Genomic DNA, 115,343 nt, shown 5'->3' on the forward strand with positions numbered 1-115,343 from the left:
CACAGCCTTTCGCCTGAATAATTTCGAGCTGGGTTAGATAAGGCTGAATATCGCCGATGTTTGTCTTAACCCATTCCATATTGAAGTAAGTATCCAAGTAGCGGTCACCAGAGTCACACAGCAGGGTCACGATAGATCCCGTTTCACCACGCAGTTTCATTTCACAAGCAAGCTGAAGCACCGCATACAGGTTGGTTCCCGTAGAAGCACCTACCTTGCGACCGATCAAGTGAGAAACCCAGTGTGCGGTAGCTACGCTTGCCGTATCTGGTATTTTGCGCATTTCATCGACCACGCCAGCGATAAAGCTAGGCTCTACCCGAGGGCGACCAATGCCTTCAATTTTGCTTCCGCTCTCGCACTTCAAATTCGAATTTCCGGACTGGAAAGCGTCATAGAACACCGAATTTTCAGGGTCAGCAACGCACAATTTCGTCTCATATTTTTGGTAACGGATAAATCGACCTATGGTTGCCGATGTGCCACCTGTCCCCGGACTCATAACCACCCAACTTGGAATGGGATGGTCTTCTAACTTCATTTGGCTAAAGATCGAGTTTGCAATGTTGTTGTTCCCACGCCAGTCAGTTGCACGTTCCGCATAGGTGAACTGATCCATGTAGTGTCCGTTTAACTCTTTTGCGAGACGTCGGGACTCGTCATAGATTTGATCTGAGCGTTCGACTAAATGGGCTTTACCACCATAAAACTCGATTTGTTCTATTTTTTTTCGGGCCGTACTTTTTGGCATAACGGCAATAAATGGCAGGCCAAGCAGACGCGCAAAGTAGGCTTCAGACACTGCAGTGCTTCCTGACGAGGCTTCAATGACGGTAGTTTCAGGGCCAATCCAGCCATTGCAAATCGCATACAGGAAAAGAGAACGCGCTAAACGGTGTTTTAATGAGCCAGTAGGGTGTGTGCTCTCATCTTTCAAGTAGATATCGATACCATCAAGAGAAGGAAGGTCGAATTTAAACAGATGAGTGTCTGCAGAGCGTTGAAAATCCGCTTCAATTTTACGTACTGCATTATTGATCCACTGGTGGTCAGTACACATAGCGTCTCTCCTTGGAAGTGATAAATTAGGTTTTGTTTGAAAATAATTTACCTATAATCTGGGAGAAAAACTTTGCTATATTTGTTTGATGATGATTATTTTGTAGAAATAAATTCTCTTTAAATTAGGCTTTATGGAAAATAATTTAGATAAAATTGACAAGCAGTTACTTGCTTTACTCCAGACCGACGGAACACTGTCTTTAAACGAATTGGCTGAACGGGTTAACCTCACCACAACGCCATGTTGGAAGCGCCTTAAGAAACTGGAGGAAGATGGGTTCATTGAAAAGCGAGTTGCGCTGTTAAGTGCGGAAAAACTGGATCTGTCGTTCATTGCGTTTGTGCAACTTAAGACCATCGATCACTCTGAAGAGTGGTATCACCATTTTGTTACTACGGTGAGTGATTTCCCCGAAGTCATGGAATTCTATCGAATGGCGGGTGAGTACGATTACATGATGAAAGTGCTGGTCAAAGACATGAAGTGCTTTGATAAGTTTTATAAGCGTTTGGTGAATAGTGTGAAAGGGCTTTCAAATGTGACCTCTACGTTTGCCATGGAGTCGATCAAGTACACCACAGAGCTCCCGATTGGCCGTATTTAATCAACGGCAACCCGTTACTAAAAAGGAGCGCGAGCCGCTCCTTTGTCGTATTTAAAAGCCAATCTATTTCGTGTAACGCATCACGCCTTCTTGAACCGCTGTTGCGACCAGGTGACCTTGTTGGTTGTAGATTTCTCCGCGAACCAGTCCACGAGTGTGGCTCGCGGTCGGGCTTTCTATAGCGTAAAGCAACCATTCATCCATCTTAAACGGACGATGGAACCAGATAGAATGGTCGATGGTTGCCACCTGGAAGTTTGGTGTCATTAAAGAAACACCATGTGGGTGTAACGCAGTAACTAGGAAGCCCCAATCCGATGCGTAAGCCAACAAGTACTGGTGGATCAGCTGGTTGTCTGGCATTTCACCATTAGCGCGAATCCAAAGGTATTGTTTAGGCTCGGCTTTGGTGGGCTTTAGCGGATTAATCACCGTAACTGGTCGCGTCTCAATCGGCTTTTCACCACAAAACGTTTTGCGCAGCCGTTCAGGCAGATATTCCGCAATATGGCTTGCCAGCTCGCTTTCGGAAGGAAAGTTTTCTGGTCCCGGAATATCAGGCATGGTTTTCTGATGGTCGAATCCAGGTTGATCGCCGTGGTAGGAAGCCGTTAGGTAGAAAATAGGGCGGCCATTTTGAATCGCTTTAACTCGGCGGGTACTAAAACTACGCCCATCGCGCAGGTTTTCCACGTCGTAAATAATCGGTTTTTCAGAATCGCCCGGATAGAGAAAGTAGCTATGAAATGAGTGTACAGTGCGTGTCTCTTCTACGGTGTAACGAGCGGCAGAAAGTGCCTGTCCAATCACCTGACCACCATACACTTGAGGTAAACCTAAGTTCTCGCTTTGTCCGCGGAACAAGCCTTCTTCTAATTGTTCGAGTTGTAGCAGGCTGAGCAACTCTCTTAGTGGTTTACTCATTGTGTCTCCTCACCGTGTGTGTTGAACATCAAGTTAACCCATTTCCCACAGGTCTGTGAAGTGGATCTTAAACTACTAAGAGTATACCTTGTAACAAATATGAAACAAAATCAAATGGTTGGTATCTCTTGAGTTCGTCAAACTATTGTTAAATCAAGTAACTAATCAAAGACAGCCTCGTGATTCGGCCGTATACTTACCTTGGTTTAATATTCATCCTGAGGAATATATGAAAAAAACACTATTGCTTGTTACATCTTTATTTTTTGGTGCTGCTCTTGTGGGTTGCCAAACTTCTCAAACAACAGAAGTGGATTCTGCTGAGGTGTCAATGAAGACCATTACAGGTACAGTGGCTTACCGTGAACGTATTGCTTTACCGCCAAATGCTTTGGTTAGCGTATCTCTAGAAGATGTGTCTCTGGCGGATGCACCATCAAAAGTCATCGCTAAGCAAACCTTTAACACTGAAGGTAAACAAGTTCCTATTGCTTTTGAACTTAGCTACGACAGCAATGAAATTCAAGCGAAGCATAGATACAGCGTTCGTGCTCGTATTGAAGTTGACGGTAAGTTGCGTTTCATCAGCGATACCCATCACGCGGTTATTACTGATGAAGCACAAACTCATCAGGTAGACATCCGATTGGTTGGTGTTCGTTAATTTACGTTCGATAAAAGAACCAAGCGAACAAAAGATGGCAGCTTTAGTTAAGGCTGCCATTTGTATTTTCTGAGCGATACTTTTCCAATTTCAGACACTTCTATCCCTTCTGCCTCAAGCTTGGCTTTTTGCCTATCCAGATCCCGACCTTTTAATGAAATCTTGCCTTGGCTGTTGATGACTCTAAACCAAGGCAGCTTGCTGCCTTCCGGTAAGTTACCTAATGCTTTACCAACATGCCGAGCGTAGCCGGGATAACCTGCCATTTTTGCGATCTCCCCGTAAGTCGAGACTTTCCCAGATGGAATTTGGTGAATCACAGCAAAGATTTGCGCTAAGAATTGGTCCATACTCAAAGTGTCCGTTGTGTATTACCAAGGAATGGTAATACAGACGGCCAGTATTTCGCCATTAGTTATTGACGCGTGTAGCACCCCAGTTTTTCGCGTTTGAACGCCGTTACATTTTTGCAGCGCAGTAACGATATTGGTGAACTCTGTGAGATTCAAAATGATGTCTAGACCCACTTAACGACGAACGAGTTCGTGCTTTATTTGTCGTTGAGTTCCAAAGTTGGTGGGGAAGCCAGGAGGCGCTATGATTTTTTCTACAATCCAGTTTTTTATCACGATTCTACTCGCGGTAGTGTGTGCCAGAGCAATGAGTTTAAGTGGCGGTGAACTCCCTGTTCTCGCTCTCATGATCCCTGCATTATGGCTACTCCCTCAAGGCGGACTAGCGGGTTTAGTACTGCTTGGTGCCATGATGGCATACGGAGCCACACTCTCGATGCAGCCCATCGCGTTATCTATTGGGGTGTTAATTCTATTCCCACTGTTAATGGTGGTGTTCTCTCATCGTAGTTCTCTTGGTGTATTACTCACCACCGGGTTAATTGTATTGACCTTGCAAGTCGGCATTATGGTCACCCAGCAGGGTGGGAAATTGGCAGGTTCAGCATCAGTAACCGTTGTGCAGACGCTTGCTGTCATCGTCATGTGGTGGGCAATTACTCATTGGAAGGCTTCGAATAAGCACAGCTGGTGGCCATTGCTGCTGTTATTACCTCTGTGGGTGGCAGATTTAACCTATGCCGCATTGGTTGCACTCTGTCTGACCGGTATGCTTGCCTCAATGGAGACACTGACAAAGATAAAGCAATCCATTCACTGGAGTAAGCTGCTTTGTTGGACGCTTCCGACAGTTGGTTTTGCCGCGTTGGTTGTCAGCCCTGCGACCGATGTGCCTAAGCCCGTTTTTGTTGTTTGGATCTGTTTATTGGGTACGGCGTGGATGACGGATTACATCCTGCGCAGCGGTGATGAGCAAGCAGAGCTGTAGGTTCTCAGTAGATCCTAGATTGACCGAGTTTTGTTCAAACGATCGCTAATTGGTGAAATTAAAGGTTTTTGCCCTTGCATTATGAGGTCCGATACTGAATAATCGCCCCATCGTTTGAGGCAAGCCCTCAACAAAAGAATTATGGGGCTCTGGTCCTCTCGCAACAATAGCTCGTGAACTCGGTCAGGTCCGGAAGGAAGCAGCCGCAGCGTGTGACTTGTGTGCCGGGATGTGGCTGGGGTCCCACCCATTGAAAAGCCTGCAGTGTTTAAATACATTGCAGGCTTTTTTCGTTTTTGCTTCTTGCAACGTTGAATCGTTTAATGATCTTCAACTAACTGACTCCGTAACCACGATGTGAATGCCTTGAAACGTGGGCGTTCTTCCATTCCTTTCGGGCAAATAAGTAAGTACTTCATGTCGGCTGGAATAACACCAAATGGTGCGATTAATTCACCGCTATCAAGATAAGGCTGAATGAGCGCGACACGTCCCATGCCTACGCCCATATGCTTTTTAACCGCAGATACCGCCATCTCACCATGGTTGAAGACATAGTAATTGGCGTTTGGGGCAATTGGTTCTGTTTGCTGTTTGAGCCAATGTTGCCATTCAAAATCGTAATTGGCTGAATCAATAGACTCTGTGCAATGGATTAAATTGGCGTTAGCTAAGCTACTCACTTGGTCCGTAATCTTATGCTTTTCTGCGTATAACGGCGTGCAAACAGGAGTAAGGTACTCTTCAAACAGCATTTCGTTATGCATATCAGATTGGGGTTCGCGGCTGTAGTAGATAGCTAAATCCACTGGCTCGTGATGAAAGTCGAGGTGACTGGCTTTTACCCTGATTTTTAAGTTCAGGTTAGGATAGCGATCCTGAAAATTTGCCAGCTTAGGTAAAAGCCATGACTGGGCAAACGTTGGTGCGACCCCGATATATAGCTCTCCGGTGAGCTCATTAAAGCGAATATCATCAATGTCAGAAAAGATGGTAGAAAAAGAGCCGCTTACTGTTTCGTATAGTCGTTTTCCTTCCTCCGTCAGCTCCAGCTTTCTGGTCAGCCGGACAAATAGCTTGAAGCCTAACTGCTGCTCCAGTTGTTTAATTCTCTGACTTACCGCTCCCTGAGTTAAGTGCAACTCTTCGGCCGCGTTGGTAAAGCTTAAACACTTTGCGGCAACGTTGAAGGTATACAGGTTTGAGACGACGTGCTGTTTGTTTTCCATTTTGCTCTTATCTATTAGTTCAGCTAATTCATACTGTACTCGAATTGAGTTGTTACGATCAAAATATTCCTTTTTAATTAGCTTGTCTTATGTGATTTTAATTGTCAGTTTCAAGGAGCAAGCTATGTCTTTTCGTTTTCCCGATGAATTTCTGTGGGGTGGGGCAACGGCCGCAAACCAAATTGAAGGTGCGTATAATGCGGATGGTAAGGGACTGTCGACATCCGATATACAACCCTTTGGATCGTTCGGGGAACTAAAGCACCGACAGGATGGTGACTTTAATATCAAAGACATTGCTATTGATTTTTATCACCGTTACCCACAAGACATTGCGCTGTTCTCTGAACTTGGGTTTACGTGTTTTCGCCTTTCGATTGCCTGGAGCCGAATCTTTCCCAAGGGTGATGAATTAGAGCCTAATGAGTTGGGGCTGGCTTATTACGACAAAATTTTTGATGAGCTCGAAAAGCACGGCATTACACCAGTCGTTACGCTATCTCACTATGAAATGCCTCTGCATTTGGCTGAGAAATATCACGGCTGGACAAGCAGAGAACTCATCGGCTTCTTTGAGCGTTACGCTACCGCGGTATTCTCCCGATTTGGACACCGTGTTAAGTACTGGCTGACATTCAATGAAATCAATGCCACATTACATGAGTCGTTCACGGGGGCCGGAATTCCACGCGGCAGTGATGCTCAGGCTCTTTACCAAGGAATACATCACCAGTTGGTGGCCAGTGCAAAAGCAGTCAAAGTCTGTCATGAGCTGCTGCCAGATGCCAAGATCGGTAATATGATGTTAGGCGCAATTCAGTATGCATTAACCAGCCATCCGGATGATGTGTTTGAAGCAATGCAACAGAACCGCGAATGGCTATTTTTCGGAGACGTACAAAGCCGTGGTTACTACCCGGGCTATATGATGCGTAAATTCAAAGAAATGGGCGTTGTTCTTAATATCACGGATGAAGATAAAAAGGCGTTAAAAGAGACCGTCGATTTTATCTCATTCAGTTACTACATGACGGGTTGTGTCAGTGTTCAGAACGAAAACCTAGAGATGACGGATCAGGAAGCTTTCAAAATGGGAAGCAATCCGTATCTGGAGTCAACGGATTGGGGATGGCAAATCGACCCTAAAGGATTGCGTATTGTTTTGAACTTACTTTATGACCGATACCAAAAGCCATTGTTCATCGTAGAAAACGGTCTTGGTGCGGCAGATACCGTCAATGAAAATGGAGAGATTGAGGATGATTACCGAATTCAGTATCTCAATGACCATTTGTATCAGGTTGGTGAAGCGCTTCAGGATGGGGTCGAAATAATGGGTTACACCTGCTGGGGCCCGATTGATTTAGTCAGTGCTTCAACCGCACAGATGTCAAAACGCTACGGCCTGATTTATGTAGACCGTGATAACGACGGTCAAGGCACGTTAAATCGTTTAAAGAAAAAGAGTTTTTACTGGTATCAAAATGTGATTCAAACCAATGGTGAAGCGCTGACTCCACCAAAGGCATAGTATGAGTTATAGGGGGCTTCGGTCGTGATTGCGCAGCTGAAGCCCTTTGACGTCATATTTAAAGCAAGTCGCGAACCCGGTAGTAAGACATAGCCAGAACAAGTGCAGGGGTCCGGAGTAAACGTCCGCCGGGGAATGACATATGAGGCACTTTATCAAAAATGGCAAAGCGCTCAGAGGTGGCTGCAACACACTCGGCCATTAAAGTGCCTGCCAGGCCTGTTACCGCAATGCCATGGCCAGAGAACCCCTGTGCAAAATAAACATTGGGTTTTAGTCGGCCAAAGTGAGGGGCGCGATTCATGGTGATCGCCACGTTACCGCCCCACGCATAATCGATTTTAGCGTTAGTCAATTGAGGAAATATGCTTACCATCCGGTTGCGCATCGCCTTTTCTAAATTAAATGGTGCAACCCCAGAGTAGCTGACCCGTCCGCCAAATAGCATCCGGTTGTCACCGGAACAGCGGAAGTAGTCGAGTACAAAGTTGATGTCACTCGCCGCGATACGGTTTTTCATCAGTTTATTGGTTAGGTCTTCTTCAAGTGGTTCTGTGGCACAGATGTAGGTACCCACGGGCATGACTTTGTTTTCCAGCGAGCTTTCCAACCCTTCCATATAAGCATTACACGCAAGAATAACGTGATTCGCTTTCACCTCACCATGCTTGGTAAATAGAGTAGCAGGGTCGCCGTGCTCTATTTTAATCACCGCACTTTCTTCAAAGAACTGAGCTCCGGCGGCTTGGGCGGCATTAGTTAAGCCAAGCGTGTAGTTTAATGGGTGTAAGTGACCACTATTGCGATCAAGCATGCCGGATGTGTATTTGTCGCTATCAATATTCTCTCTGACTTGTTCTTTGTCCCACAGTTCAAGAGAGTCATATTGATAGCGTTCTGTCAGGTTGGCATACCATTCTTTTAGCTCTTTGTCATGACGCGATTTCATGCCCAAATGAACCATGCCATCCCGCCAATCACAGTCAATATTGTACTTTTTAATATTGTTTTTGGTCAGAGCGAGCGCTTCGATGGACAGTTCCCAAAGTTTCTTGGCGTCAGACTCACCGACCAGCTTTTCAAGTGTATGTTGCTCTGAAGCCCAGCCAAAAATTGCCTGTCCGCCACTGCGCCCTGATGCCCCCCAACCGACACGATTGGCTTCCAATACGATGACGCTATAGCCTTTGTTGGCGAGTTCCAATGCCGCTGTTGCTCCGGTTATACCAGATCCCACAATACACACATCGGCAACGTGGCTTCCTTTCAACGTAGGAAAGCGCAAATCTTGGTTTTTTGATGCAGCATAGTAAGAGAGGGTATGCTTCGTACTCATCTTGACATCCTTTTCTTCTAATCTTGATTCAATACTTATCGGTACCATTGGTATTCAAGTGGTGAAACTTGAGCCGAAAACCTTTCCTGCTCGTGTTTTTTGTTGGCGAGGTAAACTTTGCAAAGCTCTTCTCCAAAGCTGTTTTGCATAAATTCACTTGCTGAGAAGGCATGTAAAGCGCTGTCCCAAGAGCTTGGCAGAGTCGGCAGATCGAGCTGAGTTGCGTCTCCGTCTATTGGCGCTGGCGGTACCAGATTGTTTTCAATGCCGTCTAGGATGGATGCCAATAAAACAGACACAGTAAGATAAGGGTTAACATCGGCACCTGATAAACGGTGCTCGATTCGCTTGTCTTCTTCGCCGCTGGCTGGCACACGTACGGCAACCGTTCGGTTATCCCACCCCCATGAAGCATGCATTGGTACGAACATATTCGGTTGTAAGCGTCGATAGGAGTTGGCATTGGGAGCAAAAATCGCCATGCATTCATCCATGTGTTCTAAGACACCAGCAATGGCATTGAGCAGTAAATCGTCATTATACCCAAGCACGTTAATCCCATCGGCGTCCTGCAAGCTGATGTGAACGTGGCAACCGCTGCCTGCATATTCGGTATAAGGTTTAGCCATGAAGTTGGCATGAAATCCATGTTTCTTCGCTATCGCACGAACGACACGTTTTAGTAGCATGGCATGGTCACAAGCAAGCAATACATCGGTGGAATGTTTTAGGTTTACTTCAAATTGCCCCGGTGCATATTCGGCTGTGATGTTTTCTGCCGGAATGCCTTGTTCTTGACATGCGCTTACGATTTCATCCAAAAAAGTTTTAAATTCATCGAGTTCATCCAGTGAATAGACTTGCGTTTGTGTCATTCGCTCGCCGCTAACTGGCATCAGAGGGGGTTGTGGGCAGCCAGTATCATCGGTTTCAGGATCCTGCAAATAAAACTCTAACTCAACCGCGACACACGGATGAAAGCCTTTGCTTTTCAGTTTTTTTACTTGAAGATCGAGGACGTGTCTGGGGTCAGCAAAGAAAGGTTGGTTCGTCTCGGGCTCGTACATCGTAACGATGGCTTGGGCGCTATTCTCTTGCCACGGTACGACCTGCAATGAGTTTGGCACAATACGGCAAATACGGTCACCATCGCCTTTTTCAAATCCCAATCCGGTCTCTTCGACGGTTTCGCCGCAGATATCCAGTGCAAAAACGGACGCAGGCAAACAGATACCTTGCTCCAGGACTTTGCTGAGTTGGGCGGTGTTGATCCGTTTTCCCCTGACGACGCCGTTCATATCGAACAGAATCAAATCAATCGTCGTGATGTTTGGATTTTGTTCGATAAAATGAGCAATTTCTTGCTGCTCTTGCTTGGTTTTTAGTCGGTCAATGTTAATCGGTTGATTGGCAAGACTAGTCATATCCGCTGTGCCTCCTTGGCGTTAAACGTAATAATCCCTTGTTCTATATGGGCTCAGGAATGCCCCGCAGACAGCTTTACTTGCCTATTAAACATACACACATTGTTTAGAAAATTGCAACACATTTGTAACTTTAACCTCACCGATGCTGTATCTTGATATAAAATATTTAACAGATTGGTTGACTTTTGGGCGAGTTAGGCACAATGCTAAATAGGGCTTATTGATACATCCATGATTTTTGACGTGGGTTAGCAACGGGCGATTTTGTACTCAACCCGATTGGTTCGGTAGTTGGGATTAGAAAAACATACGAGTGTTATTTTGTTGTTCGCCGTTTTTGAGCGGACGCAAAGCTGTAAACATAAAGCTGTATTTCATGGACCGAAATTATTGCAAAGAAGGATTTATGGAAACATTCAAGAAATGGATTGAAGAAAACCGTATTACTGAAGTCGAGTGTCTTATCCCTGACATTACTGGTAACGCAAGAGGCAAAATTATGCCCGCCAAAAAATTTCTTCGAGAAGGAGGGATGCATCTTCCCGAAGTGATTTTTTTCCAGACGGTAAACGGTGACTGGCCAGACGATGAAAGCATGATTGATCTTACCGAGAAAGACATGAATCTCGAGCCAGATCCAAATACGGTTAGGTTAGTTCCATGGACAAAAGATCCAACAGGTCAGGTAATTCATGACTGTTTCACAGTGGATGGTGAGCCAGTAGAAGTTTCCCCAAGAGCGGTATTACATCGTGTTTTATCGTTCTACGAAAGAGAGGGTTGGAACCCAATAGTGGCCCCTGAGCTAGAGTTTTTCTTGGTTAAGAAAAATCTGGACTGGGACTATCCGCTTGAGCCGCCGATTGGTCGAAATGGGAGACCAGAAACGGCCAGACAATCCTTCAGTATCGATGCTGTGAATGAATTCGATCCTATTTTTGAAGATATGTATGACTTCTGTGAGGCGCAAGGCCTGGACGTTGATACATTAGTTCATGAATCGGGTGCCGCTCAGATGGAGTTGAACTTCGATCACGGTGAACCGTTAGATTTGGCAGATCAGGTGTTTCTCTTTAAACGCACGGTACGAGAAGCCGCATTGCGCCACGATGTTTATGCCACGTTTATGGCGAAACCAATGGAGCATGAACCTGGTAGTGCAATGCACATTCACCAAAGTTTGGTGGACGTGAACGGCAAGAACCTGTTCGCCAATGAAGACGGCTCTAACAGCGAACTCTTCCTCAATTATATTGCTGGCATGCAAAAATATACCCCGGCAGCGATTGCCTTTTTTGCGCCAAACGTCAATTCCTACCGTCGACTGGTCTTCGGCGAGTCAGCGCCTACCAACGTGGCTTGGGGAGAAGACAACCGCACGGTTGGGCTTCGAGTTCCGGTCTCTGATAAAAATGCCCGCCGGATTGAAAACCGTTACGCCGGTGCGGATGCAAACCCTTACTTAGCGATGGCATTGTCATTGGCCTGTGGCTACTTGGGTATGAAAGAAAAACTTACCCCGACACCGCAGAGTACAGGTGACATGACGACAGAACCTTACTCACTGCCTCATACATTGGAAGATGCGTTATTGCTGCTGGAAAACAGTAACGAGCTGAGAGAAATTCTCGGTGATCGATTTGTTTCTGCTTATGTGGCAATTAAGCGAAAAGAGTACAAAACGTTCTTTCAAGTTATCAGCTCTTGGGAGCGTGAGTTCTTACTCTTAAACGTATAAGTCAAACTTAATTACCAAGTGAAAGCTACTTTCTCCTAGCGAACGTTACCGTCGAACCATTTATCTTTGCGGATAAAGGGAAAGTAGTGCTCACGTTATTAATAAACCATGGAATGAAACTATGTCTAAATGGATTGAGCAAGATAGTGCACATTGCTTGCACCCTTTTACTAACTTCAAGGCGTTAAATGACAAAGGTTCTCGCATTATTAAGCGCGCGGAAGGGGTTTACATCTATGACGAGGATGACAACAAAATCCTCGACGGTATGGCGGGCTTATGGTGTGTGAATATGGGCTACAGCTGTCAGCCTCTTATTGATGCCGCGACAAAGCAAATGCAAGAATTGCCGTACTACAATTTGTTTTTCCAAACCGCACATCCACCAGCGGTAGAGCTTTCTACTTTATTGGCCGAGGTCACGCCAGAAGGCATGAACCATGTGTTCTATACGGGCTCAGGTTCTGAGTGTAATGACACGGTAGTGAGAATGGTTCGTCACTACTGGAGTAGCCTTGGTAAACCGCAAAAGCAAACCATCATCAGCCGTAAAAATGCTTACCACGGCAGCACTATGGCGGGGGCAAGTCTCGGCGGCATGTCTGCGATGCATGCGCAAGGTGGTCTTCCTTTACCTAACATCGTGCACATCGATCAACCTTACTATTTTGGTGAAGGAAATGGCGTCGATGAAACCGAATTTGGTTTAGAGCGTGCAAGGCAGCTAGAAGAGAAGATTCTAGAACTCGGTGAAGAAAATGTCGCTGCTTTTATTGCAGAGCCTATTCAAGGTGCTGGTGGCGTGATTATTCCACCGTCAAGCTACTGGCCTGAAATCCAACGTATTTGTGACAAATATGAAATTCTATTGATTGTTGATGAAGTGATTTGTGGCTTTGGCCGCACTGGCGAATGGTTCGCAAGTCAGACCTTCAACATAAAGCCAGATCTTATGTGTATGGCGAAAGGGATCACATCAGGTTACCTGCCGCTAGGTGGTGTGATGGTTCGTGATCATGTTGCCAAAGTACTCACCGATGCAGATACGGAATTCGCACACGGTTTTACTTACTCAGGTCATCCTGCTTCTTGTGCGGTTGCCATCGCCAACATTAAAGAGATGCAGCGTCTCAGCGTTGTTAATCAAGTACGAGAAGAGACCGGTCCATATTTTGCCAAACGTTGGGCAGAGCTCGCTGAGCACCCAATGGTTGGTGAAGCGCGTAGCGTTGGCCTGGTCGGTGCAATTGAGCTTGTTAAAGACAAACAAACCAAACAACGCTTCGATAAAGAGTTAGATGTGGGTACTCGTTGCCGCGACCATTGTTTTAACAGTGGCGTGGTATTGAGAGCCGTCGGAGACTCAATGATCTGTTCTCCACCACTGATTATCACTAAATCAGAAATAGACGAACTAGTTGCACTTGCAAAACTGGCTTTAGATAACACGCTCGCCGACGTTCAGCAGTAGCCGACGAGAACAATACCAAAACTCACCAAGGAATGGAGATCCAAATGGAGAAAATGAAGGTTTATTGTGGGGTAGCGTTGGGGATGACTCTTGGGTTCGCCCCGTTAACATCAATTGCTGCGGAAGACAAAGTACTCAATATCTATAACTGGTCTGATTATATAGCTGAAGATACCATCGCCAAATTTGAGCAGGAAACGGGTATCAAGGTTGTCTACGATGTTTTTGATTCTAATGAAGTCCTGGAAGCAAAAGTTCTATCAGGCAACACTGGCTTCGACCTTATTGTCCCGAGTAACGACTTTTTGGGCAGACAAGTAAAAGCGGGCGCTTTTCAGAAGCTGGATAAAGAAAAGCTCAGCAACTATAAAAACCTAGACCCAAAACTGATGGGAATCTTGTCAGACACCGTCGATCCTGAGAATGCTTATTCGGTGCCTTACCTCTGGGGTACAACAGGTATTGGCTACAACGTCGAGAAGGTCAAAGCGGCACTTGGAGAGGATGCTCCGGTCAACAGCTGGGATCTGGTGTTTAAACCAGAGAACATGGAAAAACTGGCGAAATGTGGTGTGGGCTTTTTGAATGCGCCATCAGAGATCATGGCGGCATCGCTGAACTACATTGGCAAAGATCCAAATAGTACGGATCCGAATGATTACAAAAAGGATGCGCTTGAGTTACTCAAAACTGTCCGTCCATATGTCACTTACTTCCACTCTTCGCAATACATTAATGACTTAGCCAATGGTGACATTTGTGTCGCGATCGGTTGGTCCGGAGATGTTCTTCAAGCGGCAGATCGGGCGGCAGAAGCGGATAACGGTGTTGAGATTGCTTACTCAATTCCGAAAGAGGGCGCTTTAGCTTGGTTTGATTTGATGGCCATTCCTAAAGATGCTAAGCATCCAGAAAATGCCCACCTTTTCATTAACTTCCTGTTAAGACCAGAAATCATCGCTGAAATCAGTAACTACGTTTGGTACGCGAATCCAAACCCGCCGTCACGTGAGTTTATTGATAGTGAGATTCTGGATGATCCAGGCATCTACCCTAATGAGGAAACACAAGAGAAGCTCTACAGCGCAAAAATGTTACCTCATAAAACCGCTCGTGCGATGACTCGTGCGTGGACTGATTTTGTTAAAAACTAGATAGAGACAAAGAGGTGACCCTAGGGTCGCCTCTTTTATGGAGAGTGCCATGACAGTGATGTCAATTTGTAATGATCTTCCTCATATGCATGTGGATTCTAACCCGCCAAAACCTTTATTAGAAATCAAAGGGCTCACCAAAAGCTTTGATGGTCACGTCGCCGTTGATGGTTTGGATTTGACGATCAATCAAGGTGAACTGTTTGCCCTGCTTGGCGCATCGGGCTGTGGAAAATCAACGTTGCTGAGAATGCTTGCTGGCTTCGAGCAACCTTCAGCAGGGCAGATTATTTTAGATGGAGAAGATCTTGCCGAGATACCTCCGTATCGTCGCCCGGTCAATATGATGTTCCAATCCTATGCGCTGTTTCCTCATATGACCGTTGCAGACAATATTGCATTTGGTTTAAAGCAGGACGGTATGTCACGCCAAGAAATCAATCAAACCGTCAAACAGATGCTAGAGCTGGTCCATATGTCTGACTATGCCAAACGCAAACCTCATCAACTTTCTGGTGGTCAGAAACAGCGTGTTGCACTGGCTCGTAGTTTAGCGAAAAAGCCAAAACTGCTGCTTCTGGATGAACCAATGGGCGCTTTAGATAAAAACTTAAGAGAAAAAATGCAACTCGAAGTGGTGGATATCTTAGAGCGTGTGGGGGTGACTTGTGTGATGGTGACACACGATCAAGAAGAAGCCATGACCATGGCCAGTCGAATGGCGATTATGAATAAAGGTCAGTTTGTGCAAATTGGCTCTCCAGAATCGATCTATGAGCACCCGAATTCGAAATTCTCTGCCAAGTTTGTCGGCACCGTAAATATCTTTGAAGGCATATTGGAAAATAATCAAAACGACAGTTGCACCGTCCGCAGTCAGGATCTTGAACACCCGATTTGTATTAATGAAGGCATTTCTGGTGTGACAGGGGTACCCGTGATGATTGCGGTTAGGCCAGAGAAAATGGCGTTGAGCACACATAGCAATCATTCGGTCAACAGCTGCACAGGGATCGTTGAAGATATTGCCTATATGGGTAATCAATCTATCTACCACGTGCGTTTACCGTCTGGAAAATTAGTCACGGCAACCTTACAAAATACCACTCGCTTGAGAAAAGACATGCCGACGTGGGAACAGAAGGTCACGCTAAGTTGGGAAATGGAAAGCTGCGTGGTACTTAAAATATGATAAAGAAAGCCAAACTCGATATCTGGCGTGTCATACCCACGCCCAAGTGCTTACTGCTTGCTGTCCCTTATGGATGGTTGTTACTGTTCTTCTTACTCCCATTTTTGATCGTATTTAAGATCAGCTTCGCCGAGGCTCAGGTCTCGATTCCTCCCTATTCTGAACTGCTCAGTTACGCCGAGCAGCAATTGCAGCTACTGCTGAATATCGGTAACTACGAATATTTGTTGGAAGATGATTTGTATGTGTCTTCCTATTTAGAGTCGATACGTATCGCATTCATTTCAACGTTACTGTGTTTAGTGGTCGGTTTTCCAATTGCCTGGGCTATTGTGCATTCAACGCCGTCGACGCGTAACGTCCTGCTGATGCTGATCATTCTGCCTTCATGGACGAGTTTTTTGATTCGAGTCTATGCCTGGATAGGTATCCTCAAAAACAATGGATTACTTAATAACGTGCTACTAACCATTGGGGCGATTGACGAGCCATTGAAGATATTGTATACCGACGTCGCCGTATATATCGGCATTGTGTATACCTATCTGCCTTTCATGGTTTTACCTTTGTACACCGCGCTGATGCGAGTCGATTATTCACTAATAGAAGCCTCGAGTGATTTAGGCGCGAAACCAATCACCACATTGTTTAGTGTTTTAATTCCTTTAACCCGCGCCGGTATTATCGCCGGTTCCATGCTGGTCTTTATTCCTGCGGTAGGGGAGTTTGTTATTCCTGAACTGCTCGGCGGGCCAGATTCAATACTAATCGGCAAAGTGTTATGGCAAGAGTTTTTCAATAACCGAGACTGGCCTGTTGCCTCGGCCGTTGCCACCACGATGTTACTCATACTAATGGTGCCAATTCTTTGGTTCCACCGTTATCAAAAACGTGAATTGGAGGTACAGGGATGAACGATATTCCAGTTTACAACAACAAATGGAAGTGGATGGTTTTAGGGTTAGGTTTTGCTTTCCTCTATTTACCCATTCTGATTTTGATTATTTATTCTTTTAATGAAAACCGCTTAGTGACCGTTTGGTCTGGGTTTTCTTTTAAGTGGTATTCAGAGTTATTTGACGATGACTTATTAATGGGCGGGGTAAAGCTGAGCTTGTTAATTGGTTTTCTCTCTGCCAGCGCCGCTGTGGTGCTGGGGACTATCGCGGCGTTTGTCCTGAATCGCTTCGGGAAATTTAGAGGTGAAACCGGATTCGCGTTTATGATCACGGCGCCGTTGGTGATGCCAGAAGTGATCACCGGCCTGTCTTTACTGCTACTCTTCATTGCGATGGGGCAAGTGTTTGATTTATTTAATCAACGCGGAATGATGACTATCTGGATTGCACATGTTACGTTTTGCACGGCTTACGTTACGGTAGTCGTTAGCTCCAGGTTACAAGAGGTCGATCGCTCAATTGAAGAGGCTGCAATGGATTTGGGGGCTCCGCCCTGGAAGGTCTTTCTGCAAATTACCTTACCCACGATTGCTCCTGCTATTGTTGCAGGCTGGTTGCTGGCGTTTACGTTATCACTCGATGACCTGGTGATTGCGAGTTTTGTATCTGGTCCGAGTGCTACAACGCTACCAATGGTGGTATTCTCCAGCGTTAGACTAGGCGTTAGTCCTAAAATTAATGCCCTCGCGACGTTGATTATTTTAGCGGTATCCTGTGCCACCTTTATTGCGTGGTGGGTACTCGCTAAAGCGGAGAAACGGCGATTACAAGAGGCAAAAATGAGCCAGCAGTAGAGGCATTCGCTGACAAATTAGGAGAGATACATGGATAGAGACATGGATGTAGGCAAGCAACTTAAGACGATCCGAACCATGCGTGGTTTATCCCAACGAGAGCTTGCGAAGAGAAGCGGCGTGACGAACTCCATGATCTCTCAAATTGAACAGAACCTTGTGAACCCTTCCGTTGGATCTCTAAAAAAGATACTGGAAGCGATTCCCATCTCAATGGGTGAGTTTTTCACTTTAGACGTTGAATGTGAGGACGACATCTTTTTTAGTCCGGAACAGATGACGGATTTAGGCGATGGCAAGATTAACCTGATGTTAGTGGGTGCGAAACGAGAAGGTCGCAAACTTGCTATATTGCATGAAGTCTACCCGCCAGGTGCTGATACCGGCACTGATTTCATGCAGCACGAAGGTGAAGAAGGCGGCGTGGTGATTCGTGGAGAAATAGAGATCACAGTAGGCAGTCGCACTCAGGTACTGAAAGCCGGTGATTCTTACTATTTTGAGACGCGTAAGCCACACCGATTTCGCAATAAAGGCAAGGTGGAGTGTGAGTTGATAAGCGCTTCGACGCCACCAACGTTTTAGATAATCGCTTTCGAAAAAATGGCCTCTGTTACGAGGCCATTTTTAATCACGGTGCATTTTTAGTCACGGTGAATGCGGTTATGAGACAAAAAGACTAATCAAGTTCGATCCATGTCGATTTGATTTCGGTGTATTTATCTAAGGCGTGTAAAGACTTATCTCTGCCGTTACCACTTTGTTTGTACCCGCCAAACGGCATTGTCATATCTCCACCATCCCAGTTGTTCACAAATACGGTACCGGCTCGTAGCGCGCGAGAGCATTTTACCGCAGTGGAAATATCGGAAGTCCACACGCCTGCAGCAAGGCCATATTCACTGTCGTTGGCAAGCTCGATCGCTTCATCAATCGTGTCGAATGTCGTCACACAAAGCACAGGACCAAATATCTCTTCTTTGAATATACGCATGTCAGGTGTTACGTCTGTGAAGACAGCAGGCTGAATAAAGTAGCCGCCTGTATGTTCAAGAACGGGTTGGCCACCAAATCGAAGTGTTGCACCTTCCTGTTTGCCTACCTCTATATAATCGAGTACGCGTTCAAACTGAGCTTTATCGACAATCGCGCCAACACGAGAGCTGTCGTTAAGAGGATCGCCAGGTTGCCATTTGTCCATGTTCTTCATTAGTAGATTGATGAATTGATCTTTGATGGATGAGTGAACCAAAAGACGAGAGCCAGCGGTACAGACTTCGCCCTGGTTATAGCAAATCGCACTTGCTGCGGTGGCAGCCGCTTTCTCAATATTTTTTACATCGTAATGGACAATATGAGGGCTCTTGCCTCCACATTCCATAAAGGTTCGCTTGAGGTTAGATTCACCAGCAAAGGTCAATAATTTCTTCCCGATAGCCGTAGAGCCAGTAAAAGTAATGCAGTCGACGTCGTTGTGAAGCGCTAGTGCTTGCCCTGCCTCATGACCAAAGCCTGGTAGAACTTGAAGTACACCGTCGGGAATCCCGGCTTGAGAAGCTAATTCTGCGAGTAAAATAGCGGTGAGAGGCGATTTTTCCGATGGTTTGATGATGACTGAGTTACCAGTGGCGAGTGCCGGGCCAATTTTCCAAGCCGCCATCACGGTAGGGAAGTTCCAAGGAACAATGGCGGCGACGACGCCTAAAGGCTCTCTTGTCACCAGCGCGAGCGCTTCTTCGGTCACGGGAGCGACTTCATCGTAAATTTTATCAATCGCTTCAGCGTTCCACTGTATGCATCGAGCGGTGGCTGGCGCATCGTATCCCATGGCATCAGAAATGGGTTTTCCCATATCTAAAGACTCCAGAAGAGCGAACTGTTCTTGGTGTTGTTCGATAAGCTTGGCGTAGTTGAGTAATACCGTTTTACGCTGCGCTGGTGGCAGTCCTGCCCACACTCGGGAATGAAAAGCATCACGCGCGGCTTTAACCGCAATCTCGACATCTTCCTCACGGCAACGCGCTACATGAGCGAGGTGTTTCCCCGTTGCTGGGTTAATAATCTCGAAGGTATCATCGCTGATAGCGTTAGTGAGTTTTCCGTTAATGTAGGCTTGTGTATTAAACCTCAACTCAGTGGCTTTATCATGCCAGTTTGTAGTGTCCATTCTGTGTCCTTATTCCTTTTATGTCTTTGTATTCCTGATGAAGTGCTAAACCTGCTTAGCGATTAAATATGCAAAGAAGGTTTAACGCTGTTTTCTCTCCATTGCGTTAAAGTTAAAAAATCGTGCTTGAATCGAGCTAATTGATAGCCGTGAACGAAAAGTTTGATAAATAAACTAATCAAAACGTAGATAGTGAATGTAGAGAAATCAACAAAGTGTTCAGTATTTTATGATTTTTAGATATAAAAACTGCGTATTTAGTCTATCTTGTTAAATATTGGGGTTCGTTAATTGAATAACGGTCTTGGAATAGATGACGTGCGATTTGATACTAGAATGAAAAGTATCGCCGCTTGATGATCGAACGGTTTAAAATCAAGTGAAATGTAAATTCAAGGATGATAGGTGAATAATGAAAATTGGGATAATAACCTGCGGATATGTCGATCCACCTTTGTCTGATGGCCACGGCCAATATGCAGATATGATTGAAAGCGCTTTTGCTAGTGTGAATGACGCGATGACGTTTCAAAATTTTGATGCGATAAAAGGTGAGTTACCAAGTTTTGATGAGTGCCACGGTTTTATTATTACCGGTAGTGTGCACAACGCTTATGACGATTTGCCATGGATTCTGGATTTAGCTGATTGGATTCGTTGCTGTGAAGCAAGAAGAAAACCACTGGTCGGGATTTGTTTCGGACATCAGTTAATTGCCAGAGCACTTGGTGGGGTGGTTAAAAAGTCTGAGAAAGGTTGGGGTTTGGGCAGTTATGAGGTAAAAGTCGTGGCACTTAAGAAATGGATGAATCTTGCCATTGACAGTGCGCGTATGCTGGTAAGCCACCAAGATCAGGTGGTGATTGTACCCAAAGAGATGAGCGTAATCGCAGGAAACGATTTTTGTCCTAACTTCATGCTGGTCAAAGACAATCATATTTTAACCGTACAAGGTCATCCCGAATTCAGCTCCGAGTTTACCGAGCTACTGGTGAGAAAGCGCCAACATCTGTTGTCTGAACGTCAGTATGAGGATGCGTTTGCTCAGTTGAAAAAGCCTAACGATTCCGCGCTTTTTTTGCATTGGATGGACGCGTTCTTTACGCGTGATCAGCAAAGGATAGGCTCTGAGGAAATGCAGAAAGTCGGCTAATAAAGAATGGTTTACCATTGTGACCGCGGCATTCTATATCAGCATTATTAATGATTCGAATGTCGTTGGTTACAGATGACGACAAAGGCCTTACAGTGAGAAACTGCTTAAACTCGCTAGCTATCTTTTACTTCTCACTTCAACCTCTCTTTAGCTGCGCACGTCTTTACTCTATAATCCCTGCGTTTTATTCGGTACTTAACCATTTTCTCCCGGGATATTTTCATGATTTCAAAAAACCAATTAAAACTGCTTCGTGCTTTGGGACAAAAGAAGCAACGTAAAGCACACGGCTTATTTCTGGTTCAGGGTGAAAAGAACGTACTGGAGCTAGCAACGAGTTCGTTAACGGTGAAACAGATTTTTGCTACAGCTGAATTTCTTGAACAGCACCGCCAAGATCTTGGTCAGTTCGATTGTATCGAAGCATCATTGGATGATTTGACCAAAGCAAGCACACTGGTCAGTAACAACGCGGCAATTGCGGTCGTAGAAATTCCAAGTACAAAAGTGCCTCAGGCAAAAGGTCTGATGATTGCACTAGATGGTGTGTCTGACCCAGGTAACTTAGGTACCATCATTCGCGTAGCGGATTGGTACGGCATTAAGCACATTGTCGCGAGTTCGGACTGTGCGGATCCGTACAACCCTAAAACCATTAGTGCGACGATGGGCAGCTTTGGCCGAGTTCAGGTTAGCCTTGTTGACCTGCCAAGCTACTTAGAGCAAGCGAACTTGCCAGTCTACGGCGCGTTTCTGGAAGGGGAAAGCGTACATAAAACCGATTTCTCTGCCGAAGGTATCTTACTGATGGGCAGTGAATCACACGGTGTGCGTGAAGAAGCGTCGAAATTCGTGACTGACAAAATCACCATTCCAGCTTTTGGTGGCGCAGAGTCGCTTAACGTTGCCATGGCGACGGGCATTATTCTGGACAACATGCGTCGTCAACACAGCTAATTGAGCTGAATTGAGACACAAAAAAAGCGTAACAACTTCGGTTGTTACGCTTTTTCCGTTTTGGATGCTTTTATTTTTCCAACATATCTAGCTTGTTTGGCACGCCATTCCATTTCTCAGCGTCTTCCATTGCTGGTTTTACCTCAGTCTGTACTGGCCAAATCTCAGCAAGCTCTGCATTTAATGCCGTATAGATTTGTTGATCTTCTGGGACTTCATCTTCCTGAAAAATCGCATGAGCGTCACACTCGTCGACACACAAGCCGCAGTCGATACACTCTATTGGGTTGATTACCATGAAGTTTGGCCCTTCGTGAAAGGCATCAGCCGGGCACACTGCGACACAGTCAGTGTATTTACATTGGATACAGTTATCGGTTACGACAAATGCCATGATAATCCGCTCTTAAGTTAGTCAAAATCAAAGAAAGGGGATAATACTCGTCCCAAGGTAAAATTCAACATTCGATAGGTTAAATAGCCCCTCTCACTTTGATTTAGTATGACAGACAATTCAATTTCTCGTAAAATGCGCGCCATTGTGAGCTGACCCTGTATTTCGCAGGGTTTTGGCTAAGACACCAACTACCCGAGACATCGATATGATTCGTATTAATGAAATTAGACTTCCTCTTGATCATAAGGAAGGCGCGCTATTAGACGCGATCACTAAAAAGCTTGGCATTCCTGCTGAGAAAGTTATCTCCTTTAACGTCTTTAGACGCGGCTACGATGCTCGTAAGAAAACGAATATTCAGCTTATCTACACGCTAGACATCATTGTTGAAGGTGATGAAACGGCGCTGCTAGAGAAGTTTACGAAAGACCCACATGTTCGCCAAACTCCAGATATGGAATACAAATTTGTCGCGAAAGCACCTGAAAACCTAAAAGAACGCCCTGTGGTCATCGGCTTCGGTCCTTGTGGTCTGTTTGCTGGTCTGGTTTTGGCTCAAATGGGCTTTAACCCAATCATTGTTGAGCGTGGTAAAGAAGTACGTGAACGTACTAAAGATACGTTCGGTTTTTGGCGTAAGCGTGCTCTAAATACGGAGTCAAACGTGCAGTTTGGTGAGGGCGGCGCAGGTACGTTCTCTGACGGCAAGCTTTACAGTCAGGTAAAAGATCCAAACTTCTACGGCCGTAAAGTGATCACTGAATTTGTCGATGCGGGTGCACCAGAAGAAATTCTTTACGTAAGTAAGCCGCACATCGGTACCTTTAAACTGGTTACGATGATCGAGAAAATGCGCGCGAAAATCATCGAACTGGGTGGTGAAATCCGCTTTAGCACACGTGTGGATGATCTTCACATGGAAGATGGTCAGATTACGGGTGTAACGCTATCTAATGGCGAAGAAATTAAGTCTCGCCACATCGTTCTTGCGGTTGGCCATAGTGCTCGTGACACTTTTGAAATGTTGCATGATCGTGGTGTTTACATGGAAGCAAAACCATTCTCGGTTGGTTTCCGTATTGAGCACAAGCAATCGATGATTGATGAAGCGCGCTTTGGTCCAAATGCAGGTAACCCGATTCTTGGCGCTGCGGATTACAAACTGGTGCACCACTGTAAGAATGGCCGTACTGTTTACAGCTTCTGTATGTGTCCGGGCGGTACTGTAGTTGCGGCTACGTCAGAAGAAGGCCGCGTAGTAACCAACGGTATGAGCCAATACTCTCGTTCAGAGCGTAACGCAAACAGTGCGATTGTAGTGGGTATCTCTCCAGAGCAAGATTACCCGGGTGATCCGCTTGCAGGTATTCGCCTGCAGCGTGAATTGGAATCTGGCGCATACAAGCTAGGTGGTGAGACGTACGATGCACCAGCGCAGAAGATTGGTGATTTCCTTAAAGGTCGCGATCCAAGTGAGTTGGGTGATGTGGAACCATCATTCACACCGGGCATTAAACTGACTGATTTGTCGAAAGCACTACCACCGTTCGCAATTGAAGCGATTCGTGAAGCGATCCCAGCTTTTGACCGCAAGATCAAAGGATTTGCTTCAGACGATGGCTTGTTGACGGGTGTAGAAACGCGTACCTCTTCACCAGTATGTATTAAACGTGGCAAAGACTTCCAGAGCATCAACTTGAAGGGGTTCTATCCTGCGGGTGAAGGTGCTGGTTATGCTGGTGGCATTTTGTCTGCTGGTATCGACGGTATCAAAGTCGCGGAAGCCGTGGCGCGTGATATCGTTGCTGCGATGGAAAACGCTTAATTTCTAAGTCGCTTGATTAAGTGAATAAAGCCAGTCAGTCTCTCTGACTGGCTTTTTTGTATTTAGTTTACTTGTTCCGTTACCTCGTTCACTACCTCTACACATGCAATAAAAAGCAGCGTATTTATGCTCATTCGGTTTAGTTAATGGTATGGAAAATAATGGCTAAGAGAGGAGTGAATGACATAAATATGCAACTGCGTTTTTGTTGGTTTCGTCACTCTGTTAATTGGTGGAAAGATCAATAGTCTAGCCCTATGAGCAAAATTGGCACTTTCCATTTAGTAAAATCAAAAAATTAGACGACACTTATCTTAAGGCCGCAAGAATATGGTTCTAAGGAGATAAGAATGCGATCATTAAAAGTAAAAGATTACATGACGTTGCAAGCAGTGACTTTCACCAAAGACATGTCGCTTTCGGCTGCTTTGAACAAGGTAATAAAAAGTGTCACTCTCGGTGGTCCTGTTATCGATGAGAATAAAAAGGTAGTGGGATTCTTATCAGAACAGGACTTGTTGGATAAGTTGGTTAAAGCGAGTTATCACTGCCAAGACACGCACACGGTTCAGGAATGCATGCACCAGGATGTACTTTCTGTGTCGCCTGAAATGTCGATTATTGAGTTAGCGGATATGATGAAAGTGGGTAAGCCTAAGGTATATCCAGTTGTTGATGACAAGGGAAAACTGGTTGGCATTATTACCAGACGTGATGTTTTGAGAGCATTGGGTGTAACACTCAACGAGTGCTTCATGCATCCGGTATAGTCAGTTAACTTTTAAATGAAAACAGAAAGGCGCACTGGCGTCTTTTTGTTTTTAATGGGGTTGTGTTTGGTCTTTTGGGTAAAAAATTTTTAGTAATTCAACTTGACCTTGGAGCTTACTCCAAGGCTTATCCTTATTGTTAGATGAAGAGTTTTTCACCAGTAAGGAATGAACTTATGTGTACGAAACATCAAGGTTGCCAATCAGGCAAAATCAAATCGGCGGTGCCGCTAGGTGCAACTGACTCCTGTTGTGAGCCAACCAAACCGACAGTTAATATTTCGCAAGCGAGTGTTGATACGACAGAAGGCTCCTGCTGTAGTGGTGGTTGCAGCTCAGATTCTCCCGAAGAAGAAGCCCCCGAAAAACTGTCCAATGCTTCTATCCGCAGTGCTTCTATTCGCAATAGTTGGCTGGTCTCTGATATGGACTGTCCGTCCTGTGCTTTAAAGCTTGAAAAAGCCATTACCAGTTTAGACGGTGTCAGCAATGCAAAAGTGTTGTTTTCTACTGAGAAACTGATCGTGGATTTCGACAACCATTCACTTACCTCTCTTATTGAACAAACCGCTCGTCAGACGGGCTTTCCACTTGCGTCACTCGATAAACCAACGAAGAAAAATCAAAGTAAAGGTTGGCGCGGTGTTATTTCAGACAATTTGCAAATTTTGTCTATCTCTATAGCCATGTTAGTCGCTGCTGTGGTTGCCAATGTGAGCCCTCAAGTGAGCTCATGGATATTCACACTAACCTGTCTACTTGGCCTATTTCCTATCGCACGTAAAGCGGTGAAGTTAGCCAAAGGAGGAACGCCGTTTGCGATTGAAACCCTAATGAGCGTTGCAGCGTTAGGCGCATTATATTTAGGTGAAACCGCAGAAGCGGCGATGGTGCTATTGCTTTTCCTTATTGGTGAAAAGTTAGAAGCGTATGCATCATCGCGTGCTCGTAGTGGCATTCAGGCCCTGATGGATTTGGTTCCTGAAAACACGATCTTGATTCAAGAGGGGGTGCGCAAAGAAGTGCCTGCCTCTCAACTTCAGCCGGGGGATGTGATTGAAGTAGCGCCCGGAGGTCGTATGCCTGCCGACGGCATGCTAATGAACTCAATGGCCAGCTTTGATGAAAGCGCGCTGACTGGAGAATCCGTACCTGTTGAATACGAAGAAGGCGGAAAAATCATGGCGGGTGCCGTCGTGGTTGATAAGGTAGTACAGGTGCAAGTTACTTCACGACAAGGTGATAATGCGATTGATCGCATCTTACATTTGATTGAAGAAGCAGAATCACGAAAAGCCCCGCTGGAACGTTTCTTAGATAAGTTCAGCCGATGGTATACGCCGTTAATGATGTTAGTGTCGTTGGTGGTCGTTGTTGCTCCGCCGCTGCTGTTTTCTCAGCCTTGGGAGACTTGGATTTACCGTGGGTTGGCACTGCTGCTGATCGCTTGTCCGTGCGCTTTGGTTATCTCGACACCAGCTGCGATTACTTCAGGTTTAGCGGCGGGAGCTCGTCGCGGTGCATTAATCAAAGGCGGTGCCGCATTAGAGTTGCTTGGGAAAGTGGAGTCGGTGGCTTTTGATAAAACCGGCACGCTGACAGAGGGTAAGCCTAAAGTCACCGATGTGTTGGCATATGGTGTAACCAAAGAGCAGTTAATGAGCCATACTGCGTCGATTGAAGTGGGGTCAAGCCACCCATTAGCCGTATCGTTGGTCAATAAGGCCAAAGAGTTGGGTATCACAATACCAGAAGCAAGCGAAAAAACTGCGCAGGTTGGCTCGGGCATAACAGGGCTCGTGGAAGGTAAGTTAATTCAGGTAATTGCCCCGTCGAAATCGGAATTTCAGCTTTCCCAGGAAATACAAGATCAGGTTACTGACCTGGAATCGTCGGGGAAAACGGTGGTTATCGTACGCTTTGAGCAAGAAATCGTGGGTTTGATTGCCTGGCAGGATACGTTACGTGAAGATGCGCAACTTACCGTTTCTGCTCTGAAAGGGTTAGGCATCAGCTCTGTGATGTTAACGGGAGATAACCCTCGCAGCGCGGAAGCCATCGCCAGCCAAATAGGGTTAGATTATCAAGCCAGTTTGTTGCCTGCCGACAAAGTACATTATGTTGAAATGCTTTCGAAGCAGCATACCGTTGCAATGTTGGGAGATGGAATCAACGATGCGCCAGCGATGAAGGCTTCCAGTATTGGTATTGCCATGGGAGGCGGGACGGACGTGGCACTTGAAACGGCAGATGCGGCTCTGACTCATAATCGTCTGTCAGAACTACCAGCAATGATCGAATTGTCACGTGCGACAATGAACAATATTCGCCAGAACGTTGCGTTAGCACTTGGCCTTAAAGGCGTTTTTCTTGTGACGAGTCTGTTTGGTATTACCGGACTTTGGATGGCAGTATTGGCCGATAGTGGAGCGACAGCATTGGTGACACTGAATGCGTTAAGGCTGTTACGTTTTAAGTCGAAGCACATGTAGTATTGAAACAAAGTTGCACTATATTTAACCCGAGACATGACGGTGTCTCGGGTTTTTTATTTTCTTGCACTCGGTATTGCTCGGCTTGATAGCTGGGTGGTAATGGTTGTCTATCTTATATGCAACTGGATTTAAATTTCACTAAAAGTGTGATGCAAATCTATTTTGTGTGAAAGTGTGGTTATATTACATTTCGTTGGTGTGATTAATATCACTATATATCCCCTTAAGGTTGGTTACAGTGGTTCTGTACCCAACCACAGATTAATGAGCTTATTGCCGAAAAAATAAGCCACAATAAGGAGCGACTTATGTCTCAAGCTGTATTCCATCTAGGTGTTACTGAAGCTGATCTTAATGGTGCGACTCTAGCCATTATTCCAGGTGATCCTGCCCGCGTTCAAAAAATCGCTGAACAAATGGAGAACCCAGTATTTCTTGCAAGCCAACGTGAATACACGCTATACCGTGCAGAGTTGGACGGTAAGCCTGTTGTGGTTTGTTCAACTGGTATCGGTGGCCCTTCGACTTCTATTGCGGTTGAAGAGTTAGCTCAGCTTGGAGTACGTACTTTCCTCCGCGTTGGTACCACTGGCGCTATCCAACCAAACGTAAACGTTGGTGACATGATTGTGACGACGGGCTCTGTTCGTCTGGATGGTGCGAGCCTGCACTTCGCACCAATGGAGTTCCCTGCGGTTGCTGATTTTGACGTTGCAACAGCGATGAAAGCTGCTGTGGAAGAGTCTGGTGCCACTGTTCATATGGGCGTAACAGCATCAAGTGATACTTTCTACCCAGGTCAAGAGCGTTACGATACATTTACTGGCCGCGTTGTTAAGCGTTTCCAAGGTTCAATGAAAGAGTGGCAAGACATGGGCGTTCTGAACTTTGAAATGGAATCAGCGACACTGCTAACCATGTGTGCAAGTTCTGGTCTTAAAGCAGGTTGTGTTGCAGGTGTAATTATCAACCGTACACAGAAAGAGATCCCGGATCACTCTACTCTGAAAGAGACAGAAGCTCGCTCTATCAAAGTCGTCGTAGAAGCAGCGCGTAAAATGCTTTAATTCGTCTTTCATTGACGGAATAGAATTGAAAAAGCCAGAGGGAAACCTCTGGCTTTTTGCTTTTGGTTGTACACAATCATGAAAAAAGCAGCGTTTTCGCTGCTTTTTGTATTTTGTGTTGATTAAACCTCGTCTGAACCACCTGCCGCTTTAAACCACGCAGTAAGGTGTGTTTTCAGATCTTTTAGCTCATCAGGACCAATCAGAGCTAATCCCAGATCTTCGGCACGAGTAATGTCGTTATGACGTAGCGGACGGAAGCTGACCAGCATGGCTCTGGCTTGCAAGCCACCTAAAAGGTCGCGAAGTGATTCCAGTTTATACAGCGTATCATCGCCGTCATCACGCATACCCTTTGTTTTACACTCGATGATGTGAAGCTTATTGTTTACCACTGTCGCGACGTCCAGTTCATTACGAACTTCACTTTCTCCAAGCTTACGGTAGACCTGAACATTCAATGAGCGGTCTTGAATCGTTGGCATCGTGTCTTGAATCTGCTTAACGGTACTGTGTACCAAGGTCTCTAGCCATTCGCCGTTAGAAAAACGACGAGCATCTTCATTTGCAAAGGTCAGAATGCCGTTTTCGTAGGTGGCAATTTGCGCTTCAACAAGATCACTGAGCAGCATGTTAAGTTCGCGATAGCCTTGTTGCTTTTCAGACAGCTCTACATCCAGCTTCTGCTCTTTACGACACGTCGTTGCAAGATAGTTGAGTGTGGCTAAGCCAGGACCAAGCTCAAGGGCGTTTGAAGCCCAACGCTCACCCAAATCGTATAGCTTTTTATCAAGCAGAGGAGGAAGGTCAAGGTACTGGAACTCGCCTCGAGCACCAAAAATCGTCAGATAATCAGCAATCTTAATATGGTCTTCTACCTGAGTGTCTTCCTGGCCATCAGGGTAAAGCCAGCATAATTTGTCGCTGTTTGGCTCAACCACAAAAATTGGCCAGTGATAAGTGCGGAACACTTCATAAACAGACAGTAAACGATGTCGAAGGCCACAGCTGGCATTGAGTTTTACTTCTTCGCCGCGATCGTGAAGGTCCTTCGCTAATTTCTGAATCGATTGTTTAATTAACGTGGTATTGACTGCGGAAGGGATCTCAAAGAATTCGGAAGTAATCTCTCGCTGCGTTAATACGGAGCTCAGTCGGTTGTACATTTCTTTTTGGCTAGAGTCGCCGATGAAGACAATATGCGAACTTAGCGTGCGATTATCCAATAGAGGGGTAACCAATCTCACTGGGTCTTGGTCAATTATACCAACATGAACAGCCATAGATTTTCCTTTTTATGCGGCCGCTCGAAAATAGATATGCAAGAGGATGAGTCGGCCATACTAACGATATGTAGACACGACGGATAAAAAACAAGGGCGACATCATAAAAAGTCGCCCTTGCACAGTTGGTTGAACCAGTTCCTTTAATTATGGCTATAGCGTAAATCGGTGCACCAGCGAGTTTTGTTGATGTGCCAGATGAGTCAGCGATTCACTGGTTTGCGCGATGTTAGACATGGCCTGATAGCTCTCATCTGCGATATTGTTGATGTCTTCAATACTGCGAGCGATGTCTGCTGATGTTTCACTTTGCTCTGCGGCGGCCTGTGAAATATGGGTGCTCATTTGACTAATCTCGATGATAAGTGCCTGAATTTCTTCCATCGAACTATTGGCTTTTGAAGCTTGTTCCACCGACTCTTCCATATCGTTCATACAGCTTTGAATCACATGATTAGCCGATTGGGAGCTCGATTGAAGATTGCTAATCATCGACTCAATCTCGGTTGTTGATTCTGTGGTACGGGAAGCAAGAACACGTACCTCATCCGCAACGACGGCAAAACCACGTCCTTGATCGCCAGCGCGAGCGGCCTCAATGGCAGCATTCAGCGCCAATAGGTTGGTTTGCTCGGCAATGTTACGAATCACATCCAGAATAGAGCCAATCTGTGCGCTCATCTTCTGTAGTTCAGAAACGGCACTGACAGACTCATGTAAACGCGTCTCCAGCTGATTAATCGTGCTGATATTGCCACTCATAATGTTGCGACCTTCTTCTGAAGCCGACTCAACGCGCTGTACCATCTCAAGCGAGCTTTGAGCATTTTGTGCCACCTCCTGAACGGAATGTGACATTTCAGTCATTGCTGTCGCGACATTGGCGGTCTGTTCACGTTGAGAATTCAATTGTCTCTGAGCGAGGGAAGAGGTTTGCTCGTTAGTGGCAGCCGTAGACGCCAGGTTTTCAGACGCATCATTCAACTTAACCAGAATGTTGTGCAGGCTATCCGCGAGCGAATTGATGTGGCCGCTTACCCGACTGAATTCATTTTTGTAACGAACATCTATTCGCTGCGTCATATCGCCTTCGGTTAGGCTTTCAAGTACGTTGAGGATCTTGGTTAGAGGTTCACGCACACTGTGAGCAATGTGATAGCCGATAGCGGCAGCAAACAGCACCACAACAACACCAATGATCATGGCTTTTGTAACCCCTGCCGAGTAGATATCGCCCGCGTCAGCAAGAGATTCATTTAATTTATCCGTGGCGGTAGTTGTAAACTGCTCAAGAATCGCCATGGTTGCGTCTACTTTGCTGGTAAGGTTCGCTATGTTGGCATACAGCGCAGAGCGAGCGGTGAGGTAGCTGTTGTGCTGATCCAGAACGCCACCACGTTTGCCTACATCGCGGGTGAACTGTTCGACTGAATCGCCGAAGACTTTTTTAAGTTCTGGTAACTGAGCTGTCAGCCCACGGAACGCGTCGTTTAAGTGCGATATCGCTTTACGGTTTTTAGCGACGGCTTTAGTAACAAAGTCAGAGTTTGAGCTGGCCAACGCATCTGACGTAATGACTTCCGCGTCTTTCAGTTTAATGAAGTAACTTTTCGCCATCACTTTCACTGAAATACTGGATTGATCATCAACGTATTCTTTCAGTCCGATAGAGAGCTCAGTATTCAGCTTTTGGAAGCGTCGTGAAGATTTCTGAACCGCGTCTTGGGCTGCGAACATGGCTTCGTAGTTATCCATAGCTTCGATAGCTTCTGTAAAGTAGCTTTGCTCTAATGTTTTTAGCTCAGCAAAGGGTTCGGCTAGAGAAGGGTAGATTTCACTCGCGGATTTTAATTGCTCCAGGGTGGATTCAAAACGTTGTTGAGATTTGGCGAATTCCTGACGCAACTCGTCCATGCGCTGTTTATTCTCAGTAGTCAGGAAGTCTTTGAAAGATTTATCTGCTGAAAGTAACTCGACACTGGTTTGGTTCGATAGCGAAACCAGCGGTAAAGATGACTCGGATACGGTCTGAAACTTGCCATGAATGTCATTCATTCCACCCATCATTATGGCAATAGTGACGGCGAATAGGATGATGATAAGTCCAAAACCAGCATACATCCGTTTAATTACTGAACCTCGCATACGTGAGCGTCCTCTCCCAAAAATAGACAAAAAGCTTTCCAAATGACGTCAAAATGCTGGATTCGTAATGGTTTAGTCCATATCTGAACAGTATCTATAAGTGATTTGGAGATAATTTATAGTTGTCTTAAAAATGTAACAAAATTAACCGGATTGTATTGACTATGCGACGCGCATTTTATGACGCAGGCTACAAAAAAGGCTTTGTTTTAAACACCTTAATGAATAATGTTAAGTGAACACTGTTTTTATTGAGCTCTGCTTAGGGTTGGCGCATACTAACTACGTTACACAACTTATAAAATGGAGTACCCATGCCGGAAGAGACTATCTTTAGTAAAATTATTCGTAAGGAAATCCCCGCTGATGTTCTTTACCAAGATGATTTAGTAACCGCTTTCCGTGACATTAACCCGCGCGCGCCAAGCCATATTCTTATCATCCCAAATAAATTGATCCCGACAGTGAATGATGTCGAAGCTGAAGATGAAGCGATGATGGGACGACTATTTACCGTCGCGAGAAAGCTTGCAAAAGATGAAGGCATTGCTGAAGACGGTTACCGCTTGATCGTGAACTGCAACCCACATGGTGGCCAAGAGGTTTATCACATTCACATGCACCTACTGGGCGGCCGTCCTTTAGGGCCAATGGTGGTGAGTTAGCCTGCATTTATTGGGTGGTGAATTGGCCACCCACTTTATACTCTGTTCTGAGCACACATTTGTGGAGATAAATGTGAAATTAGGTGTGAAGCTATTAGGGCTGGTCAGTTGGGCTCTTATGGCGACCGGCTGTGCTAATTTGTCTGCGGGTAATTTGTTTAGCCACTACAGTGATCAAAACCAAGAAATGTACCAAGCTGTGGTTGCTGGAGAATATGTAAAAGCCAAGCAACTTCAGTCGAGTGATGTTGGTGGTGAGATACTTGGCAATTTCGAAAAAGGCAGACTTTCATTTCTCGCCCAAGACTATCCAACCAGCCTTAGTGCGCTGGAAAAAAGCGATAGTGCTGTCCGCGTCCAACAAGAGCGTGCCACAATCTCACTGTCTGAGACGACGACCAGTGTCGGTGCTTTAGCCGTCAATGATAACCTCAAAGACTATCAACCCGCTGACTATGAGCTTGGCTTTTTGCACTTATATCTGGGTCTAAATTACCTGCAGAAAAATGATCTGGAAGGCGCGTTAGTTGAAGTTCGTCGTGCTAACCAAGTACAGGAAGCTGCCAGAAAAGCACGTGAGAAATCGTTACAAGCCGCAGAAGAAGATCTGAAAAACCAAGGCATGTCAGCTAATTTGGGTAGCGTACTGGCAAGCTATCCCGATGCAGGGGGGAAACTCAGTGCGGTACAAAACGGCTATCTGTTTTATCTTTCGGGTCTTTTATATGAAGCGTCGCGAGACCTGAATAGTGCGTATGTCGATTACCGGCGCGCTCTGGCGGTAATGCCAGACAATAAACAAGTGATAGAAAGTACACTGTATGCCGCCAAGAAGCTAGGCATGAGGGAAGACCTTCGCTTGCTGGAAAAACGCTATGGTAAAGCGCCCTCTGGTTTGAGTAAGTCACAAGGTCGCGTGATCATTTTTGATGAGCAAGGTGTGGTTGAAGCTTTGCAAGGCTGGCGTATTGATCTGCCCATTTACGACAGTCGAAAACGATGGGCGATCTATTCACTAGCTCTGCCTTATTACCCCAACCGAGGGTCGCAGAGGTTTAGTGATTTGAGCCTGAATGACACTAAACTTAATTCCAGTAATTTGGCCGATATCAATGCCATGGCGCAGAACGATCTTAACGAACGTTTGATGACGATTGTTATTCGTCAGGCTATCCGAGTTTGGGCAAAAGATCGTATTCGTAAAGAAGCGGCCGCGAAAGGTGATGATGTTGGTAACATTCTTTTTAACGTCTGGAACACATTAACCGAGCAGCCTGATACCAGAAGCTGGCAAACGCTGCCAGCGAGAGTAAAAACCGCTTCTCAAATCGTGAAACCCGGCACACAACGTTTAAACTTGGGTGATCAAGTCTATCAATTTGATGTGCCTGCGCAGCAAACGACATTAGTTTGGGTTTCACGTCAGGGGGCACATTCGACTGTTTGGCATAAACAACTGGGGATATTGTAATGAGATCTTGGCTTATTGGCTTAGCGTTGATTGTAGGTTTGGCAGGGTGTGCAGACAACACTGCCGGTATCCGAATTGATGGTCAGACGCAGCAACTCTTTTTTAACGACAATGTGTTGGGCAGTCGATTACTGGTAGACAAGATTACGACCACGTATGTCGACGACCGGCCAAGAGGCGTGGTTCAGCTTAATAGTAACTATCAAGGTGATCAGCATATCCTCTACCGCTTTTACTGGTATGACAATAACGGCCTGGAAGTGAATACCAAACCGGGGCCGTGGCGAAAAGCGATCGTGCGTGGTTTTGAATCAGTGACACTTTCTGAAGTGACAGTGAATCCAAACGGCACTCGATTTCGAGTACAAATCAGAGAAGCACAAGACAATTAATTTTTAGCTTGCGCCTTGAGTGCGTAGGTATTGAATAAACTAAGGAACTCTCATGAAAAAAAGTATTATTGCTCTTTTAGGTCTTGCCGTCATTTTAGGGGGGTGTTCTAACAAGGTCTCTTACGGTGATGCGCAAGCGACAGAAACTACCACGATTGATTTTGGTTCTACCGACCTGCAAACCATTGCCGCTGAAATGGTCGATAGCATGATGATGTCTGGTTCTGTAGCTGCAATTACTCGTGATCAGCGTCCTATTGTGTTTGTTGAACGCATTAAAAATAAGACCAGCGAGCATATTGATACTGAGTCTATTACAGACACGATTTCAACTAAGATGCTGAATTCAGGTAAGTTCCGTTTTGTCGATATGGACCGCGTTGAGTCTGTTCGTCAGCAGCTGAACTTCCAGAATACCGATGAGCTAGTCAATCAAAGTACTGCTATTCAGTTTGGTAAAATGGTTGGTGCTCAATACATGCTGTACGGCAACCTTTCAAGCATTGTGAAGAATGCAGGAAGTGACAAAGACGTGTACTACAAAATGACAATGCGACTGATGGATCTCGAAACTGGCTTGATCGAATGGGCGGATGAAACAGAAATCCGTAAAGCGCAATCGAAGAGCTTATTCGGTCTCTAACCGATAGTTAATGGAGAAGTCATCAATGGCACTGTTCTGTTGGCCGCAGGCTAAACAGCTGGATCCGACGCTTAATGCGCTTGATGTCTTCTTTATTGAACCTCCTGTGAAAGTTCAAACCCTCACAGGAGGGCTGACAAACCGTTGTTGGCGCTTAGAAACGGCTGATGGGCAAGCTTACGTCTGGAGGCCGTTGAGTAAAGTGTGTCAGGCTTTTCTCATTTCTCGTCACAATGAATATCAGGTTCTAAGCGCCATCGGGTCTCTTGGCGTTGGTCCCAAACCGGTATTCATCCATGAACAAGGTCTTCTCGTTGAGTGGGTAGAAGGAGAAACACTCTCTCATATTGGTATCGAATTGGACGAGTTACTTTCTCTCGCTGCAACGATTCACACCTTCCCATCGAAGGCCGTACCAGTTGTTCCGTTCTCTTATCTCTCCCGAATCGATCATTATTGGCTAGAATTAGGCGGTAGCTATACAGGAACAGAGTTTGAGGCTTTGTATCAAAAGTGGCGCACGGAACCGAGCATAAAGCCACTGCCGCTGGCACTGTGTCACTTTGATTTAGGTAGCTACAACTTGGTTCGGGGCGATGAGGGTGTCAAAGCCATCGACTGGGAGTATGCCGGGCTCGCGGATCCACGATTAGACTTGGCTCTGATACTGCAGGTTGCCGATGTGCCTATCAACGGTGGGGTAGAACGCTATTGCCAAATTCGTAATATCGAAGATGTCTCTGTTTGGTTGGAGGGGGTGAGAGCGTGGCAACCAAGAACATTGGTGATGGCAATGCTTTGGTACTTACTGGCTTATCAATTGTGGGGAGATGAACAATACTTAAGCAGTGCCAACGAGTTTAAAGGTTTATTGTGTATTGACGATCACTGTTTTAATAACTCGTGACATATTCCCCTTTAAGAGTAAGGAAATAGTGTTAGTTTTAAGAAAAGTACCAGATATATACAGGGAGAGGTACAGATGATTATTTACTTGCACGGCTTTGATAGCACTAGCCCGGGTAACCACGAAAAAGTTCTTCAATTACAATTTATCGACGATGACGTTCGCTTTATTAATTACAGTACGCTTCATCCTAAACACGATATGCAGCATTTGTTAAAAGAGGTGTCGAAGGTTATTGATCAATCCGATGATCCAAATCCATTGATTTGTGGTGTTGGTCTCGGTGGTTATTGGTCAGAACGAATTGGTTTTCTATGTGGTATCAAACAGGTGATCTTCAACCCGAACCTGCACCCTGAGAAGAATATGGCAGGGCGTATTGACCGTCCTGAAGAGTACGAAGACATTGCCACTAAATGTGTCGATCAGTTTCGAGCAAAGAATAAAGGGCATTGCCTGGTTATTTTGTCTAAAGAAGACGAAGTGCGCGATAACAAAGAAACCGCCGCTGAGCTAGAAAAGCATTACCCTATTATTTGGGATGAGACTCAAACACACAAGTTCAAGAAGATCTCACATCATTTACAAGCCGTGAAAGAATTTAAAAACACCTAATACGATCTACTTCATCCAGTTGTTAAACAAAAATGGCACTCCGCGGAGTGTTATTTTTTTATCAAACCCTCCTCATTTATGATTTCTGTCGCTCTGCCATATGGACCTATGACTTAGCCAAATTTGCCTTTGTTTTAAACAATTATTGTGTTCTGTCTATTGTTTTACCATAGAGGTTCTATGTGGCACGAAGGCGGTGTTGTAGACTGGTCGATAAAGTAGGCAAACCGTATTCAGAGCAAGGATTTTGGTTGCCTTCAATACATGGCTCTATATAATGAGCGGGATTAAAATTGTTTGACAAATATCAAAAAAATTATTGAGAGCAGGTAAAAAACTTGCCCATTTTCGTCTGAACTTTAGGTATCAGACTCAACAAAAGATGCACAATAACCAATTGATAAAAATGAAGAAAAATTAAGCATCTATTTTAATCCCAAAAGCTGAGACACCTCTAAGAACCAAGAATTCATCGGTTGGATGCTTCTCATCAGTGTGACTGATAGTGAAGGGTCGAGCTGAACCCATTTATTCATTTTTGTAGAGGAAAATCATTGTGACACGCATTATCGTTGTAGGCGGCGGTGCTGGTGGCCTGGAATTGGCAACTAAGCTTGGCCGTACAATTGGTCGAAAGAACCGTGCGCAAATTACGCTGGTAGACCGTAAAGCGAGCCACTTGTGGAAACCGTTGTTACACGAAGTAGCAACCGGATCATTAGACGAGGGTGTTGATGCATTGAGCTACCGTGCTCATGCGAAAAATCATAGTTTCGACTTCCAAATGGGTAGCCTTCAAGACATTGACCGTGAGCGTAAAGTCATCACGTTGAGTGAGCTTACAGACGAACATGGTGAACTGTTAATGCCAAGCCGTGAGCTGGAATATGACATTCTGGTGATGGCGATAGGTTCTACTTCAAACGACTTCAATACTCCGGGTGTTCGTGAAAACTGTATTTTCCTCGACAGCCCTGAACAGGCTCATCGATTCCGCAGCGAAATGAACAATGAGTTTCTTAAGCTCCACGCGAAAAATGGTAACGGTACCGTTGATATCGCAATCGTTGGTGCAGGTGCAACAGGTGTTGAACTTTCAGCTGAGCTGCATAATGCGATTAAAGAGCTTCGTGCATACGGCTTTGGTGACTTAGACTCGAGCAAGCTTAATGTAAACCTTATTGAAGCTGGCCCACGGATTCTCCCTGCGCTTCCTTCTCGAATCTCAACTGCAGCACATCAAGAATTGACGAAACTTGGCGTGAATGTGCGTACCGCAACGATGGTGACAAAAGCTGAGAAAGATGGCTTAACGACCAAAGACGGTGAGAAGATTTCCGCTAAAATCATGGTTTGGGCGGCAGGTATTAAAGCGCCTGACTTCATCAAAGACATCGCGGGTCTGGAGACGAACCGAATCAACCAGCTCGTGGTGAAAAGTACCCTTCAAACCACGCGTGATGACAACATCTTTGTGATCGGTGATTTGGCTCAGTGTACTCAGGAAGATGGTTCGTTTGTACCGCCAAGAGCTCAAGCTGCACACCAAATGGCAAGCCGAGCATTCAGCAACATTGTCGCGATGATCAACGGTCGTGAACTAAAAGACTATGTGTACAAAGATCATGGTTCTTTGGTTTCTCTGAGCCAGTTCTCGACAGTGGGCAGCTTGATGGGCAACTTAACCAAAGGTTCAATGATGGTTGAGGGTCGTATCGCTCGCGTGGTGTATATTTCACTGTACCGCATGCACCAAATTGCGTTGCACGGCCTTTTCAAAACGGGTTTGATGATGCTGGTTGGTCGAATCAACCGCGTATTGCGTCCAAATTTGAAGCTGCATTAATAGACTAAGCTTCGCTTAGCGAAAGCTGTGCGAAGTTTCTAAGCCGTTATAAATACAAAGCCACCGCATGTCGGTGGCTTTTTGTTTTTCTGCTATAACGTCCCAAACGTTACTTTAGATCTTCTGGTAGCAATGAATAGACAATGCCATCTTTTGGCTTACCGTCAAAGATGTAGCGGTTTCTGGCAATAGCCTCTTGATGTGCACCAACGGATTCGATCAGTGCCTGACTGGCAGTATTATCTGGATCGCAGACAATTTCGATACGCGTCAGGCTAAGTTTAGCGAAGCAGAATTCGGCTAATGCACAAACCGCTTCTTGTGCGTAACCCTGTCGCTGATAACGGTCGGCAATCCAATAGCCAATACTCGCCATGTTAAAGGTATGGTAGAGCTCATTAATAGCCACCATGCCAAGAAGGGCATTGCTTTCGCGGTCATAAACACCAAAACCAAAAGCTTCTGTTTTCACCCAGTTCAAGCGTGTGGAAAGCAAGAAGTCCTGTGCGTATTTGAGTGACACGTTTTCACCACACCAGTCTAACCAGGTATGCAGTGAAGGAGATTCGGCAAGCAGCGTATGCAGAGCATTTGCATCATCGGCAGGAATAAGACGTAAAGCTAAGCGCGGCGTAATAATTTCAAAATCGGGGCTCATGAATTGATATGACTCCCTTACTGGTCGTTTTTTTAGTTATAAAACAAAAGCGCAGCCTGAGCTGCGCTTTTATTATTTTTATGGTTTAGTTTACACGGCGTACCTGGATGATCATCCCCATTAAAGGGCTGTCCAGGTAATGTGTTTCGCTGCTTCGCATGCGGCGTTTTTGATCAAGGCGGTAAGTCTTAAGAAACTTCTCTTCAGTCACGGTTGGCGATACATCGGCTAAGTTACCAACCTGAACATTTCCGTCAGCTTCACCCATTTCGTTTGCAAGTTGTTCAACGGGTTTAGGCTCAAAACGAATTTCTCTGACACCCGGCGCACGCAAATCCATGGTTGTCTCTGCAAACAAGTAATGTTGAACGTAGACCTGAATTTTGCCATCTAACTCGTACAACGGGCCATTTACGTTTGACTCACTGTAACCATCGCTAGTGAACGTGGTTTGGCTACCATCGATAGGGCTGCCATCGGAATAATACGAGCCAGAAAAATCACGGCCAGCTACAATGCGGAAAGTCGGTGCACTGCCTTGTCCCTGATCACCTTGTCGCCAAGCTACATGCTTTAATACTCTAAATCCGGCGTGATTGTTCAGCGCAGCCTCTTGCGGGTTTAAGCGAAACGAAGAGCTAGGCAGTAAGGAGACACCTTTAGATGAGCGATAAGCGTCACTATCTAAACTGCCGACATTGGTCATGTCGATTTTCGGTAGTTGGTCTGGCCAAGACTCACTCGTGTTTTCCGCGTCGACGGTGCGCTTGAAAATGATCACTTCAATATCAAATTGACGTTGTGCCCAAGAGGGCATTGAGACACAAAGAAGTAATAACGGGATCAGTATTCTCATTCGACTATTAGCTCGTTGGTAATAAATTCTGTTTAAAATCATTCAGTAAGTCTTTAACAAACTGAACTCGTTTGCGTCGGTCAGTTAATGGTACGCTAAACTTGAACTTAGTTGGACCTTCCATCGCAAATTTTTGAGGCTGTGATTGCAGGAGTTTAACTAAATACGCTGGATTTATGTCAGCATCAGGGTAAAACTCTACAAATCCGCCTTTATCATGGGCTTCAATCTTTTTCGCTTTCAGACTACCTGCGGCAAATTTCAGTTCTGAGACAGCCAGCAGATTTTTTGTTGCGTCAGGCAAAAGACCAAAGCGGTCAATCAATTCCACTTTCAATTCTGACAACTCATCGGCGTTGGTGACGCTCGCGATACGTTTATACATTGAAAGACGTGTATTTACATCGGGGATGTAATCATCCGGCAAGAGTGCAGGAATGCGCATTTCCACTTCGGTCTGCTCGCGCAGTAACTCATCCAGCGATGGCTCTTTCCCTTCTTTCAATGCTTCAACCGCCTGTTCGAGCATCTCCATATACAGTGTAAAGCCAACCGATTGAATTTGCCCACTTTGTTCATCACCAAGTAGCTCACCGGCTCCGCGAATTTCTAAATCGTGTGTTGCGAGCGTAAAGCCAGCGCCAAGATCCTCGAGAGAGGCAATGGCGTCAAGACGCTTAATGGCATCTTTGGTCATCGCTTTTGGATGCGGTGTTAGTAAATAAGCGTAGGCTTGGTGGTGAGAACGACCCACACGGCCTCTTAGCTGATGCAGCTGAGCCAAACCAAGATTATCCGCGCGATCCATGATGATGGTATTCGCTGTTGGGACATCGATACCTGTTTCAATGATCGTGGTGCACACCAGTACGTTAAAACGTTGATGGTAGAAGTCGTTCATGATGCGTTCTAGTTCGCGCTCACGCATTTGTCCATGTGCCACAGTGATACGCGCTTCTGGAATCAGTTTTTGTAGATCTTCAGCGGTCTTTTCAATGGTTTCGACCTGATTATGCAGGAAGTAAACCTGACCCCCACGCATGATTTCACGCAGTACTGCTTCACGTACAACCGGCTCTTCACGTTGTCGGACAAAGGTTTTGATTGCTAGTCGGCGCGCTGGCGGAGTAGCGATGATGGACAGGTCGCGCATTCCACTCATCGCCATATTGAGCGTTCTAGGGATCGGCGTTGCGGTTAGGGTCAGAATATCGACATCCGCACGCATTGCTTTCACTTTCTCTTTTTGACGCACGCCAAAACGGTGCTCTTCGTCGACAATGAGCAGGCCAAGGTCTTTGAATCGAATATCGTTAGAAAGCAGTTTGTGTGTTCCCACGACGATATCAACTTTCCCTTCCGCTACATCTTGCAAAATCGCTTTCTGTTCTTTAGCCGATTTAAAGCGAGATAACACTTCTACTCGGATCGGTAAGTTGGCAAAGCGGTCACGGAAGTTTTCAAAGTGCTGCTGGGCAAGTAGGGTAGTGGGAACCAGCACTGCGACTTGCTTGCTGTTGTCCGTTGCAACAAATGCTGCTCGCATTGCTACTTCGGTTTTACCAAAACCAACGTCACCACATACCAAGCGATCCATGGCTTTTGGTTGGCACATGTCAGACATAACGGCATTGATAGCCATTGCCTGGTCATCGGTTTCTTCGAATGGGAACGTTGCTTTGAATGTGGCGTACTGACCTCGATCCAATTCGAATTTGAAGCCCGGTTTTAATTCACGTTTGGCGTAAACATCCAGTAACTCTGCTGCTACGTCACGCACTTTCTCGGCGGCTTTACGGCGAGCTTTAACCCACGCTTCTCCGCCAAGTTTATGCAGCGGCGCGCTCTCTTCTGCTCCACCAGAATAACGGCTGATAAGGTTCAGTGATGATACAGGTACGTACAACTTGGCGTCGTTTTGATATTCAAGTGTTACGTACTCAGTTTTCATACCGCCTGCTTCAAGCGTTTGCAGACCGATATAACGACCAATACCGTGGTCGATATGAACAACTGGCTGGCCTGGTTTTAGCTCGGCAAGGTGGCGAATAACGGTATCGCTGTTGACGGCTTTTTTGTCTTTACGACGACGTTGTATGACGCGGTCACCAAGCAGGTCACTTTCACAGATAAGGGCGAAGTTCAGCTCATCATGGATAAAACCATGCTCAGTCGCACCCAGAATCAAGCTAAATCGATCTTTAGAATCGAGCGCCTGGTAGAACGATTGGTGAACGACAGGGCGAACTTTAATGCCTTGTAGAAGTTCTGTGAGCGCTTCACGTCGACCTTCTGATTCAACAGAGAAGATGATTTTGCCAGTGAACTGCTCACTGAACTGACGCAGACGCGAAAGTGGTTCTTTGTTCTGCTGTTGAACGCCCAGTTCAGCTAACGACTGCACCGCCAAATTCTGACGACCAGCACGCTTGACGATTTTGTCCAGATGCAGTTGTGCTTGCGGAAGCTGTTTAAAGTGGGTGAAGAGTTCATCCTTCTTCAGCCACAGATCGTGCGGTGCAAGTAGTGGACGTAATGGATCGATTTTCTTCTGATCGTAACGGTACTCGACATCATTCAAGAATGTTTCTACGGCAGCTTCAATGTCACCATAAGTGATCAGTTGCGAGTCTTCTGGCAAGTAATCAAACAGGGTTTCTGTATGGTCAAAGAACAAGGGTTGCCAGTATTCAATCCCTGCCGGCCACGTTCCTTTGGTCACCTGCATGTAAATCGATTCAGGCTCACGACGCGCTTCAAACTGAGTACGCCAGCGGGTACGAAACTCTTCAATCGCTTCTTTGGTGGTCGGGAACTCATGAGCGGGAAGCAACTGAATCTGTTTGATGTCTTCTATCGAGCGTTGGTTCTCTGGATCGAACGTACGGATGGTGTCGATCTCATCATCGAAGAAATCGATACGGTACGGGTCATCGCAACCCATAGGGAAGAGATCAAGAATGGAACCACGGCTTGCATACTCACCAGGGCCAAAAACCTGATCTACGTGACGATAACCTGAGTTTTCTAACTGAACACGCAGCTTTTCGAGTGAAAACTGATCGCCGGTTTTTACCATTAAAGTGTGTCGCAACAAGAAATCACGCGGAGATTGACGCTGCAGTACGGTGCTGACTGGAACAATCGTGATGCCGTTTTGTTGGGTCGGTAACTGGTATAAGCGCGCAATCCGATCAGAAATGATCTCCTGATGTGGAGAAAAGTTATCGTATGGCAGAGTTTCCCAATCAGGGAAAAGGCTGACAGGCTGATCGGTGAACTGCTCTATTTCTGCTTGCAGTTTCAGGGCGATTTGAGGATCTGGCACAACAAGCAGTGAATGGCTTGTATGCTGTTTTGCGAGCTCTGCAATCGCAAGCGGCAGAGCAGCGCCAGGTAAATTACCTAACTGTTTTTTATCGCCACGCTCAGATGGGTTGGTGACGGAAAGTATCGTTGCTTTTGTCATAGGAGTTATTTTTTATCTCGCTCCAGTGAGCGCTGACGTAAAAGTTTTTGTTGTTGGTATAAGGCGGCTTTGATCAGTAAGTCTTGATCGGCGTCTCTGAGCATTTTGTATTTCAGCGTGACGAGAAAGCCCTGATCCGACGAAGCACATTCTACGACTTTAGCGTAGCAGTATATTGCTGCGGCCGGATTATCGAGGAACAGTTTCACACGCACTAACTGTTCTATGTCTAATTTGCTATTGGCATGATAGCTTAGCTGGCTCGCTCCAAACTGCGTGGTTTGATATCTGACGGAGGCGTCATCTTGCTGTGACAGCATAAAGCTTAACAGGAGGTTGAGCTTGGTATTTTGCGTGTCGAGTAAGCTGATAACGTGCTTTAAATCTTTATTTTTTAGTTCCGAGCGAGCGTTGTCTGACAACATGTCTAATTGGCTAAACTCACAAGCGACAATGAAAGGCGCCGGAATTTCAGCAACAAAGGTTTCTTCATCTGGCAAAGCAAAATCGGTACCTAACGCTTCCACGTTGATGGTGATGCTGTGGTGAACGGTGAAATATTCTTGCTCTGTCATATGGTTGTCCTTTGGCCTGCGAGCGCTCTCTGATTGATTTGCAAATCAGAGAGTAAGGCACTGATTATCGCTAACTGAATGAAGTTATCAAGTTTACCGGTTTTTTGGCTTGAACTTTTTGCTTTAAATGCGGACTTATTGCATGTCGTTGACAAATTTAGCGATTATCTTGTCTTTTTCACCAGAAGAGTAAGGTAAGATAGCCGACAAAGTTTAGTCTTATATCAAAACAGCCGGTTGGTTTGTCTTATATGTATCATCCTATCTCATTATTTATTGGTTTGAGATATCTTCGGGGTCGCTCCGGAGATAGGTTTAGCCGATTTGTTTCCTATATGTCGACCGCAGGCATCACAATCGGAGTGATGGCGTTGGTGACCGTTCTGTCCGTAATGAATGGTTTCGAAGCGCAGCTTAAAGAACGCATTCTTGGTGTACTTCCTCATGCTGTGATTTCTCAGAGCGACGGCAATACACCATTGACTGAAACAGCACCTGAATTTATTCAGAACATTTCAAAGGTCGCGAAGCCTGAACCTGTCGTTCGTGGCGAAGCCGTTATTCAAAGCTCCGCACAATTGACTGCGGGGTATTTGATTGGGATTGAGCCTAAAAAGGGAGACCCAATCGCTAACCACTTAATCGCTGGTCGACTCTCTGCTCTAGAAGCAGGCGAATACCAAGTGTTTTTGGGACATAGCCTTGCCCGTTCTCTGAAAGTTTCTATCGGCGACAAAGTTCGCCTTATGGTGACAAACGCGACGCAGTTTACGCCAATTGGCCGTATTCCCAGCCAGCGTAACTTTACGGTTGCTGGCATTTTTAATACGGGTTCCGATGTTGACGGGCAGCTTATGATCGTCAATATGACCGATGCAGCCAAGCTGATGCGATTACCGCAGGATACCGTGTCTGGCTGGCGTGTCTTTTTCTCTGATCCGTTTATGGTGACGGATTTCGCTGATAAACCAATGCCAGAGGGATGGCAGTGGAGCGACTGGCGTGCCCAGCGTGGTGAACTTTTTCAGGCAGTAAAAATGGAAAAGAACATGATGGGCTTAATGCTGGGGCTGATCGTTGGTGTTGCAGCGTTTAATATTATTTCTGCTCTGATCATGGTGGTGATGGAAAAACAAGCCGAAGTCGCCATTCTTAAAACTCAGGGCATGACGCAAACTCAAGTAATGACAATCTTTATGGTTCAAGGCGCAAGCAGTGGTGTGATTGGTGCGATTGTTGGTGGTTTGGCTGGCGTGACGTTATCTCTCAACTTAAATCCGATTCTTGAGGCGGCTGGTGTCGCGTTGTTCTCTTTTGGCGGCCGTCTGCCAATTTTAATTGATTCATTTCAGATTCTGTTAGTGGTGGTATTGGCAATTGCTCTGAGCCTGGCCGCGACAGTTTACCCTTCTTACCGAGCATCTTCTGTTAAACCTGCTGAGGCACTTCGCTATGAATAAGCTATTAGAATGTCGTGATATTCGTAAAGTCTACCGAGAGGGTTCGTTAGATACGGAAGTGCTTAAAGGTGTCAGCTTTGATATTGAGAAAGGTGAGCTGGTTTCTATTGTTGGTTCATCGGGTTCGGGTAAAAGCACTTTGCTACATATTCTTGGTGCGCTTGATGATGCGACGCACGGCGAAGTGGACTTTTTAGGTCAAAACTTGTCATCACTCGGTTCAAATAAGCAAGCTGCATTGCGAAACAAGCACCTCGGTTTTGTGTACCAGTTTCATCACTTGTTGGCTGACTTTACGGCGTTGGAAAACGTAGCAATGCCACTTTTAATAGGCGGAACGAAAGCCCCGGAAGCGAAAGCGGCAGCACAAGCGTTGTTGGATAAAGTCGGTCTAGGTCACCGTATCGATCATCGTCCATCGGAGTTGTCTGGTGGTGAGCGTCAACGTGTGGCGATTGCGCGTGCGCTGGTCAACAAGCCAGACTTGGTGCTGGCTGATGAGCCGACGGGTAATCTGGACCATAACACAGCGCTGTCTATCTATGACCTGATGCGGGAGTTAAACCAAGAATCGAACATCGCCTTTTTGGTGGTGACACACGATAACGAACTGGCCGCGAAGATGGATCGCCAAATGCACATGCAAGACGGTTTGCTGGTAGATCGTTTAACGAGTCAAGCATCTGTGGCGGAGGGCTAATTTTGTTTTCATCTTTAGCATTAATGATCGGTGGCCGTTTTAGTCGCGCGAAAAAGCGTAACAAGATGGTCTCGTTCATTTCTTTGTCCTCCACCATTGGCATTGCCGTTGGTGTCGTCGTCATCATCATTGGCCTGTCTGCGATGAATGGTTTTGAGCGAGAATTACAGTCGCGAGTGTTGTCGGTGATTCCACATGGTGAGTTAGAGGGGGTTGATGGCCCGCTGCAGAATTACTCCAAGACCATGAACCAAGCGTTGAAGCATAAAAATGTGGTTGCGGCTGCACCCTATGTTCGCTTCACTGGGTTAACAGAGAAGGGCAGTAAACTCAAAGCGGTTGAAGTACGCGGGGTAGAGCCTTCATTTGAACAAGCCGTTTCCAATATGTCTGATTTTATCGACCCGGAAGCGTGGCAGAACTTTTACGCGGGTCAGCAGCAGGTGATTTTAGGCCGGGGTGTAGCGACTGAGTTAAATGCTGAAGTTGGTGACTATGTCACGTTAATGATTCCACAAACGGGCACGGGTACAAAAGTTCAGGCACCAAAGCGTGTGCGTGTACAGGTTATAGGTTTCTTGACCTTGAATGGCCAGATTGATCACTCTCTTGCGTTAGTGCCATTAGCGGATGCTCAGCAATATGCCCGTTTAGGGGATGGTGTTACTGGTGTTTCGCTGAAGACAAACGATGTCCTTAACGCACCGGAAATTGTGCGTGAAGTGGGCGGCCTTATCGATGTGTATGTTTATCTGAAAAGCTGGCAGCAACAGTTTGGTTTTCTTTACCGTGATATCCAGTTAGTACGGACGATCATGTATCTGGTGATGGTGCTGGTGATAGGAGTGGCTTGTTTCAATATCGTCTCGACCTTAATGATGGCGGTTAAAGACAGAGCGGCAGAAATTGCAATTCTCAGAACCATGGGCGCAAAAGACAGCCTGATCAAGCGAATATTTGTCTGGCAAGGCGTATTTTCTGGCGTGCTGGGTAGTTTGGTCGGCAGCGTTATTGGTGTTTTAGTCGCCTTAAACCTAACGCCGCTTATCACAGGATTAGAGCAACTGATTGGACATCATTTCTTATCTGGTGACATTTATTTTGTTGATTTCTTACCATCACAACTGCATTGGCCGGATGTTGCTTTGGTGTCGATTACGGCAATTGTTCTCAGCTTGTTAGCGACTTGGTATCCTGCCTCTCGTGCGGCTAAATTAAATCCAGCTGCGGTTCTAAGTGCGAAGTAAAATCAAAGCAGGCAAAAAACAAAAAGGACCGAATTCGGTCCTTTTGTGTATTTGCTATCAGGTTAACATACTCGAGCGACATTGCTTTTCAGGTTAAGAGTTATCTGCCCCTCATCAGCTAATCAGAGTGCTGAATTTTTTGTGCCGACGACTTATCTTATTTTACGTTTATTCCAGCTACGGGCTACAGAGTAGCGCCATACTCCGCGAATACCAAAGTAGCCGATGATAGCTGAGACGACGCCACATATCATACAGCCGAGCAGGAATGGTGGTCCGATAGTATGCATTTGCTGCATGATAAATTCCCACGATAGCTCAAAGTGAAATGGTTGCGGAGGAACATGCATAGCCCATGCGCCAATCTTGTAGGCGAAGTAGAACAAAACCGGCATCGTAATTGGGTTACTAACCCAAACTAGAGCAACAGAAAGCGGTAAGTTGACACCCATTAAAATGGCTAAACCTGCCGCCATAATCATTTGGCTAGGAAGCGGTACAAACGCCATAAAAAGACCAACGGCAAACGCGCCAGACGCAGAGCGACGGTTAAGGCACCAAAGGTTCGGGTTATATAGGACATTGCCGAAGACTTTTAATGCTTTTTGACGTTTGATCAACTCGTGATCTGGCATGAAGCGTTTTATCAGCTTTCTAGGCATAGGACTGCATGACTCTCTCAGAAAAAAGTTGCACCTTGGCGTTATTTGTCGCAAGCATTGTCTCATCGGCATGGTGGCCGATAATGCCAGATTGGCGCTGGCTGCTGCTGGGAATAATTACCACTGGTTCAATAATTAAATTACGTCGTGGCTTAATTAGCATAGGCGTAATTTTGGGCTTAATGGTAGTCATCATCCACGGCAATGTATTGGAGTATCAGCGACAAGCCCTTTTTAATGTAGGGGAGAATAGTACCATAACTGGCAAAGTTGACAGCTCTTTTAATCAAATAAGTCATGGATATGAAGGACTCGTGACGATAAAACAAGTGGGTGATCAAAGTCTGTTACCTTTTCTTAAACCTAAAGTCCGTTTTATCACCACCTTTCCTATCCCTGTTAACAGTGAATTTACGACCACGGCTCAGGTAAAGCCCATTATTGGGTTACGTAACGAAGCGGGCTTCGACGCTGAAAAGCAGGCAATGGGAAGTGGTATTTTAGCCAGAATGATTGTGACTGGTGATGCGCACTGGATTATTCGTAACGGACGTTCTGTACGTCAGTCGATAATCAACCTGGTAATGGATGATATCTCCCATCTAGACCACTTTCCGTTAATCAGTGCTCTGGTATTTGCTGATAGAAGCTGGCTTTCTGGTGATGACTGGCGAGGGCTGAGAGACAGTGGATTATTGCACCTGGCCTCTATCTCCGGGCTGCACATTGGAATGGCTTTTAGCTTTGGTTTTTTGCTCGGTGTAAGTGTTCGCTCCGTTTTACCGCGTTATCAAGTGGTGCCTTCAATTACGGGGTTAACCGTCGCGCTATGTTATGCCTGGCTCGCTGATTTTTCTCTGCCAACCACTCGCGCCGTATCGGTTTGTGTCATCTACATTGTTTTAAAATACGGTTTGGTTCACTGGAGTACCTGGCGAGTGTTGCTACTGGCGGTTGCTTTTCAGCTACTTATTCAGCCTTTCGCATCTTTTAGTATGAGTTTCTGGTTGTCTTACCTCTCTGTAGGTATGGTGCTGTTGGTCATTAACTTTGTCCGGTTCAATAACAGTAGCTGGCGAGGAAAACTGCGAACCTTGTTTGTGACTCAACTTGCCTTGAGTGTATTTGTCATACCTATCAGTGGCTATTTTTTCTCTGGTTTCAGCTTATCGTCCATCGCTTATAACCTTGTGTTTATCCCATGGTTTGGGTTTGTCGTCGTTCCTTTAATGTTTATCGCGTTATCTACTTCTTTATTGCTACCCACATTCTCGCCAATAGTTTGGCAATTGATGGATTTTTCTTTATGGCCGTTAAGTGAATCTCTTCAGTATGCCTTTGGTACGTGGCAACCATTGTCGATAGAACTTACGTGGATACTGTTTTCTCTCTGTACTTTCTTGGTTTTGAAGCGGTTATTGCTTTGGCAGGGTTGGTTATTGCTGTGCGTTATTACCATCATCATTTCAAGTTGGAATGGGCAAAAAAGTACCAGTTGGCGAATCGATGTTCTCGATGTCGGTCATGGTCTTGCCGTTCTGGTAGAAAAAGAGGGTAAAGCTCTGATTTACGACACTGGAAAATCCTGGCCGGAGGGCAGTGTTGCGGAGCAGGTGATTATACCCGTGTTACATCGCAGAGGATTTAGAGAGGTTGATACCTTGGTTCTCAGTCATTCGGATAATGACCACGCAGGAGGAAGGCAAGTGATTGAAACGCACCTCAAGCCGACCCATAAACGCAGCAGCCAAGATTTTAGTGGGTATCAACCTTGTGTGAGCGGTGATAATTGGATGTGGCAGCAACTCGATATCGAAGTGCTCTGGCCACCCCAAATGGTCACTCGAGCCTACAACCCTCACTCGTGTGTCTTTAGACTCAGAGACCGAGAATCTGATTTTTCCATGCTGTTCACGGGTGATATTGAATCGATTAGCGAGTGGATACTTCTTCGTGCGCCTGAAAAATTATCTAGTGATGTGATGCTCGTTCCTCATCACGGTAGCAAAAGTTCCTCCAACCCTCTTTTTATCCATGCAGTCTCTCCAACATTAGCGGTAGCATCACTGGCGAAAAACAATCAGTGGGGAATGCCTGCTGACAAGGTAGTGACCTCGTATCTCAACGCAGGGGCGCTATGGCTTGATACTGGTGAGGGTGGACAAGTTACTATCCGAGTAACGAAAGATAAGTGGGATTTTGTAACCAAACGCAGTGATACATTTGAGCCTTGGTATAGGCAGATGCTGCGTAAGGGGTTAGAATGAGAGTCTTAATGTAAGAAAATAAAGCACTTCTATGTCGATAAATACTGATGAAACGACTTGGCAGACGTTTAAGCGTCTATGGCAATTTATTCGCCTTTATAAAGCTGGTCTAATCGTTGCTATCATTGCATTAGTTATTAATGCTGTCTCAGACACCTATATGATCTCCTTACTAAAACCTTTGCTTGATGAAGGTTTTGGCAGCGCTGAGTCTGATTTCCTGCGCACTCTTCCGTTGATAATTTTTGCCATGATGTTTATTCGTGGTACCAGTGGATTTGTCTCCGATTATTGCTTGAGCTGGGTTTCTGGCAACGTCGTCATGCAGATACGACGTCTGGTCTTCAACCACTTTATGCATATGCCCGTGTCTTACTTTGATAAAGAAAAGACAGGCAACCTGTTGTCTCGTATCACTTATGATTCAGAACAAGTCTCCGCTGCAACGAGCCGTGCTTTAGTGAGTATTGTTCGTGAAGGGGCGAGTATTATTGGTCTGTTGACGCTGATGTTTTACAACAGTTGGCAGCTATCATTGGTTCTTTTTGCGGTAGCGCCGGTTGTCGCATGGGGGATTGGCGTTGTCTCTAAACGCTTTAGAAAGATCTCCAAAAATATGCAAACCATGATGGGTAACGTAACCGCTTCTGCAGAACAAATGCTGAAAGGGCATAAAGTTGTACTGAGCTATGGTGGCCAGGATATCGAACGTCAACGATTCGAAAAAGTCAGCAACCAAATGCGTCAGCAAAGCATGAAACTGGTGACGGCTCAGGCAGCTGCGAACCCTATCATCCAGATGATCGCATCCGTTGCGATTGTAGCGGTACTGTATCTGGCGAGTATTGACTCCATTAAAGAGCAACTGACTCCTGGTACGTTTACCGTAGTATTTTCAGCGATGTTTGGTCTGATGCGCCCACTTAAAGCACTGACTAACGTGACCTCTCAGTTCCAACGAGGTATGGCTGCCAGCCAAACGTTGTTTGCTCTTATCGACCTTGAACCTGAGAAGAATGAAGGTAAGCACAAGGTTGAGCGAGCGAATGGTGATATTTCTGTAAAAGACATCACTTTCACATACGAAGGTTCAGAAAAGCCAGCACTTGAACATGTTAGCTTTGACATTCCTCGGGGTAAGACGGTCGCTCTGGTCGGTCGTTCGGGGTCTGGTAAGAGTACCATCGCGAACTTATTCAACCGTTTTTACGATGTGGACAGCGGTGTGATTGAGCTTGATGGCCACGATATCCGCGAATACGAGCTGAGAAACCTGCGTGAACAGTTTGCTTTGGTTTCCCAGAATGTTCACTTGTTTAACGATACGATCGCAAACAACATTGCTTACGCAACCGAAGATAACTTCCAGCGCAGTGATATCGAAAGAGCGGCTGAGCTCGCACATGCGATGGAGTTTGTCAGCAAAATGGAGCACGGCCTCGATACCATGATTGGTGAAAATGGCGCGAGTCTTTCAGGTGGTCAGCGTCAACGTATTGCCATTGCACGTGCATTGCTACGTGATGCGCCAGTGTTGATTTTGGATGAGGCTACTTCGGCACTGGACACCGAGTCGGAGCGTGCGATTCAGGCTGCATTAGATGAGCTGCAAAAAGATAAAACCGTGCTAGTGATTGCTCACCGACTGTCGACGATTGAAAAAGCTGATGAAATCCTCGTTGTTGATGATGGTGCGATTGTCGAGCGTGGTAACCATGCTGATCTGATCTCAAAAGACGGTGCGTATGCGCAATTGCACCGAATTCAGTTTGGCGGTTAAGCGGTGATTGAAAAAATCTGGTTTGAAAACCACCCATTAAAATATCTCTTGTGGCCGCTTTTGTGGCCACTGAGTTTGTTATTTGGTGCAATCAGTCAGTCGAAGCGAAAACAATACCAGCAAGGGAGCAAACATGCGTATCAAGCCCCTGTACCTGTTGTCGTAGTCGGTAATATTACCGCTGGCGGAAATGGTAAAACGCCGGTTGTGGTCTGGCTGGTGGAGCAATTACAACAGCTAGGTTACAAGCCGGGTGTTGTCTCACGCGGCTATGGCGCTAAAGCACCTCACTATCCACTCGTTTTAGATGTCGATACGCCCGCGAAACATTGCGGTGATGAGCCTAAACTTATTTATAATCGCACTGGGGCTCCCGTTGCCGTTGATCCGGTGAGAGCAAATGCGGTTAAAGCGCTGTTGGCGACTGGCGTTGATATTGTGATCACGGATGATGGTCTCCAGCATTACGCATTGGCGAGAGATATTGAGTTGGTGATCGTTGACGGCAATCGACGCTTTGGTAACGAAAGTCTGATACCTTTGGGTCCTTTGCGAGAAAGTGTTGAAAGGCTAAAAGAAGTCGATTTCGTGATTACGAATGGTGGTCAGGCTAAACAAAGTGAAATCGCGATGTCACTGGCTCCGGAGAAGGCGATTAACCTGAAGACGAAACAGCAAGTTGAAGTCTCAGAGTTAAACGACCTGGTGGCGTTTGCAGGCATTGGGCACCCACCGCGATTTTTTCGTACACTGGATATGCTGAATGCCGACGTCAAAGTCACCAAAGGGTTTGCAGACCATCAAGACTTTGACCAGCAAGAATTAGAAACATTGGCTCAACAAGGATCCAATGTGATCATGACCGAGAAAGACGCCGTCAAGTGTCGTGAATACGCACAAGATAATTGGTGGTATCTGCCTGTATCTGCTCAGTTTGCAACAAGCGATGCAGAGCGAATTTTAAATAGAATAAAAGAGGTTAAAGCGACTTATGGATCATCGTCTGCTTGAGATTGTAGCTTGCCCTGTGTGTAAAGGTAAGCTGACGTACGATAAAGATAATCAAGAGCTGATCTGCAAAGTGGATCGTCTTGCTTATCCGATTAAAGAAGGCATTCCTGTTCTGCTTGAGCCGGAAGCAAGAACCATGAGCATGGATGAGGGGCGTTAATGTCTTTTACAGTCGTTATTCCCGCTCGTTATTCTTCTAGTCGCTTACCGGGCAAACCGTTGGCTGATATTGGTGGTAAACCGATGGTTCAGTGGGTTTACGAACAAGCCATGCAAGCCGGTGCTGAAGATGTCATTATTGCAACCGATGACGAACGTGTTTCTTCTGCGGTAGAGCAGTTTGGTGGAAAAGTCTGCATGACGTCACCAAACCATGAATCGGGCACTGAGCGTTTGGCTGAAGTGGTTGAGAAAATGGCGATCCCTGCTGATCACATCATTGTTAATGTGCAAGGTGATGAGCCATTAATCCCACCATCAATCATTCGTCAAGTTGCTGATAATCTCGCAGCTTGTGATGCTCCAATGGCAACGCTTGCGGTAGAAATTGACTCCGAAGATGAAGTCTTCAACCCAAATGCGGTAAAAGTGGTGGCGGACTCGCGCGGCTATGCCATGTACTTTAGCCGAGCAACGATTCCATGGGATCGTGACAATTTTGCCAAGCAAGATAAAACCATTGCTAATCCGTTGATGCGCCACATTGGTATTTATGCTTACCGCGCAGGTTTCATTAATACTTACATCAACTGGGCACCAAGTGCGCTAGAGCAAATTGAATGTCTTGAGCAGCTTCGCGTACTTTGGTATGGCGAAAAAATTCATGTTGCGGTAGCGAAGGAAGCTCCAGCAGCAGGTGTTGACACTCAAGCAGACTTAGACGCCGTAAGAGCGATAGTCGCTAACGAAGCTAAGTAACCTTTGCTGTTTCACTGTAATAAAAAGGCTCCAATCTTGGAGCCTTTTGCTTTTGAGGTATTGCTTAGGGGTTAAAGGAATCGGTATCAGATGTTGTTGTCGTATTGGTTACGCTTAGGGCACGTTGCCAGCGTTTCTCTATGACCTGTATCTTTCACTTCTTGGAGTACAACGTCAAATCCCCATATACGATATACGTGCTTCAATACTTCTTCATAACTGTCATCCAATGGGATGCGATTGTGAGGAACATATTGAAGTGTTAATGAACGGTCACCACGGACATCAACATTAAAGACCTGAATATTAGGCTCAAGGTTCGATAGGTTATATTGCGCTGCGAGCTTTTCTCTGATGCTCTTATAACCGCTCTCATCGTGAATCGCCGATATTTCGATGAAGTTTTTATGGTCATCATCTTTGATAGCGAACAGTTTAAAGTCACGTATCAATTTAGGTGACAGGTATTGGCTGATAAAACTTTCATCTTTGAAGTTATGCATTGCAAAGTGCACTGCGTCTAGCCAGTCGGTACCCGCTAAATCTGGGAACCATTCCTTATCTTCATCAGTTGGCTCTTCACAGATGCGTTTGATATCGCGGAACATGGCAAAGCCGAGCGCGTAAGGGTTAATGCCGCTAAAGTAAGGGCTGTTATACGCAGGCTGCGCTACTACGCTGGTGTGACTGTGTAAGAACTCTAGGATGAACTTTTCAGACACCAAACCTTCGTCGTAAAGATGGTTAAGAATGGTGTAATGCCAGAACGTTGCCCAACCTTCGTTCATCACCTGAGTTTGCTTTTGTGGGTAGAAGTATTGGCTTATCTTACGCACAATACGGATGACTTCACGCTGCCATGGCTCGAGTAGCGGTGCATGTTTCTCAAAGAAATACAGTAAGTTTTCCTGTGGTTCACTTGGGAAGCGCTCTACGATGTCCTCTTCTTTGGTTTTCGACCTAGGCACGGTTCGCCACAGATCATTAATTTGTGATTGCAGGTACGCCTCACGCTCTTCTTGACGCGCTTTCTCTTCCGTAATGGAGATTTTTTCTGGACGTTTGTATCTGTCGACCCCGAAGTTCATCAATGCATGACAAGAATCGAGAAGTTTTTCAACTTCCAGAACACCATAGCGCTCTTCACACTCTGCCAGGTATTTTTTTGCGAACAATAAATAGTCAATGATAGAGCTTGCGTCTGTCCAAGTCTGGAACAGGTAGTTACCTTTAAAGAAAGAATTGTGTCCATAGCAGGCGTGCGCCATTACCAGTGCCTGCATAGTCACGGTATTCTCTTCCATTAGGTAGGCGATACAAGGGTTGGAGTTGATGACTATCTCGTACGCCAAGCCCATTTGGCCGTGTTTGTAGTTTTGCTCTGTCTGAATGAATTTCTTACCGAACGACCAGTGGTTGTAGTTGATCGGCATCCCAATACTTGAGTATGCATCCATCATTTGTTCTGACGTGATGACCTCAATTTGGTTTGGGTAAGTGTCGAGGCGATAGTGCTCAGCGACACGTTTTATCTCTTTGTGGTATCGCTCCAGCAATTCAAAGGTCCAGTCGGGACCATCAGGTAGCAACTTGCTACTGCGCTTTTTTGGAGCTTTACCAGAGAGGTTTTTCGTTGCGGTACTCATCGCTAGCCTCCTTACGCCGTTTCTTTGTGGAATAGTTCACGGAAGACAGGGAAGATATCCTCAACAGAGCGAATATTTTTCATTGCAAAGTTAGGAAACTCTTCGGTGAGTTTTTCATACTCATGCCACAAAGTTTGGTGAGAACGACGTGTGATCTCAATATATGAGTAGTACTGACAGTTAGGCAGTAACTTATCCACTAATAAGTCACGGCATCTCGGTGAGTCATCCGCCCAGTTGTCGCCATCGGATGCTTGGGCTGCATAAATGTTCCACTGTCCGACAGGGTAACGAGCTTTGATTATCTCATCCATGAGTTTTAGAGCGCTGGATACGATGGTACCCCCGGTTTCCTGAGAGTAGAAAAACTCGTGCTCATCCACTTCTTTTGCCTGTGTATGATGGCGAATAAACACCACTTCCACGTTTTCATAGGTACGAGTTAGGAATAGGTAAAGCAGTACGTAGAATCGTTTTGCGATATCCTTGGTCGCTTGATCCATTGAGCCTGATACGTCCATTAAGCAGAACATGACTGCCTGGCTGGATGGTACCGGGCGTTTCTCGTAGTTTTTGAAACGTAAGTCGAATGTATCAATGAACGGAACACTGTCGATTTTCTTACGCAGTTCGGTTATTTCCCTCTTTAAACGGGTCTCTTCAAACGGTTGAGCAGGCTCCATATTTTTAATACGTGATAGCTCATCCTCAAGTTCTTTGAGAAGTCGCTTTTTACCTGCTGTCATGGCCGTTCTTCGAGCCAGAGATTGTTGGAGTGAACGCACAACGGCAATGTTAGAGGGGATACCCGCAGTCTGGAAGCCAGCACGATGTGTTTTCCACTCGGTAATTTTTGCGATTTGGTTTTTCTCTAAATTCGGTAGCTCGAGATCTTCGAAAAGAATATCCAGGTATTCGTCTTTCGAAATTTGGAATACAAACTCATCCTGACCTTCGCCGTCCGGACTTGCATTACCTTCGCCAGAGCCACTGCCTTGGCCTCCTGATTTTGGACGCTCGATTTTGTCACCAGTAATGAACTGATCGTTACCTGGATGGACACGCTCACGTAGCCCACCTTGACCTTGATGAAAAATCGGTTCGGTTATGTCTTTATGCGGTATCGATACGTCTTCGCCCGTTTCCGTATTCGTGATCGAGCGTCGATTCACTGCGTCTGCCACCGACTCCTTGATTTGCTCTCTATGGCGCTTCAAGAAGCGCTGTCTGTTAACAGCGCTCTTGTTCTTGCCATTGAGCCTTCGGTCTATAAATTGCGCCATGAAATAGCCCTCTTCATGTTTCACACAAGCGACCTAACTCAACATTTGGTTAGGATGACTTACGTACTCGTAGGTACCACTCAGAAAGTAGGCGAACCTGTTTCTCGGTATAGCCTTTTTCCATCATGCGAGCGACAAAGTCGTCATGCTTCCTCTGATCTTCAGAAGAGGTTTTCGCATTAAATGAGATAACCGGAAGAAGTTCTTCAGTGTTGGAGAACATTTTCTTCTCGATAACTGTGCGCAATTTTTCGTAGCTGGTCCAAACCGGGTTCTGACCATTGTTAGTGGCTTTCGCACGAAGCACAAAGTTGACGATTTCGTTTCGGAAATCTTTCGGATTACTAATACCAGCTGTTTTCTCGATCTTCTCTAGCTCTAAGTTGAGTGAAGCGCGGTCAAATAGCTGGCCGGTTTCTGGATCGCGGTACTCTTGGTCTTGAATCCAGAAGTCTGCATAAGTCACGTAACGGTCAAAGATGTTCTGACCATACTCAGAGTATGACTCTAGGTATGCGGTCTGAATTTCTTTACCAATGAACTCGACGTAGCGAGGTACGAGGTATCCTTTCAAAAACTCGAGGTATTTCTCTGCCGTTTCAGTTGGGAACTGTTCACGTTCTACTTGTTGCTCAATGACGTAGAACAGATGAACTGGGTTCGCGGCTACTTCGGTTTGGTCGAAGTTAAATACACGCGACAGAATCTTAAACGCGAAACGAGTGGACAGGCCGTTCATGCCTTCATCAACCCCGGCGTAGTCACGATATTCCTGATAGCTTTTCGCTTTCGGATCGGTGTCTTTCAGGGTTTCACCGTCGTATACCCGCATTTTTGAGAAGATGGACGAGTTTTCAGGCTCTTTCAGGCGTGAAAGAATACTGAATTGCGCCAACGTTTCTAACGTGCTTGGTGAACATGGTGCTTGTGACAGTTCACTGTTTTCGAGAAGTTTTTGGTAAATTTTCACTTCTTCAGAAACACGTAGACAGTACGGCACTTTCACAATGTACACACGGTCAAGGAATGCTTCGTTGTTTTTGTTGTTACGGAACGTTTGCCATTCTGATTCGTTCGAGTGCGCTAAGATCATGCCATCGAATGGGATCGCAGACAGGCCTTCCGTGCCGTTAAAGTTACCTTCCTGAGTCGCAGTTAGTAGCGGGTGAAGTACTTTAATCGGTGCTTTGAACATCTCAACGAATTCCATCAAGCCTTGGTTTGCTTTACATAGCGCGCCAGAGTAGCTGTAGGCATCTGGATCGTCTTGAGAGTAATGTTCAAGTTTACGAATATCGACTTTACCAACGAGTGATGAAATGTCTTGGTTGTTTTCATCGCCTGGTTCGGTTTTCGCTACCCCGATTTGGTCGAGGATCGAAGGGCGGACTTTGACGACTTTAAATTTGGTGATGTCGCCACCAAACTCATGCAGACGTTTGGCTGCCCAAGGAGACATAATGGAGCGTAGGTAACGCTGTTCAATACCGTATTCTTTTTTAAGAATTTCGCCATCTTCGGAAGCTTTAAAGAGGCAGAAAGGATGGTCATTGACTGGACTGCGCTGACCATTCGCGGTAAGCACATAAATTGGCATTTGTTCCATCAATGCTTTCAGTTTTTCTGCAAGTGATGATTTACCACCACCTACTGGACCGAGTAGGTAAAGAATCTGTTTGCGTTCTTCTAAACCTTGAGCAGCATGTTTTAGATATGAAACAATTTGTTCTATCGCATCTTCCATGCCATAGAAATCTTTAAATGTTGAGTAACGCGCTATAACGCGGTTTGAGAAGATCCGGCTTAGACGTGGATCTTTGGCTGTATCGATTACTTCTGGCTCACCGATGGCCATCAGTAGGCGCTCTGCTGCATTAGCGTATGCGCTTTTGTCATCCTTACACAGGGCTAGAAACTCCTGTAACGACATCTCTTCATCTTTAGAAGCTTCATATCTGGATTGATAGTGGTCGAAAATACTCATGTCGCTTTCCCCTTTAATAGTCAGTCTACCGACGAACGTTGATGAAGGCTTACTCACCTGTTGTCATGCTCTTGGTTGTCTGAATGTATACGTACTGACCTCTGATTTGGTTTGTACAGGACGTAAGTTATGCGACACCAAAGACTTTGCTTTAAGTACAGATTTATCATCACAACGGTGAGCGGTGGATTTGAATCATTCAATCACAGCCTTTCTCTACTTAAGCCTAGTCGGGGATTTGCAATTTTGCTTAACAATTATGAATTTATTGTAAAAGTGGCATATTTATCACTCTTGCATAAATGGCAGGATTGTGTGGTGTGTTCAGTATTGATAAATCAAATGTTTGGCATCAGGTGGCCAATGTTAGTGATTCATCGTTAGCCTTGGAGAAAGATTGAGAAAATTGCTCTGAAGTGAAAAAGATAATGGGCGATAAGGCAAATAAAAAGGAGAGCCACAGCTCTCCTATTCAATAGTTTGTATAACTAGGCACTGAAGATTTGTGCCAGCTCGTTCGGACATAAGTGGTACTGACGAGGACAGTTACGCCATGTTTGCAGCATACGACGGTATTTCTCTAGCATTGGCATTTGGCTGTTGAAATGGTGATCTGCTTTGTCAAATTGTGGGTAAAGGCCTTCAGAGTCAACAAGAAAGCGTACGTAATGTACTTGTTGCGCTTCTGAAGCGATATCGAATCCCAAAAACTGTAGGCGACGTTGGTCGACTTTGCCTTTCTCGTCACTGTCAAGCAGGTTGTTAGACTCTTGCATCGCGTGATACATCTCCATAATGTCGATGATTTCACGACATTCTGCTTCTGTAATACGGCCAAAGTCTTTGTTTAATTCGCACATTTGTAGTTCATAACCACGCTCGACGATTGTCTGTAAGCGCTTGTATTTTGACGCATTACTTGGGTCGAGTTGAGACATTAGGTTGTACTGGTTTGATAGAATCAAACGTTGAGCGTTTGACATTTCCATGATGACCTCACTAAATAATCTAATACATTTTTAATGTGCTTAGGTTAACGCTTCAGACACGTGTGAAACATGATCTCAACACATATTTAATATGAAAAAATGACAACAAATTCTCAATTTATCTAGCTTTCAGCCCCATCTCTATCAAGCGGACTCTATTTTTTGTGATAGTGGTTGTATATGTAATCTCTATCGGAGAAAACTCTCAACCATTCTGGCTTAAACACGGTCAGCACAGCGAGAGACATACCGTTGAGTAAGCCCTCGGGAAAGGCCAGAAGAGGGACAAAAATAAAGTAGTTGTGCTGAATCGTTTCCCAGTCGTAATGACCGACAGACAAGTGATAGAACGAATTGATCAGCAGATGCAAGCTGCCGGTAATTGCCCCGTTGAAGAAACCCGCAACGAAAATAAAGACAAAGATATTACGAGGCAAATAGTGGTAACTGAGCAGAAATACCAAGTAACTGATCAGAATAGGGAATAGGGCGGAAAGTACCAGTGAGCTTGGTAACAGGATGAGCGAGGTGCCTTGTATCCAATGATTAACAATCATTGCAGGAATACTGAGCAAAAACGCCATTCGCCACCCATACATCATGGTTAACGTCGTTAACGCGAGAAAGTGTATTTTCAGCCCTTCCTTCACACCCGCTTGCGCAGACCACAAAATCGTTAACAGAAAAAGAGTGGCAAAAACAATGTGCTGAAATGACTTCTCTTGCTCTAGCTTAGGCCAAACGGCCTTTCTCCAGTCGGGAATGCAAAAAGCAATAACGACCCAAGCGATAACGATTAATGATCCTAAGTTAAACCAATCCATGACTCATTTCCTACAACGTTCTTTTGTTTCTTATACGTTCGTCAGCGAGCGCTATTCTACATGGACGGATGAGGTATTTAACCTATTTGATTTAACAGAATAAAAAAATACCAGCGCTTGGCTGGTATTTTTAATCAGAGAAAATGGACCACTCTAGTATTTTACATTTGGATGGTACTGAGAAAGAATGGACTGGATTTCATCCATCGTCTCTTTAGACGGAGGATTTACACCTTCAAGAGGGTACTCAAGGCCCAGCGCTTCCCATTTGTGTGCACCAAGTTTGTGGTAAGGGAGCAGCTCGACTTTCTCGATGTTGTCCATATCTTTGATAAACTCACCAAGCATGTGTGCTGCTTCTGGATCATCTGTGTAACCAGGAACTACAACGTAGCGAATCCAGGTCGTTTGTCCAATTTTATGAAGATAGCGAGCAAAGTCGAGAGTACGCTTGTTCGACACGCCGATTAAGTCCTGATGAACTTCATCTTTCATGTGCTTGATGTCCAACATCACGAGATCTGTGGCATCGAGAACTTCGTCAATCACATCGGTGTGTTTACGGACATAGCCATTGGTATCAAGGCAGGTATGAATACCTTCGGCTTTAGCCGCTCGGAAAAAGTCACGAACAAACTCCGGTTGAAGCATAGCCTCACCGCCTGAACAAGTGATACCACCGCCAGACGCTTTCATGAAGTGACGGTATGATTTCGCCTCTGCAATGATTTCTTCTACGGTAACTTCTTTACCGTCATGCGTATCCCAAGTATCGCGGTTATGGCAATACTTACAACGCATCAAACAACCTTGCAAGAAGACGATAAAACGAATACCAGGTCCGTCTACGGTACCACATGACTCAAACGAGTGAATTCGACCAGTTGCTGACATCTTTTGCTCTCATGACTTAAATAAGAATGCTGTTATTTTATTACAAAAAGCAGGGTTAAAACAGTCTTGTAGCAAGGAAGGTGAGGGAATACGGTTAATCAAATGGTCAATGAGTTGTTTATTGACCATTTGAGCTTTCTATTTAAAAGAAGGCGAAGACAGAAAACGATCCGGTACCATAAATATCGGTTGGAGACTCTTTATATTCTGGAGTTTTCACCGTAAAGGTTATGCTCGCTCCATAGCTTTGATTATACCAAGTTGCTCCAGCAACGGCGGTTGTTTGCCAGTGTTCCAGTGTCACGTCATAAGGCTTAGATGGTTCTGGAATGCCGGAACGATCACCTTCGAGTGTGATGTCATTGAAACGGTAGCGACCTTCAAACCCGGTAAACAAGAACCAGCTGCTGGCGTGGTTGGACAACATGCTTGCTGAGAAGGGGCTTTCTACACTGATGTTGGCTGCACCGATGCTATTGCCTAAGTTGGTTCCCCAACGAAACATGACACCCTGAGACACATCACTGCGGAAGTTGCCGGCATTAATGTCATTGACGTTGGTAATCTCCCATTGTGTGTTTTTCCCTTCACTGCGCATTAACTTATTGAACGCGCGGTATCCAACGCTTAACGCGAGATAGTCGTCAATTTGGTAATCCCAACCTTGAGGGTCTGGAGAGCCAGTAATGCTGTGAACCAGAGATTGTGCTTTCTCTGACAGAGCGCTTTCGCCCGTTGCGCCGATGGTAAAGTTATAACGAACAGCTTTATCTTGAGTTAATGAAAGGTAATTGATTTCTGTGTGCAGATAACCAGCGTATGGGCGATCATTCGCCAGAGGGTAGTCGACTTCAATATCACTCGGCGTCCACATCTTATGGCCAAGTACCAGCTCTATTTTATCGACATTCCTGTCGGAGGCGTTGTTTAGGCTTAGCCAGCTCCATTCACTTTCTTTTCTTAATTGTCCGGTCGCGTAAGAGAGAAATATGCCGTTGGTGTAATCATGGTCAACACCGAAAATACCGTCATTATCAAGCGTAAAGGAAACTGTGGATTTGTTGGATGCCAAAGCAACTGGCGACAAAAGAGTAAGAATAAATAATTTATTAAATTTCATATAATGCATTGAATATTTTTCTTTGCATCATACGTAAGAAAGGCAACTAAATCTTTTGAAATATCACAAGATTGGCGGTGGAAATGAAAAAAAGCCGATGCTTTTCAGCACCGGCTCTTGTTGTATTACTATAACGTTATTTCGCGACAGTCTTATAGTGATTCAGTGAATGTACGAGCGATAACGTCAGCTTGCTGTTCAGCAGTCAGAGAGTTGAAACGTACAGCGTAACCCGATACACGGATAGTTAGCTGAGGGTATTTCTCTGGGTGTTTAACTGCGTCTTCTAGAGTTTCGCGGTTAAGCACGTTCACGTTTAGGTGTTGGCCACCTTCGATGCCAGCTTCGTGGTGGAAGTAACCATCCATTAGGCCTGCAAGGTTAGCACGTTGGCTAGTCTCTTCTTTACCTAGTGCATTTGGCACGATAGAGAATGTGTAAGAGATACCATCTTGAGCGTCAGCAAACGGTAGTTTCGCTACTGAAGTCAATGATGCTACTGCACCTTTCTCATCACGGCCGTGCATTGGGTTTGCACCTGGCGCAAATGGAGTACCAGCACGACGACCATCAGGCGTGTTACCAGTCTTCTTACCGTATACCACGTTTGAAGTGATAGTCAGGATAGACTGAGTAGGGATAGCATCACGGTAAGTCTTAAGCTCACGGATCTTGTTCATAAATACAGAAACAAGTTCACAAGCGATGTCATCTACGCGAGCGTCGTTGTTACCGAATTTAGGGTAATCGCCTTCGATTTCAAAGTCGATTGCTAGACCATCTTCGTCACGAACTGGTTTAACTTTCGCGTATTTGATTGCTGATAGAGAGTCAGCAGCAACAGATAGACCAGCGATACCACAAGCCATTGTACGTTTAACGTCACGGTCATGTAGAGCCATTAGAGACGCTTCGTAGCTGTACTTGTCGTGCATGAAGTGGATGCTGTTTAGTGCAGTCACGTACTGCTTAGCTAACCAATCCATGAAGTGATCCATTTTTTCCCATAGCTCGTTGTAATCTAGGTATTCACCTTCGATCTTGTCCATCTTAGGACCAACTTGGATCTTCAGCTTCTCATCGATACCGCCGTTGATGGTGTAAAGCATAGTTTTAGCAAGGTTCGCACGAGCACCGAAGAACTGCATTTGCTTACCAACAACCATTGGAGATACACAACAAGCGATAGCGTAATCGTCTGATTCCATGTCTGGACGCATCAGATCGTCGTTTTCGTACTGGATAGAAGAAGTATCGATAGATACTTTTGCACAGAAACGTTTGAAACCATCTGGAAGTGCTTCAGACCAAAGAACAGTGATGTTTGGCTCTGGAGAAGGACCCATAGTGTATAGGCTGTTTAGGAAACGGAAGTTAGAACGCGTTACTAGCGTACGACCGTCAAGACCCATACCACCCATTGATTCTGTTGCCCAAATTGGGTCGCCAGAGAATAGCTCATCGTACTCAGGAGTACGTAGGAAACGAACCATACGTAGTTTCATTACGAAGTGGTCGATCATTTCTTGAGCTTGATCTTCAGTGATCTTACCTGCAGCGATATCACGCTCGATGTACACGTCTAGGAATGTAGAAGTACGACCTAGAGACATTGCAGCACCGTTTTGAGACTTAACAGCAGCTAGGTAGCCGAAGTAAGTCCATTGGATAGCTTCTTGTGCAGTTTCAGCAGGGCGAGAAATATCGAAACCGTATTTCGCAGCCATTTGTTTGATTTGACCTAGAGCGCGGTGCTGCTCTGCAATTTCTTCACGAAGTTGCATAGTCATGTGAAGGTCTTCGCCGTTCTCAAATTTCTCTTGTAGAGAAGTGAACTGAGCTAGTTTGTCCTTCATTAGGAAGTCGATACCGTAAAGCGCAACGCGACGGTAGTCACCGATGATACGACCACGGCCGTATGCGTCAGGAAGACCAGTTAGTACACCAGACTTACGACATGCAAGGATATCAGGAGTGTAGATATCGAAAACACCAGCATTGTGTGTTTTACGGTATTCTGTGAAGATTTTCTTAACTTGTGGGTCTAGTTCGCGGTCATATGCTTTGCATGAACCTTCAACCATGCGAATACCACCGTTAGGGATGATCGCACGTTTTAGAGGCGCTTCAGTTTGTAGACCTACGATAGTTTCAAGATCTTTTTCGATGTAGCCTGCATCGTGAGCAGTGATGGTAGAGATAACAGATGTATCAAAATCAACAGGAGCGTGAGTCGCGTTCTCTTGTTTGATACCTTCCATTACTTTAGCCCAAAGCTTGTTTGTTGCTTCAGTACCTTCAGAAACTAGGAAAGATTCGTCGCCTTCGTACGGAGTGTAGTTCTTCTGAATGAAATCACGAACGTTTACTTCGTTTTGCCAATCACCTGCAGCAAAACCTTCCCAAGCTTTAGCAAATTGCTCTGCCATGACATACCTACCTTTTTAGTAGAAAAAAATACGTACTGCTTCGCCGTTGAGCCAGCTATCCCCAGAAAAATAGGGGAACAGTACACTCTTATGAATAACAATATTTATAGTCTTAAAATCACTTTTTAGGGTTACAAAACCATAAATATTGTCACTGCTTTAAACGTCTACCTTTTGAAACAACAATTGCAGGTTAAACTAAAATTTTTTTGCAAACCTTAAACTAAATCAATAAATGCTCAACTTTTCGGATAAAAATGGGGTAGCGACAAGCGCTACCCACACATTTTTTTAAGCGTTAAGCATTATAGCCAAGCTTTTAATCCATATTGAGCTTCTAGCATACCAACTGCTAGCATAGCAACCAAACAGATAATAAACACAGTCACAGGAATAATAATCTTATCCATGAATGACAAGCGTGATGCACGCTCTTTATCACCGATCAGGCCATTGTTATCTAAGAACATAGTTAATGCCCAAGCTAGTACTGGGTTAGCAACAATCGATGCAAAGATACAGATACCTGCTGCTTGTGAATCTTTCGTGTCACGAACCATTTGCATACCGGCTTCAAGTAGAGGAAGAGATACACCAACTAGCAGAGCAACGCGCATTACAGGTGGCCATACCGCCACATCCATTGGGAAGCCAAGAATCGCTACCGTCATAACGATTAGACCAAGAAGAATAGCACCAGCTGGAATCGGACGTTTCGCGATAGCTGCCGGGATCATGTAAGTACCCCAAGATGAAGTGATGTTACCACCACCGACTGCAGTACCAACCATTTGACGGAAAGAACACATCGTCATAGTGTCATCCACGTCCATCAGTACTTTTTCTGTCTTACGAGGGTAGTTCATTTCCTGGAAGATACGGTGACCAAGGAAGTCTGGTGACCACATTGCAACAGCAAGAATAGCGAATGGCAGAGAAGCGATGAAGTGTTCTGCATTTGGCAGACCTAGCATCCAACCTTCTTCCGTGCTACCCCACCAGTAAACAGGGTTTAGGTTAGGCAGGCCCATCTCTGTTTCGAATTTAATATCGAAGCCAGCGCCAAGAACCAAAGCAATTGCCAGACCTGTAAACGCACAAACAGGGATTGCTAACCAGCGTTTATTGATTTTTGCAAGGTAAGCATAAATCGCAACAGTGATACCAAGTACGACAAAGCCAACGTAGCCCATGCTGCCAGCAGCTACATCCGCTGACTGTAAGCCAGTCGCCCACGCTTGAATCGAGTTGATTTGGCTAATCGTACCCGTCAAGCCTAAGAAAATAAGCAATCCACCGGCTGTGCCTTCAGAAGTGAGGTTGACGAGTTTTGAGCCGCCTTTGAAAAAGGAGAGTAGAAGGCCAAAGATACCGATTAAGATAGCGAGTGCGAGAGGGTGTGCACCTGCAAGCGCAATAGTACCGATCAATGGAATCATCGGACCATGGTTACCAGCAAGGTTAGCTTTAGGGTTAAAGACGCCTGAAGCTAAGACACAGAAAAGGAGTGCAGGGATAAGCATTTCTACACGAGCGACTTCGATAGCAAACTCTTTTGTTAAATGCACATGATCCCAGGCTTGGGTTAAACCTTCAGCCCAAGACATCATTACCGCAGAGTACATTGCAATAATGCCGATAGTACCCGCAATCGCAGGAACAAAATCTTCAAGCTCGAAACGGAAATCACGACCCGGCAAGTTTAAGCCAAAACGACGTGGCTTCATGATTTGCAGTTCGTGGTCTAGATAGTCTGAACGGCTGTCGAATTCAGATGCTGGACGATGAAGCTCACGGTAGCTTTTGGTCTCGATATCTGAATCAGAGTGCACTTTATTCACTGCGTCTGACATAGATTCCTCATATATTTAAAAGTTATGAATTCTTAACTAAGTTGCGCTGTCCCGCGTAATACGGTGCGCCCTATGCTAGCTATTATTAGATTTGTTGCACGTTAACCTTGCGCCTAAGCATAGCTAATAACTTGTTGTGTTGAGGCACAAAATTTTCCTCAAATGATGGCTGGAGTCTAACAAGATAGCCATTTTGGGTGATTGATTTAGATCACTTTAAATAATCGATGTGAAATAAAACTACAAAATGTGTCAGTTCAACGAATAATAGGGCCAAATAGGACGTAATTTCATTACACAAGTTGCATAAAACTAGAAATTATTGAGACGATATAACACTAGTGGCACGTGAAATGTAGTTATCGATCAAATGCATATAAAGCTGGCTTCAATCTTGCTTAAACCGGAAAAGACAACTTTTTTGGCTAATCATTGCCGCTCAGTTTAGGAAGAAAACATGAAACAGCTTAAAATAGTGCCGTTAGTGGCAATCATTTCGGGATTAATGGTCGGTTGTGGAGGCGGCGGTGGCGGCAGTAGCACACCCAAAACGCTATATAAATTCACTTTTGTGACTCCTGAAACTCAGGCGCTAGCAGATAATGGTTCTTGTACTATTTACGACAGGTTTACTACTAATGGTGTAGAACAAGTCCTCAATTATCATGCAATAGGTGGTGTGATCGACAACCAGCTAACGGCTTATTATTCAGATGCATCGGGTGAGCGTGTCGGAGATGTAGTGACGGCAAGCAATGATCTGTTGACGATCACTCTGCAAGATATTCCTGACGAGGGGAGCGTGACGATCCAAGAAGCGAACGGCTTGATAATTAACGCGCTGACATTTTCAAAACAGTTGTTAGAGTCTGATTCTTCATTACGCAATGTCTACCTTTCTGCGCAAGCTAATGTAAGCAACACGACGTGTTTGACGGGCAGTAACGATAAAATCGTTAGCAAGGCCAGCCTGGACTATAAAGCTGCGGAAGACGCGGCGGGTAACCCATATTCAACCTTCTACTTTGATTCTCAGTATGAAACCGTCACGGCAAACGAATCACGCTTCACGAAAGGTGAAACATTGTCAGCCGTAAGCACTGAAAAAACGATGATTTCGCAGTATCGAACCTCTTCCCGTTCTGCTCTTTATCAATACGGCTTTGAGGACTGGACGGATAGCCGAATGGTATTTGCGGGTTCGTCATCTACGCCATCAGTGAGTAGCTCTGGTATTGATTTTACAACCATTGATATTGACACGATTTATAAGAACTTCTCATATCGCTTAGCGGAAGTGTCGAGAACGAGCGCGTTTTATCACCCTGACGAACTAAATGGTGATGTTTGGACATTCAGTGTAGATGGAACCATTGTGACTTCTGGGTGGGAAGCGCAATACACGGACGTAGTAGGCGACGATTGGACTATTGATGTTGATGACACCTCACTTTTTGCCGTAAGCAACACACAAGATACCAAACCTGGTGTTTCTAACCGTACGGTCTATTTAAGTGACAGTATTGGCTTGGGCACTGAAAATGGTTTGCAGCGAGTGAGTTACGAAGAGGGTGCGAAGGTAGGTACGACGCCATACGTTGTACGTCACTCTATTTATTCATACATCAATGATAGAGTTGTTGTACCTGAGCTTGATTATTCAAGTGTGCCGTCTGATGCAGCCAATGAGCTTGTGATTTCAGATGACTCTTTAATCACACAAAGCTATGTTTTCACGGAACAAAGTGGTGATGTTCAAGTTGCTGATTTTCTAGCGGCTTATGCTAATGGTGAGGGCTTAGATACCACAGAAGATGTACTTGGTATTGTGAAGAATGAACAAGAAGTAAGAGCGATTAGTAACCGCGTTGCTCAGACCAAAACACTGTTGTTAGAGAGAACTAACTAACACTTTTATAATATATTTAGCCCCTCACTGTAGGGGCTTTTTTATACATAATATTCAAGTAATAAAGCATATAGTGCTAAATATTGCATATTAACTTGATTATCCTATCTAACTATTCGGTTTATTTAGGTTAATCATTTGTTGCAACTTTCAAGCCGGGGTGCTAATTTGTTCCGAAATAGATAGGGCGGAGTCCCTTACAGCAGTGAAAAAAACACAGGGAGTAAAGCGCATGACTGATGTACCAGCGCTAGATATAAAAGACCTGCACAAAACGTTTGGACAAAACGAAGTACTTAAGGGGATTTCTCTTTCTGCACACAAAGGGGATGTTATCTCTATCATTGGCTCTTCCGGTTCCGGTAAGAGTACTTTTCTCAGATGTATCAACTTATTAGAGACACCAACCGCTGGTGAGATTTGGGTTAACGGTGAGCTTATTCAAATGAAGAATAACCGAGCTGGTGAATCTGTTCCCGCGAATGAAAAGCAAGTTCAGCGAATTCGTTCTCGTCTAGCGATGGTATTCCAGGGTTTTAACCTATGGTCTCATCTTACTGTTCTAGAAAATGTCATTGAAGCACCCGTTCACGTATTGGGTGTGCCTAAAGCTCAAGCTATTGAAAACGCAGAGGTACTGCTTAAGAAAGTAGGTCTGTATGAGCGTAAGGATTACTACCCAGGACATTTATCTGGTGGTCAGCAGCAACGTGCCGCGATTGCTCGTGCGCTAGCCGTTGATCCAGAAGTCATGTTGTTTGATGAGCCGACATCAGCGCTTGACCCAGAATTAGTAGGCGAAGTGTTAGGGGTAATGAGAGATTTGGCAGAAGAAGGTCGTACGATGTTGGTAGTGACGCACGAAATGGCGTTTGCTCGTGATGTATCGAACCACGTCATGTTCCTTCACCAAGGACTGGTTGAAGAGCAGGGTGATCCCGCCAAGTTGTTTACCAATCCAGATTCACCTCGCTTACAACAGTTTATCTCATCGATTTATTAAGAGATCTTTGGGAGGCAGTTTTTTGCCTCCTATGTAAACACAACATACAAAATTAAATAAAATGGAAATCACAGGAGTACGGAAATGAAAAAGTGGTTATTAGCAGCAACGCTTGCTGCAACGGCTGTATCTGGCGCCGTTCAAGCGAAAGAATGGAAAACCGTTCGCTTTGGTGTTGAAGGTGCATACCCTCCGTTTAGCTGGACTGAAACTGATGGCTCTCTAAAAGGCTTTGACGTTGACATGGCAAATGCACTTTGTGAAGAAATGCAAGTGAAGTGTCAAATCGTTGCTCAAGACTGGGATGGCATCATTCCTTCTCTACTGGCGCGCAAATACGACGCAATCATTGCGGCAATGTCGATTACAGAAGAGCGCAAGAAGAAAGTTGATTTCACCGGCAAATACGCACTTATTCCAAACAAATTTATTGCGAAGAAAGGCGCTGATCTAGACTTTGACAAACTAGACGGTAAGAAAATCGCGGTACAGCGTGCAACTACACACGATAAATACCTGACTGACAACTACGGTGACAAAGTTGAGATCGTCCGTTACGGCTCATTTGATGAAGCTTATCTTGATCTTGCTAACGGTCGTGTAGCTGCTGTTCTAGGTGACGCTTCTGCTCTAGAAGAAGGCGTTCTTAACAAAGCTGGTGGCGATGCGTATGAGTTTGTTGGCCCATCTTTAACTGATCCTAAATGGTTTGGTGAAGGCTTTGGTATCGCGGTTCGCAAGCAAGACAAAGATTTAACGCAAAAACTAGACGCAGCGATTCTGTCACTACGTGAGAAAGGTGTTTACCAACAACTTGCTGGTAAATACTTCAACTACGATGTGTACGGCGAATAAGTCGTAATTAAGCGACCGTTGGCCTGTTCCTAGAAGTAGTCAACGGTCGATTTTTTGAGTTTAGGGATTAGGAACTCACCTATGCTGGATTTACAAGGATACGAAGCTTCCATCTTTACAGGAGCTTTAGTAACTATTGAAGTTGCAGTGCTTTCTCTGCTGCTTGCAGTGATATTGGGCATGCTTGGTGCTTTAGCCAAGTTATCACCTTACAAATGGGCAAGAGCGATTGCCACTCTCTACACCACCATTATTCGTGGTATCCCAGATCTGGTTCTGATGATGCTGATTTTCTTTGGTGGACAAATACTTTTGAATAACAGCCTTTATTCTATCAATGAAACGCTAAATGAGTGGTTTGCATCAAGTGATCCTAACCATGAGTGGACGTCATATCTGCCAGATTACATCGACGTGAGCCCATTTATTGCTGGTGTACTGACCATTGGCTTTATCTTTGGCGCATACATGGCAGAAACGTTCCGTGGTGCGATCATGGCCGTAGACAGAGGTGAGCTAGAGGCGGCGAAAGCTTATGGTATGAACGCTGTTTTATCATTCAGAAGAATTCTTTTGCCTCAGATGATTCGCCATGCTTTACCTGGCTTTGGTAATAACTGGTTGGTTCTGCTTAAAACTACGGCGCTGGTCTCTATCATCGGTCTGGATGATATGGTGAGAATGAGTTCTCTAGCCGCTGGCTCGACGAAAATGCCATTTACGTTTTACATGGCCGTCGCGATCATCTTTCTATTCTTTACCAGTGTTTCTACAGGTTTGCTTAAACTTGTTGAACGCAAGTTCAGTATTCACGCGAGGTAAGTTATGGACTTTTCACTGATTATTGAAAGCTTCCCGATTTATCTAAGTGGACTTTGGACAACGGTATGGCTTGTGGGCATTTCGCTTATCATTGGGCTGAGTGTGTCTATCCCAATGGCGATAGCAAGAAACAGTAAAAACTACGCGTTAAGCATGCCAGCATGGGCGTTTATCTACTTTTTCCGTGGGACACCGTTACTGGTTCAGCTATACCTCATTTATTACGGTATGGACCAGTTCTTCCCGGTCAAAGATACCCTTTGGGAAAACGCTTGGTTTTGTGCACTGGTTGCTTTTGTATTGAATACTTCAGCTTACACGGCGGAGATTATCCGAGGCGCAATTAATGGCTTACCAAAAGGCGAAGTAGAAGCGGCTAAAGCGTATGGAATGAGTAAATTTAAGACTTACCGTCGTATCATTTTACCGAGTGCATTACGAAGAGCTTTACCAGTATATTCAAACGAGGTGATCTTCATGCTGCACGGTAGTGCGGTAGCGGGCATTGTAACCATCATGGATCTAACCGGCGCAGCTCGTTTGGTTAACTCACGTTACTACGCTCCATTTGAATCGTTCTTAACGGCGGGTTTATTCTATATGTCGCTGACGTTTATCATCCTGTGGTGTTTTAAACAGGCAGAAAAGCGATTGCTAGCCTATTCTCGACCACTAAGCCAATAAGACCAATGGCAGCAACAAATAAAAAGAGCGCATCAATGCGCTCTTTTTATTTAGGTGAGAAAGGACTACTTGAACGTTGACCAGATAGGGGCGTGGTCAGATGGTTTTTCAATCCCACGCAGTTCATAGTCGATACCTGATTCGATACATTTCTGTGCCAGTGAAGGCGTCGCTAAAATCACATCGATTCGTAGACCACGGTTATCATCAAAACCGCGAGAACGGTAATCAAACCACGAAAAACGGTCATTCACTTCTGGGTACAGTTTACGGAAAGTATCTTCAAAGCCCCAGTCTAATAAAATTTTCAGCCATTCACGCTCTTCTGGCTGGAACGAACATTTGCCCGTTTTTAGCCAGCGTTTGCGATTTGGCTCGCCAATGCCGATGTCGTCATCAATTGGGCTGATGTTGATGTCGCCCATAACAATTAATTGTTCATCGTTACTATGATGATCATTCAAATACGTCATTAGGTCTTTGTAGAACTGGCGCTTATACGGAAATTTGGTTTCGTGGCTGATATTGTCCCCTTGAGGGAAGTAGCCGTTAAGTACCGTTACCTTTTCACCATTTTCGTCTTCAAAGGTCGCCATGATCATGCGCTTTTGATGTTCCTCGTTATCGGTCGGAAAACCTTTCTGCACACTGATAGGTTCTTGCTTACAAAGCATCGCAACACCGTAGTGCGCCTTTTGACCATGAAAATACACTTTGTAACCCATGGCTTCGACATCTGCTATTGGAAACGCTTCATCGTGGACTTTGATTTCCTGAAGCCCAATAACGTCAGGCTGGTGTTTGTCGATGAGCGCCTGGAGCTGATGCAGTCTTGCACGGAGTCCATTGATGTTAAAGCTGATTACTTTCATATACTTTTGAACCTATTGTTATCCCTTGTAATGCCTTTTGGCTAAAGGGTTTTTGAAAACTAATAAAGTGTATTTTGATGGATGATGGCGAGGTTTGTTGAGTAACGCCGCCACTTTGTCGCCATTTTTATCGCTATACTTTGAGGCCGCTGATCGGGTTGAAATTGACTACCGACGAAAGGTGATCTGGCGTAAACCATCGTTTGTTCAATTTTGACATGACCTAGTGCCGCTTTCAAATCGAGGATATTACCGCCATTACGCATGAAAGCCCTTGCTTTAGGCTATGCATGGCTCCTTTCCACTTTCCTGACAAAGTTTAATCCATGCCTCTGCAGCTTTAGAGATATATCTCTCTTGATTCCAAACCACGCCAAGTTGCCAATTGATGGAGGGCTGAATAGGTATTATCAGCAGATCTTCGTCAAGAATACGATTACATAAAGGTTGGGGAAGAAAGGTCACACCAACTCCACTTTTCACGAGAGCAACGAGAAAGTCCCACTGGCTACTACGGGCTGAAATTTGCGGAGAATACCCTGCTTGTTGGCATTGGCTCAGAATGTAATCACTCAAAGTAAATTCTTCTGTGTAGATATAGAAAGGTTCCTCTTTTAGCTCTTCCCATGAGATCGAGCTTTTTTCTGACCAAGAAGTTGTGTCAGGTAAAATGGCATGAATGAGATATTCATCAAGGACAAGGTTTGTTAAGCAATCACTATTCTGAGTCGCTAACATGGTGATTGCAACATCAAGATCGCCTTCGATAAGTGCCTGCTCAATCCTCCTGCCTCCGTATTCGACGATCGTTAGTTCTACATTCGGGTAGAGTTGTTTATATTGGCGAATTAATCCAGCGTACAGGGGACCAACCATAGGAGGGATGCCTAAGCGAAGATGACCTCGTTCTAATTTGTTGAGATCAATGAGTTCGGAGTTTAATTGTGCCATTGTCTCTAATATTTGTTTTGCCCGAAGATATACGATTTCTCCTGCATCAGTGAGCCAGAACTTTCTCCCCTCACGATGTATAAGTGGTTGTGCAACAGACTGTTCGAGACTTTGTATCATTTTGCTGATTGTTGGCTGGGTCACGTATAAATTTTCTGAAGCCCGGGTGAAACTTTTTTGATCAATGAGTTCGACAAAATAACGAAGTGATTTAATGTCCATGCTTTGCTCAATTTAGCCATTAGAAAACTATTCCATTTTGGCATGCTTTTGATAATAAAAATTCACTATATGACTATTTTTGTTCTGGATATAATGTGATCAAAATCTCAGAATGGAGTGAGAAGTCATGAAGGTATTTACTGGTGGATTGCTTACCTTGCTGCAAATTGGCTTGTTATCTGCGATATGGGTGATTGCCGAGTATTTGGTTAAACAGTTTAATTTTCCGGTGCCAGCTAATTTGGCTGGGATGTTGATATTACTGTTGTGTCTGTTTCTTGGTGTGATCAAAGCAAGCTGGTTACGTAAAGGTGCAACTTGGCTGTTAGCTGAAATGCTATTGTTCTTTGTGCCAGCTGTAGTTGCCGTGGTGAAATACCAATCACTGATGGAAACGGAAGGATTACGAATATTTGTTGTATTACTGATTAGTACAGTTTTAGTTTTGGGAATTACGGCTGCGGTTGTTGATCGTGTTTATCGTTTTGAGTTGCAGTTGTCCCGGAGAAAAAGCAACAGACACTACCAAAAACTGACAAAACATACGGAGCATTAACTATGTTCGAAACAGATTTTGGATTGGGTATATTGTGTTTATTGATGACGGTTGTTTTTTATTATTTGAGCAAAATACTTTATCAGCGTAAAAAAACGATTTTTTTGATGCCTTTGTTGCTGGCGCCCTTGTTGCTGATTGTGGTCGTGTTCGCTTTTCATATTCCTTATCAATCTTATATGTCAGAGTCTCATTGGCTGTTGTGGATGCTTGGCCCTGCCACGGTTGCTTTTGCTATTCCTGTGTATGACAACCGTCGTCTTATTCAACGGCATTGGTTATCCATGTCAATTGGTGTTCTTACGTCCATTTTTGTAGCCATAGGAAGCTCTGTTTTGTTGGCCAAAATCTTTGGCCTATCAGCGATTTTGCAGAAAAGCTTAGCAATGCGTTCTATTACGACGCCTTTTGCGGTTGAAGCGAGTAAATTGATCGGTGGTCAAGAAGATTTAACGGCATTATTTGTCGTGATGACTGGTGTCATAGGAATGGCTGTTGGAGAAGTAATTCTTACCGTTTTATCCATTCGTTCTCGCTTGGGTAAGGGGTCAAGTCTGGGAGCTTCTGCTCACGGAGCGGGTACTGCAAAAGCCTATCAACTGGGAAGTTCTGAAGGGGTCATATCCAGCGTTGCGATGATGCTCGCTGGTATGATTACTGTGTTATTGGCACCAGTTATTGGCCATCTTTTATGGTAAACAAGGTTTTTCAGTTTGTATCTATTGTAGAAACAAACTGAAAACGAAACCTGAAGAAGAGAAGCTACTGTTTTTCTTTTAATTTGTTCTCTAAATCTACTTGTACGATTTTCAACGCACTTAACGCAACTTCAGGGTCAACTTCGTTTGATTCGAGTAAGTAGATGAGGTCGACGGCCAGTTTTACATCATCTGGTGCATCGTCAAGAGGAGAGGTTGGTTGGTCAGACATTACTGATGTTTTTCCCTGTGAGTGATTTGGTTTTCGAGCTTAACTAACGCCGCTTCGCAGCGTTCCAGCCGTTGTTCTGTAGCGAGTAAAACCTTCTGCGCTTCTGCGCTCATGAAACTCGGAGCTGTTGCTACTGCTCTCTCTTTTTCAAGGACCATTTCTCGTAAACGACGAGCCCACTCTTGATGCTGAGCAAGCTCTTGATACAGAACATTGATCGGTTTTCGAAAATGGCTGCTGTGCTTGATTTCGTTTTTACGGATTTTGGTTGTTGAGATTTCTCGCTGGATGGCAGCAATCTGTGCGACCAAACGTTCAGTAAGATATTCAGCGCGCAGGGTGGTTAACTTGCCATCGTTCTGCTCTCGAACGATGGCACCCAGTGTCGACTTGGCTTCTTTGACACAAGGTGTGAGTGATCGAGAACGACAGCTAAACAGACGTTCATCAAAAAGCGGCACATGATGTTCGCCTCTTTGACGATCAAGCATGGCTGCTTGTTTTGCCATCTGCTCTAAATGTGCTGAAAGTTGATCGATGTTCATGTTAACCCTACAAACCAAGCATCATAGGCCAATTTAATAGCAAGTATGCTCACCACGGTAACGAATACCGGGCGAATGAATTTAGCGCCAAAGTGAATCGCAGAATGAGCGCCGACAAAAGCACCTGCCATTAAGCATAGCCCCATAGTTAAGCCTAGCACCCAGTTGATATGCCCCAATACTGCAAAAGTAATGAGGGAAGTAAAGTTACTGGTAAAGTTCATTGCTTTTGCCAGGCCAGATGCAAGTAGGATATTCAGTCGGTAGAGTGCCATTGAGCTCACCGTCCAGAATGCCCCCGTGCCAGGACCTGCCAGCCCATCGTAGAAGCCAAGTGAAAAGCCTTGTGCATATTGCTTTTTATGTAGTCGAGGACACGGCTCTGGTATTGGACTTTGGTGTGTCGTTTTCGGCGTTTTATGGAAAACGGTATATAGAGCAGCTGCCAAGATGATCAGCGGCAATACTTTCTCTAACCACTCGGTACTGATAGCGTCGACAAACAGCGTACCAACGGTTGCTCCTATTAGCGTGGCAACGAAGGCTCTTCCCCAGCATCTTGGGCGGAATAAACGCTTTTTGTAGTAAGTGAAAGCCGCCGTCGAAGAGGCAAACGTCGCGGCGAGTTTGTTTGTTCCCAGAGCGATGTGTGGAGGAAGCCCCAAAGATAACAACGTTGGGACGGTTAGCATACCACCACCACCAGCAACGGCATCGATGAATCCAGCAACAAAAGCGACAAGCGCCAACACCAGCAACATGCCTGGCTCAATCATTTCCATAAATGGTTTTTCTTCTAATATTCTATTTTACGTTTAAATGGCGGCAGCGAGTCGATTAACGCTTGCCCATATCTCTTTGTGACAAGGCGTCTATCTAGAATGGTTACTCTACCAGAATCGCGCTCTTTTCGCAGTAACCGACCAACGCCTTGGATCAGCTTTTTACTCGCATCTGGTACAGTGATCTGCATAAATGGATTTCCGCCTTTCTTTTCGATGTATTCGGAATGAGCCTGTTCTACAGGAGAAGTCGGAACACCAAATGGTATCTTGGTAATGACCAGGTTTTCGAGAAGCTCACCCGGTAAATCAAGTCCTTCAGAAAAGCTTCCGGTACCAAATAGAACACTGGTTTTATTTGTTTCTATTAGCTTTTTATGTTTTTTTAGAATTTCTTGGCGCGAGCTTTCACCTTGTACTTGCAACGCCCAGCCTCGCTTAACAAAGTCTGTAGACAAGGCCTCGGCGACTTGGTTCATTTGCCAGTAAGAAGAGAATAATACTAAGTTGGCTTTATTGTCTTCTAAGTACTTAGGCAATATCTCAATAAGATATTCGGTAAACTGAGGTGCAGGCGGTTCATATTTCATCGCTGGAATAAGTAACTCGGCCTGGTTCTGATAATCAAATGGTGAAGCTAACGCTAAAAACTGAGTGCCAGATTCTGGTTTGCCATCAATGCCAGCTTGATGACAAAAGTAATGGAACGAATTGAGGGCTCTAATCGTTGCCGATACTAATACCGCACCAATACAGCGACTCCAAATTTGTTGGTCAAGCTGCCAGCCGATTTCCAACGGGGAAACGCTGACGATGAAGTCTCCTTCACGATCTGGGTGTTTTTGTAACCATCTCGCCAGAGGCGCGCCTTTTTCACGTGTCGGTTCAGCCATCAGGTGCCAGACTTGAGCGAGGTTTTCCAAACGTTGGATATAAAACCCCAGCTCCGCAAGCGCAGGTTCGGCTAACCTGGTCGAAAGTTCCCCATCTTTTACACGCTCAGCGATAAGATCGGCGATTTTTGCGACACTTTGATTGGCTTTCTTACTCGCTTGTTTGAGATCTTTTGATTGATTTTCCAACCACGTCGGCAGCTCTCCATGTTCAAAGCGATAAATGTCTTGGTCAAAGTGGGCAGGGTCAAACTGCTTTGCCAACTGGCTAAGCTCAGGTATCAAGGTTTGCACGGATTCCTGTAAATCATTCCTAAACCGAGATACGCGTTTTTCATCCGCTAGCGCGGAAAACTTGCTGATCGATTGATTGAGCTTTTCTAACCACGCGGCAGCACCCTTCAAACTCGCTGATGCAGACGCATGATCGCGCGCGACATGCGGTAAGTGATGCGCTTCGTCGAAGACATAAATGGTGTTTTCGGGCTCTGGCAAAATCACGCCACCACCTAAGTCGGCATCAGCCATTACTAGAGAATGGTTTGCAATGATGACGTCGTTTTTATCTAACTCTGAGCGAGCCTTTTGAAAAGGACAACCACGATGTCCTGGCAAGCTGTTATTGCAACTGTGCTTATCACTGACAATAAGCTGCCACAGCTGGTCATCAATAGGTTTTGGCCACGAGTCACGATCCCCGTCCCATTTGCCTTGAGCTAGAGAGCGATACATCGTCTCCAACAGCTCAATATCTTTTTTCTTAGGCTTGGTTTCGAACATTGCTAATTGGCCGCCATCGACCCCGCTCGCCGTAGCAAGTTTTTCTGCACAACAATAACGTTGCCTACCTTTTGCCAGAATAAAAGAAAACTCTTTATCCGTTAGTCGGCGGTATAAAGGTAAATCCTTGTTAATAAGCTGCTCTTGTAGCGCGACAGTGGCAGTAGATATCACCACTTTGCGATTGTTGTGAACGGCGACTGGAATGGCTGCCATCAGGTAGGAGAGAGACTTACCTATACCAGTCCCTGCTTCTGCGACCAGCATGCGGTTAGATTTATGATATTGGCCACAAAGTGTTTTTGCTATTTCAGCAACGAGATAGTTTTGCGCTCTTCTAGGAACAAAGTTATCAAGCTGAGCTTGTAAGTTCTGGTAGCTATGGCGAATCGATTTTTGAATGTTACTGGTCAGCATACGGGCCTCAAATGCGTTGGAGGCGAATAGTAGCACACATCACTAGCTGTAAAGTAGTTCACAAAATGGAATGCTTTTGTTCGGAATATGGATCTTCTTCACAAAAAAAGATTGAACCTAATCTAAATGAAATCGAGTTCATTAGTATTTATATATAAAATCCTCTATTTTATAAAAATTAAAGAATAAAAATCTAATTTAGTGGTTATTTATTAATCCGAACGTGGTGTTTATATTTGTAATTAATGGTTGTGTAATTGTAAAAAAATCAAGTTTATTGTTTAGATGTTAATCTAAAAAATGATATGTAAAATATCAACTTGTTGTTAAATAAGATCTTTTTTGTTTTTTTACATTCGAGTTTAGAAAATTTGACAGGCAGAACAATCTTTTGCACTCTAGGTTCAGATTTTGGGAAAGCATTGCGTAACAACCAGTTAACGCTAGCGCTCAAAAAAATAAAAAAAGGGAATTCGGAAAGGATATCCCAAACTAAGAAAAGGCAGTGGATTAATTATGAAAAAGACTCTTTTAGCATTAGCAGTTGCAACTGTATCTACTTCTGCACTTGCAGCAGGTAGCATCTACGATGACGGTACGACTTCATTCAACCTAAAAGGCGAGATTGATACTTACCTAAGCACTCGTAAAAACGAAGTTAACGGTAACGAAGTTGCTAAAAACGATCTAGACGTTGACGTATGGGCTAAAGTTCAAGTTGATGCTACACATAAACTAAACGACGATGTTACATTCTTCGGCTCATTCGAAGTAGAAAACAACGGCGGTTTTGGTTACGACGATAGCGAAGAAACCGACGTTGTAACTGATGACCTATACTTCGGCGCTTACATCGGTGAAAACTTTGGCATCGCTGCTGGTGAAGTTGGTGACTTCGGTGACTCTCTAGATGCAGTTACTATTGATAACACCAACGAAGGTTACGGCTACATGGATGACTTCGTTAGTTACCTTGAGTCTAAGCCTCACGCAGTTTCAATGAAGTACACAACGGGTGGTCTAAAGTTAATTGCTGATACTTACTTATCTGACGATGAAGATGAAGATGCTGCATACGGTGTATCTGCTCAGTACGCATTCAACGACATGTTCACTGCAGGTGCAACTTACCAAGATCAAGGTAACCGTGGCCATGGTGATGATCACCAAATCATGGGTGTAGCAGCACGTATGAGCATCGCTAACTTCGGCGCGGCAGTGAACTACATTTCTGAAGACATCGATGGTGCTGATGATCTAGAAACAATTTCAGCAGCTCTTGATTACCAAATCGACAAAGCACGTCTATACACTTCATTCGGCTTTACAGACGCTGATGGCGATGACGACTTTAACTACTACACGCTAGGTGCTGACTACGCATTCTCAAGCAATGTTCTAGCATTCGCGGAATACTCTGCTGCTGAGCTAAATGTTTCTGACGTTAAAGACGAAGATGAACTAGTTCTAGTAGGTGTATACTACACTTTCTAAGTTTAGTGTTTGTCTAAACTGATACTATAAAGGTCGCATTTATGCGGCCTTTTTCTTTTACTCAATTCTAATACTCTGTCTTGTAACATGTATTTGAGTACAATTTCGAGTCTGCAATAGCTGGTAGGGAGTTTGTACCGAGTGTTTTTGCTGTTATTCTCACAAGGATATAATAGTAGTGCCCTCGTTTTGCTAGTTTGCGTACGGGCAGTATTTAGGGTTGAACATTAATCCAACGACTTGACGTTAATGATTTTAAAGGTTTTAAAAATGAATCTGAATATTTGGACTACAGCATTCGCACTTTCGGTTGTTGCAACAACGGCGAGTGCTGAGAATGAAACACTAACAACATTTCAAGCTGAACAAGGCGTTGAAGTACTGTTTGTAAACAGTACTGATGCGGATGATTTGACGTCACCATTTAAGCTACCTGCAGGTAGTAACCAATTGGTAATCCGAGTTGACAAAGCCATTGGCCGTGGCGATAAACGCACTCAAATTAAATCTGCGCCTTACATTCTCAATTTAGAGGTTGGTGCTGGGTCGCTTTATATTGACTCTCCGAGCTTTAAAGATGCTCGTGACGCAGAAAAACTCTTCTCAAATGAGCAGTTAGATTGGAACGTAACACTGAATGATCAAGCCATTGATTATACGCAATACAAAATGCCAGGTAACAAAGGTATGTTCCCTTATGCGAATCTTGATCAACAGCTAGCGAAATACAATCTTGCTAATGGCGTACAGGTTACTAATGCGACAATAGCAGAGACATCTGTTAGTCGTAGCGTAGACAGTCCTGAGCTCAATCAAGCAAAAAATGTTTATCTACAGCTGTCAAATAGCGATCGCACTGCATTCCTTAAATGGTTATCTGAGGAATAAGTCTTTGTGAGGGGGGATAGGGTCCTCCCGCTCTTGTAATGTCGCTTGCTACCCTGACCGCTGTATTTATGTTTATTGCAGGCGATAATAACAGTCCTTATACCTCGACCTCTCGCCACTCCCCTGGCTGTAGATCGCCTAACTCGATATTCCCCATAGAAAAACGCACCAAACGCAGAGTAGGGAAGCCGATATGAGCGGTCATACGTCGCACTTGGCGATTCCTTCCCTCGATGATGGTTATCGCTAACCAGGTGGTAGGAATATTGGCACGGAAGCGCACGGGTGGCGTTCTTTCCCAGATCTCGGGCGCATCCATCACTTCAACTTTCGCTGGTAGCGTCATCCCGTCCTTCAGTTCTACCCCTTTACGCAGTTTATCAAGATCGGCTTCTTCTGGCGCACCATCGACTTGTACCCAGTACGTTTTAGGGGATTTAGATTTAGGCTGTGTTAGTTTTGCCTGCAAAATACCGTCGTTTGTGAGCACCATTAGGCCTTCACTATCACGATCTAATCGACCTGCGGCGTAGACATCTTTTACCGGAATGTAGTCAGCGAGTGTTTTACGTCCATCACCATCAGTAAATTGGCTAAGCGTGTCATAAGGTTTATTAAAGACAACCACTTTGCGGTCCTGTGGGTTGATGCGCGGTTTTTGACTTTGTGCTGCTCGGGTAGAGCGGCGCTTATTACTCGTTGTGGTACGGGGACGGTTAGACTTTTCAGAACGTTTAAAATGCCCCTCTTTAGATTGATGACTACGACGACCTTTTTCATAACCTGTGCGAGATGACATGTTAACTACCCTACAAAAATGTAAATGAACTGTGTTTGAAAGTTTCAACTTTTCTTATGATCGGATATCATTTGCGCGCCTAAATTTAATAAACGCGCACAGAATGATAGACTATTTCGTGTGAATTGTTTAATTATATCAGTGCACTCATGGATTCAGAGCCCAGCGCTTCAAACTATAACAAAGGGTGCACACCGCATGTTGCGTTATCGAGTTGAATCGTACTTCTCATAAGCGCAGTGCGTCAAAGAAACCAACTCAGAAATTGAGTTGATCAACCAACAAGTTGATTAAAATATAGGGAAATTTCATGCCTACAGAAAAGCCTACAATTATCTACACCATCACTGATGAAGCACCGGCGCTAGCAACTTATTCACTACTACCAATTATCCAATCGTTTACTGCATCGTCTGGCATCAATGTAGATACTCGTGATATTTCACTAGCAGGTCGAATTATCGCTAACTTCCCAGAGCATTTGAAAGAAGAACAACGTATTGGCGATGCGTTGACAGAGCTTGGTAATCTAGCTCAAACTCCAGAAGCGAACATCATTAAGCTGCCAAACATTTCTGCATCTATCCCACAGCTACGTGCGGCGATTAAAGAGCTTCAAAGCAAAGGATACGATCTTCCAAATTACCCAGATGAGCCAGCGACTTACGAAGAAGAAGCGATTAAAGCGGCTTACGACAAAATTAAGGGTAGTGCAGTAAACCCAGTTCTGCGTGAAGGTAACTCAGACCGTCGTGCTCCGCTTTCTGTTAAGAACTATGCGAAGAAAAACCCTCATTCAATGGGTGCATGGTCTGCGGATTCAAAATCACATGTCGCTAGCATGTCTGGTAATGACTTCTTTGGCAGTGAAAAATCGACTACCGTTTCAGGTGCGACAGACGTAAAAATCGAATTTGTTGGTGCTGACGGTTCGGTTAAAGAACTTAAAGCAGCATTCCCTCTATTAGACAAAGAAGTAATCGATTCTTCAGTAATGAAGAAAAAAGCACTGGTTGAATTCTTCGAAAAAGAAATTGCTGAAGCAAAAGCACAAGACGTATTGCTGTCTCTACACATGAAAGCGACCATGATGAAGGTTTCTGACCCTGTCATCTTCGGTCACGCTGTAAAAGTGTACTACAAAGACGTATTCGCTAAATACGGTAAGCTATTCGAAGAGCTTGGCGTTGATGTAAATAATGGTCTTGGTGACGTTTACGCAAAAATCGAATCACTACCAGCAGCACAAAAAGAAGAGATTGAAGCGGCAATTCAAGCGGTTTACCAAACTCAGCCTGAGCTAGCGATGGTTGATTCAGACCGTGGTATCACCAACCTTCACGTACCAAGCGACATCATCGTTGACGCGTCTATGCCAGCAATGCTTCGCTCTTCAGGTCAAATGTGGGGTCCTGACGGCAAGCAAAAAGATACGAAAGCACTGATTCCTGATCGTTGCTACGCAGGTATTTACCAAGCAGTAATTGATTTCTGTAAAGAGCATGGTGCATTTGATCCAACAACAATGGGCAGCGTACCAAACGTTGGTCTAATGGCTCAAAAAGCAGAAGAGTACGGTTCTCACGATAAGACGTTTATCCTAGATGCAGCAGGTACAGTACGTGTTGTTGATACAGCGGGTCAGGTTCTACTTGAGCAAGCTGTAGAAGAAGGCGACATCTTCCGTATGTGTCAGGTGAAAGATGCTCCAATCCAAGACTGGGTTAAGCTAGCGGTGACTCGTGCTCGCGCAACAGGCGTTCCTGCAGTGTTCTGGCTAGATGAAAACCGTGCACACGATGCAGAGCTTATCAAGAAGGTTAACGCATACCTACCTGATCATGATACTGACGGTTTAGAAATTAAGATTCTGTCACCAGTAGACGCATGTCTGTACTCACTAGAGCGTATCAAAGCAGGTCTGGATACAATTTCTGTTACAGGTAACGTACTACGCGACTACCTAACTGACTTGTTCCCAATTCTTGAGCTTGGTACGTCAGCTAAGATGCTATCAATCGTTCCACTGATGAATGGTGGTGGTCTGTTTGAAACTGGTGCTGGTGGTTCTGCTCCAAAGCACGTTCAGCAAGTTGAAAAAGAAAACCACCTTCGTTGGGACTCTCTTGGTGAGTTCCTAGCGCTAGCTGCATCTTTAGAGCACCTAAGCGTAGCTACAGGCAATGCGAAAGCACAAGTTCTGGCAGATACACTGGATAAAGCGACAGGTGAATTCCTGGATAACAACAAGTCACCATCACGTAAAGTAGGCGAGCTGGATAACCGCGGTAGTCACTACTACCTAGCATCATACTGGGCAAAAGCGTTGGCTGAGCAAACTGCGGATGCTGATCTGGCCGCTGAATTTGCACCGATTGCCAAAGCACTATCAGAGCAAGAAGAAGCGATTGTTGCCGAGTTGAACAACGCACAAGGCGTGAAAGGCGAGCTAGGTGGTTACTACCTACTTGATGACTCGTTAACGTCTAAACTAATGCGTCCAAGTGCAATCCTGAACTCAATTATCGATAAGTAATGTGAATCTGACACACCGTGCGCGGTGTGTCGTTCAGATAATAATAAACCCGCTGACTTGGCGGGTTTATTTTTCTCTGCGTAACGATAAACAGTGTTTTGATTTATGTTACGAGAGCAATGGTTTGTTTCTACAGCGCTCTAATTATTTCGCTTGGTCTTCAATCGGTACTACGCTGCTCGCGTGACAACCTTTTGGACCTTTTTCTATCTCGTATGAGACTTGTTGGCCTGCTTTCAGTGTACGATAACCGTCCATCTGGATAGTTGAGTAGTGGGCAAAGATATCTCCTTCTTCTTCGTCAGAACAGATAAACCCAAATCCTTTGGCATTGTTAAACCACTTTACTGTACCTGTAGCCATGCTTTTACATCCCTCATGCATTTTTTACTGATGTTGTTACTTTAATCAAGTTATACCTTTAACTTGAAACTACTATTAACTTTTAACGACTGCTAACAGAAGAATTTCTGTTCGTCCATCGCGTCAATGTGAATCCTCGACTCTGCGAGCCTTCGAAATAAAAAAGCTCCGCACAGATGATGATTTATGCATCAACACTTTCCACTGTAGTCAATCAGTCCACACAGTCAATAGCGTTTCGCAACAAACAGAAACATTATTGAAAACAAATCACTTTTGAGATTAACAATTTTGCAAACACTTTCCTGGCTGTACGTTGATGTTCAGATGTTTTAGCTGCTAAATGACAAGTTGAAAAATAGCCATACTATTTGTGTTTGTTATGTTAGTGAAATCCTCTGATTGAATAAAAAATGAAGATTTCGTGATAAATATCGCCTCAAAAATCGGGAAATGTGATCTAATACGGACTGTGCATTGGTATCGCAATCGCAACGTATAAGTAAGAAATCTTAGGGTTGATAGCGGCAATATTTTAAGTAAAAGATCACAGCGTATCGATAAGCATCTTTTATTTGCACCCCCGCAAGAGGTGCATTAGTCTCTATATAGGTAGTAACTTTTATCTATCAAAGTTCTATTTCGGTGTCACTTCTCACTACACCGCGCAGCATGCTTGTGGTAGATTGTTTTTATAGGTCGAAAACATCAACCCTTTGATACGATATCTTTAATTGCCATGAGTAAAAATTTTGAGTGGGTCACTCCAGACTCTGATCTTCTGGAGCGAGAAAGTACAAAAATTCAGCCACCTAAGCTGTATAACGTTGTACTCAACAATGATGACTATACACCTATGGATTTCGTCATAGAGGTACTTGAGCGATTCTTTTCTCATGATATAGATAGAGCGACTCAAATAATGCTCAAGGTACACTATGAAGGAAAGGCAGTTTGTGGGACGTACAGCGCAGAAATTGCCGAGACAAAAGTAGCGCAAGTTACGATGTACGCAAGGGAAAATGAACATCCGTTGCTTTGCACTATGGAGCAAGCGTAAAAAGAAGACTTGCTCGAACAACCCCAGTTGTTTTTTCGGGAGGTACTTATGCTAAACAAAGAACTAGAGTCAAGCCTTAACAGTGCATTTGCTCGTGCGCGCGACAAACGTCACGAGTTTATGACTGTCGAACACCTCCTACTTGCATTGTTGGAAAATGATGCAGCTAAGGAAGCCCTTCTAGCCTGCAAAGCGGATTTAGATGCTTTGCGTAATGAACTCGATATATTCATCGATCAAACTACGCCTCTCATCCCAGAAAGCGATGAGACGCGTGAAACTCAGCCGACTTTGAGCTTCCAACGCGTCCTACAACGTGCAGTTTTTCATGTTCAGTCGTCGGGTCGAAATGAAGTGACAGGGGCGAACGTACTTGTTGCTATTTTCAGCGAGCAAGAATCTCATGCTGCTTACCTTCTTAAGAAAAATGATATCTCTCGCTTAGACATCGTCAATTTTATCTCCCACGGCATTACCAAAGCGTCTGGCGCGAGTGAAGACCCATCATCACCAGATTCCTTCAGTTCAGAAAGCACGGATGATTCGAACTCAGAAGAGCGCCTGGAGAGTTTTGCTACCAACTTAAACCAGGTGGCTAAAGCGGGGAATATTGATCCACTAATCGGTCGAGACAAAGAGCTCGAGCGCACTATTCAAGTACTTTGTCGTCGCCGTAAAAACAACCCGTTGCTTGTCGGTGAAGCTGGCGTGGGTAAAACTGCGATTGCAGAAGGCCTGGCGTGGAGAATTGTTGAAGGGCAGGTTCCTGAAGTTATCGAAAACAGCGTAATCTACTCTTTGGACATTGGTTCTTTGCTTGCGGGTACTAAGTATCGCGGTGATTTTGAGAAACGTTTCAAAACCATTTTGAAACAGCTTGAGAAAGAAGAAGACGCCATTCTGTTTATCGATGAAATTCATACTATCATCGGTGCGGGCGCTGCGTCTGGCGGTCAAGTTGATGCGGCAAACTTAATTAAACCTCTGCTTAGCAGCGGCAAGCTTCGTTGTATCGGCTCAACAACGTACCAAGAGTACAGCAACATATTTGAGAAAGAGCGCGCACTCTCTCGTCGCTTCCAAAAAATCGATATTGTTGAGCCATCACTTGATGACACAACTAAGATTTTGATGGGTCTTAAGCCGAAGTACGAAGCGCACCACGAAGTTCGCTATACAAACAAAGCACTTCGTGCTGCTGTGGAATTATCGGCTAAGTACATTAATGAGCGTCATTTACCTGATAAAGCAATCGACGTTATTGATGAAGCTGGCGCATGCAGCCGCTTGGCTCCAGCAAGCCGACGTAAGAAAACCGTCGGTGTAGCAGACATTGAAGCAATGGTTGCGAAAATGGCTCGCATTCCAGAAAAATCGGTATCTTCTTCGGATAAAGATATTCTGAAGAATCTGGACCGCAAGATGAAAATGCTGGTGTTCGGACAAGACAATGCGATTGATGCATTATCAGAAGCCATCAAGCTTACCCGCGCAGGGTTGGGTGTAGACAATAAACCTGTCGGTTCATTCTTGTTTGCAGGCCCTACAGGTGTTGGTAAAACGGAAGTGACTGTTCAGCTATCTAAATTGCTTGGCATTGAGCTACTGCGTTTTGATATGTCTGAATACGGCGAACGTCACTCAGTGAGTCGTCTAATCGGTGCTCCACCAGGATATGTGGGTTACGACCAAGGTGGTTTGCTCACTGATGCGGTGATCAAACACCCGCACTCTGTGGTTCTGTTGGATGAGATCGAGAAAGCGCATCCAGATATCTTTAACTTGCTATTGCAAGTGATGGATAACGGCACCCTTACCGACAACAACGGTCGTAAAGCGGACTTCCGCAATGTGATTCTTGTCATGACGACCAACGCCGGTGTTGCGGAAACCGAGAAAAAATCGATAGGCTTGATTCAACAAGACAACAGCCATGACGCGATGGCGGAAATTAAGAAAGTATTTACTCCTGAATTCCGTAACCGCCTTGATAACATCATCTGGTTTAACAGCCTAGATGAGACGGTTATCCATCAAGTTGTCGATAAGTTTATCGTTGAGCTTCAAGTGCAGCTGGATGCTCGTGGTGTCTCGATGGAAGTCTCTCAAGACGCGCGCCACTGGTTGGCTCACAAGGGTTACGACAAAGCGATGGGTGCTCGTCCAATGGGCCGTGTTATCCAAGAGCAGCTTAAGAAACCTTTGGCGAACGAGCTTCTGTTCGGCTCTTTGGTTAACGGCGGTACCGTGAAGGTTTCACTCGTAAACGATGCTCTGGAATTTGAGTATTTGAGCGAGAAAGAAGCCGCAGTGCACTGATAAACTCTCGGTTCTATGAAACAAAAAAGGATGCGTTAGCATCCTTTTTTAATGAAACTCGGGCAACATGAATCATGCGCGATAGCTCTGCTTGTGATTTATCGACCACAAATAAAAAACGGAGCGTCAGGCTCCGTTTTTTATTTGCATCCGAAAATCAGAGATTAACGAGCACGGAAGACGATGCGGCCTTTAGTTAGGTCGTATGGAGTCATCTCTACAGTTACTTTGTCACCCGTAAGGATACGGATGTAGTTCTTACGCATTTTACCAGAGATATGCGCAGTCACAACGTGACCGTTTTCAAGTTCAACACGGAACATAGTGTTTGGTAGAGTGTCAAGGACAGTGCCTTGCATCTCAATTACGTCTTCTTTAGCCATTTAATCCTCTTTAGAAATTAGGCAAATTTTAGCGGGCTTTATTTTGCCGCTAAATAGTAATTATGTAAAGTTGGAGCGTATTCTACCCTCGCCAACGCTGATTTACTAGCCTTTGGTGGCGTTGAAAGCGTGTTTTATAGTTCATTGCTGGACATTCATCTATCTGATAACCCAAGTATAGCCATTGCTGGTTGCTTTTTTGGCAGTACTCGATTTGATACAACACCGCTAATGTACCAAGCGATAGAGGGTAATCAGGGTCGAAAAAGGTATAGAATGCACTCGAACAATGAGGCATGACGTCCGTAACGCCAATGGCAACCAGTTGTTCTGATTCATCGTAGACGTGCAAAAATAGTGTGGTAAGCCAGTTAGTCTGTGCAAAGCGAGCGAACTCATCACGTTTGGGTGGGTACATCGTACCGCTCTTATGACGTTTACAAATGTAGCGACTATAGAGCTCAAACCAGTCAGGATCCATCTGCGGTTTCATTTCCCAACGCAAACCTTGCCCTTTATTAAGCAGTCGTTTCTGACTTTTTGAAGGGGTGAAGTCTTTTATCGCCACACGGATAGGTTGGCACGCGTTGCAGTTCTCACAATGTGGTTTATATATCGTGTCACCACTGCGACGAAAGCCGTTAGCCATCAATAGCTGATAGTTGTTTTCTGTATGTAAGCTGTCATCAAGTGCGACCGCAACACGCTCTTGTCGCTCTGGTAGATAGCTACAAGGGTGGTTGTTGGTCAATCCTATGCGAATATGTTGTAGATCCGTGCTCATGATGCTGAATTCCGCAGAACTTGTGGCTCAAAAGTGCCTGAAGCCATTTGCTTTTCTCTTAAAGATAGTAGCTTTTGCATGAACTCGTCCCGATCAAGTTCAAATGCGCCCAGTGAAGCTAAATGAGAGTTCATTACCTGGCAGTCAATCAACTGACCTTGATTTGATTTAAGGTGACGACACAAATACCACAAAGCCACTTTCGATGCGTTATCCTTTAAACTAAACATAGATTCGCCGCAAAACACTTGGCCGACACTTAACCCGTACAAGCCGCCAATCAGTTCATCTTCATGCCATACTTCTACTGAGTGGCAATGCCCAAGCTCAGCAAGTTCTATGTAAGCCATTTGCATGTCTTCGTTGAGCCATGTTTCACTCTCAGGGCGAGTGGAGGAGCAGAGTTGAATCACATTTTGGGTTGCTTGATTCAGGGTGACTTGATAATTGTGTTTTCGCTGAAACTTTCTGAGACTTTTTGATGGTTTAAAAGTCGAAGGATCAAAGACCGCACGAGGAGAAGGGCTCCACCAAAGTATAGGCTCACCAGGCCCGTACCAAGGAAAAATTCCCTGATGATAGCCTTTAAGTATTCTCATCGGGTCCAAGTCGCCACCAAAAGCCAGGAGCCCATTAGGGTCGCTCAGTGCTTTATAGGGAGAGGGGAAGGTGAATGCCTTACCAAGTTCAGTTAAATAGATTGCCATAAAAAGTCATTACCAACATTTGAACCAGAGGAGTTTATGATGACGCGAACACGAAATAGAGCGAAATTGTGGTTTTGGATCATACTGCTTTTACCATTTTTCGCCAATGCAGCTTACGAAAGAAATGTGGCAAAGCCCGTCAACGAAGTTGTCTATGGAAAAGTGGATTCTGTTCGTTATATCACGCAGCAAGAGGTTGTTAAATCAAAAAATAATGGCTGGAAAACGTTACTAGGTGCAACAATTGGTGGGTTGGTCGGAAACCAGTTTGGTGGCGGAACAGGCAAAGAAGTGGCGACCGCCGTTGGTGCGCTTACTGGTGCAGCTGTTGCACAAAATCAAAGTACTGAGCAATACACGGTTGAATCTCAGTTGGTTGAACTTTTGATAAAGGTTGATGGCGACAAACTTATCAATGTTATTCAAGACGTTGATAGAAATATGTTATTTGGCCGCGGCGACGAGGTTCGTCTTTTGTATTTTGATGACGGTGTGCGGGTTGATATGGTCTATTAGGCCCCAGTTTTCAGGCAAATAGATACGCTGACTAATTATTCATAAATTAGCGTAGATTTGCTCTGGTTTTGTATTGATTTTTTGGTTAGTCTGAATCCACGAAGAATTGTTCAGCTCTCAAAAAAACGTGAACTGAGAGCACAAAGGATTATCAACTTTCAATGGAAAGCCTAACGTTACAACCAATCAATAAAATCCAAGGGGAAGTTAATCTTCCAGGATCAAAAAGCGTCTCTAACCGAGCTCTTTTGCTAGCTGCTTTAGCAAAAGGCACGACTCGCCTGACAAACCTTCTAGATAGTGACGACATCCGTCATATGCTCAACGCCCTTACCACGCTTGGTGTTCAATATCAGTTGTCTGAAGACAAAACCGAGTGTGTTGTGGAAGGACTTGGCCAACCATTCTCAGTGTCAGAACCTGTAGAGCTGTTTTTGGGCAATGCTGGCACGGCAATGCGCCCACTAGCAGCTGCGCTTTGTCTTGGCGAAGGTGAGTATGTTTTGACCGGTGAGCCTCGTATGAAAGAGCGCCCAATTGGTCACCTCGTTACTGCATTACAAGATGCTGGTGCAGATATCGAATACCTCGAAAATGAAAACTACCCGCCATTGAAAATTGTGGGAACGGGTTTGAAGTCAGGTACGGTATCGATTGATGGTTCCATTTCGAGTCAGTTTTTAACCGCTTTCCTTATGTCTGCGCCACTCGCTGAAGGCGAAGTGCGCATCAATATCGAAGGCGACTTGGTGTCTAAGCCGTACATCGATATCACGCTGCATATCATGAAGCAGTTTGGCGTTAATGTAATCAACAATGATTATCAGGAATTTGTGATACCTGCTGGTCAGCATTACGTTGCACCTGGGGATTTTCTCGTGGAAGGTGACGCCTCTTCAGCGTCTTACTTCCTGGCAGCAGCGGCGATCAAAGGTGGCGAAGTTAAAGTTACCGGTATTGGTAAAAACAGTATTCAGGGTGACATTCAATTTGCAGATGCGCTTGAAAAAATGGGCGCTGAAATTGAATGGGGCGATGACTATGTGATTGCTCGTGCGGGTAAACTGAAAGGTATTGATATGGATTATAACCATATCCCTGACGCGGCGATGACGATTGCAACCACAGCTCTGTTTGCAGAAGGTACGACAGCGATTCGCAATGTTTACAACTGGCGCGTAAAAGAAACCGACCGTTTGTCTGCGATGGCGACTGAACTTCGTAAAGTTGGCGCTGAAGTGGAAGAGGGTGAAGATTACATCATCGTTAAGCCAGTTCCTCAGCTCAAACATGCTGCGATCGACACCTATGATGACCACCGAATGGCGATGTGTTTTTCACTGGTTGCGTTGAGTGATACACCTGTGACCATCAACGATCCGAAATGTACATCGAAGACGTTCCCGGACTACTTCGACAAGCTTAAATCGCTTAGTTGCTAGTAAGCATTCCACATAAATAAACAGATAAAAAACCAGAGTCAATGTGGCTCTGGTTTTTCTTTTTCTAGGGGCTTGTTTGACTATTTTTTCAGCGTAAATTCTTTTGAAAGATGATGCGCTAGATACTTAAACATATTGAAAACGGCAGTCGTGTTTGCCGTTGGTAATCCTTTCTCATCAAGAAAGTATTCCCCTTTAAAGACTAAAACGTCGTCTTTTTCTTCTACGCTTGTCGCGCGCATACCCTCAATGTAATCATCGTGCTCTTGGATGATTTGGTTAGCGATTAAAAGAAGGTCAAATTCTTCAATAAATTTTCTATCAGACATAACGTTCCCGTCATTCATAACAATCTCAGAGCGAAGAAGTATACCTATTATTAACAGGGGATTATACCCAATGGAATGCAATTAAAGGTTACTCTCTAGCGACGGGTTTTCATCTTAGTCGCCTAAGGTTGCGGATAATAGACAAAAGTTATTTTGTGATGGGTAACAAAATTTCCTTAATTCGATTAGCAGTAGCAAACTTTGCCTGTTTAGATATGCCGACCAGACCTTTCAAAGCCCTGTCTGTTTGAAGTATAAAGACGATGAATTGTCAACCGATCGGATCTGAATTGCAAAAAAGCAGTTGATCTTCTTTTCATCTCGCACAATAGTAAAAAAAGAAGCAATGAAATAGAACATTATGCGGGTGACTTCCAAGTCAGGGGTTTACCCGCATTATTATGAAGGACGTTAGAGTCAGTTATGGGTAAATCACTCGTTATAGTGGAGTCACCAGCCAAGGCAAAGACAATAAATAAGTACCTTGGTAAAGACTTTGTTGTTAAGTCTAGTGTTGGTCATGTGCGTGATCTGCCTACGGCCGGCCAAAGCACTGGTGAGAAAGCAGCTGCCATTTCAACTAAAGGGATGAGTGCTGAAGAGAAAGCACGAGTCAAAAAAGAGAAAGATCGTAAAGCGCTGATCAAAAAAATGGGGATCAACCCTTATCACGATTGGGAAGCGAATTATCAGATTCTTCCTGGCAAAGAAAAAGTAGTTAGCGAATTACAAAAATTAGCCAAAGATGCTGATTACGTCTATCTCGCAACCGATTTGGACCGCGAGGGGGAAGCAATCGCATGGCACCTTCGTGAGATCATCGGTGGCGATGAAGAGCGATACAAACGAGTTGTTTTTAACGAAATTACGAAAAATGCTATCCAGCAAGCTTTCCAGACACCTGGTGAGCTAAATATGGATGGCGTAAACGCGCAGCAAGCTCGTCGATTCATGGACCGCGTGGTTGGCTTCATGGTGTCTCCATTACTATGGAAGAAAGTTGCTCGTGGCTTGTCTGCAGGGCGTGTTCAGTCGGTAGCGGTTAAGTTGCTGGTAGAACGTGAGCGCGAAATCAACGCATTTGTGCCGGAAGAATTCTGGGACATCCACGCAAACACCAAGACTAAAGACAAAGCGGACTTCAAACTGCTGGTTGCTCAGAAAGACGGCGTAGCGTTTAAGCCGGTTAACGAGGCAGAAACCAAAGCAGCGATGTCTGTGCTGGAAAAAGCCAGCTACGAAGTTTGCAAGCGTGAAGACCGACCAACGAAAAGTAAGCCGTCAGCGCCTTACATCACTTCGACTCTGCAGCAAGCGGCAAGTACCCGCTTAGGCTATGGCGTTAAGAAGACCATGATGCTGGCTCAACGCTTGTATGAAGCGGGTTACATCACCTATATGCGTACTGACTCAACTAACTTGAGTGCAGAAGCTGTGGATGCTGTCCGTGATTTCATCGGTTCTGAGTTTGGTGACAAGTACCTTCCAGCTTCACCGTTAAAATACGGCAGCAAAGAAGGGGCTCAAGAGGCGCACGAAGCGATTCGACCGTCTAGCGTTGATGTGAAAGCGGAAGACCTGCAAGGTGTCGACGCAGACGCTCATAAACTTTACGCATTAATTTGGAACCAGTTCGTTGCGTGTCAAATGACGCCAGCAGAATACGATTCCACAACCATCAGCGTCAAAGCTGAAGAGTTCACATTAAAAGCCAAAGGTCGCATCCTGAAGTTTGACGGTTGGACTCGCGTACAACGTCCAATGGGAAAAAACGAGGACACAATCCTTCCTGCGGTGCAGCTTGGCGATAAGCTGAGCCTAGAGTCACTTGACCCGAAACAGCACTTTACCAAGCCGCCAGCACGCTTTACAGAAGCTGCACTGGTTAAAGAACTTGAAAAGCGTGGTATTGGCCGTCCATCGACTTACGCGTCTATCATCTCGACGATTCAGGATCGTGGCTACGTGAAAGTCGACCAGCGTCGATTCTACGCAGAGAAAATGGGTGAGATCGTTACAGACCGTTTGGACGATAGCTTTAATGATTTGATGAACTACGACTTTACCGCGCGTATGGAACAAAAGCTGGACCAAATCGCAGAAGGCGAAGTCAACTGGAAATCAGTACTGGACAACTTCTTTACTGACTTCACCGGTGACCTTGAAAAAGCCGACCTGGATGAGTCTGAAGGTGGTATGAAGCTTAACCACATTGTGATGACAGACATCGAATGTCCGACATGTGGCCGCCCAATGGGTATTCGTACAGCATCCACCGGCGTATTCCTAGGTTGTTCTGGTTATGCACTGCCACCTAAAGAGCGTTGCAAAACTACCATCAACTTAGGCGATGAAGAAGGTATCATCAACGTCTTAGAAGAAGACGTAGAAACCGCAGCGCTACGTGCCAAGAAACGTTGTCCAATCTGTGAAACAGCGATGGACGCGTACCTAATCGACGATAAACGTAAGATGCACGTTTGTGGTAACAACCCAAATTGTGAAGGTTACATCGTTGAATACGGCGAGTTTAAAGTTAAAGGCTATGATGGACCGGTTGTTGAGTGTGACAAGTGTGGTTCTGACATGGTGCTTAAGAATGGTCGCTTCGGTAAATACATGGATTGCACGAGCGAGACATGTAAAAACACCCGTAAGATTCTAAAGAACGGTGAAGTCGCGCCGCCGAAAGAAGATCCAGTGCACTTCCCTGAACTGCCATGCGAAAACTCGGACGCTTACTTTGTGTTGCGTGATGGGGCATCTGGCCTGTTTATGGCAGCCAGCAACTTCCCTAAATCACGCGAAACACGAGCGCCACTTGTTTCAGAGCTTGCGCTTTACGAAGAACGCTTACCAGAGAAGTTCAAATATCTCGCGACAGCACCGCAGGAAGACCCTGATGGTCGTCCGGCAGTGGTTCGTTTTAGCCGTAAAACGAAAGAGAACTACGTTCGCTCTGAAGAGAACGGCAAGCCAAGCGGTTGGACTGCGCTTTATGTCGATGGTAAATGGGAAGTCACCGACAAACGTAAAAAAGCCAAAGCTTAAACGGTACACACAGTAAACAAAAAGGCAGCGAATTCGCTGCCTTTTTATTATTGGTTCCAAATTACCTTCTCTGATTTCGGCGATATTTCATCCTCACACCTTTAGCCTCACAATTTTTACAAATCTTTATCTTCAGGTTTGTCTCATTCATTTTTTAGCAACATGTGTGTCGTAGCGTGAAGCTTACAATCGTATGATATTTACAAGCGTTCAATACAGCGCGAATAAACCGTGCATATTTACGTCGCTAACTATGTAGTGTTTTCGTTCGTAAATTGTTTTCAGAGTGTAATCTATTACATTTTCTAATGTGATCTGAATATCGTATCGAGTAAGTCGTGCCTACCTTATACACAGAATGACGTATTTTAAATTGTAATTAAGGTTCAAATTAGATAGTTTATTACAAAACAAATGCAACAAAATGCATTTAAATCGGTGTCGACAGATAAGAATATTTTAGGGTGTGTTGTTTCGTGATGATATCGGTATCTCGATATTAGGCATTAATACAAATAATGTCGTGGATTTGTCATTTTTTAATTGAGAAGCAAATCACGATTTAGAGTTGCCAAATATCGATAGCTCAATGGATGTGGGCTAGGTACCTATACTAAAAAAGTGCTGACTCTTTGTTGAAAAGAAAATGGAATAGAGCCCCCTTAAACCCTCTTTTTCGCGTTTAAAACTAAAACGAATTTTTGAACTGAGATAAAACGCAAACGCGCTCCACGAAAAGTTAACACACCCTGTAATTTGGCAGAGCAATGCCGAAACTTTTTAATCCACATGATAGGTGCGCAGAGAAGTACTGGATGTGGCTGACAATGTGTTCACTTGATTCCCCACAATACGTTCAATTAAGTGAGCATCCATTCCAAGCTATAACGATACGGAGAACAACAATGGCTGGTGTTTTGGGAATGATTCTTGCTGGCGGTGAAGGCTCACGTTTGAGACCTTTAACTGAATCTCGCAGTAAACCTGCAGTACCTTTTGGTGGTAGCTATCGTCTAATTGACTTTGCACTCAACAACTTCGTCAATGCGGATTTAATGCGCATTTACGTGCTGACCCAATTTAAATCGCAATCCCTGTTTTATCATTTAAAAAAAGGATGGAACATCAACGGAATCACTGATCGTTTCATCGACCCGATTCCTGCTCAGATGCGTACCGGCAAGCGTTGGTATGAGGGCACGGCAGATGCTATCTATCAGAACCTTCGTTTTATGGAAATGGAAGAGCCTGACCAAGTTTGTATTTTTGGTTCTGACCATATCTACAAAATGGACATTAAGCAGATGCTGGATTTCCATATCAGCAAGCAAGCTTCATTGACCGTATCGGCTCTGCGTATGCCACTAAAAGAAGCTTCTCAGTTCGGTGTTATCGAAGTGGATAGCGAAGGGCGCATGATTGGCTTTGAAGAAAAGCCAGAAAATCCTAAGTCGATTCCTGGCGAGCCTGACTACGCGCTGGTCTCAATGGGGAATTATGTCTTTGAAGCGAAAGAACTGTTTTCTGAGTTGATCGAAGATGCGAGCAACGAAGAGTCTTCCCATGACTTCGGTAAAGACATTATTCCTAAAATGTTCCCACGTGGGGATGTGTTTGTTTATGACTTTAGCACCAACAAGATCAATGGTGAGAAAGAGCAAGTTTATTGGCGAGATGTCGGTACGATTGATGCCTACTGGCAAGCACATATGGACTTGCTAGAAAAAGATGCACCATTTTCGCTATATAACCGTAAATGGCCACTGCATACCTATTACCCGCCTTTACCACCTGCGACGTTCACGGACTCAGACAACGGTCGTGTCCAAATTATCGATAGTCTGGTGTGTAATGGCAGCTACATTCGAGGCTCCCGTATAGAAAAATCTGTACTTGGTTTCAGAAGTAATATTGCATCTGCATGCGATATCAGCGAATGTATACTCCTTGGTGACGTTAAAATCGGTGAAGGCTGTGTTTTACGTCGAGTAATAGTGGACAAGAACGCTGATATTGCACCTGGCACACAGATTGGAGTGAACCTTCAGGAAGACAAGAAGTACTTCCACGTGTCGGATGACGGTATTGTTGTTATTCCTAAAGGAGCACGAGTTGGCTACTAACAACTTATCTATTCTGTTTGTAGCGTCTGAAGTCGAAGGATTGATTAAAAGTGGTGGCTTGGCTGATGTAGCCAAGGCACTGCCTGAAGCGCTCCACGGACTTCAGCAAGATGTACGTATTACCATTCCCGCATACAATGGTATTGAAAGGCTTTCTGAAGCGGAGGTGTTGTTAGAAACGCAGCTAACCTCGTGGCCGCATACAGAATATCGAGTATTAAGGCTGTATCTCGGTGATACGCCAGTTTATTTGATTGATTGCCAGCCGTATTTCAACCGCCCATCAATGTATGCTGAGAACAACGAAGCGTATTCAGATAATGGTGAGCGATTCGCCTTTTTCAGCGCAGCTTGCTTAGACATGCTACCTAAGCTGGATTTCCGACCTGACATCGTACATGCCAATGACTGGCATACTGGCCTTGTGCCATTTTTGTTGAAGCATCGATACGGATCTGACCCATTTTATGCAAATATTCGCAGCGTGATCTCGATTCACAACGCAGTATTTAAAGGGGTATTTAGCTATGATGAGGTGCAATGTCTGCCAGAGTTTCAGAGCAGAAATGTACCCGATGCAGCCGTCAGTTCAACGCACATTGCGATGCTTAAGGCAGGCGTGCTAAACGCTGACAAAATCAACGCGGTAAGCCCTACTTATGCTGAAGAGTTACAGACTGAGCTTGGTAGTCATGGCATGGCGTGGGAGTTCCAACAACGAGCTAAAGATTTAGTTGGTATACTCAATGGCTGTGATTACAGCGCCTGGAATCCTAAAACCGATGCTTATCTGCCGTTGAACTACGAACCTAATCACCAAAGCATGGTTGAAGGCAAAAGTGCGTGTAAAAAAACGCTACAGCAACGTCTGAACTTAGCCGAGAAAGACTGTGCGATGTTTGGCATGGTTTGTCGCCTGACAATGCAGAAAGGACTGCATTATTTACTGCCAGCGTTGACGGACTTCCTCAAGCACGACGTGCAATTAGTTGTGGTCGGAACTGGTGATCCAGTTCTTGCTACGCATTTAGAAGAAGTCGCTGAACAGTTCCCAGATAAGTTTGTCTTTGTTGACGCCTATGACAATGAGCTTGCTCATTTGGTTGAGGCTGGGTCTGATTTCTTTTTGATGCCGTCTGAGTTTGAGCCGTGTGGACTTAATCAGATTTACAGCATGGCTTATGGCACGTTACCGATTGTGCGAGGCGTAGGCGGTCTAAAAGACAGTGTGAACGATTATGATGTTGACTCGTCTGATGCAACGGGTTTTGTGTTTTATGATCCTACACCGCAAGCCTTGTTGTTAACCATGCTTAGGGCACTGTTGCTGTATACGCAAAATAATGCCGAAGTAAAACGAGTTCAATTGCATGCAATGCAACAGGACTTTTGCTGGCGCAAAGCTGCGGAAGAATATTTGGAACTCTACCATTCTGCGTTAAAGTCAATTAGCCTTGCCTAAAATTGTAACAAATGGCACCTAATTCGGTGCCTTTGTTATCGTGAGCAATCCTAGTGTGATAGGATTGCTTCCTCTAAATTAATAACAATACTATTATTACTGGTATATGACTGAGCCACTACTTTTCCATAAAACCTACTTGCACCCCACCAGTAATGAGTGGGTTGTTTTCGTGCATGGTGCTGGTGGCAGTTCTTCGATTTGGTTTAAGCAAATAAAAGCCTATAAGCAGCACTTTAATTTAGTGCTCATTGATCTAAGAGGGCATGGCAAGTCAAATCAGTTACTAAAAGAACTCATTACCAGTCGCTATACCTTTACTGAAGTTACCCAAGATATTTTGAAAGTGTTGGATCACTTAAAAATCCAATCCGCGCATTTTGTCGGCATGTCATTAGGGACGATCATTGTTCGAAACATTGCGGAGTTGGCGTCTGAACGTGTGAATTCAATGGTGTTAGGTGGAGCGGTTACTCGTCTCAATACACGCTCACAAATCCTCGTCAAACTGGGCAACTTTGGCAAACATATCTTGCCTTACATGTGGCTGTATAAACTGTTCGCTTATATCGTGATGCCACAGCGCAATCAACGCGAATCTCGCCACCTGTTTATCAGGGAAGCCAAAAAGCTCTGCCAAAAAGAGTTTAAGCGCTGGTTTATCTTGGCGGCGGATGTGAATCCGTTAATGAAGTACTTTAAAGACAGAGAATTAGCGATTCCCACTCTCTACTTAATGGGTGACAGAGATTATATGTTCATCCAGCCGGTTAAAGAGATGGTTGCAGCACATAAACTGAGTGTGCTCCGTGAGATCCCCAACTGTGGCCATGTTTGTAATGTAGAACGTCCGGAAGACTTTAATCAGTACTCGATTGAGTTTATCAAACAGCAAACATTAGTTGCTTAACGTTTCTAGGTGACTGGCGCCATTACGCTTACTCAATGTGGTGGCCACAACGCCAGCACGCGCCAAATTGCCCTTCATTGATTTCCGAACATTGAGGGCATTTCCAATCTTGATAGGTGTTTGGCTGAGTCTGTTTTTGATAGGCTTCAATAATAGCCAAGGCTTTCATCTTTTGTTCTGGATTCAATAACCACACGTACGGGTCGGTATCATCCCCGAATGGTAGTTCCCCCTTCAATCCGAAAAGACCTTCACCGCGAACTTCACAAAGAATTTGCTCGGTTCTCAGCAACTCACAAACGATATGCGCTTCTGCCGGATTTCTCGCTATAAATATCTTCATCAAGGGTTTCCATTTGGCTGTACTTGAGTGGGTCTGAATCTATTCATCAGCCATTTAGCAATGATAGGAAAAAGCCCAAGCAACGCAAATGAAGCTAACACGCTCGGTGAGACGATATCCGAGAGGCTTTCAATCGTTGCCAGTTGAGTTCCGGCATTGAGATAAACAGCGGTGCCTGGAAGCATTCCTATTTGGCTGGTCAAATAAAAGCGGCCAACAGACATCGGGGTTAATCCCATTAATAGGTTGATTAGAAAGAAAGGGAACACAGGGATCAATCTTAATGAGAGTAGGTAGGATGAACCGTCTTTTTTGACGCCGTCGTTAATCGCGGTGAGCTTTGAACCAAATTTGCTTTGTACCCAATCTCGTAACAAGTAACGGCTACTCAGAAAAGCCAGCGTTGCCCCGATGGTGCTGGCGAACGAGACTAAAAGTAAGCTAGTCCAAAAGCCGAATAGAGCTGCGGCTAACAGAGTAACGACCGCTGCACCGGGAATAGAAAACGCAGTGATAGCCACATAGGCCGCAAAATAAACCGTAACCGCCAAGATAAATCTCTGGTCAATATAGGCGTTAAGAGCCTCTTGCTGCGCTTTGGCGTTCTCTAAAGTGAGGTACTGGCTAAAGTTAACAGCTAATAAAATGATCGTTAATAGCAGTATTAAGCCAAAAACCAGTTTTTTATTCATTGTCGTACTCCAGAAGGATAGCCTTGTTCTAAAAGGTTAACAGATACCATTGATGAAATATGTTACTTGATATTATTTGATTGATATATGGAGTAATAGACAGGTTGAGCCTGGAAAAAATTTCAAAAAAAACCGCAGTCAAAGCTGCGGTTTTTATACGTACGATAGGTTTATACCTACAGATTAAGAAAGCGCATTTTCCAGCTCTTCTCTGCGAGATTGAGGAACGACGCTCCAGTGCGTGCCGTTTATCGCTCCTTCTAAAGCCCAGAGTAGCTCAATACTTACTTTTGCGGAGTGAGAGTCACGTATCGCTTTGTAAGCATTCAATGCACCTTTCTCTTCAAGTTGTTCAACTGATTTTATACCAGCTTTCTTAAGCATTCGTTCAGTCGCTAGTCGTAAGTTAGGCAGGTCTTTCAACCTGTCGGGCTTACTACTTGCCTGTTGCTTTTTTTCCAAATTGGCTTGTTCTAACGACTTTTTCGCTACTTCTATCAAGCGTTCACTCGATTCCCACAAGTCGTCGGAAATCGCGTAGTACTTAGTAACGACTGGAAAACCACGCTTTTTATAAACGTACGGTTTTAGCCCTTGCTTCTCGAAGTTAGATGAAGTTTGCTGGTCTGCTCGTATGTGAAGTTGATCATTCACAACCAGTGCAAACATCGTTTCATCAGCGAAAAGTCCGAAGCCACCAAACATTGAGCGCGACTTGATCGTACCAAGTGCCTCAAATAGCTTCATAGAATCTTTGAGTATCGGTTTATCCATGATGTGTTATCTCGGTGTAATTATTATTACGCCACCAAAAGTCAGGTCCGAGAGAGTAGCAAATACATGCAAGCACAATGTCATTAAAGGGTAAACTCATCATATGCATATTTGCCATCGGTAACCCCGCTACCTTCCATTTATAAAATGGTTAAGGCCGGAAGCTTTGCGTCCCACCCTTTCGGATGGTTTGCCCTGTGCGTGACATGTTGAGAATACTTTTTATCTTGAATTAACATCACAATCTAGAGATCAAAGTGTGATATTGCTTCAGTAAAACGCAGTGCTTTTATGGTGTTTGTTTCATATTTAAGATTGGAGTTTGAGTGCGAGTGGCTAGGTTATGTGAGATGGGTTGTGTTTATACAAAACAGTAACTTATAAAACGTTTACTGACTGTAGTGAACAAAGAGTGCGATAAAAGTTAATTTTCGGATAAAAAATAAGCGCTCCGGAGAGCGCTTGTTAGTAACTATTTGAGTTTTTTAACAGTATTTCGAACGACCAACTCTGGCTGCATTTCAAAAATGCGTTTTTCGTGTTGCTTGTCTTTAATACGCTCAAGCAGAATCTCGAAAGCATTTTTACCGACACGGCGTTTTGGCTGGTGAATCGTTGTAAGCGGCGGAGAGAAGTACTCTGCCAATTCGATATTGTCGTAACCAATAACAGAGACGTCGTCAGGAATCTTAATACCGTTCTGTTGTAGACGGCTCATCAAGCCCAACGCCATCGTGTCATTGAAACAGAATACCGCAGTAGGGCGTTTCTCCATCGCGGTAATTTTGTCTGCGACCAAAACTGCGGTATCGCATTCAAAGTTACCTTCAAGAATCCAGTCTTCATTGACAGGAATGTTGGCTTCTGCCATCGCTCGACGGTAGCCCGCAATGCGCTCTTGGCAAGCGAGTTTTTCAAAGTGACCACTCAAGCAAGCAATATCAGTATGACCATTATCAATCAGGTACTTGGTCGCGATATAACCGCCTTCTTCCGAGTTATCCATAATTTTGTCTGCTTGCGAGCTTTCTGGGCCCCAGTCCATGACAACTTTCGGGATATCTGCATGACGGTCAAGCATTTGCTTCAGCTCTTCTGTCAGGTCAGAACACATCACCAGTATGCCATCTACACGCTTTTCAGCGAGCATGCGGATGTAATCTCTTTGCTTTTCATAGATACCACCAGTGTTACACAGAATCAGCGTGTAGCCTTGGCGGTAGCAGTAACTCTCTACACCATCGATGACTTCAGAGAAGAATAGGTTGGTAGATTGTGTCACCAACATGCCGATGGTGCGAGTTGAGTTACATTTCAAGCTACGAGCAACCGCACTTGGTGCATAGTTAAGCTCATCAACGGCTTTCATTACTTTTTCTTGTGTTGCTTCTGCAACAAAACGCGTCTTGTTGATAACGTGCGAAACTGTAGTTGTAGAAACGCCGGCTAATCTAGCAACGTCTTTTATAGTGGCCATACATGGTGTCCTGTTTCGAGCTACGAATATACCGCGGAGGATAAACCTTTTTGCTGTTCGTCTTTTGTAAACTTAGCGCAACAAAAACAATGGCGCTGAGTATGTTTAGCAGTGGTTACTCCGAAGTCGGTAGAGGGTATGTAGCGACAGTGGTTGATAAAGCTCATTTCTTCCATCGAATGAAGAATCGTTATCAACCTATTAAGAAAACACAAAAACCGCTTTATTTCAGCGGTTTACATTAAAATCATATTTAATCGTTTGCGTTCACATTTTAGCCCTATGCGGGCAAGCTGGCAATAATTTAAGCAATGGTTTTGTGCCTAATAAGTCACATTTTGATTGCTAAAAAGCGAGCGATTGGAACGATTTATATAGTTAACGAATAAAAGATAGGGAACCTAAAAGACAGGCTCCCTAAAATAGGCGGCAATTATTCACCAAGAAGGTAAGCGCTGTCCAGTTTACAAAATGCAATTAATAGTTGCGCGACGCTGGCGTAGAAGCCAAATTCATCCAGTTGCTGACACTTGTGAGCGAACTTCGGTAACCAGGACATGAGTTGGCTTTCGATGAATTCATTTTGTTTAACAAAGGCTTCTTCCATGTGCTTTTCTTGCTCAAACTCATTAGAGCGAATGATCATGTTACCCAGGAAGTCCAGTTCTACCGCTAAGTGGTCGGCTGGCTCTTTTAGACGGTCGTCCACTTGGACACCAAACTCAGCCATCAACTTTTCCATCTCTTCGGCGGGTTTGTCGTTGAGTAAACCAGATTCACCAATGTACATGGAAGCGTAGGGAAGCGCGCCGTACTTTTCTGTCTTCAAGAATAATTCACAAAAGTCAGCAGCAAGCTCTAGCTGAGCATCTTCGCGGTCTTGCAGGCGATTTAGTGCGTCGACGAGGCTATCAATGGAAGGTTTGAGAGATTCATTTTCACCTAAGCCCGCCAAAAAGCTGCGAATTTCAACACTGTGGTAAGCCTCCAGCTCTTTGTCTGTCAGTTCTTTGGCGAATAAGCTAGAAAACCACCAATAAATTTCGGCGCGTTTTTCGTTAAAAGCTTTCACTTCTTGCATTTTAGGCTCCTGAATGATGCCTTCTTTCTGGCATCACAAAATCAAATTCAGATGTCCTTTAAGTGTAATCAATTAAAATGAACAGCAGTAACTATAACTATGATGTTTTATGGCGAAATATGTCCATTTATTAACAGGGTTCGCTAAGCTTGTCTTGAATCAACAAAATCACTAAATCTTGCTTTTTAGTCAGCCAATGACTAGAAATGTTAATAGTTATGAATAGAATACATCTCGAATAATAAAATGACAGAAAGTGGTGTAAATGAGCTATCACGTATTAGTCGTAGAAGATGATGTTGTAACGCGTAGTAAGCTAGCGGGTTATTTCCAAAATGAAGGTTATACAGTTAGTGAAGCAGAGAGCGGCACGCAAATGCGTGAAGTGCTGCAAGCTGGTGATGTTGATCTTGTCATGCTGGATATTAACTTGCCGGGTGAAGACGGCCTGATGCTTACGCGTGAATTACGTAGCCAATCGGATATTGGTATCATATTAGTTACAGGACGCACGGATAGCATCGACAAAATTGTTGGCCTGGAAATGGGGGCAGACGATTATGTCACCAAACCTTTTGAACTGCGCGAGTTATTAGTTCGTGTCAAAAACCTGCTGTGGCGTATTTCGATCGCTCGCGATGGATCAAGTAAGGCAAACGAAACCAACGAGCAACATATTGTTCGTTTTGGCGAGTGGACGTTTGATATCCAGCGTCGAGCGCTGAGTCGTAATGGTGAGCCAGTAAAACTAACCAAAGCCGAATACGAGCTTTTGGTGGCGTTATCGTCTTACCCGAATCAAGTACTAAGCCGCGAACGCATTTTGAATATGATCAGCCATCGTGTTGATGCACCGAATGACCGTACGATAGATGTCTTGATTCGTCGTATGCGTGCGAAGATGGAATTTGATCCTAAAAACCCGCAAATTTTTGTTACGGTTCATGGTGAGGGCTACATGTTTGCTGGTGATTAATCACCACCACGAGACGAGATAAGAACGAAAAAGGAGAGCGCTTGCTCTCCTTTTTTGTCTGTGCAAATTGCATTGAGTAATGGCGTTAACTCATTAACTACTGTGGCTCGACCATAGGTGTTTCGCCGACGACATCACGTAAGCGTTGCCAAATGCTGCCAAGGTACTCATGCCAGAAAAGCTCCGTTTGTTCTAAGTAACGTGCTTTTGGCGAGTATTTATTCCAAGCTTGATTGACATTCTCAATCGCCAAGTAGTTTGTCGGCGCCGGGATTGGTTTTATGCCTGCTGCATTAAATTCATACAACGCCCGGCTCATATGGCTCGCCGAGGTAACTAAAACCATTTCCTTTTGCTGGACAAACGCCGCAGCCTGACGTGCCTCTTCCCACGTGTCTTTGGCGTCTTCCAATAAAATAATATCGGATTTCGCTACACCGAGCGCCAGAGCCACGTTTGCCATCATACGCGCATGGCTGATTTCAGAACCGCCGTCATAGCCGGACAGAATCAATTTGGCGCCAGGATACATGCGCAAAATTCGGATTCCCTCGGTCAAACGCATTAGCGCGGCACGACTTAACTGAGAAGTGGGTGGAATTTCGTCATCGATAACATGACCATTGCCGAGTACCATCACGTAGTCGATGGTCCCTGAAACGGGTAGAAACGCTTTGTGTTCACGTTCCAATGGCATAAGAAGCTTGCTTGAAACAGGCTGGAAGGCAACAAGGAAAATGCCGACAAATGAGAATAAAACAACGAAGCAGCCGGTTTTACGCTTAGTGGTAAAACTAATGAGAGCCAGGCCCAATAATCCTATCAGCAGCAATGCTGGTAGGGGCATGAGCAAAGCTGACACTACTTTTTTCAGCTCAAACATACATAAATAGTCCGAAAAAACATCAATTGAAAATAAAAATGAGGGTATTCCTCTTTATTCCTGCTTTCCTTGTGCCAGAATAGCGACACAATCCGATATGATAACTCAGCAGAAGTGACAGAAGACCGCAATTTCGACGATATCGCCCACAAATTTGCAAAAAATATTTACGGCTCCGATAAAGGGGAGATCCGCCAAATCATTGTGTGGGAAGATTTTCTACAGATTCTAAGTGAATTAGAGGCAGACCAGCAACCCCTAGAAGTTTTAGATGCAGGTGGTGGTTTAGCACAAATGTCTCAAAAGCTTGCTAAGCTCGGACATCGTGTCGCTTTATGTGATCTATCTTCGGAAATGCTGCAACTAGCCAAACAGGATATTGAAAATAATGGTTTGCTTGAGCAGTATCGCCTGATTCATTCACCTGTCCAGTCCATTGGCGAGCACATGGACAGCCAGGTGGATCTTGTCATGTTTCATGCAGTGATGGAGTGGCTGGTCGATCCTAAGACGGCGCTTGAAACGGTACTGGAACAAGTCAAACCGGGGGGCATTGCATCGATAATGTTCTATAACCACCATGGTTTAGTCTACAAAAATGTGGTTTGTGGCAACATTCCTCATATTTTGGACGGCATGCCCCACCGAAAAAGATTTAAACTACAGCCGCAAAAAGGTCTGAAACCAGAAGAAGTTTACCAATGGATAGAAGACTCCGGGTTCAGTATTTGTGGTAAATCTGGTATTCGCTCATTCAGTGATTACATAGGAAATATGCAATACATGGGTGATTACGAGTTTGAAGATGTGTTGGCGCTAGAAAAACAACTTTGTCGACAAGAGCCATACCTCTCATTAGGTCGCTACATTCACGTGTGGGCCAAAAAGAAAGAAAAACAGGAATAACAATGAGTGAGATGACTCTCGATGCTGCAGAACAACCTATTGATGAATTGGTTGGCTGGGTTAAGCAGCAAGATTTCTCGTTGAACCTGACCACAGAGCGCTTGGCATTTTTGATTGCCATCGCAGTACTAAGTAATGAAAGGTTTGACGATGAATTGGGTGAAGGTGAACTGCACGATGCGTTCACTATCGTTACTCGATTATTTGATGAAACGGGGGAAGCCTCTGCTTTCAGAGCGAACAATGCCATCAATGAGATGGTTAAGCAGCGTTTGATCAGTCGCTTCGTCAGTGAGGTGACGGATGGGGCGAGTATTTACCGTTTGTCGCCGCTGGCGATAGGCATCACGGACTATTACGTCCGTCATCGTGAGTTTTCAAAACTTCGCCTTTCTATTCAGCTGTCTATGGTTGCGGATGAAATGGCGAAAGCAATTGAAGCAGCCCAAAAAGGTGGCACACCGGGTCACTGGAAGAAAAACGTGTATGGCGTACTTAAATATTCCGTAGGCGAGATCTTCGATCAAATCGATCTTAACCAGCGTGTTATGGACGAGCAGCAACAATCTGTAAAACAGCAGATTGCTGACTTGCTGAATAAGGATTGGCGCGAAGCGATTAATAACTGTGAAGCGTTATTGTCAGAAACGTCGAGCACGCTGCGTGAACTTCAAGATACCTTGCAGGCAGCAAGTGATGAGCTGCAAACTCAGATCCTCGATATTCAGGAGCTTGTTTATGGCGATCCTGAGCTTGAGTTTATTGAAGAAGCCCTGTTTGGTCTGCAAATGAAGCTGGACCGAATCACCAGTTGGGGCCAGCAAGCGATCGATCTCTGGATTGGCTACGACCGACACGTACATAAATTTATCCGTACCGCCATCGATATGGATAAGAACCGTGCGTTCAGTTCTCGATTGCGTCAATCGATAAAAGATTACTTTGATATGCCTTGGTATCTGACTTATGCAGATGCTGAGCGATTATCCGACCTTCGTGACGAAGCTCTGGTACTGCGTGATGACGAGGTAACAGGCCAAGTTCCGATGGAAGTGGAATACGAAGAATTTCAACAAGTCAATGATGAGTTATCAGAGCGTATTGGTGACATGCTAAAAGCCCATAAAGATCAGGGCACACCAATCGACTTGAGCGTGGTACTGCGAGATTACCTTGCACAACACCCATTTACTCATCACTTTGATTTAGCCCGAATTATTGTTGATCAGGCCGTTCGTCTGGGCTATTCAGAATCGGATTATCAAGCCATTCAGCCAGACTGGAAATCAATCAACGAATTTGGGGCAAAGGTACAAGCGAATGTCATCGACCGATACTAATGAATATATGTCAGATAAACTGGCAAAAGCAATTTCTAACCCTCTGTTCCCAGCATTAGACAGCATGCTACGAGCAGGGCGTCATATCTCAAGCGAAGATTTGGACAACCACGCATTGTTGTCGGATTTTGAACTTGAGTTGTCTTCTTTCTACCAGCGTTACAACACTGAGTTGGTGAAAGCACCGGAAGGTTTCTTCTACCTTCGTCCACGTTCTACGTCTTTGATTGGCCGTAGCGTCCTGTCTGAACTGGATATGCTGGTGGGTAAGGTGTTGTGTTTCCTTTACCTGAGCCCCGAGCGTCTGGCTCATGAAGGCATCTTTACCAATCAGGAACTCTATGACGAGATGCTGGCGCTGGCGGATGAAAACAAGCTGATGAAGCTGGTGACCAACCGCGCGACGGGTTCAGACCTCGATAAAGAGAAGCTGTTTGAAAAAGTACGCACTTCACTGCGTCGTCTGCGTCGTCTAGGTATGATCATCAATATCGGTGAAACCGGTAAATTCAGTATCAGTGAAGCAGTATTCCGTTTTGGTGCCGACGTTCGTGTTGGTGACGATATGCGTGAAGCTCAACTGCGTCTGATCCGTGACGGTGAAGCCGTGGTTCATACCAAAGAACCAAGCCAAGGCAGTCTGTTGTCTGAAGACGATCAAGAAGAACAAGCCCAAGAAGAAATGACAGAAGAGGGTGAAGCATGAGCATGATTGAACGCGGTAAATATCAATCGCTGACCATGGTCAACTGGAACGGTTTCTTTGCCCGTACTTTTGATATCGATGGTCTGGTTACGACGCTTTCTGGTGGTAACGGTGCAGGTAAATCAACCACGATGGCGGCGTTTATCACTGCTTTGATTCCTGACCAAACGCTACTTCATTTCCGTAACACCACGGAAGCGGGCAGTAGCCAATCGTCTCGCGATAAAGGTTTGTACGGCAAGCTGCAACCAGGTGCGTGTTATGCGGCGCTGGATGTGGTTAACTCACGTAACCAACGTTTACTATTTGCAGTAAAACTGCAGCAAGTCGCGGGCCGTGATAAGAAAGTAGACATCAAACCGTTTGTTATTCAAGGCCTTCCTAGCCACGTGAAACCGACGGATGTTCTTGTTGAGAGCGTTTCTGCGACACAAGCTCGTGTACGTCAGATTAACGAAGTTAAAGACGTAATCTCAGAGTTTGAAGGCGTTCAATTTAAAGCCTTCTCATCTATCGTCGATTACCATGCGCAAATGTTTGAGTTCGGTGTGATTCCGAAGAAGCTGCGCAACTCAGGTGACCGCTCAAAATTCTACCGTCTGATTGAAGCATCACTTTACGGTGGTATTTCGAGTGCGATTACTCGCTCGCTGCGTGACTACCTTCTGCCACAAAACGGTGGCGTGAAGAAAGCATTCCAGGATATGGAATCCGCGCTGCGCGAAAACCGCATGACGTTAGAAGCGATCAAAACCACGCAGGCTGACCGTGACTTATTCAAACATTTGATCACCGAGTCTACCAACTACGTGGCTGCAGACTACATGCGTCACGCCAACGATCGCCGCAACAAGCTAGAACAAACGTTGTCTCTGCGTTCTGAGCTATTTGGCTCTCGCGAGACCTTGATTGAGCAAAATAATTTGCTTAACCGCGTGCAAGAAGAGCTTGAGCTGCTGATTGACTCAGAATCTGCGTTAGAGCAGGACTACCAAGCCGCGTCGGATCACTTGCAACTGGTGCAAAATGCACTGCGTCAGCAAGAGAAGATCGAACGTTACCAGGAAGATCTGGAAGAGCTCAGCGAACGTCTTGAAGAACAGATGATGGTCGTTGAAGAAGCTCAAGAACGCGTGATGAACGCTGAAGAGCAAGCGACCGTTTCTGAAGAAGAAGTCGATAGCCTTAAAACGCAACTTGCTGATTACCAGCAAGCGCTGGACGTTCAGCAAACACGTGCTCTTCAATACCAGCAAGCGGTTCAGGCACTGGATAAAGCGAAGCAGCTACTGGGTGATGACAGCCTAACGGCTGAGTCAGCGCAAGCGTTAGTGGCTGAACTTAAGAACAAAGAAACAGAAAGCACCAATGCGTTACTGTCTGTTAAGCACAAGCTGGATATGTCATCGGCAGCTGCGGAGCAGTTCGAAACGGCGCTGAAGCTAGTACAAAGCATCGTTGGTCAAGTTGAGCGTAAAGATGCGTCTGAACAGGCGAAAAAAGTCATCGCTAAAGCGCGTGACTCACAGCAAATCGCTCAGAATGAGCAACAGTGGCGAGCACAACATCGCGATCTTGAGCGTAGCTTAAATCAGCAGCGTCAGGCAAACGAGTTGGTGTCCGATTACAAGAAGCAATTCCATGTTGAACTGACTGACGAAATCACCTTCGAGCAGGAGCGTGAGCGTCACGCAATGCAAATTGAATCGCTGGAATTGACGCAAGAAGACGTGCGTGAACAACGCAGTGAACAGCGTCGACTAGAACAGGATTCTGCAGCTGAAATCAAAAAGCTTGAAGCCATTGCACCAACGTGGATTGCAGCCAATGATGCGTTGGAAAAGCTACGTGAGCAAAGCGGTGTCGAGCTAGAAGATCGTCATGCAGTAATGAGCCATATGCAGGTGGTTCTTGAGCAAGAGAAAGAACAGTCTCTGGCAAAAGACAAACTGGCTGAACGTCGTTCTCAACTAGAAAATGAAATCGAACGTCTTGCATCACCGGGTGGTTCTAATGATCCCCGCCTTAAAGGTCTGGCTGACACGCTGGGTGGTGTATTACTTTCGGAAATCTATGACGACATTACCATCGATGACGCGCCTTACTTCAGTGCGATGTATGGCCCAGCGCGCCACGCCATTGTCGTTTCAGATTTGTCCGGCATCGAAGAGAAATTGGTTGAGCTGGACGACTGTCCGGAAGATTTGTACATCATTGAAGGCGACATTGATGCCTTTGATGACAGCTCATTCGACGCAGAAGAGCTAGAAGGCGCTGTATGCGTTCGTATGAACGATCGTCAAATGCGTTACTCTCGCTTCCCTGAAATCCCACTGTTCGGCCGTGCGGCACGCGAGCAACGTTTAGAGCTGCTGCGTAACGAACGTGAAGAAGTGGTTGAGAAGCATGCCAAGGCGGCATTCGACTCGCAGAAAATGCAGCGTTTGTACCAAGCGTTCAACCAGTTTGTGGCTCATCACATTCAGGTCGCGTTTGAAGCTGATCCTGAACAAGCATTGGCAAATGTACGTGAAAAGCGTAACCAAATCGCACGTGTACTGGCTGATTTGGAAGCAAAAGAACAACAGCAACGTTCTCAGCTTCAAACCAGCAAGCAAGCTCTGTCTTCACTGGACAAACTTGCACCAAACATGGCATTGATTGAAGACGACACACTTCAAGCCCGTTTTGATGAGCTGGAAGAGAAAATCTCGCAACTGTCAGAAGCAAAATCGTTCCTCAACCAACACGCGAAAGCCGTGACTGAGCTTGAGAAAGTTGTTTCAGCTCTGGATGCAGACCCAGAGCAGTTTGATGCGCTTGAAGCCGAATACAAGGCGGCTGACGAGCAGCTTCAGGAATTGAAGAAACAAATTTTCGCGTTGTCCGATTTAGTTGAACGTCGTCACTACTTTGCATACTCAGATTCGGTTGATCTGCTGAACAAGAGCAGCGAGTTGAGCGAGCAGCTAAAAGCGAAGCTGGTTCAGGCTGAGCAAATGCGTACTCGTTCTCGTGAAGCGCTGAAACAAGCGCAAGGTCAGATGAACCAGTACAACCAAGTATTGGCTTCGCTGAAAAGCTCACACCAAGCGAAACTGGAAACCGTTCAGGAATTCAAGCAGGAGCTGCAAGAATTCGGTGTTAATGCGGATGAAGGCGCAGAAGAGCGTGCAATGCGTCGTCGTGACGAGCTGCACGAGCGTTTACACTCATCACGCAGCCGTAAGAGTGAGTACGAGCGCACCATCACTTCGACTGAGCTAGAGATGAAAGGTCTGGCGAAGCGTCTGAAGAAAGTTCAGAAAGAGTACACTGAGCTTCGCACTTTTGTCGTAGCCGCAAAAGCGGGCTGGTGCTCGGTACTTCGTCTTGCTCGTGAAAACGATGTTGAGCGTCGTCTGCACAAACGCGAACTGGCGTACATGTCTGCTGACGAACTGCGTTCAATGTCGGATAAATCGCTGGGTGCGCTGCGTCTGGCTGTCGCGAACAATGACGACCTGCGTGATTCACTGCGTCTTTCGGAAGATAACTCACGTCCTGAGCGTAAAGTTCTGTTCTACATTGCTGTTTACCAGCATCTGCGTGAGCGTATTCGTCAGGACATCATCCGTACCGATGATCCGGTAGAAGCAATCGAAGAAATGGAAGTGGAACTGGCGCGTCTGACGGAGGAGCTGACTCAACGTGAAAACCGTCTGGCGATCAGTTCTGAGTCTGCAGCAAGCATCATTAAGAAGACGATTCAGCGTGAGCAAAACCGTATTCGTATGCTGAACCAAGGCTTGTCGAACATCTCGTTTGGTCAGGTGAAAGGGGTTCGTTTGAACGTGAAGATCCGCGAAAGCCACGAAGTGCTATTGCATGGTCTTTCTTCTCAGCAGGAGCAACATAAAGACCTGTTTGAGTCTTCACGCTTTACTTTCTCAGAAGCGATGGCGAAGCTGTTCCAACGTGTAAACCCACATATCGACATGGGGCAACGTTCTCCACAGGTTCTTGGTGAAGAGTTACTTGATTACCGTAACTACCTGGAACTAAGCGTGGAAGTGAACCGTGGTTCAGAAGGTTGGCTACAGGCTGAGTCTGGCGCGCTATCTACTGGTGAGGCGATTGGTACGGGTCAGTCGATCCTGCTGATGGTGGTGCAAAGTTGGGAAGAAGAATCCCGTCGTCTGCGTAGTAAAGACATCATTCCTTGTCGTCTGTTGTTCCTTGATGAGGCGGCGCGTCTGGATGCGAGATCTATCTCGACACTATTCGAACTGTGTGACCGTCTGGATATGCAGCTTCTGATTGCTGCGCCAGAAAACATCAGCCCAGAGAAAGGCACAACTTACAAACTGGTGCGTAAGGTGTTTAAAGATCACGAGCATGTACACGTTGTGGGTCTGCGCGGCTTCGGTAAGACAGATAAGCCGAAGAGCGAAGCTCAGGAAATGGCAGAAGAGTTTGAATCTTAATCTTCTGTTTTGAAGTTAAATGCCCGCTAACGATAGCGGGCATTTTTTATGGTTAAGTCGCAGCGCTTTAATTAAACCTGCGTGTTTTCTATAGAAGCGGTTTGCCGATATTGCCTTGGCGAACAGCCACTCCATTTGCGAAAGGCATGGCGGAAGTTTGCACTGTCCGAAAAACCGACACGTTCGGAGATATCTTCAATACTGATTTGGGTAGATGCCAGGTAATGTCGTGCGAGATGAAAGCGGACTTGATCGAGAATTTGCTGATAGCTGGTATTTTCCTGCTTAAGGTGACGACTTAATGTTCTTGACGACATGCCCAGCTCGGCTGACAGCGTTTCCACAGAAGGGTAGTTGCCCGGACGCTCAATAAATATCTGGGTTATTTTGTCTTTTAAGCCGTTACTGCCACTGACTTTTGCCAGCATCTCATCGCAAGATTTGAGGCACATTTGTAATGTGATGGGGTTCGCGGCAGGCAGTGGTTGGTAAATGCTCTGCGCATCAAATTGCCATTCCAATCGCTCGCTATCGAACTCGATGTCACAATGAAAAACTTGCTTATATAACGCGCTGTACTCAGGCTCAGGATAAGGAAAGCGAATGACTTTGGACGGGAATGGGTGCTGCATGACTTCTTCGCATAGGTTCTGGATGGTGGAAAACCAGTATTCGCAGCAAAATGGCAACATGGATTGAAGGTCAATTAATTGCTCGGCACGGAAATAACCTAAGTTGTCTTCAACCCACATCTTCTTTTTCAGAACGGGCCCCGCGAGACGCAGATACTTAAACCCCATCACTAACGCATCAAATAGTGTGTTACTGCTCAACACGGCATAGCCGAGTACCCCAAAATCACTGAACTTGGCTTGTTGACCCATACTAAGCCCTAAACTTGGTTCTTTTGAGTGGCTAAGGGCGTTACTGAAGATAATCAGCTTTTGTGTCAGGGTGATATGAGTGTCTGGTGCGTAAAGCTGAGAAGCACTGATACCGCTGCCGTCAAGTAACGCTTCGACACTGACACTGGGCTCTAAGTAACGCCTGAGTAGTTGTAAATCTAAAATGCCGAAAGCTTGTGTATCTGGCTCATAAACCGCGGTGTATTCCATCGTTTCTCCCTCTACGTTCGATATAATCCTAACTGGTCTGACCGAGGCTTTCTGTCAGGTTGTTCTCAAAGTTGTCCGAATATCACCGGTTTTTGTCATTTTGTAACCTGTGATTAATGTTATCAAAATGTTGTAATGCAATAAATCGCATGGTGGGAGAGAAATATGAATATGCTGGCAAAGCAAGATGAGACGGTTGATAACAACCAAAACATGGACGTGCCTGAAAACCTCAATTCTAGCGAATTGGCTACCTGGTTCGCTGAACTCAAAACTGCCTATCAAGCGGAGCCGTTATCAACGTTAGCCGTCAGAAAACATCGGCTAGGAGCTTTGAAAAAAC

General features: G+C 45.0%; 99 protein-coding genes, 1 other RNA gene and 1 riboswitch (2 of these 101 cut by a window edge). Of the genes, 57 read left to right on the plus strand and 43 right to left on the minus strand.

Annotated features, from left to right (window positions below; all coding sequences use genetic code 11):
* Nucleotides 1-1,060, minus strand: the 5' portion of a protein-coding gene (locus tag DBX26_RS04615; protein WP_118118014.1) for a PLP-dependent cysteine synthase family protein. It extends 35 nt beyond the left edge of the window; 1,060 of the gene's 1,095 nt are visible here — the first part of the coding sequence; its start codon is at nucleotides 1,058-1,060; its stop codon lies beyond the left edge, outside the window.
* A gap of 133 nt (nucleotides 1,061-1,193) precedes the next feature.
* On the opposite strand from DBX26_RS04615, the gene DBX26_RS04620 reads away from it, so the two are divergent.
* Nucleotides 1,194-1,667 (plus strand): Lrp/AsnC family transcriptional regulator, encoded by a 474-nt coding sequence (locus DBX26_RS04620; RefSeq protein WP_065299310.1) that lies wholly within the window; start codon nucleotides 1,194-1,196, stop codon nucleotides 1,665-1,667.
* Nucleotides 1,668-1,730: 63 nt separating this feature from the next.
* Here DBX26_RS04620 and tesB read toward each other — a convergent pair whose 3' ends face one another.
* Nucleotides 1,731-2,591 (minus strand): acyl-CoA thioesterase II, encoded by an 861-nt coding sequence (tesB, locus tag DBX26_RS04625; RefSeq protein WP_020332800.1) that lies wholly within the window; start codon nucleotides 2,589-2,591, stop codon nucleotides 1,731-1,733.
* Between the two features lie 229 nt (nucleotides 2,592-2,820).
* On the opposite strand from tesB, the gene DBX26_RS04630 reads away from it, so the two are divergent.
* Complete coding sequence (locus DBX26_RS04630) at nucleotides 2,821-3,255, plus strand: YbaY family lipoprotein (protein ID WP_020332801.1); 435 nt, start codon at nucleotides 2,821-2,823, stop codon at nucleotides 3,253-3,255.
* Nucleotides 3,256-3,302: 47 nt separating this feature from the next.
* On the opposite strand, the gene DBX26_RS04635 is transcribed toward DBX26_RS04630, so the two are convergent.
* Nucleotides 3,303-3,605: a DNA base-flipping protein gene (locus DBX26_RS04635; protein ID WP_014231249.1), complete on the minus strand. Its 303-nt coding sequence runs from the start codon at nucleotides 3,603-3,605 to the stop codon at nucleotides 3,303-3,305.
* Between the two features lie 247 nt (nucleotides 3,606-3,852).
* On the opposite strand from DBX26_RS04635, the gene DBX26_RS04640 reads away from it, so the two are divergent.
* Nucleotides 3,853-4,596 (plus strand): hypothetical protein, encoded by a 744-nt coding sequence (locus DBX26_RS04640; RefSeq protein WP_014231250.1) that lies wholly within the window; start codon nucleotides 3,853-3,855, stop codon nucleotides 4,594-4,596.
* Nucleotides 4,597-4,743: 147 nt separating this feature from the next.
* Nucleotides 4,744-4,840, plus strand: an RNA gene (gene ffs, locus DBX26_RS04645) — signal recognition particle sRNA small type.
* Between the two features lie 76 nt (nucleotides 4,841-4,916).
* Here the strand turns inward: ffs and DBX26_RS04650 are convergent.
* The gene (locus DBX26_RS04650) at nucleotides 4,917-5,825 is read right to left on the minus strand and encodes a LysR substrate-binding domain-containing protein (protein WP_118118016.1); all 909 of its coding nucleotides are present in this window, start codon (nucleotides 5,823-5,825) and stop codon (nucleotides 4,917-4,919) included.
* Between the two features lie 124 nt (nucleotides 5,826-5,949).
* On the opposite strand from DBX26_RS04650, the gene DBX26_RS04655 reads away from it, so the two are divergent.
* On the plus strand, nucleotides 5,950-7,356 hold the full coding sequence (locus DBX26_RS04655) for a glycoside hydrolase family 1 protein (protein ID WP_014231252.1): 1,407 nt from the start codon (nucleotides 5,950-5,952) through the stop codon (nucleotides 7,354-7,356).
* A 58-nt stretch (nucleotides 7,357-7,414) separates the two neighbouring features.
* On the opposite strand, the gene DBX26_RS04660 is transcribed toward DBX26_RS04655, so the two are convergent.
* Together DBX26_RS04660 and DBX26_RS04665 are read right to left on the minus strand one after the other, a co-directional pair.
* Entirely contained in the window at nucleotides 7,415-8,692 is a 1,278-nt protein-coding gene (locus tag DBX26_RS04660; RefSeq protein ID WP_020332828.1) for an FAD-binding oxidoreductase, read from the minus strand.
* Nucleotides 8,693-8,727: 35 nt separating this feature from the next.
* A complete protein-coding gene (locus DBX26_RS04665; RefSeq protein WP_014231254.1) occupies nucleotides 8,728-10,116 on the minus strand; it encodes a glutamine synthetase family protein in 1,389 nt (462 codons plus the stop codon).
* Between the two features lie 409 nt (nucleotides 10,117-10,525).
* Between DBX26_RS04665 and DBX26_RS04670 the strand changes: the two genes are divergently transcribed.
* From DBX26_RS04670 to DBX26_RS04700, 7 genes are all read left to right on the plus strand, one after another.
* Entirely contained in the window at nucleotides 10,526-11,857 is a 1,332-nt protein-coding gene (locus tag DBX26_RS04670; protein WP_118118018.1) for a glutamine synthetase family protein, read from the plus strand.
* Between the two features lie 121 nt (nucleotides 11,858-11,978).
* The gene (locus DBX26_RS04675; RefSeq protein ID WP_020332830.1) at nucleotides 11,979-13,328 is read left to right on the plus strand and encodes an aspartate aminotransferase family protein; all 1,350 of its coding nucleotides are present in this window, start codon (nucleotides 11,979-11,981) and stop codon (nucleotides 13,326-13,328) included.
* 44 nt (nucleotides 13,329-13,372) lie between these two features.
* The gene (locus DBX26_RS04680; protein ID WP_065299361.1) at nucleotides 13,373-14,482 is read left to right on the plus strand and encodes an extracellular solute-binding protein; all 1,110 of its coding nucleotides are present in this window, start codon (nucleotides 13,373-13,375) and stop codon (nucleotides 14,480-14,482) included.
* A gap of 49 nt (nucleotides 14,483-14,531) precedes the next feature.
* A complete protein-coding gene (gene potG / locus DBX26_RS04685) occupies nucleotides 14,532-15,674 on the plus strand; it encodes a putrescine ABC transporter ATP-binding subunit PotG (RefSeq protein WP_065296570.1) in 1,143 nt (380 codons plus the stop codon).
* Entirely contained in the window at nucleotides 15,671-16,588 is a 918-nt protein-coding gene (gene potH, locus DBX26_RS04690) for a putrescine ABC transporter permease PotH (RefSeq protein WP_118118020.1), read from the plus strand. Before potG ends, potH begins: the two co-directional genes overlap by 4 nt.
* Nucleotides 16,585-17,427, plus strand: a complete 843-nt coding sequence (locus DBX26_RS04695) for an ABC transporter permease subunit (protein WP_014231260.1) — start codon at nucleotides 16,585-16,587, stop codon at nucleotides 17,425-17,427. The genes potH and DBX26_RS04695 overlap by 4 nt, the downstream gene beginning before the upstream one ends.
* Before the next feature lie 42 nt (nucleotides 17,428-17,469).
* Nucleotides 17,470-18,012, plus strand: coding sequence for a cupin domain-containing protein (locus DBX26_RS04700; RefSeq protein WP_118119749.1), 543 nt, complete (start codon nucleotides 17,470-17,472; stop codon nucleotides 18,010-18,012).
* 94 nt (nucleotides 18,013-18,106) lie between these two features.
* Here DBX26_RS04700 and DBX26_RS04705 read toward each other — a convergent pair whose 3' ends face one another.
* Nucleotides 18,107-19,594, minus strand: a complete 1,488-nt coding sequence (locus tag DBX26_RS04705; RefSeq protein ID WP_065296572.1) for an aldehyde dehydrogenase — start codon at nucleotides 19,592-19,594, stop codon at nucleotides 18,107-18,109.
* Nucleotides 19,595-20,006: 412 nt separating this feature from the next.
* Between DBX26_RS04705 and DBX26_RS04710 the strand changes: the two genes are divergently transcribed.
* Both DBX26_RS04710 and DBX26_RS04715 read left to right on the plus strand, forming a co-directional pair.
* Nucleotides 20,007-20,747, plus strand: coding sequence for a GMP synthase (locus DBX26_RS04710; RefSeq protein ID WP_020332835.1), 741 nt, complete (start codon nucleotides 20,007-20,009; stop codon nucleotides 20,745-20,747).
* A gap of 225 nt (nucleotides 20,748-20,972) precedes the next feature.
* Nucleotides 20,973-21,707: an RNA methyltransferase gene (locus tag DBX26_RS04715; protein ID WP_065296573.1), complete on the plus strand. Its 735-nt coding sequence runs from the start codon at nucleotides 20,973-20,975 to the stop codon at nucleotides 21,705-21,707.
* A gap of 70 nt (nucleotides 21,708-21,777) precedes the next feature.
* Here DBX26_RS04715 and fdxA read toward each other — a convergent pair whose 3' ends face one another.
* The gene (fdxA, locus tag DBX26_RS04720) at nucleotides 21,778-22,101 is read right to left on the minus strand and encodes a ferredoxin FdxA (protein ID WP_014231265.1); all 324 of its coding nucleotides are present in this window, start codon (nucleotides 22,099-22,101) and stop codon (nucleotides 21,778-21,780) included.
* A 208-nt stretch (nucleotides 22,102-22,309) separates the two neighbouring features.
* Between fdxA and DBX26_RS04725 the strand changes: the two genes are divergently transcribed.
* The 4 genes from DBX26_RS04725 (at nucleotide 22,310) to udp (ending at nucleotide 28,261) form a co-directional block, all read left to right on the plus strand.
* A complete protein-coding gene (locus DBX26_RS04725; RefSeq protein WP_118118022.1) occupies nucleotides 22,310-23,929 on the plus strand; it encodes an NAD(P)/FAD-dependent oxidoreductase in 1,620 nt (539 codons plus the stop codon).
* A 350-nt stretch (nucleotides 23,930-24,279) separates the two neighbouring features.
* Complete coding sequence (locus tag DBX26_RS04730) at nucleotides 24,280-24,699, plus strand: CBS domain-containing protein (RefSeq protein ID WP_014231267.1); 420 nt, start codon at nucleotides 24,280-24,282, stop codon at nucleotides 24,697-24,699.
* A gap of 176 nt (nucleotides 24,700-24,875) precedes the next feature.
* On the plus strand, nucleotides 24,876-27,191 hold the full coding sequence (locus DBX26_RS04735; RefSeq protein ID WP_118118024.1) for a zinc/cadmium/mercury/lead-transporting ATPase: 2,316 nt from the start codon (nucleotides 24,876-24,878) through the stop codon (nucleotides 27,189-27,191).
* A 311-nt stretch (nucleotides 27,192-27,502) separates the two neighbouring features.
* A complete protein-coding gene (udp, locus tag DBX26_RS04740) occupies nucleotides 27,503-28,261 on the plus strand; it encodes a uridine phosphorylase (RefSeq protein ID WP_014231269.1) in 759 nt (252 codons plus the stop codon).
* Nucleotides 28,262-28,383: 122 nt separating this feature from the next.
* Here udp and DBX26_RS04745 read toward each other — a convergent pair whose 3' ends face one another.
* Both DBX26_RS04745 and DBX26_RS04750 read right to left on the minus strand, forming a co-directional pair.
* Complete coding sequence (locus tag DBX26_RS04745) at nucleotides 28,384-29,544, minus strand: DUF1887 family protein (protein ID WP_014231270.1); 1,161 nt, start codon at nucleotides 29,542-29,544, stop codon at nucleotides 28,384-28,386.
* A 154-nt stretch (nucleotides 29,545-29,698) separates the two neighbouring features.
* On the minus strand, nucleotides 29,699-31,690 hold the full coding sequence (locus DBX26_RS04750) for a methyl-accepting chemotaxis protein (protein ID WP_118118026.1): 1,992 nt from the start codon (nucleotides 31,688-31,690) through the stop codon (nucleotides 29,699-29,701).
* Between the two features lie 314 nt (nucleotides 31,691-32,004).
* Between DBX26_RS04750 and hinT the strand changes: the two genes are divergently transcribed.
* The 7 genes from hinT (at nucleotide 32,005) to DBX26_RS04785 (ending at nucleotide 38,229) form a co-directional block, all read left to right on the plus strand.
* A complete protein-coding gene (hinT, locus tag DBX26_RS04755) occupies nucleotides 32,005-32,355 on the plus strand; it encodes a purine nucleoside phosphoramidase (RefSeq protein ID WP_020332840.1) in 351 nt (116 codons plus the stop codon).
* Between the two features lie 73 nt (nucleotides 32,356-32,428).
* Nucleotides 32,429-33,826, plus strand: a complete 1,398-nt coding sequence (locus DBX26_RS04760; protein ID WP_118118028.1) for a COG3014 family protein — start codon at nucleotides 32,429-32,431, stop codon at nucleotides 33,824-33,826.
* Entirely contained in the window at nucleotides 33,826-34,218 is a 393-nt protein-coding gene (locus tag DBX26_RS04765; protein WP_118118030.1) for a YcfL family protein, read from the plus strand. Before DBX26_RS04760 ends, DBX26_RS04765 begins: the two co-directional genes overlap by 1 nt.
* A gap of 52 nt (nucleotides 34,219-34,270) precedes the next feature.
* A complete protein-coding gene (gene lpoB / locus DBX26_RS04770) occupies nucleotides 34,271-34,861 on the plus strand; it encodes a penicillin-binding protein activator LpoB (protein ID WP_014231275.1) in 591 nt (196 codons plus the stop codon).
* A 25-nt stretch (nucleotides 34,862-34,886) separates the two neighbouring features.
* Nucleotides 34,887-35,768, plus strand: coding sequence for a thiamine kinase (gene thiK, locus DBX26_RS04775; protein WP_118118032.1), 882 nt, complete (start codon nucleotides 34,887-34,889; stop codon nucleotides 35,766-35,768).
* Between the two features lie 75 nt (nucleotides 35,769-35,843).
* A complete protein-coding gene (ycfP, locus tag DBX26_RS04780) occupies nucleotides 35,844-36,383 on the plus strand; it encodes an alpha/beta hydrolase YcfP (RefSeq protein ID WP_014231277.1) in 540 nt (179 codons plus the stop codon).
* 556 nt (nucleotides 36,384-36,939) lie between these two features.
* The gene (locus DBX26_RS04785) at nucleotides 36,940-38,229 is read left to right on the plus strand and encodes an NAD(P)/FAD-dependent oxidoreductase (protein WP_118118034.1); all 1,290 of its coding nucleotides are present in this window, start codon (nucleotides 36,940-36,942) and stop codon (nucleotides 38,227-38,229) included.
* A gap of 109 nt (nucleotides 38,230-38,338) precedes the next feature.
* Here the strand turns inward: DBX26_RS04785 and DBX26_RS04790 are convergent, their stop codons facing one another.
* From DBX26_RS04790 to DBX26_RS04805, 4 genes are all read right to left on the minus strand, one after another.
* On the minus strand, nucleotides 38,339-38,887 hold the full coding sequence (locus DBX26_RS04790; protein ID WP_014231279.1) for a GNAT family N-acetyltransferase: 549 nt from the start codon (nucleotides 38,885-38,887) through the stop codon (nucleotides 38,339-38,341).
* 85 nt (nucleotides 38,888-38,972) lie between these two features.
* Nucleotides 38,973-39,743 carry a peptidoglycan binding protein CsiV gene (locus DBX26_RS04795; RefSeq protein ID WP_162889664.1) on the minus strand — a complete coding sequence of 257 codons (771 nt, stop codon included), beginning with the start codon at nucleotides 39,741-39,743 and terminating at the stop codon, nucleotides 38,973-38,975.
* A gap of 7 nt (nucleotides 39,744-39,750) precedes the next feature.
* Nucleotides 39,751-43,212 (minus strand): transcription-repair coupling factor, encoded by a 3,462-nt coding sequence (gene mfd, locus DBX26_RS04800; RefSeq protein ID WP_118118038.1) that lies wholly within the window; start codon nucleotides 43,210-43,212, stop codon nucleotides 39,751-39,753.
* A 5-nt stretch (nucleotides 43,213-43,217) separates the two neighbouring features.
* A complete protein-coding gene (locus DBX26_RS04805) occupies nucleotides 43,218-43,787 on the minus strand; it encodes a PilZ domain-containing protein (protein WP_014231282.1) in 570 nt (189 codons plus the stop codon).
* 251 nt (nucleotides 43,788-44,038) lie between these two features.
* On the opposite strand from DBX26_RS04805, the gene lolC reads away from it, so the two are divergent.
* From lolC to lolE, 3 genes are read left to right on the plus strand one after another with little or no spacing between them, the layout of a single operon-like run.
* Entirely contained in the window at nucleotides 44,039-45,247 is a 1,209-nt protein-coding gene (lolC, locus tag DBX26_RS04810; protein ID WP_065296581.1) for a lipoprotein-releasing ABC transporter permease subunit LolC, read from the plus strand.
* Entirely contained in the window at nucleotides 45,240-45,947 is a 708-nt protein-coding gene (gene lolD, locus DBX26_RS04815) for a lipoprotein-releasing ABC transporter ATP-binding protein LolD (protein ID WP_020332845.1), read from the plus strand. The genes lolC and lolD overlap by 8 nt, the downstream gene beginning before the upstream one ends.
* Nucleotides 45,948-45,949: 2 nt before the next feature.
* Nucleotides 45,950-47,194 (plus strand): lipoprotein-releasing ABC transporter permease subunit LolE, encoded by a 1,245-nt coding sequence (gene lolE, locus DBX26_RS04820; RefSeq protein WP_118118042.1) that lies wholly within the window; start codon nucleotides 45,950-45,952, stop codon nucleotides 47,192-47,194.
* Between the two features lie 152 nt (nucleotides 47,195-47,346).
* Here the strand turns inward: lolE and DBX26_RS04825 are convergent, their stop codons facing one another.
* The gene (locus DBX26_RS04825; protein ID WP_118118044.1) at nucleotides 47,347-47,856 is read right to left on the minus strand and encodes a DUF2062 domain-containing protein; all 510 of its coding nucleotides are present in this window, start codon (nucleotides 47,854-47,856) and stop codon (nucleotides 47,347-47,349) included.
* An 8-nt stretch (nucleotides 47,857-47,864) separates the two neighbouring features.
* On the opposite strand from DBX26_RS04825, the gene DBX26_RS04830 reads away from it, so the two are divergent.
* From DBX26_RS04830 to kdsB, 5 genes are read left to right on the plus strand one after another with little or no spacing between them, the layout of a single operon-like run.
* Nucleotides 47,865-50,123, plus strand: a complete 2,259-nt coding sequence (locus tag DBX26_RS04830; RefSeq protein WP_162889665.1) for a DNA internalization-related competence protein ComEC/Rec2 — start codon at nucleotides 47,865-47,867, stop codon at nucleotides 50,121-50,123.
* Nucleotides 50,124-50,154: 31 nt separating this feature from the next.
* Nucleotides 50,155-51,903 carry a lipid A ABC transporter ATP-binding protein/permease MsbA gene (gene msbA, locus DBX26_RS04835; protein WP_014231288.1) on the plus strand — a complete coding sequence of 583 codons (1,749 nt, stop codon included), beginning with the start codon at nucleotides 50,155-50,157 and terminating at the stop codon, nucleotides 51,901-51,903.
* A 3-nt stretch (nucleotides 51,904-51,906) separates the two neighbouring features.
* Nucleotides 51,907-52,914 carry a tetraacyldisaccharide 4'-kinase gene (gene lpxK, locus DBX26_RS04840; protein WP_118118048.1) on the plus strand — a complete coding sequence of 336 codons (1,008 nt, stop codon included), beginning with the start codon at nucleotides 51,907-51,909 and terminating at the stop codon, nucleotides 52,912-52,914.
* Nucleotides 52,895-53,074 carry a Trm112 family protein gene (locus DBX26_RS04845; protein WP_014231290.1) on the plus strand — a complete coding sequence of 60 codons (180 nt, stop codon included), beginning with the start codon at nucleotides 52,895-52,897 and terminating at the stop codon, nucleotides 53,072-53,074. The genes lpxK and DBX26_RS04845 overlap by 20 nt, the downstream gene beginning before the upstream one ends.
* Nucleotides 53,074-53,832, plus strand: a complete 759-nt coding sequence (kdsB, locus tag DBX26_RS04850) for a 3-deoxy-manno-octulosonate cytidylyltransferase (RefSeq protein ID WP_014231291.1) — start codon at nucleotides 53,074-53,076, stop codon at nucleotides 53,830-53,832. The genes DBX26_RS04845 and kdsB overlap by 1 nt, the downstream gene beginning before the upstream one ends.
* A gap of 86 nt (nucleotides 53,833-53,918) precedes the next feature.
* Here kdsB and DBX26_RS04855 read toward each other — a convergent pair whose 3' ends face one another.
* The 9 genes from DBX26_RS04855 to DBX26_RS04900 all read right to left on the minus strand — a co-directional run bounded on the left by DBX26_RS04855 (nucleotide 53,919) and on the right by DBX26_RS04900 (nucleotide 66,854).
* On the minus strand, nucleotides 53,919-55,478 hold the full coding sequence (locus DBX26_RS04855; RefSeq protein ID WP_014231292.1) for a SpoVR family protein: 1,560 nt from the start codon (nucleotides 55,476-55,478) through the stop codon (nucleotides 53,919-53,921).
* A gap of 11 nt (nucleotides 55,479-55,489) precedes the next feature.
* Entirely contained in the window at nucleotides 55,490-56,761 is a 1,272-nt protein-coding gene (locus DBX26_RS04860; protein ID WP_014231293.1) for a YeaH/YhbH family protein, read from the minus strand.
* A 49-nt stretch (nucleotides 56,762-56,810) separates the two neighbouring features.
* Entirely contained in the window at nucleotides 56,811-58,745 is a 1,935-nt protein-coding gene (locus tag DBX26_RS04865; protein WP_014231294.1) for a PrkA family serine protein kinase, read from the minus strand.
* 488 nt (nucleotides 58,746-59,233) lie between these two features.
* The gene (locus tag DBX26_RS04875; protein ID WP_014231295.1) at nucleotides 59,234-59,734 is read right to left on the minus strand and encodes a YfbU family protein; all 501 of its coding nucleotides are present in this window, start codon (nucleotides 59,732-59,734) and stop codon (nucleotides 59,234-59,236) included.
* A gap of 155 nt (nucleotides 59,735-59,889) precedes the next feature.
* A complete protein-coding gene (locus DBX26_RS04880) occupies nucleotides 59,890-60,558 on the minus strand; it encodes an energy-coupling factor ABC transporter permease (RefSeq protein WP_020332853.1) in 669 nt (222 codons plus the stop codon).
* 153 nt (nucleotides 60,559-60,711) lie between these two features.
* Nucleotides 60,712-61,452, minus strand: coding sequence for a pyruvate formate lyase 1-activating protein (gene pflA / locus DBX26_RS04885; RefSeq protein WP_014231297.1), 741 nt, complete (start codon nucleotides 61,450-61,452; stop codon nucleotides 60,712-60,714).
* Nucleotides 61,453-61,594: 142 nt separating this feature from the next.
* The gene (locus tag DBX26_RS04890) at nucleotides 61,595-62,572 is read right to left on the minus strand and encodes a lipid A deacylase LpxR family protein (protein WP_162889666.1); all 978 of its coding nucleotides are present in this window, start codon (nucleotides 62,570-62,572) and stop codon (nucleotides 61,595-61,597) included.
* Between the two features lie 152 nt (nucleotides 62,573-62,724).
* Complete coding sequence (pflB, locus tag DBX26_RS04895) at nucleotides 62,725-65,001, minus strand: formate C-acetyltransferase (protein WP_020332855.1); 2,277 nt, start codon at nucleotides 64,999-65,001, stop codon at nucleotides 62,725-62,727.
* A 305-nt stretch (nucleotides 65,002-65,306) separates the two neighbouring features.
* Nucleotides 65,307-66,854, minus strand: coding sequence for a DUF3360 family protein (locus DBX26_RS04900; RefSeq protein WP_020332856.1), 1,548 nt, complete (start codon nucleotides 66,852-66,854; stop codon nucleotides 65,307-65,309).
* 457 nt (nucleotides 66,855-67,311) lie between these two features.
* Here DBX26_RS04900 and DBX26_RS04905 point away from each other — a divergent pair, with 457 nt between their 5' ends.
* The 5 genes from DBX26_RS04905 (at nucleotide 67,312) to DBX26_RS04925 (ending at nucleotide 72,127) form a co-directional block, all read left to right on the plus strand.
* The gene (locus DBX26_RS04905; protein ID WP_118118052.1) at nucleotides 67,312-68,763 is read left to right on the plus strand and encodes a flagellar sheath protein A; all 1,452 of its coding nucleotides are present in this window, start codon (nucleotides 67,312-67,314) and stop codon (nucleotides 68,761-68,763) included.
* A gap of 232 nt (nucleotides 68,764-68,995) precedes the next feature.
* A complete protein-coding gene (locus DBX26_RS04910; RefSeq protein WP_014231302.1) occupies nucleotides 68,996-69,766 on the plus strand; it encodes an ABC transporter ATP-binding protein in 771 nt (256 codons plus the stop codon).
* 84 nt (nucleotides 69,767-69,850) lie between these two features.
* A complete protein-coding gene (locus DBX26_RS04915; RefSeq protein WP_014231303.1) occupies nucleotides 69,851-70,621 on the plus strand; it encodes an ABC transporter substrate-binding protein in 771 nt (256 codons plus the stop codon).
* Nucleotides 70,622-70,702: 81 nt separating this feature from the next.
* Entirely contained in the window at nucleotides 70,703-71,443 is a 741-nt protein-coding gene (locus DBX26_RS04920) for an ABC transporter permease (RefSeq protein WP_065302145.1), read from the plus strand.
* Between the two features lie 3 nt (nucleotides 71,444-71,446).
* A complete protein-coding gene (locus DBX26_RS04925; RefSeq protein WP_014231305.1) occupies nucleotides 71,447-72,127 on the plus strand; it encodes an ABC transporter permease in 681 nt (226 codons plus the stop codon).
* A gap of 65 nt (nucleotides 72,128-72,192) precedes the next feature.
* Here DBX26_RS04925 and xthA read toward each other — a convergent pair whose 3' ends face one another.
* Both xthA and DBX26_RS04935 read right to left on the minus strand, forming a co-directional pair.
* A complete protein-coding gene (gene xthA, locus DBX26_RS04930; RefSeq protein ID WP_020332858.1) occupies nucleotides 72,193-72,999 on the minus strand; it encodes an exodeoxyribonuclease III in 807 nt (268 codons plus the stop codon).
* 279 nt (nucleotides 73,000-73,278) lie between these two features.
* The gene (locus tag DBX26_RS04935) at nucleotides 73,279-74,172 is read right to left on the minus strand and encodes a LysR family transcriptional regulator (protein WP_118118054.1); all 894 of its coding nucleotides are present in this window, start codon (nucleotides 74,170-74,172) and stop codon (nucleotides 73,279-73,281) included.
* Between the two features lie 127 nt (nucleotides 74,173-74,299).
* On the opposite strand from DBX26_RS04935, the gene DBX26_RS04940 reads away from it, so the two are divergent.
* Both DBX26_RS04940 and DBX26_RS04945 read left to right on the plus strand, forming a co-directional pair.
* Nucleotides 74,300-74,728 carry a CidA/LrgA family protein gene (locus DBX26_RS04940; RefSeq protein ID WP_118118056.1) on the plus strand — a complete coding sequence of 143 codons (429 nt, stop codon included), beginning with the start codon at nucleotides 74,300-74,302 and terminating at the stop codon, nucleotides 74,726-74,728.
* 2 nt (nucleotides 74,729-74,730) lie between these two features.
* Nucleotides 74,731-75,426: an LrgB family protein gene (locus DBX26_RS04945; RefSeq protein WP_020332862.1), complete on the plus strand. Its 696-nt coding sequence runs from the start codon at nucleotides 74,731-74,733 to the stop codon at nucleotides 75,424-75,426.
* 64 nt (nucleotides 75,427-75,490) lie between these two features.
* Here the strand turns inward: DBX26_RS04945 and rsmS are convergent, their stop codons facing one another.
* The 4 genes from rsmS to dinG are packed head-to-tail and all read right to left on the minus strand — an operon-like array spanning nucleotide 75,491 to nucleotide 79,075.
* On the minus strand, nucleotides 75,491-75,658 hold the full coding sequence (gene rsmS, locus DBX26_RS04950) for a pleiotropic regulatory protein RsmS (protein ID WP_118118058.1): 168 nt from the start codon (nucleotides 75,656-75,658) through the stop codon (nucleotides 75,491-75,493).
* Complete coding sequence (locus tag DBX26_RS04955; protein ID WP_118118060.1) at nucleotides 75,658-76,203, minus strand: primosomal replication protein; 546 nt, start codon at nucleotides 76,201-76,203, stop codon at nucleotides 75,658-75,660. Before DBX26_RS04955 ends, rsmS begins: the two co-directional genes overlap by 1 nt.
* A complete protein-coding gene (locus DBX26_RS04960; protein ID WP_020332864.1) occupies nucleotides 76,200-76,985 on the minus strand; it encodes a TSUP family transporter in 786 nt (261 codons plus the stop codon). Before DBX26_RS04960 ends, DBX26_RS04955 begins: the two co-directional genes overlap by 4 nt.
* Nucleotides 76,986-76,999: 14 nt before the next feature.
* Nucleotides 77,000-79,075: an ATP-dependent DNA helicase DinG gene (gene dinG / locus DBX26_RS04965; protein ID WP_118118061.1), complete on the minus strand. Its 2,076-nt coding sequence runs from the start codon at nucleotides 79,073-79,075 to the stop codon at nucleotides 77,000-77,002.
* A 516-nt stretch (nucleotides 79,076-79,591) separates the two neighbouring features.
* On the opposite strand from dinG, the gene DBX26_RS04970 reads away from it, so the two are divergent.
* Nucleotides 79,592-80,569 carry a porin gene (locus DBX26_RS04970; protein WP_118118063.1) on the plus strand — a complete coding sequence of 326 codons (978 nt, stop codon included), beginning with the start codon at nucleotides 79,592-79,594 and terminating at the stop codon, nucleotides 80,567-80,569.
* A 270-nt stretch (nucleotides 80,570-80,839) separates the two neighbouring features.
* Nucleotides 80,840-81,457, plus strand: coding sequence for a DUF2057 family protein (locus tag DBX26_RS04975; protein ID WP_118118064.1), 618 nt, complete (start codon nucleotides 80,840-80,842; stop codon nucleotides 81,455-81,457).
* Between the two features lie 97 nt (nucleotides 81,458-81,554).
* Here the strand turns inward: DBX26_RS04975 and DBX26_RS04980 are convergent, their stop codons facing one another.
* Nucleotides 81,555-82,256 (minus strand): pseudouridine synthase, encoded by a 702-nt coding sequence (locus DBX26_RS04980; RefSeq protein WP_118118066.1) that lies wholly within the window; start codon nucleotides 82,254-82,256, stop codon nucleotides 81,555-81,557.
* 310 nt (nucleotides 82,257-82,566) lie between these two features.
* Between DBX26_RS04980 and DBX26_RS04985 the strand changes: the two genes are divergently transcribed.
* A complete protein-coding gene (locus tag DBX26_RS04985) occupies nucleotides 82,567-84,792 on the plus strand; it encodes an NADP-dependent isocitrate dehydrogenase (RefSeq protein ID WP_014231318.1) in 2,226 nt (741 codons plus the stop codon).
* 144 nt (nucleotides 84,793-84,936) lie between these two features.
* On the opposite strand, the gene cspD is transcribed toward DBX26_RS04985, so the two are convergent.
* Nucleotides 84,937-85,155 carry a cold shock domain-containing protein CspD gene (gene cspD, locus DBX26_RS04990; protein ID WP_014231319.1) on the minus strand — a complete coding sequence of 73 codons (219 nt, stop codon included), beginning with the start codon at nucleotides 85,153-85,155 and terminating at the stop codon, nucleotides 84,937-84,939.
* A 739-nt stretch (nucleotides 85,156-85,894) separates the two neighbouring features.
* On the opposite strand from cspD, the gene clpS reads away from it, so the two are divergent.
* Together clpS and clpA are read left to right on the plus strand one after the other, a co-directional pair.
* Entirely contained in the window at nucleotides 85,895-86,215 is a 321-nt protein-coding gene (gene clpS, locus DBX26_RS04995; protein WP_014231320.1) for an ATP-dependent Clp protease adapter ClpS, read from the plus strand.
* A 48-nt stretch (nucleotides 86,216-86,263) separates the two neighbouring features.
* Nucleotides 86,264-88,534 (plus strand): ATP-dependent Clp protease ATP-binding subunit ClpA, encoded by a 2,271-nt coding sequence (clpA, locus tag DBX26_RS05000; RefSeq protein WP_014231321.1) that lies wholly within the window; start codon nucleotides 86,264-86,266, stop codon nucleotides 88,532-88,534.
* A gap of 164 nt (nucleotides 88,535-88,698) precedes the next feature.
* Here clpA and infA read toward each other — a convergent pair whose 3' ends face one another.
* The 3 genes from infA to aat form a co-directional block, all read right to left on the minus strand.
* Nucleotides 88,699-88,917, minus strand: coding sequence for a translation initiation factor IF-1 (gene infA / locus DBX26_RS05005; RefSeq protein WP_006075347.1), 219 nt, complete (start codon nucleotides 88,915-88,917; stop codon nucleotides 88,699-88,701).
* An 82-nt stretch (nucleotides 88,918-88,999) separates the two neighbouring features.
* Complete coding sequence (locus DBX26_RS05010) at nucleotides 89,000-89,701, minus strand: arginyltransferase (RefSeq protein ID WP_118118068.1); 702 nt, start codon at nucleotides 89,699-89,701, stop codon at nucleotides 89,000-89,002.
* Nucleotides 89,698-90,408, minus strand: a complete 711-nt coding sequence (aat, locus tag DBX26_RS05015) for a leucyl/phenylalanyl-tRNA--protein transferase (RefSeq protein WP_118118070.1) — start codon at nucleotides 90,406-90,408, stop codon at nucleotides 89,698-89,700. The genes DBX26_RS05010 and aat overlap by 4 nt, the downstream gene beginning before the upstream one ends.
* Nucleotides 90,409-90,447: 39 nt before the next feature.
* Between aat and DBX26_RS05020 the strand changes: the two genes are divergently transcribed.
* Complete coding sequence (locus DBX26_RS05020) at nucleotides 90,448-90,924, plus strand: glycine zipper 2TM domain-containing protein (RefSeq protein ID WP_118118072.1); 477 nt, start codon at nucleotides 90,448-90,450, stop codon at nucleotides 90,922-90,924.
* Between the two features lie 161 nt (nucleotides 90,925-91,085).
* Nucleotides 91,086-92,366, plus strand: coding sequence for a 3-phosphoshikimate 1-carboxyvinyltransferase (aroA, locus tag DBX26_RS05025; protein WP_014231325.1), 1,281 nt, complete (start codon nucleotides 91,086-91,088; stop codon nucleotides 92,364-92,366).
* Between the two features lie 80 nt (nucleotides 92,367-92,446).
* Here the strand turns inward: aroA and DBX26_RS05030 are convergent, their stop codons facing one another.
* On the minus strand, nucleotides 92,447-92,695 hold the full coding sequence (locus DBX26_RS05030) for a YciN family protein (RefSeq protein WP_014231326.1): 249 nt from the start codon (nucleotides 92,693-92,695) through the stop codon (nucleotides 92,447-92,449).
* Nucleotides 92,696-93,118: 423 nt separating this feature from the next.
* Between DBX26_RS05030 and topA the strand changes: the two genes are divergently transcribed.
* The 4 genes from topA to DBX26_RS05050 all read left to right on the plus strand — a co-directional run bounded on the left by topA (nucleotide 93,119) and on the right by DBX26_RS05050 (nucleotide 100,241).
* A complete protein-coding gene (gene topA / locus DBX26_RS05035; RefSeq protein ID WP_118118074.1) occupies nucleotides 93,119-95,746 on the plus strand; it encodes a type I DNA topoisomerase in 2,628 nt (875 codons plus the stop codon).
* Nucleotides 95,747-96,651: 905 nt separating this feature from the next.
* Nucleotides 96,652-97,869, plus strand: a complete 1,218-nt coding sequence (glgC, locus tag DBX26_RS05040) for a glucose-1-phosphate adenylyltransferase (protein ID WP_014231328.1) — start codon at nucleotides 96,652-96,654, stop codon at nucleotides 97,867-97,869.
* Nucleotides 97,859-99,331 carry a glycogen synthase GlgA gene (gene glgA, locus DBX26_RS05045; protein ID WP_118118076.1) on the plus strand — a complete coding sequence of 491 codons (1,473 nt, stop codon included), beginning with the start codon at nucleotides 97,859-97,861 and terminating at the stop codon, nucleotides 99,329-99,331. Before glgC ends, glgA begins: the two co-directional genes overlap by 11 nt.
* A 106-nt stretch (nucleotides 99,332-99,437) precedes the next feature.
* Nucleotides 99,438-100,241: an alpha/beta fold hydrolase gene (locus DBX26_RS05050; protein ID WP_014231330.1), complete on the plus strand. Its 804-nt coding sequence runs from the start codon at nucleotides 99,438-99,440 to the stop codon at nucleotides 100,239-100,241.
* Between the two features lie 28 nt (nucleotides 100,242-100,269).
* Here DBX26_RS05050 and DBX26_RS05055 read toward each other — a convergent pair whose 3' ends face one another.
* The 5 genes from DBX26_RS05055 to torD all read right to left on the minus strand — a co-directional run bounded on the left by DBX26_RS05055 (nucleotide 100,270) and on the right by torD (nucleotide 104,608).
* Nucleotides 100,270-100,584 carry a DUF2007 domain-containing protein gene (locus DBX26_RS05055; RefSeq protein ID WP_118118078.1) on the minus strand — a complete coding sequence of 105 codons (315 nt, stop codon included), beginning with the start codon at nucleotides 100,582-100,584 and terminating at the stop codon, nucleotides 100,270-100,272.
* Entirely contained in the window at nucleotides 100,584-101,276 is a 693-nt protein-coding gene (locus DBX26_RS05060) for a TVP38/TMEM64 family protein (RefSeq protein ID WP_118118080.1), read from the minus strand. The genes DBX26_RS05055 and DBX26_RS05060 overlap by 1 nt, the downstream gene beginning before the upstream one ends.
* 183 nt (nucleotides 101,277-101,459) lie before the next feature.
* The gene (locus DBX26_RS05065; RefSeq protein WP_020332876.1) at nucleotides 101,460-102,050 is read right to left on the minus strand and encodes a TfoX/Sxy family DNA transformation protein; all 591 of its coding nucleotides are present in this window, start codon (nucleotides 102,048-102,050) and stop codon (nucleotides 101,460-101,462) included.
* A 116-nt stretch (nucleotides 102,051-102,166) separates the two neighbouring features.
* Nucleotides 102,167-102,255: riboswitch (cyclic di-GMP riboswitch) on the minus strand.
* Between the two features lie 267 nt (nucleotides 102,256-102,522).
* On the minus strand, nucleotides 102,523-103,527 hold the full coding sequence (gene purR, locus DBX26_RS05070; RefSeq protein WP_118118082.1) for an HTH-type transcriptional repressor PurR: 1,005 nt from the start codon (nucleotides 103,525-103,527) through the stop codon (nucleotides 102,523-102,525).
* A 433-nt stretch (nucleotides 103,528-103,960) separates the two neighbouring features.
* Nucleotides 103,961-104,608, minus strand: coding sequence for a molecular chaperone TorD (gene torD, locus DBX26_RS05075; protein WP_014231335.1), 648 nt, complete (start codon nucleotides 104,606-104,608; stop codon nucleotides 103,961-103,963).
* 265 nt (nucleotides 104,609-104,873) lie between these two features.
* Between torD and torR the strand changes: the two genes are divergently transcribed.
* Nucleotides 104,874-105,584: a two-component system response regulator TorR gene (gene torR / locus DBX26_RS05080; protein ID WP_020332877.1), complete on the plus strand. Its 711-nt coding sequence runs from the start codon at nucleotides 104,874-104,876 to the stop codon at nucleotides 105,582-105,584.
* Between the two features lie 97 nt (nucleotides 105,585-105,681).
* Here torR and elyC read toward each other — a convergent pair whose 3' ends face one another.
* Nucleotides 105,682-106,467 (minus strand): envelope biogenesis factor ElyC, encoded by a 786-nt coding sequence (gene elyC, locus DBX26_RS05085; RefSeq protein ID WP_014231337.1) that lies wholly within the window; start codon nucleotides 106,465-106,467, stop codon nucleotides 105,682-105,684.
* Nucleotides 106,468-106,581: 114 nt separating this feature from the next.
* Between elyC and cmoM the strand changes: the two genes are divergently transcribed.
* From cmoM to mukB, 4 genes are read left to right on the plus strand one after another with little or no spacing between them, the layout of a single operon-like run.
* Nucleotides 106,582-107,373, plus strand: a complete 792-nt coding sequence (cmoM, locus tag DBX26_RS05090; protein ID WP_014231338.1) for a tRNA uridine 5-oxyacetic acid(34) methyltransferase CmoM — start codon at nucleotides 106,582-106,584, stop codon at nucleotides 107,371-107,373.
* 2 nt (nucleotides 107,374-107,375) lie between these two features.
* The gene (mukF, locus tag DBX26_RS05095) at nucleotides 107,376-108,713 is read left to right on the plus strand and encodes a chromosome partition protein MukF (protein WP_065296603.1); all 1,338 of its coding nucleotides are present in this window, start codon (nucleotides 107,376-107,378) and stop codon (nucleotides 108,711-108,713) included.
* Complete coding sequence (mukE, locus tag DBX26_RS05100) at nucleotides 108,694-109,419, plus strand: chromosome partition protein MukE (protein ID WP_014231340.1); 726 nt, start codon at nucleotides 108,694-108,696, stop codon at nucleotides 109,417-109,419. Before mukF ends, mukE begins: the two co-directional genes overlap by 20 nt.
* Before the next feature lie 2 nt (nucleotides 109,420-109,421).
* Nucleotides 109,422-113,885: a chromosome partition protein MukB gene (mukB, locus tag DBX26_RS05105; RefSeq protein ID WP_118119751.1), complete on the plus strand. Its 4,464-nt coding sequence runs from the start codon at nucleotides 109,422-109,424 to the stop codon at nucleotides 113,883-113,885.
* A gap of 71 nt (nucleotides 113,886-113,956) precedes the next feature.
* Here mukB and DBX26_RS05110 read toward each other — a convergent pair whose 3' ends face one another.
* The gene (locus DBX26_RS05110; RefSeq protein WP_118118084.1) at nucleotides 113,957-115,000 is read right to left on the minus strand and encodes an AraC family transcriptional regulator; all 1,044 of its coding nucleotides are present in this window, start codon (nucleotides 114,998-115,000) and stop codon (nucleotides 113,957-113,959) included.
* Between the two features lie 165 nt (nucleotides 115,001-115,165).
* Between DBX26_RS05110 and DBX26_RS05115 the strand changes: the two genes are divergently transcribed.
* A protein-coding gene (locus tag DBX26_RS05115) for a coniferyl aldehyde dehydrogenase (RefSeq protein WP_118118086.1) crosses the window boundary here: on the plus strand, nucleotides 115,166-115,343 show its beginning. Its footprint extends 1,313 nt past the window's final position; 178 of the gene's 1,491 nt are visible here — the first part of the coding sequence; its start codon is at nucleotides 115,166-115,168; the stop codon falls past the right edge of the window.

Origin of the sequence: Vibrio sp. dhg, from assembly GCF_003443775.1 — a bacterium.
Classification (GTDB): domain Bacteria; phylum Pseudomonadota; class Gammaproteobacteria; order Enterobacterales; family Vibrionaceae; genus Vibrio; species Vibrio natriegens.

What these genes read in the sequence shown, in the direction of transcription:
- DBX26_RS04620 (WP_065299310.1), top strand. Translation starts at nt 1,194, where the DNA reads ATGGAAAATAATTTAGATAAAATTGACAAGCAGTTACTTGCTTTACTC.
- tesB (WP_020332800.1), bottom strand. Translation starts at nt 2,591, where the DNA reads ATGAGTAAACCACTAAGAGAGTTGCTCAGCCTGCTACAACTCGAACAA.
- DBX26_RS04630 (WP_020332801.1), top strand. Translation starts at nt 2,821, where the DNA reads ATGAAAAAAACACTATTGCTTGTTACATCTTTATTTTTTGGTGCTGCT.
- DBX26_RS04635 (WP_014231249.1), bottom strand. Translation starts at nt 3,605, where the DNA reads ATGGACCAATTCTTAGCGCAAATCTTTGCTGTGATTCACCAAATTCCA.
- DBX26_RS04640 (WP_014231250.1), top strand. Translation starts at nt 3,853, where the DNA reads ATGATTTTTTCTACAATCCAGTTTTTTATCACGATTCTACTCGCGGTA.
- DBX26_RS04650 (WP_118118016.1), bottom strand. Translation starts at nt 5,825, where the DNA reads ATGGAAAACAAACAGCACGTCGTCTCAAACCTGTATACCTTCAACGTT.
- DBX26_RS04655 (WP_014231252.1), top strand. Translation starts at nt 5,950, where the DNA reads ATGTCTTTTCGTTTTCCCGATGAATTTCTGTGGGGTGGGGCAACGGCC.
- DBX26_RS04660 (WP_020332828.1), bottom strand. Translation starts at nt 8,692, where the DNA reads ATGAGTACGAAGCATACCCTCTCTTACTATGCTGCATCAAAAAACCAA.
- DBX26_RS04665 (WP_014231254.1), bottom strand. Translation starts at nt 10,116, where the DNA reads ATGACTAGTCTTGCCAATCAACCGATTAACATTGACCGACTAAAAACC.
- DBX26_RS04670 (WP_118118018.1), top strand. Translation starts at nt 10,526, where the DNA reads ATGGAAACATTCAAGAAATGGATTGAAGAAAACCGTATTACTGAAGTC.
- DBX26_RS04675 (WP_020332830.1), top strand. Translation starts at nt 11,979, where the DNA reads ATGTCTAAATGGATTGAGCAAGATAGTGCACATTGCTTGCACCCTTTT.
- DBX26_RS04680 (WP_065299361.1), top strand. Translation starts at nt 13,373, where the DNA reads ATGGAGAAAATGAAGGTTTATTGTGGGGTAGCGTTGGGGATGACTCTT.
- potG (WP_065296570.1), top strand. Translation starts at nt 14,532, where the DNA reads ATGACAGTGATGTCAATTTGTAATGATCTTCCTCATATGCATGTGGAT.
- potH (WP_118118020.1), top strand. Translation starts at nt 15,671, where the DNA reads ATGATAAAGAAAGCCAAACTCGATATCTGGCGTGTCATACCCACGCCC.
- DBX26_RS04695 (WP_014231260.1), top strand. Translation starts at nt 16,585, where the DNA reads ATGAACGATATTCCAGTTTACAACAACAAATGGAAGTGGATGGTTTTA.
- DBX26_RS04700 (WP_118119749.1), top strand. Translation starts at nt 17,470, where the DNA reads ATGGATGTAGGCAAGCAACTTAAGACGATCCGAACCATGCGTGGTTTA.
- DBX26_RS04705 (WP_065296572.1), bottom strand. Translation starts at nt 19,594, where the DNA reads ATGGACACTACAAACTGGCATGATAAAGCCACTGAGTTGAGGTTTAAT.
- DBX26_RS04710 (WP_020332835.1), top strand. Translation starts at nt 20,007, where the DNA reads ATGAAAATTGGGATAATAACCTGCGGATATGTCGATCCACCTTTGTCT.
- DBX26_RS04715 (WP_065296573.1), top strand. Translation starts at nt 20,973, where the DNA reads ATGATTTCAAAAAACCAATTAAAACTGCTTCGTGCTTTGGGACAAAAG.
- fdxA (WP_014231265.1), bottom strand. Translation starts at nt 22,101, where the DNA reads ATGGCATTTGTCGTAACCGATAACTGTATCCAATGTAAATACACTGAC.
- DBX26_RS04725 (WP_118118022.1), top strand. Translation starts at nt 22,310, where the DNA reads ATGATTCGTATTAATGAAATTAGACTTCCTCTTGATCATAAGGAAGGC.
- DBX26_RS04730 (WP_014231267.1), top strand. Translation starts at nt 24,280, where the DNA reads ATGCGATCATTAAAAGTAAAAGATTACATGACGTTGCAAGCAGTGACT.
- DBX26_RS04735 (WP_118118024.1), top strand. Translation starts at nt 24,876, where the DNA reads ATGTGTACGAAACATCAAGGTTGCCAATCAGGCAAAATCAAATCGGCG.
- udp (WP_014231269.1), top strand. Translation starts at nt 27,503, where the DNA reads ATGTCTCAAGCTGTATTCCATCTAGGTGTTACTGAAGCTGATCTTAAT.
- DBX26_RS04745 (WP_014231270.1), bottom strand. Translation starts at nt 29,544, where the DNA reads ATGGCTGTTCATGTTGGTATAATTGACCAAGACCCAGTGAGATTGGTT.
- DBX26_RS04750 (WP_118118026.1), bottom strand. Translation starts at nt 31,690, where the DNA reads ATGCGAGGTTCAGTAATTAAACGGATGTATGCTGGTTTTGGACTTATC.
- hinT (WP_020332840.1), top strand. Translation starts at nt 32,005, where the DNA reads ATGCCGGAAGAGACTATCTTTAGTAAAATTATTCGTAAGGAAATCCCC.
- DBX26_RS04765 (WP_118118030.1), top strand. Translation starts at nt 33,826, where the DNA reads ATGAGATCTTGGCTTATTGGCTTAGCGTTGATTGTAGGTTTGGCAGGG.
- lpoB (WP_014231275.1), top strand. Translation starts at nt 34,271, where the DNA reads ATGAAAAAAAGTATTATTGCTCTTTTAGGTCTTGCCGTCATTTTAGGG.
- thiK (WP_118118032.1), top strand. Translation starts at nt 34,887, where the DNA reads ATGGCACTGTTCTGTTGGCCGCAGGCTAAACAGCTGGATCCGACGCTT.
- ycfP (WP_014231277.1), top strand. Translation starts at nt 35,844, where the DNA reads ATGATTATTTACTTGCACGGCTTTGATAGCACTAGCCCGGGTAACCAC.
- DBX26_RS04790 (WP_014231279.1), bottom strand. Translation starts at nt 38,887, where the DNA reads ATGAGCCCCGATTTTGAAATTATTACGCCGCGCTTAGCTTTACGTCTT.
- DBX26_RS04795 (WP_162889664.1), bottom strand. Translation starts at nt 39,743, where the DNA reads ATGAGAATACTGATCCCGTTATTACTTCTTTGTGTCTCAATGCCCTCT.
- mfd (WP_118118038.1), bottom strand. Translation starts at nt 43,212, where the DNA reads ATGACAAAAGCAACGATACTTTCCGTCACCAACCCATCTGAGCGTGGC.
- DBX26_RS04805 (WP_014231282.1), bottom strand. Translation starts at nt 43,787, where the DNA reads ATGACAGAGCAAGAATATTTCACCGTTCACCACAGCATCACCATCAAC.
- lolC (WP_065296581.1), top strand. Translation starts at nt 44,039, where the DNA reads ATGTATCATCCTATCTCATTATTTATTGGTTTGAGATATCTTCGGGGT.
- lolD (WP_020332845.1), top strand. Translation starts at nt 45,240, where the DNA reads ATGAATAAGCTATTAGAATGTCGTGATATTCGTAAAGTCTACCGAGAG.
- DBX26_RS04825 (WP_118118044.1), bottom strand. Translation starts at nt 47,856, where the DNA reads ATGCCTAGAAAGCTGATAAAACGCTTCATGCCAGATCACGAGTTGATC.
- DBX26_RS04830 (WP_162889665.1), top strand. Translation starts at nt 47,865, where the DNA reads ATGACTCTCTCAGAAAAAAGTTGCACCTTGGCGTTATTTGTCGCAAGC.
- msbA (WP_014231288.1), top strand. Translation starts at nt 50,155, where the DNA reads ATGTCGATAAATACTGATGAAACGACTTGGCAGACGTTTAAGCGTCTA.
- DBX26_RS04845 (WP_014231290.1), top strand. Translation starts at nt 52,895, where the DNA reads ATGGATCATCGTCTGCTTGAGATTGTAGCTTGCCCTGTGTGTAAAGGT.
- kdsB (WP_014231291.1), top strand. Translation starts at nt 53,074, where the DNA reads ATGTCTTTTACAGTCGTTATTCCCGCTCGTTATTCTTCTAGTCGCTTA.
- DBX26_RS04855 (WP_014231292.1), bottom strand. Translation starts at nt 55,478, where the DNA reads ATGAGTACCGCAACGAAAAACCTCTCTGGTAAAGCTCCAAAAAAGCGC.
- DBX26_RS04860 (WP_014231293.1), bottom strand. Translation starts at nt 56,761, where the DNA reads ATGGCGCAATTTATAGACCGAAGGCTCAATGGCAAGAACAAGAGCGCT.
- DBX26_RS04865 (WP_014231294.1), bottom strand. Translation starts at nt 58,745, where the DNA reads ATGAGTATTTTCGACCACTATCAATCCAGATATGAAGCTTCTAAAGAT.
- DBX26_RS04875 (WP_014231295.1), bottom strand. Translation starts at nt 59,734, where the DNA reads ATGGAAATGTCAAACGCTCAACGTTTGATTCTATCAAACCAGTACAAC.
- DBX26_RS04880 (WP_020332853.1), bottom strand. Translation starts at nt 60,558, where the DNA reads ATGGATTGGTTTAACTTAGGATCATTAATCGTTATCGCTTGGGTCGTT.
- pflA (WP_014231297.1), bottom strand. Translation starts at nt 61,452, where the DNA reads ATGTCAGCAACTGGTCGAATTCACTCGTTTGAGTCATGTGGTACCGTA.
- DBX26_RS04890 (WP_162889666.1), bottom strand. Translation starts at nt 62,572, where the DNA reads ATGAAATTTAATAAATTATTTATTCTTACTCTTTTGTCGCCAGTTGCT.
- pflB (WP_020332855.1), bottom strand. Translation starts at nt 65,001, where the DNA reads ATGGCAGAGCAATTTGCTAAAGCTTGGGAAGGTTTTGCTGCAGGTGAT.
- DBX26_RS04900 (WP_020332856.1), bottom strand. Translation starts at nt 66,854, where the DNA reads ATGTCAGACGCAGTGAATAAAGTGCACTCTGATTCAGATATCGAGACC.
- DBX26_RS04905 (WP_118118052.1), top strand. Translation starts at nt 67,312, where the DNA reads ATGAAACAGCTTAAAATAGTGCCGTTAGTGGCAATCATTTCGGGATTA.
- DBX26_RS04910 (WP_014231302.1), top strand. Translation starts at nt 68,996, where the DNA reads ATGACTGATGTACCAGCGCTAGATATAAAAGACCTGCACAAAACGTTT.
- DBX26_RS04915 (WP_014231303.1), top strand. Translation starts at nt 69,851, where the DNA reads ATGAAAAAGTGGTTATTAGCAGCAACGCTTGCTGCAACGGCTGTATCT.
- DBX26_RS04920 (WP_065302145.1), top strand. Translation starts at nt 70,703, where the DNA reads ATGCTGGATTTACAAGGATACGAAGCTTCCATCTTTACAGGAGCTTTA.
- DBX26_RS04925 (WP_014231305.1), top strand. Translation starts at nt 71,447, where the DNA reads ATGGACTTTTCACTGATTATTGAAAGCTTCCCGATTTATCTAAGTGGA.
- xthA (WP_020332858.1), bottom strand. Translation starts at nt 72,999, where the DNA reads ATGAAAGTAATCAGCTTTAACATCAATGGACTCCGTGCAAGACTGCAT.
- DBX26_RS04935 (WP_118118054.1), bottom strand. Translation starts at nt 74,172, where the DNA reads ATGGACATTAAATCACTTCGTTATTTTGTCGAACTCATTGATCAAAAA.
- DBX26_RS04940 (WP_118118056.1), top strand. Translation starts at nt 74,300, where the DNA reads ATGAAGGTATTTACTGGTGGATTGCTTACCTTGCTGCAAATTGGCTTG.
- DBX26_RS04945 (WP_020332862.1), top strand. Translation starts at nt 74,731, where the DNA reads ATGTTCGAAACAGATTTTGGATTGGGTATATTGTGTTTATTGATGACG.
- rsmS (WP_118118058.1), bottom strand. Translation starts at nt 75,658, where the DNA reads ATGTCTGACCAACCAACCTCTCCTCTTGACGATGCACCAGATGATGTA.
- DBX26_RS04955 (WP_118118060.1), bottom strand. Translation starts at nt 76,203, where the DNA reads ATGAACATCGATCAACTTTCAGCACATTTAGAGCAGATGGCAAAACAA.
- DBX26_RS04960 (WP_020332864.1), bottom strand. Translation starts at nt 76,985, where the DNA reads ATGGAAATGATTGAGCCAGGCATGTTGCTGGTGTTGGCGCTTGTCGCT.
- dinG (WP_118118061.1), bottom strand. Translation starts at nt 79,075, where the DNA reads ATGCTGACCAGTAACATTCAAAAATCGATTCGCCATAGCTACCAGAAC.
- DBX26_RS04970 (WP_118118063.1), top strand. Translation starts at nt 79,592, where the DNA reads ATGAAAAAGACTCTTTTAGCATTAGCAGTTGCAACTGTATCTACTTCT.
- DBX26_RS04975 (WP_118118064.1), top strand. Translation starts at nt 80,840, where the DNA reads ATGAATCTGAATATTTGGACTACAGCATTCGCACTTTCGGTTGTTGCA.
- DBX26_RS04980 (WP_118118066.1), bottom strand. Translation starts at nt 82,256, where the DNA reads ATGTCATCTCGCACAGGTTATGAAAAAGGTCGTCGTAGTCATCAATCT.
- DBX26_RS04985 (WP_014231318.1), top strand. Translation starts at nt 82,567, where the DNA reads ATGCCTACAGAAAAGCCTACAATTATCTACACCATCACTGATGAAGCA.
- cspD (WP_014231319.1), bottom strand. Translation starts at nt 85,155, where the DNA reads ATGGCTACAGGTACAGTAAAGTGGTTTAACAATGCCAAAGGATTTGGG.
- clpS (WP_014231320.1), top strand. Translation starts at nt 85,895, where the DNA reads ATGAGTAAAAATTTTGAGTGGGTCACTCCAGACTCTGATCTTCTGGAG.
- clpA (WP_014231321.1), top strand. Translation starts at nt 86,264, where the DNA reads ATGCTAAACAAAGAACTAGAGTCAAGCCTTAACAGTGCATTTGCTCGT.
- infA (WP_006075347.1), bottom strand. Translation starts at nt 88,917, where the DNA reads ATGGCTAAAGAAGACGTAATTGAGATGCAAGGCACTGTCCTTGACACT.
- DBX26_RS05010 (WP_118118068.1), bottom strand. Translation starts at nt 89,701, where the DNA reads ATGAGCACGGATCTACAACATATTCGCATAGGATTGACCAACAACCAC.
- aat (WP_118118070.1), bottom strand. Translation starts at nt 90,408, where the DNA reads ATGGCAATCTATTTAACTGAACTTGGTAAGGCATTCACCTTCCCCTCT.
- DBX26_RS05020 (WP_118118072.1), top strand. Translation starts at nt 90,448, where the DNA reads ATGACGCGAACACGAAATAGAGCGAAATTGTGGTTTTGGATCATACTG.
- aroA (WP_014231325.1), top strand. Translation starts at nt 91,086, where the DNA reads ATGGAAAGCCTAACGTTACAACCAATCAATAAAATCCAAGGGGAAGTT.
- DBX26_RS05030 (WP_014231326.1), bottom strand. Translation starts at nt 92,695, where the DNA reads ATGTCTGATAGAAAATTTATTGAAGAATTTGACCTTCTTTTAATCGCT.
- topA (WP_118118074.1), top strand. Translation starts at nt 93,119, where the DNA reads ATGGGTAAATCACTCGTTATAGTGGAGTCACCAGCCAAGGCAAAGACA.
- glgC (WP_014231328.1), top strand. Translation starts at nt 96,652, where the DNA reads ATGGCTGGTGTTTTGGGAATGATTCTTGCTGGCGGTGAAGGCTCACGT.
- DBX26_RS05050 (WP_014231330.1), top strand. Translation starts at nt 99,438, where the DNA reads ATGACTGAGCCACTACTTTTCCATAAAACCTACTTGCACCCCACCAGT.
- DBX26_RS05055 (WP_118118078.1), bottom strand. Translation starts at nt 100,584, where the DNA reads ATGAAGATATTTATAGCGAGAAATCCGGCAGAAGCGCATATCGTTTGT.
- DBX26_RS05060 (WP_118118080.1), bottom strand. Translation starts at nt 101,276, where the DNA reads ATGAATAAAAAACTGGTTTTTGGCTTAATACTGCTATTAACGATCATT.
- DBX26_RS05065 (WP_020332876.1), bottom strand. Translation starts at nt 102,050, where the DNA reads ATGGATAAACCGATACTCAAAGATTCTATGAAGCTATTTGAGGCACTT.
- purR (WP_118118082.1), bottom strand. Translation starts at nt 103,527, where the DNA reads ATGGCCACTATAAAAGACGTTGCTAGATTAGCCGGCGTTTCTACAACT.
- torD (WP_014231335.1), bottom strand. Translation starts at nt 104,608, where the DNA reads ATGCAAGAAGTGAAAGCTTTTAACGAAAAACGCGCCGAAATTTATTGG.
- torR (WP_020332877.1), top strand. Translation starts at nt 104,874, where the DNA reads ATGAGCTATCACGTATTAGTCGTAGAAGATGATGTTGTAACGCGTAGT.
- elyC (WP_014231337.1), bottom strand. Translation starts at nt 106,467, where the DNA reads ATGTTTGAGCTGAAAAAAGTAGTGTCAGCTTTGCTCATGCCCCTACCA.
- mukF (WP_065296603.1), top strand. Translation starts at nt 107,376, where the DNA reads ATGAGTGAGATGACTCTCGATGCTGCAGAACAACCTATTGATGAATTG.
- mukE (WP_014231340.1), top strand. Translation starts at nt 108,694, where the DNA reads ATGTCATCGACCGATACTAATGAATATATGTCAGATAAACTGGCAAAA.
- mukB (WP_118119751.1), top strand. Translation starts at nt 109,422, where the DNA reads ATGATTGAACGCGGTAAATATCAATCGCTGACCATGGTCAACTGGAAC.
- DBX26_RS05110 (WP_118118084.1), bottom strand. Translation starts at nt 115,000, where the DNA reads ATGGAATACACCGCGGTTTATGAGCCAGATACACAAGCTTTCGGCATT.